The following is a 115,343-nucleotide window of genomic DNA, read 5'->3' as shown; positions in this document are numbered from 1 at the left end:
TGTTTACTTTAAATAGTCCGTTTTCTATTTCAACCTTCAAAAACTCGTCGTACTCAGCAAGGGTTTTACCGCCGGTAGTGATAAAGTCCAGCAACTGGTTAAATTCTTTCCGGGTAATATCTGCAAAGGCAAATGTCCCCTTTACTTCCTCAAATAATTCATCGGCCCTGAAGCCGTCGGAAACGGCGAGCGTTACCATGTATTGTATCAGTACATCCATAGTAAGCAGCATAGGGTCGCGGCTTTCGAAAATGCCTTCCTTTATGGCTTGCTTAAGTGCTGCGCCCTCCAGTAATTCAAGTGAGTGGGTCGGCACAAAGTAGGCTTTCGATACTTCGCCGGGAGCATGACCGCTCCTTCCGGCCCGCTGCATAAACCGCGCGACTCCCTTCGGACTGCCAACCTGCACTACCGTATCAACCGGCCGGAAGTCGACCCCCAAATCAAGACTCGAAGTGCAGACTACCACCTTAAGCGCCTCGGCGTGCAGCGCCTGTTCTACCCAGTTGCGCAGCTCGTTATCCAGCGAGCCATGGTGCATCGCCATGATGCCTGCATATTCGGGGTAGTTGTCCAGGATGGCGTGATACCAAATTTCAGATTGCGACCGCGTATTGGTAAAGATCAGTGTGGTTTTACTTTGCGCAACCAATTCCATTACCTGCGGCAGCAGCTTTAAACCAATGTGCCCTGACCAGGAATAATTCTCAACATTTTCCGGGATAATAGATTTGATCAGCAACTTTTTATCCAGGTTGGCCCGCACCATTTTAATGCGTTCCGGTGGAAAGTTGTTGCCCAGCAGCACCTGCGCTGCTTCTTCCAGGTTGCCAATGGTTGCGCTGATGCCCCAGATTTTGAGCTGGCAGTTGACGGTTGGCAGTTGGCAGTCCTTGTCCGGAGGTTTAATCTTGCTGCTTTTTCTTTTTGTCGGCTGCAAACCGTCAACTGCAGAGTTTTCAATACTGCCAACTGCTGCCTGCCCACTGCCAACTATTCCCAGGGCTTTTAACTTGGAAAGACCTAACTCTACCTGCACCCCTCTTTTTGTACCGAGCAATTCATGCCACTCATCAATTACTACAACCTGCAGGCCCTTAAATATTTTAGGATATTCCTTTTGGGCCAGCATCAGGTGAAGGCTTTCGGGGGTGGTGAGCAGCACTTCAGGTAACTTGCGCTTAAGCGACTGCTTTTCTGCTGCCGGAGTATCACCTGTGCGCGTCATGATCCTCCAGGGAAAACCGAGCTCATCACAAACCTCCTGCATAGCTTTTCGGATATCATTGGTAAGTGCACGGAGCGGTGTTATCCAAAGCATCAGCAAACCATTTTCGGCTTTGGTATTGTAAGTATCCGGGTGCTTGTTGATGAAATCAGCCAGAAAAGGTAAAAACAGCGCGAAGGTTTTACCGCTGCCGGTGGGTGCATTCAGCAAACCTGAGAAGCCTGCCAGGTAGGTAGCTTCCATCTCTTTTTGAAACGGAAACTGTTCCCAGTTCTTCTTTTGATACCAGTCTTGTATAACCTGCTGCCCCTTTGTAATCATGCCAATAATATACAACCGAAAATGCAATAAGTTATCATTTCATTTCAATATGTAATTCAGAAGGGGAGCCGGTGAAAGGCCAGGCTTTATTTCCAAATAAATCACATCGTTTCCTCAACTTCATAAGCCTTTATCGCCCGCTCCCTATCCAGCGTGTTATACAAGCGTTCAGGAATTTCGCCCAGGGTGGATGAATGTACTTTATCGCCCAGGGTATAAAATTCCTGGAAACTCATGATCAGCGGCTTCCATTTATCCGGGTCGATGCGGTTGGCATGGCCATCCATTAATATCGATTCTTCTGCATGGATACGTTGAATGCGCAGCTCAAAGGTCACTATTTTGCCGCGCATGTCAGCATCACCTTCAGCCAGGCCGTGTACAGCTTCAACAACGGCTTCCATATGTACCGGGCATTCGGCGGCGCGTGGGGCGTCTACGGTTTCTGCATCCGTTTTGGTTAACCCGGCTATTTTAAATTTGTCTGGTTCATAACGGTAACCCTTCAGCAATTTTCCTTCGGGCACCGGGTTTGAGCCGGTAGTTTTGGCAAGGCGGTTCACTGCCGCCACTTCATTTACCGACGGCAGGTTTAAAACACATTGCCTGTTCCGCATTAAATTTTGGGTGGTCTTTGAGGCGGCTGCCAGCCCGATCACACACCGCCAGCCCAGCCAGAATATGGAGGACATTGGCGCAAGGTTATCTGTTCCGTTTTCGTTTTTTGTGCCGATAAGCACCACCGGGGTGCCGAAATATAAAATTGAAGGTTCGCTTATAATATGCATAGCTTTTTGATTTAATTAATACATCAAAACTACCGGCTTTGCATGGGCAGGGAAACCCGTTTCTTGCTGATGTATTTTTAATATACACCGTTAAATTTAGCATGTCGCAATATTTATAGAAGCCGAACATTTTGGGGGGCTTTGCGTTATCAGGAAAGAATATACCGCCATGAAAAGTATCATCATACCATTTGCTTTTATAATTGCAATGTTCAGCATAAGCAGTTGCGGACAGCATTCCGGTCACGAGAAGAAAGATAAACAGGATTTAACAGCTGTAAAAGCTATCGATGATACCAGCAAAACCGTCGTGCCTGATAAGCTGATAATACCCGGAAAAAGTATAGGTAAAATTACGATTGGCGGCAATGCCGACAGCCTTTCCGCAATATTAGGCAAGCCCGATTTCAGCGATGCGGCAATGGGGAGCGCCCTCATGACATGGTATGCCAACCACGACAGCAGCAGCTATAAAACCAGTGTATTTGCTCATCATAATTTTGGTTCAACAGACGAAAAAATTGCCCGTATCCGTAAAATTTTGACAACGTCTCCCGATTTTAAAACTGCCGACGGATTGAACACCGGTTTAAATCTCGCGGAATATCAAAAGCATTACCAGCTTAGCCCTGTAAGCACCTACAAAGCTAAAGGGAAAAAGGTAAAAGTTTATGAGGCAAAAGGCAAGGGTATAGCCTTTGAAGTTGATTCGTTAACAGGAAAAGGCGTAGGCATTGTTATCCATCAGCCTAAAGATTCATTGGCGACGTATATTAATTTACATTAATCTGTTATCTGTATCCTGAATCAAAAAGTTCTTCCTGTGTCTTTTACCCAATTATCCAAATCAGCCATTTGCTGCGGATGCTCTTTTATCCATTTGCCGCTTTCGGGTGTGCTGCTGCTAACCAGGCGGGCAAACGCCGGCATATTTGGCGATTGTGCCAGCTTATAGAAATACGCCGCGAGATAATTTCTGAAAAAATCATTGCCGGTCTGTTTTTCTGCCAGTTTGCCGATGTTGGTGAAAATGGCAGTCATTTCTGCTGTAAGCAGGTCGCCTGCTGAGGAATATCTTCTTTTACTAAAATCCGCAACCGCCTGAGTAATGGCCTGGTTAAGTGCGTTTACATCGGATTCCATAGCATGCGACTGTATTTCGCCAGGCCCGGGCTTCAGGTTCCCGCCCTGTATAATGTGTAGCATGTTGCCATAAGCTTCGGCGCTGCGGGCGTTATTAGGCTCCAGCAATATAAAGCTGCAGAATCCTAAAAAGGCCTGCGCCCGTTTATTTTGATGAAAACTTACCAGTGCATACATGCGTTGTGTGCCGGCATGTTTCGGATCGATTTTGATAGCTGCGATAGCGGCCGCTTCAGCTTCGCTATATTGTTTGTTTTTAAAATAGATCAAACCCAATAAATCATAGGCTGCGCCCTTGAGTTTGTTATCAGTTTGCGTAATTTTTTTAAGATAGGGGATGCCTTCCGCCCCTTTATCACTTAAAAATAATGAATTGGCCAACTGGTAACCGGCAAACAGATTGCCGGTATCTGATTTTAAGGCCAGGCGATATTTTTCAATGGCTTGAGCATACTTTTTTTCGTTATTCAATTGCAGGCCTTCCTTAATCAATGCACGCGCATCATCGTTGTTTTGGGCAGATAGCCTGCAACACATTGCCAGTACAAAAAGTGCGGTAAACAGCTGTTTGATACAATTCATGTTTAAAATTATAAAGAGTGTTAACTAAAAGAAAAATATTTAAAACATTTACTTTACAAGTCCTGTATAATTTCTGACTTTTGCTACGTTTACGTTCTTGAGAAATTAGTTTATGAGATTAGTGTACAAGCCCTTAATAATAATTACATCTTTCCTGATAGTTTTAGCCTCCTGCTCTTCAAAACAAAGCGAAAAAAAAGAAAAACCCCTGCCCGGCCCTTCTGCGCCATTCGACACAAAAGCGTTGCTGGCCTATAATCCTAAAGACGCCGATAAAAAAATAGACGCCGTAATGCAGATGCTGCACAAAACGCGTGGCTTTAACGGCAACGTGCTGGTGGCCAAGCATGGTAAGATTATCTATGAAAATGCCATCGGCTGGGCTGATTACCTGCATCGCGACAGTCTTAAGTTGAATTCGCAGTTCGAGCTGGCATCGGTTACCAAAACCATTACCTCAACGGCTATAATGATGCTTTGGGAACAGGGTAAATTAAAACTGGACGACGATGTAAAGAAATATTTCCCCGATTTTCCGTACGATGGTGTTACTATCCGCTTACTGCTCACCCATCGCTCAGGGATGATGAACTATGTATATTTTACCGACGACCTATACCGTGCTGAACACCGTAACCAGCGTAAAGGCCTTACCAATGCCGAGGAGATGGCGCTTATCGCCCAATATAAACCGCGTCCATTCAATAAGCCCAATGCAAGATTTTTATATAACAATTCCAACTTCATGGTGCTGGGGTCGATCATTGAAAAAATTACCGGTCAATCATATGCAGACTTTGTAAAGACACACATCTTTAAGCCCTGCGGCATGGAGCATACGGCCTGTTATTCAAAAGCTGTTTATGATAAAATTCCTGTGGATGTTGTTGGTCACGATCGCGGTCAATGGCGTTATTCAGTTGTGCAAAACTTCCTCGACGGGCCGGTGGGCGATAAAGGCGTTTACAGCACCGTAGGCGATCTTTGGCTTTATGACAGGGCCTTGCGTGCGGGCAGGTTGCTAAAGCAATCAACCATGGATTCGGCATACCAGATACGCAACCCGATGGTGCATGGCCATTTTAGCTATGGCTACGGCTGGCGAATTTTCGAGGCGCCTGATCAGCAGGTAGTGTATCATACAGGCTGGTGGCACGGTTTCAGGCATATTTACCTGCGCGATTTAAAGAATGACATTACAATGGTACTGCTCACAAACCTTTCTAATGGCAGCCTGTTACACCTGGACGAGTTATTTAAAGCCGTAGGTATGCCAATTGTACGCAAAAGCGCCTACAACGGCAGCGGCGAAACAAGTGATGACTGATAATTAGTTGTAGAGGTTGTGATGGTTGGAATAAGTTGAGGTAGTTGCGGATGCTGCAGCGGTTATAATGTTGCTTATATCAATTCAACTTTGATACCTTTGCTTACCCAATACAATATTTACAACAATACAATATTTACAATCAAACATTATGTTCGATAAACTAATGCAGGCCCAGCAGAAAGCGGGCGAGATAAAGCAAAGGCTGGATGCTATAACCGTTACCGGCAGTGCTGAAGGTGGCAAAATTACCGTAAAGGCTAATGCCAGCAAGGTGGTGCAATCAGTAACTATCGATGAAGAATTTTTGAAAGCAGCCGATAAGGAAGAGCTGGAAGAACTGTTGGTTATCGCCATAAATAAAGCGATGGAACAGGCTGATAACGTAAGCCAAAGCGAAATGGCTGCGATGACCAAAGATATGTTTGGCGGGCTGTTCTGATTTCGTTATTTAAATTATTCGGCATTTTTAATCTACCCAAAAACAAAATATTCACCATGAAAACTACCTATTACGGACAGTCGACCTTTATGCTGGAGGCCGGCGGAAAGAAACTTTTATTCGACCCATTTATTACGCCAAACCCTGCTGCCGGGCACATCGATATTCATAGCCTGAAACCGGATTATATACTTGTTTCGCACGGGCACGGCGATCATGTTGCCGATTTACTTGCCATACAAAAAAGCAGCGGCGCAAAAGTTATTTGTATTGCCGAAATTGCCGGATGGCTGGGCAAACACGGTGTTGATGATGCTCATGGCATGAACATTGGCGGTGGTTTCAATTTTGATTTTGGCCGCGTAAAAATGGTAAATGCAGTGCACTCAAGTACCATGCCCGACGGCTCTGCAGGCGGCAACCCTGCCGGCTTTGTGATATGGGCAGATGGCAAGGTGATTTACTTTGCCGGTGATACCGCCCTTACCTATGATATGAAATTACTGGCCGGCGAAAATCTCGACTGGGCCTACCTGCCTATAGGCGATAACTATACCATGGGAGTTGATGATGCGATAAAGGCATGTGGTTTTATCAATTGTAAAAATGTTATCGGCATGCATTATGATACATTCCCTGTTATTAAAATCGATAAGCAGGATGCTGAAGAAAAGTTTATAAAGGCCGGCATAAATATCAAATTGCCCGGACTTGGAGAAAGTATAGAATTATAACCAAACCAAAACATGAAGCCCCGTTCGGCGACCGAACGGGGCTTCATGTTTTGTACAGAACTCCTTTCCCGGCTTCTTTTAAATCACAGTTCCGTTAGGAATAACTGCGCGTTTCTTAATGATTACGATGCCATCCTGCACTGTGTAAGACTGAAAGTCGCCATTCGGCAGCGGGTCTCCCACGTTTATTTTTACATCGTCGCCAATGCATGCGTTTTTATCGATAATAGCATTACGGATATGGCAGCGGTCGCCAATGCCCATAATCGGCGTTTGGTTTGCGTGCGCCTCGTTTATTTGCTCCAGGGTTTGATAATTATCATTACCCATTACATAACAGTTTTCAATAACTGTTTCAAAACCTATACGCGTACGGATACCGATCAGCGCCCGCGTTAACTGTTTCGCATTGATGATGCATCCGTCTGCTATGATAACCTTGTCTACATGCGTTCCCGACATTTTGGACGGCGGAAGCATGCGTGCCCGGGTAAATATCGGGTGCTTATCAAACAGATTAAATTTAGGTATATCATCTGTCAGGCCGATATTTGCCTCAAAAAATGATGGAATAGTACCGATATCTGTCCAGTAACCCTCATACTGATAGCTTAACACCCTGTGATCAGCGATGGATTGCGGGATGATTTCTTTACCAAAGTCTGTACGGTCATTACCTTCCAGCAGTTCATAAAGCAGCTTTTTATTAAAAATATAAATACCCATGGAAGCCAGGTAAACCCGGCCTTCAGCTTCCATCTCCGGACTAACATCCGAGGCCCAGCTCTCAAAATTCGATTTTGGCTTTTCTATAAAAGCAGTGATCATGCTGTTGTGATCGGTTTTCAGGATTCCAAACCCGGGAACGTCGTTGGCATGAACCGGGATAGTGGCAATGGATATTTCAGCGTTGGCAGCGATGTGCTTCTCAACCATGTCGTTAAAATCCATCTGGTAGAGCTGGTCGCCTGATAGTATCAGCACATATTCAAAATCGTGCACTGCCAGGTGGTGCAAACATTGCCTTACCGCATCGGCTGTGCCCTGGTACCAGCCTACGTTGGTTGGGGTTTGTTCAGCGGCCAGAATATCCACAAAGGCTTCGCTGAAGTTGCTGAAGTGGTAAGTGTTTTTAATGTGCTTGTTAAGCGATGCTGAGTTAAACTGCGTCAGCACGTACATCCTGTGGATGCCCGAATGCAAACAGTTTGATATAGGTATATCCACAAGGCGGTATTTACCGGCAATTGGTACAGCGGGTTTTGAGCGTGTTGTGGTTAAGGGAGCCAAACGGCTGCCCTGTCCTCCGCCAAGAACGATGCAAATTACTTTCGAGGTCATATGGTTGGATTTAAGCTTTCATAAAGGGTTATATATCGATTGGCCGATCGGTCCCACGAAAAATCGAGGCCCATCATCAGCTTACGCAAGGTATTCAGATGTTTGGTGTTGTTATATAACGCAATGGCGCGGGTTACCGAAGTGCAGATATCCTCCACTGACGCATGATTGAAACGAATACCATAACCGCCTTCGTCACCAAAATCGATCACAGAATCGTGCAAGCCACCGGTATTTCTTACTATCGGAACGGTACCATAACGTAATGAGTACAGTTGATTAAGCCCGCAGGGCTCCACACGCGAGGGCATCAGAAGAAAATCGGCGCCCGCATAGATAAGATGCGCCAGCGGTTCGTCATAGCCGATAAACACAGCGCACTGTTCCGGATAAAAATCACGCAATTCAATTAGCTCGGTTTCGTTTTCTTTTTCCCCTGCACCCAAAGCTAAAAAGTTAAACTGACCGGGATGCTCGTTAAAGCTTTCTTCCATGGCGGTAGCTATCAGGTCGGCGCCTTTTTCCCCCACCAAACGGCCTATAAATACTATAAGTGGCGCCTCAGGGGATAGGTTAAATCGTTCGCATAACAACTGTTTATTTGCCTGCTTTCCTTTTACAAATGTTTTTACATCAAATTTTGCAGGTAGCATAGGGTCTGTTTTGGGGTTCCAAACAGCCGTATCAATGCCGTTAAGGATGCCAACGCCTTTGCTGCTTTCCATGTGAAACAAAAATTCGAGCCCGTTAGAGCTGATTGAAAGTTCGTGCAGGTAGGTAGGCGATACAGTTGTATAGCGCCAGCAGCATTTTACGGCCGTAGCCAGCGGATTTATGGCTCCAGCCCAGTCCAGCAGGCCCGTTTTCGACAGGTCAATTTCCGGAAGATAAGATAACTTGTCCCATCCGAACGCACCATGATACTGTCCGTTGTGTATCGTAAAAACGGTTGGGGTGTTAGCCAGCCTGGTGTAAAGCCTTGAGCACTGCAATAAAAACGGAACCAGTCCCGTGTGATGATCATGACAGTGGATAACATCCGGCGACTGTTGTGAGTAGCTTATCCAGTCTAAGAAAGCAATTTGAAAAGCTACAAACTGCTCGGTTTCATCGGGGTATTGGTAAACTTCAGTACGGTCAATTAGTCCGGGTATTCTTATCAGGAAAAGCTCAAACCCAAGCTTATCCGTTTTCTCCTTTAATATTTCGAAAAATAAACGGCGTGTGCCAAGCAGGGTCGATGCTGCAAAAACGATATCGAATTCGTTTTCCTGTACAAATTTACGTTCATAATAAGGCATCACCACTGCAGCCTGCCAGCCCAGCTGATTCTGGTATTTGGGCAAAGCGCCCACAACATCGGCCAGGCCGCCTACTTTGGCAACCGGATAACACTCGGCACTCAGGTGAAAAACTCTCATAGGAGGTATTTTATTGGCTCAATTTAAGCAAAGAATTGGTTAAATATAGAACCCCCGGGCATACAATGTGTTTAAAAAAATAATTTTTATTATTTGTTTAGTTGATAAGGGCATTCATTCGTAATATGAGCCGCTTACTGTGCTTTTATTATAATAATGATATTTTTCGACGCCTATCTACGGTCAATTTTAAGAAAATAACAAAAGAAGCGCACTTGCTTGGTTTGATGAACCCGATTGAATTATTTACGCTGCAACCCAAATAGCATCAGTAAACCAATGTTTGCTGTCGAAGAAATGAACAGCAGGTTTAAAGGATGCGGTAAGCGCCATATTATCAATTTCAGCCACCGTAAACTTTTGGGATATCTCCATAAATATATATTCATCCTTCGCAAAAAAGATGCTTTTGCCTTGTATACTTACAGTTTGATCGCGCAGGCTGATGAGGTAGCTTTTGCAGGCCCCGGTTTCAGGATCATACGTTGGATAGTGCTCAAACTGGCTGACATCAAAATCCCCGCCCAGCTCGCGGTTAATACGTTCAAGCATGTTAAGGTTAAAACGTTTGGTAATCCCCTCCTTATCGTTATAGGCCGCCAGAACAGTAGCCGGGTTTTTCTTTAGGTCTACGCCGATCAGCATCATATCGCCCGCCGATAAGTGGCTGCGCACATCGGCGCAAAACTGGGTTGCAACGTCCAACGGCATATTGCCGATGTTCGAGCCTAAAAACATTACTACTTTACGTTTATTTGAAATAACCGAAGCTTTTTTCAGCATGTCGAAATATTCGCCGTTCAGGCCGGTCATTTGCAGGTTCGGCAAGGTAACAGGCAAGGTAATGTTGAGGTAGGATATAGTATTCGACGAAATATCGATAGGCAGATAACTGAAATCGGCCCCCTTCTCCAAAAGATATTTTAGCAGGTAGGTTGATTTGGAAGCATCCCCCGCACCGAGCTCAATCAGATCGAACGCATCCCCATCGCCCATAATGGCTTCGCATATTTCTGCTGTTTTTTCAGAAAATATTTCCAGTTCGCAATTGGTTGGGTAATATTCATCACAAGCCATCAGGTCCTGGAAAAGTTTGTCGCCCACGGCATCATAAAAATACATCGAACTTAAGAATTTTGGGGATGAACTCAATCCGCAAATCACGTCCTCGTAAAATTTTCCCGTTCTGCAGTTTGATTGTCCCTGCATTTCTTCTTTCGCTATAGTGGTGTCGGTATTCTTCATTAGGTTTCGGTTACATATTACTTAGCCAGCCTTATGCCGGTAAATTGCCATCGTAAATTGGTTTGAAAAAAGTTCCGGTAGGTATTACGGCTATGTCCGGGCGGCGTTACTTCCGATGCGCCGCGCAGCACTTTCTGGTTCACCATAAATTTGCCGTTATATTCTCCTATTGCGCCCGGCGCTTTGGTAAAGCCAGGGTAAGGCAGGTATGAGCTTTCGGTCCATTCCCATCTTTGGCCCCATGCAAATTTTGCGGATGCTGCTTCCCATTCAAATTCAGTGGGCAGCCTTAAGCCTTTCCAGGCTGCAAATGCATAAGCTTCAAAGTAACTAATATGGCAAAGCGGCTCCTCTTTATTTACCGGTTCCAGCCCCCGGTAAGTATAATAATGCCACTGCCCGTCTATATTATGCCAGTAAAGCGGCGCTTCAATCTTGTTGTTCCTTACCCAATCCCAGCCCTCGGCGTGCCAGTGGCGAAAATCACGGTAACCACCTACATTCATAAATTCCAAATATTCGCCGTTGGTTACCAGGTTAGGGCTTATTTCAAATTCGTTTAAATAAACCTTGTGCCGGTTAAGCTCATTATCAAAACAAAAGCCTTCGCCGTTAAAGCCTATTTCGTAAATGCCTTCCTGGAGTTTAATAAATTGACCATTTGCAACAGGTTTTGTTTTCGCCGGTGCGTAATCTTTATCATAGGCGGGAAACAAAGGGTTATGCCCCAGGATGTATTTAATGTCAGTATATAACAGTTCCTGGTGTTGCTCTTCGTGGTTAAAACCCAGAACCAATAATTCTTTAATATCAGCGGATGGTTCAGTACTTAAAAACCGGGCCATGGCTTCATCCACATATTTTCGGTAAGCATAAATCTCGGCTACGGTAGGTCTGCTTAAATTGCCACGGTCAGTGCGGATAACACGGTTGCCTACCGTTTCATAATAGCTGTTAAATACGTAGTTATAATCCGGGTTGTATGCTGTATAGCCTTTGGCGTAAGGTTCAAGTATAAATGTCTCAAAAAACCAGGTAACGTGGCCGATGTGCCACTTAGGCGGACTAACATCAACCACGGGCTGCACTACATAGTCCTCCGTTTGAAGCGGACTACATATCAATTCCGTTCGGTTACGTACTTGTAAGTAGCAATCAGCTAAATTCATCGTTTATTGGTCTCTAAATATCGTTTGAGATTCGAAATTGTTTTAATTTTTAATGTTTTCGCCTGTTTCTTGCGCATCATCAGGGCATAGGCATTATTAAAGCCAATGGGCTTTAACCATTTTATTTGATACTTTTTTTCAAATTGTTCCTGCACATACCCGTAAGTTTTATCCTTGCTATGTGTCAGCGAATCGATGATTTTGGTTGATGGCTGCAAAATAGCCAGCAAACCGGTACCGGTGTACTCCGGGTAAAAATCAATTTGATTATTCGTCAACGCATCAAAACATATCTTTGTACCGCCCAGCCCGGTTTTTGTGGATACATCATAATCAGTATATCCTTTTATCAGCATGCTGTACATGCTTGCCAGGATATACTGTTCTCCAAAAATCTTCGAACCGATGCGCACAACTCCCGCATTTCCGCCACCAGCCGGCTTATATAATTTGTTGGCGACCAAAAAATCTTTAGCTACCCTTTCGGGGCTTTGGTGAAGATAGTCTGTCCTGTAGTTAAGCGCGGTCATTACGCTGTCATTAATTTTACCGGACAGTAAATTAAGCGTCGTTTCCAGCTCCGGAAATTTTTTCAGCGCGTCGTTCCGCACAATCGGAGCTGCATAGTAGGGAGGGAAAATAAATTTATCGTCATCCAAAACTACCAGGTCGTAAGCCTTTAATCGTCCGTCTGTAGAATACCCGCTGATGACATCCAATTGCTTTTCGTAACAGGCTTTGTACATCACTGCGTCGTTGATCACCAATGTTTGTATCTTAAGACCATAGGTGCTTATCAGGCCCAGGTTTCCGTCCCGGCGTCCCATAAACTCTGGGGTGAAGCCGGCTTTTAGCTTACTGCCATAGGCCGATGGGAGCAGGTAAAAGGAAGATAGCAAAACCAGCAGCAAGGGGAGAGTGGCAGTAGCAGTTTTGAGCTTTTTAATGTTGAGCTTTTGCAATCGCGCCAGCAAAAAATCAAACATAATGGCGAGCAGCGCGGCCGGTATCGCTCCGGCCAGAATCATGTTGGTATTATTTAAGGAGATTCCCCCGAAAATAAACTCACCTAAACCACCGGCTGCAATGTATGATGCCAAAGTAGCTACGCCCACAGTTATTACCGTAGCAGTGCGGATGCCGGCAAATATAACCGGCATGGCCAGCGGCAGCTCCACCTTAAATAATACCTGCCTTTTGCTCATGCCCATCGCAACGGCAGCTTCCTTAACGGCTGCATCTACACCGGTAATACCGGTGAATGTGTTACGCAAAATAGGCAGCAGCGCATACAGCAGCAGGGCAACAATAGCAGGTTTGGCGCCAATGCCCAGCAGGGGTATCATAAAGCCCAGCAGGGCAATGCTTGGCACCGTCTGTAAAATGCCGGCCACACCAAGTACCGGCCCGGAGAATCGTTTTTTGCGTGCAATAAAAATACCCAGCGGCAAGCCAATCAATACGGCAATCAGCAGTGAAATAAATGTAAGCCCAATATGCTGTAGTGTTTGCGTAAGCAGCTTATCGCTCTGCTGCTGCATAAATTCCCACAAATTTTGCTGATGCTCATTCATGGGGTGTTTGTTTTTTAAATTGATAAAATGCCGACATCAGTTCCTCAAAACTTGCCAATTTCACATCGCCGGTTTCTTTATTTTTTATCGTGATAGCGTCGGCATGGTCGAAGTTAAAATGTTCCAACGCTGTCCAAAAGTCAGTAGCAGCTGAGAGTGGCTTTGCGGTGGTATGCTTTTGCTTCGATGGCAGCCACTCCCAAATGTCATCCAGCGAGATTGTCTTGAACTCAAGATGCAGTTTTTGCTCCTTTAAAAAATTTCGTACAAAATCATTCTTCGGTTTAAATAGCAAATCGGCAGGCGTACCATCCTGTACAATTTTCCCTTTATCCATCAGGCAGATGCGGTCGCCCAGTTCAAAGGCTTCCTGCACATCGTGGGTAACCATAATGATGGTTTTGCGCTTCAGCTCATCCAATGCCTTGAATTCGGCATGTATTTTTGACCGGGTAACGTTATCCAGTGCGCCGAAAGGTTCATCCATCAGCAAAACTTCCGGATCGGCGACTAACGCCCGTGCAAGTCCAACGCGCTGCTGCTGCCCGCCGCTTAGTTCGCGGGGATAGGCTTTTAAGTAATCTTTAGTGAGGTGAAGTTTTTCCAGCAGTTCGGAAATGCGTTTGTCGGCCCGCTTTTTATCCCAGCCCAATAACTGCGGAACCACGGCAATATTTTCGGCAACGGTATAGTGCGGAAACAGCCCGTTGTTTTGCAAAACATAGCCTATCCCCCGCCGTAACAGTTCGGGCGGCTGGTCCATTATGTTTTTACCATTGATGAATATACTGCCGGACGTCGGCTCGATCAGCCGGTTGATCATCTTCAGCGTGGTGGTTTTTCCGCAGCCGCTGGTACCCAGCAGGATAAGATTTTCGTGTTTTTCCACTTCAAACGAAATACTGTCGACAGCTTTTACTTTGCCGAAATCTTTGCTGAGGTGTTCTGCCTTTATCATCGGGCTTTAATCCTCCATCCCCAGGAAAAGGTTGTTTAAGGATTCTGCATACAACGGATGCGCGAAAACACAGTAGCGAATCCTATCGTAAGTAATGCCGCCCTCCATGGCAATCTGCAGAACAGTCATAATTTCTCCTCCTTCCGGACCGAGCACCGTTGCGCCAAGTATCTTTTTAGTATCAGGGTCAACAATGGCCTTCATAAAGCCGCGGGTATCGCCGGTTTCGATGGCGCGCGCTACGTGGGCCATAGGCAATTTGGCTACTTTATATTTTATCCCCTGTTTTTTTGCTTCGGTTTCGCTGATGCCGACATGGCCAAGCTGCGGGTCGGTGAACATACAGTAGGGTACAGGCCTGTCTTTTATTGAAAGGTTTTGTTTTTCAATTAGATTACGGTATACGATGGTATAATCGTTATAGCTAATGTGCGTAAATGCCGGTCCCGGCTTTACATCACCCAAAGCGTAAATGCCTTTTACATTGGTTTCCAGTTGGTCGTTAACCGTTATGTAACCTCTGTCATCAGCCTTCACGCCTGTGACATCCAGTTGAAGCGCCTTCGACTGCGGTACGCGGCCCGAGGCTATCAGCACATGCGAGCATTTGATTTTTTCTTCCGCACCATTTGTGTTTACGGTTGCAATGATTTTGCCGCCTTGTTTCCTTTTAAATTTAGTAACCGTAGAATTTACACGGATATCAATGTCCTCAGCCTGAAGGATTTTTGTCAGTTCTTCCGAAATGTCTTCATCCTCGCGCGATACAATCCTGCCGGATTTTTCAATAACTGTTACCTTGCTGCCGAACCTCCGGAACATCTGTCCAAACTCCAGCCCGATATAGTTGCCGCCTATAACCAGCAAATGGCCCGGTACGGAGGTAAGGTCCATAATCGAAGTAGAATCAAGATAACCTGTTTCTTCGATCCCTTCAATTTCAGGGATCAGTGGCTTGGCGCCCGTATTAATGAAAATCAGGTCGGCTTTCAGCTCTTTGGTTCGGCCGCTGTTTAGTTTTACTTCAACAGTTTTTTCGCCGGTAAAGCGGGCTTCGCCAAAAAGCAGGTCAAGGTTCTGCGTTTTTTCTATCCCTTTCTGGTTGCCGCTGCGCGATTTGTGCACTATATCGTCCTTGCGTTTTTTAATCTTTGCCAGGTCTACCGAGTAGTTTTTAATTTTAATGCCGAGCGGCGAACTATTGGCGGCTAAGTAAGCCATCTTTGCTGAAGCTATCATGGTTTTGGTAGGCGTGCAGCCATCGTTTACGCACGTGCCGCCCACCCAGCGTTTTTCAATTATCGCAGTCTTTTTGCCCGCTTCAGCCAGTTTTTTTGCCAGCGGACCGCCGGCCTGCCCCGCACCAATTATTATTGCATCGTATTGCTTCATGGTTTATTCGGTTACCTTAACACCCTTCCAGAACGCTACGTAGTTGGTAATGTTTGCGGCGGCGGGCTTGGGGTCGGGGTAATACCAGGCCGCGTCGCGGTTTTCCTGGCCGTCTACCTTAAGGGTATAATAAGATGCTACTCCCTTCCATGGGCAGGTAGTATGTGCCGGCGACGGCTCCAGGTACTCGGCCTTAACGCTTTCTTTAGGGAAATAATGATTGTTTTCAACTACAATGGTGTCATTGCTCTCGGCAATCACCTGGTTGTTCCATACTGCTTTCATATAGGTTGGTTAGATATGTAGTATAAAGATAAAGGTTTTAGTCGGAAAGTCAGTAAAGTCCGGAAAGACAGTAAAGGCTGAAAGGTGTAATGGTTAGGGTGTAAAATGCTGATGCATAGGCCGTTCATCTGGCCGTAAAATTCTTCGATTATTGTCAGGCCGTTCCGATGTTTACTGATCTTTAAACTTTCCCTACTTTTTTTTAAAAATATTTTTAATTATCCATTTTACGCTTATCTTTGCAATCCCAAAACAAAGGGTCATAACGATTCAAAGCAGCGGGAAAAGCCAAAAATGGCCCGTTCGTCTAGGGGTTAGGACGCAAGATTTTCATTCTTGAAACAGGGGTTCGATTCCCCTACGGGCTACTTGAGGGGAAAGGTTGTAAAAAGACAACTTTTCCCCTCTTTTTTTGCCTTGTAAATTGCTGTTTATCAGCAAGATAAGAGAAAGTGGTTCACTCAAATAAGCGGTTCGATGTTGGGTTCCGTCAAAACATAGATTTTTGGGGTACATCGAACCAATAATTTTCCTCTTTTCCTCAACTGGCTGATTTTTATAGTGTTGCAGGATATTTGAATATCGGGCTATTACTACGTCTAAAAGCATCTCAATAGACTTTAACTCATTTGATTTAGCCGGAAGGTCCGCCAGTTTACTTTCTAATAGCCTTAATTCTTCATTACATTCGGCTTTTATCGCTTTAAAATCATCGGCATCAATCTCTTCTTTTAATAGCCTTTTCCTGGCCTTAGATAAGATTAATTCCTGCTCTTCAATCCTATTTGAGATAACTTTCTTTTCATCTAAATCATCCCTGCTGGTTGATCTGCATTCGTCCATAACCACCATTTTAAACAGTTCGCCAACACCCGGTGCTAAATTGAACTTGATCAGTTCATCCTCAAAGTATTGATTGACTGTTTCTGCCTTGAACCTGCATTTACAGGTAGTGCCGGTGCAATGGTAATAATAATAGCGTTCGTGCCTTCCTTTTGATGCGCTGCCTGTTAGCATCCGGTTACAATCCGGGCACTCTAAAAAGCCACGTAGCGGTAGCATATCCTTTGATACAACTTTGGTAGCTATAGGGCGCTTATTGCCATTTAAAATGTTTTGAACTTCATAAAAAAGTGTTTGCGATATCAGGGCCTCATGCTGAGATTTTACAAACTGCATTTCCTCGTTTTCAAATGGGGGAACTACGATGATACCCGCATACATCGGATTGCGGATGAGTTTCCAGAAATTATTGCGTTCACATTTGAGGCCTCTCTGACAAGCAATTTTGCGGACCTGTTCGGCAACAAGAATACCTTTAGACAATTCCTCAAATACCCATTTCATTAAAGCTGCTTCAGGATGTTTTGGGGCGATATACTTCCTTCCATCGGGATACACCAGGTTTTGGTAGCCTTTAGGTGCCGCGCCCATCCAGCGGCCTTCTTTCCTGGCCCTGCGCATACCACCGGAGGTGTTTAACGCTCGTCTTCCATTTTCAGCTTCAGGGATAGATAAATAAACCGCAAGCATTACCGTGCTCTCAGGAATGCTAAAATCAATCGGCTGGTCGATGGCCATCGCCTGCACATTGATCGCCCTTAAAATACCGATCATCTGGTAGGCAAATTCAATGTTCCTGCTAAACCTGTCCCATTTAATGAAAAGGATATTTTCCCGGTCTTTCTTTTTACGGTTTTTAACGACGGTCAACAATTTGTTCCATTCCGGCCTTTTGAAGTTTTTGGCAGAGTAGTCTTCCCGGAAAATACCTTTTACCTCGATGTTGTTAAATTCACAGTGGCGTAGTAAACGGTCTTCCTGTTCAGGCAGGGAGTAGCCTTTTCTTTTTTGCTCATCCGTACTTACACGGACGTATAAATAAGCAGAAGTCATAATAGTAAGAATTTGATAAAGAGAGCATTACAATACGACCGCGTTATGTGTCGTTAAAGTATTGATTAACAGTCAATTTAGCCAAAATATATAAGAAATCCAAAATAATCTTCGCTTCTTTTTCGTCAGCAACTATTCCATTTTTGGCAAGCACTTTTACTGCCTGTTCGGGAGTGATATTTCTTTTATGAGGTAGGATCGGTTTCATTATCAAGCCTGTAAGGCTGCAATAATGCCGTGTTTTTTTAGATCAAATTGACAAGTGTTTCGGTACTACAGAACAATAATAATCTTTCTCAACCCTGCGGGAAATTAAGATAAGAGTATTGTTTATCAGCGGTTTCAAACCAGTAAAATCAATTCAACGAGAAAGATAATTAACCCTCGGGGTTCGCCTATTAATCAGCGGTTGAACAACCCGAGAATATTCCCGAAAACACGCCGGAAAAACAATCTGATTTTATCCCAGAATGATAATGACTGCGGCACTGTTGAGCCCAAGGAAATAATGTAAGCTTGTATTTGTGTAATTGGAAGCCAATTAACTTTTAAGCCAGGCTGCCTTCTATTAATATAAATTTCAAAATCTTTTTTCAACTCTTCATAATTGCTTATCATTATATCAGCATGTCCCTTTCGCTGCATGTTTCCATTGTAAATACGGAATGAACTGCCCGAACCCTTTAAAAGCAGTGTAAGAATGTGCAATGCATAATATTGAATGTAAGCACTATGGATATAACTTGTATGAACAAAGTTATTCGACCAGCTGTTCAATGTTTTCATAAAGATCACGGGAAATGGCAATACGATCCGGGATGATGATTTTTTTTTGCATTCTTCTGCAATAAATTCCCAGGCTACCTGGGTGAATTTCTTTACCGGTATATCTTTTTTATCCACTATATCGGTATAACCAATGATCTGTCTTCCGAATATTTCTACCATCTGCCTGATTTGGAACATCACCATCGGTTTCAGGTCTCTCAGGTAAAGATCTTCGATTGTATCACGGTCTTCAATATAAAATAATTCCTTAGCTGCTGAAAATATATCGTTCGGACTCAGCACCGGTTTACGCCAGCTCGTCGGCGCAACTCGGTCAACGGATTTGCGGATCTGCACTTCATAGTGAACAAGAAGCTGTTCAAGGTCCACATCAAGGCTGCGGAGGGTATGATCATATCTTCGAACTGTTGCAGGCTTTATGTTTTCGATCAGGTGATTGCAATAATCTTTAGCGGCAAAAAGATGACAATTTAAAAATTCCCTAATTTGTTCTTTACGAATGGCTCCCACGATAAAAAGCTGAGGCACAAGCTGCTCATCTTTATATATCTTACCTTTTAAGATCCCGTCAATGTATGCAACGTACCAACTCAGATGTGCCTTTGCAGCGTCGGAATAAGCCGCGTCATAAAAGCTTGTCTTGAACTTTACAGCTTCCTCATAAGCTTTACTGTACGCTTCTTTAGAGTAAATTATCGGATAGTTCGTATTTGTTTCAGCTTCAAATTCAAAATCTACTTTAATCATTATTATATCGCAATATGGGATAAAGTTAAAGGCCCGTTCCCGAGCCTTTAACGCAATTACCTGAACTTACCTACAGATCAACAAGGCACTGACCGTATTCACGGGCAAATACCTGCCTGATACTTCGTTTACACCACCAGCCGTTAACTGATCTGATGATGATCGTTTCACCGGCTATAAAGTGTTCTGCTAAAGAGCCGTAAAAGGCAGTGACCATAAAGGGGTTGCCTGTAACTAAAATTTGCTTTGCCATCTTTTTGAATGGTTTTTAAGTGACCGATTTTGCGATGGATAGCGTATAAACGCTGAACGATTGGATAACAACAAATTTAATCATATCCTGCTTAGTAACCAAATACGTCGGTATTACCTGGCGGCCGGAGCCTGATCAGGTTCTGGACAATCCAAATCCTGCTGCAATTTCATCATAGTTCTTCCAATTAACATATAGTGTAAACTGATTTGGTAAACAAAGGATCTCAAACTGCCCGTCGATAAAACTTGGTGATACCATCCAGGATGATAAAATCCTGCCTTCGATCATTTCGGGATGCCCATCAATCATCAACCTGCGCTGCCCTTTGCTGTTAATGGTACCTGCCATAAATTTGCCGGCCACGTCGAAAGATATTGAGTAGGACGATAATATATCACTTTCAAAAAAAGGAAAGTGATGCAAACCGGTATAGGCGCTTAACATATCCGCTTTAAGTTGAACTTCCTGGTAATACCGGGCATGGTTTACGCCTTTCTGTATGAAAAGTTCATCGTAATGCTGCGCAAGCGAATTTTCGCCTTCCTTTTTCACCATATAACTTAACCAATGATTCATTGCAGAGATAGTTATTTTATTGGCGTTGGAACGGTAATGCCTTAATCCATCCGGCGTGATCAGATCTTCCGGCTTTAAATCAAATTCACTGGTCCAGTCAGTAGTATCAAAGTAGCTCGCTTTTATCACCTGCCTTATAGCATCGTCCGAGCTTTCATAATTTTCCAGCAAGATATTTTCAAAAGTCATCGATAGCGACCTTACCAGTACTGCAAGTTCTCTTGTGTGTATTACGGCACTATGGGCGTACGAACTTAAGCCGGCTTCAATCTTCCTGAGATCATCAGGATAATAGCTCATTGAGGAGAGCAGGCGTTGCCGGAATTTTTGAAGCCTTCTTTTATTAAAATACTCTAATGCGTCCAGTTCTGCATAGGCATCATCAGTAACCAGCGGCCCGTCTTCCGGCGTTTTTAGAAATTCCTGCGCATATTCAGATGCCTCTCCATTGGATTCCTTATGGCTTAACTTTTTCTGAAACCTGTTTTCTCTATTCTTTTTTTTCACAATGTTTACGTAAAAAAGACTTGATTTATTAGAAATTAAAGCCGCTTTAAACGGTAGTATTTTTGCATTGCCGATGCCCCGAATCGTTACTTAATCAATCAGAAAAATCACTAAAATGTGATATAATAACAAAATCCCCAGAGCGCTCGCCGCCTGGGGATTTTAACCTAAACCTTATCACAATTGTGAGCGGGTTGCCCACGATTTTAGTAGCGCGCAACATACTAAAAAACGATTATATCAATAACATTTACCAGCGATTTGCATTACGATTTTTAGACCGCATATAGTCCTGGAACATTCGCTCGTGGAAACGTTTATCCGCTTCTCTTTTTGACCGCTGGTTATAACCCCATATGAAGAGCGCCCATATGCCGAAGCCTACGCCATAAAGCGGGAAAGGGTTTCTTGCTACCAATGCGCCCCAAAAAGCGAAAGTGGAGATGAAGCAGGAAGCGATAAAATAGAATATTGTCTTCATGATGTTTGATACCTAAATATACTAATTAGATTAGTAAAATCAAAGTTTTTATTCAATTAATTTCATAAATCCTGTTGTGTTTTCGTGCTTCCTGAACATAGTCCCGAATCGTGTCGATAACGTCAGATTCCGGTATGCCAACCATCCAGATCACCGGATTTTCGGCATCAGTACTTTTTAAGGTCAGGTTCATCAAGCCCAAGAGCTGAAGGATAAAAGATTGCGTTATAACATAATCTTTAACGCGGTATATTTCCAGCATATCCGTCCGTTTAAAGAATATCCCCCGGCTGATCCTGACGACTTCCGGGGTAACGAGGTAAATGCTTTTTCGGATATATAGCAAGCGATACCATCCCGCAGCCAATGTCCCGATACTGAAAAACACAAAAAAAGGCGACAGGTACCAGGCGAGCAGTAAAAAAAGGAGGGTCAAAAAGATGAGCGGCAGGATTTTCAGAACGGCAAAGCTTATTGCCGGTTTCAATAATATTTCATTGTTTTCCATTGTGTTTCAATTGATCTAAAAAGGTGTCGAACCGGATTGGTTTATGGGTGCGGATACCGGAGCGGATGCCAAATGCTTTCTCAAAAACATTCAGTGAGAGGTTATCCATCGCAAATTCATGATGGCTGTTTTCGGTTTCTATACGAATATTGGGGCTGTTCCAGTACAGCCGGACCCGGCGATCAGCCAGTCCGGCAGCTACTTTAATATCGGCTAACCTTCCTAACAGGCCATTGCCAAATACGAGTGTATATTTTTTTTTCAGCCAGGCGGAGCGCATCCATTGTAACTGACCGTCATGGGGCAGGTTGCCGACGGCAACAAACGCCAGGGTATCCATCCGGGAATAGCGGTGTTTGTTAAGGGTTAAATACGCGATGGCCTCCATCGCGCTGTAAGTAATGACCACCTCCCTGGTGAGGTCATTACCGGCCATCCATACATTTGAGGTGGCAGGAATCCGGTGGAAGTCTTTATCGAAGTATTCGCTATCCGGCCCATAGCTGAATACGAGGTCGGTTACCTGAAAAAAAGCCTGGAGTTCTCCGGGAACTCCAAGCTCAGTTAAAATCGCATTCATTACCGTGAAAAACGGCTTTTACTGTCAAAACGGATGTGCTCATTCGTCGCCACGGGCCGCTGATCTTCTACATCAGCCATAGTGGTATAATAACCGGGGCTTAAAGTACCGGCTTCCTTTTCGTCCCGTTTCTCACCAAAGAGCGCATTCAGCCCTTTGTAAACCATATAAGAAAGCCCGCCGTCAATGACAATAGAAGCGATCAGGGCCAGCTTGTTAGACCGGATACCATTCAGGTCCGTACCGGAATAATTAAACTTGGTCCTGTCGGCCAGTTCTACTTCTTTGCCTTTGCGGTATTTTTCTTTCTGGGCCGGGGTAAGAAATTCATTGTTGACCATATCGGGTGCCATGATCTTTTCGGTGTCAGAAACAATAAACTCACGGGTTTCCGAATCGTATTCTACCAGGATCTCCTTTTTATTGCCCTTATTATCGGTGGTCGTTTTCAGGAAGTTCTCTACTTCGCCTTTTTCCAGTTGCCGGGCTTCGTTGTCATCCAAAAAATCCGGCGTGTCAGGTTTCCTGTAAATAGGATGGATCAACAGATCCGTTTTACCCTGTTCGTTTTGCCGGAGTGATACTTTGGCATCCATGGCTTTGATCTGAATGCCTTCTGCTTCCAGGTTTTCCAGGTGCATCAGGCCAGTCCTGCGACCTGAAAGAAGTGCTTTCAGGTCATTGACGTTCAATAAAAGCTGGCCGCCTGCCGCCAGACCGATGGTCTCCAATTCCCGGAACGGGAGATCCTTTTCTTTAAAGCTGATCAGGTTCATCTTATCTTCCTATGCTATGTGAAACTTCCTCTTCCTGTACAATGAGCTGCTGCTCTGCAGGATTATTTTTAGCGTTAACTAAGGATTTAAAAAGGCCGTCATTGGGGCTGACCTTTGTTTTGCCGCCTTCCATATCTTCTACGGTGAAGGTTTTGCCTTTTTTATCCAGCACTTTATAAACGTTATTGTTGTAGGCGATCTCATCGCCCTTTTTCAGGGTCTGATCCTTTGACTTTTCTTCCTTTAACTCCACTTTCTGCCCGATATCCACCACATAATCAAATATTTTCTGGGCATCTGCAGAAGCGCGGAACAACTCAAAAGGCTCATCTTTGAGAATCTTTATCCAGTTATTTACATAAGCCGCGTGCTGCCCGAAATTATGGCCGATCTTCAGTTCGCTTCCCAGCATCAGGGAGGCAATTTCCGCACGCAGTTCCTCACGGGCATAAGCTTCAGAACCAAAACGGCCTTCCATCGGGCGGTCCAGGCGGGTTTGGTGGCCTGTCCAGTGGCCGATCTCGTGCAGGGCAACAGCGTAATATTTGGTTTCATTCTCGAACTGCTCTTTTAACGGCAAGCGGATCTGGTCACTGGCTTTATTGTAGTACGCTTCGTTTCCCCCGTGGATAATGACCGCTTTACTGTCGCTGATCAATTGTTCAGCCCTTTCAATAGGGCTCCAGGTTTGCTCACCCTGCTTTTCTTTGAGGTATTCTGCCAGCGGCGGGATTCCCTTGATCTGTTCTGCATTAAACACCCAGGCATTGGTGATAACAGGCTTTTCATATTCGGTAGTGCGGGTTTGCGTTTTGCCATGCTCATCCAGGATCTTGTTACCATCCACATCCCTCATCGCCTCAATATTTGTTCTTTTGACAAAATTGATCAGGGTGGCCTTAGCACCTTTTTCCACCTCGTAACCTGCATAACCGGCTTGTTTGAGGGTCATCCACCGGGGATCAGTATGGCCCTGCATGGAAAGCCATAAGGAGTTCATGCCACGATAATTTTTGTTGGTAGTTGGATTGACAGGAATTGTAAAGGCCGGGGCGTCACTATCCGTCCAGGGTTTCTGGAATGGTGATGTTTCTGCCTGTAATTCCGCGATCAGTTTGTTTGCAATCTGTTCGTGGAGTGGTTTGAAGTTTTTACTCATGATTTCTGTTAATTAAATTTTGATAGAAAAAGTCCATCGGATCGATGTACTGTTGTTTAATGCGAATGCTGAAATGCAGGTGTTCACCCGTGACCTTACCTGTTCCGCCGGTAATGGCGATAGGCTGGCCGGCTTGTATGGATTCACCCTGCGTTACGAATAACTGACTTAGGTGACCATAGACAGAAGTCACATCACCATGGTCTAAAGCGACACTCACCCCAAGTGAACTATCATAGCCGGTATTGCTGACCACGCCATCCATGATTGCGTAAACGGTGTCTGATCTTGCCCGGAAGTCGATTCCGTTATGAAAGGCGTAGTTGCCTGTGAGTGGGTGCCTGCGATAGCCGAATGACGAGGTGATGTATAAATTTTTAAGGGGAAGGCAGATAAGGCAGAAGCAGGCCAGCATTTTCATCTGGAATAAGATTTTTGAAGTTCGATGGCTATACCTGGCTTTGCCGGTTCCAGTGCCGCATTTTTTATGCGTGGATTCTGCTGTACGATTTCCAGTGCCTGCCATTCGGCTTTAGCCGTTCCCCTGTCCTGAAGCATCGTGATCTTACACAGATCCTTATAATCGTTACCACGTATCTCCGAACCATTATCCATCAGTTCAGCAAGTATCTCTTCTTTACCTTTCAGGCGAAGCAGGGCATCAGGATGGTAGATAGCTTCCCGGCCGCCTTCAAAGGCCACATAAATTTCATTATCGTGCAGGCTTTCGTAGTTAACCAGCGCGATTTTTCCCTGTCCTCTTGCCGGATCGTTTTCCAGATCCGGACTGACCATGACGAGGGTGCCATTTAAACTTTCATTTTTCATCTTATTTGGTTTTTGCTTTTGGTGAATTGGAAGGCAGCGAACGGAACTGAAGTACCAGGTCCTGTACTTCCTGGCTGATCTTGTTAAAGTTCTGTGTTAGTTTTTCGTTCCGCTGCCCGTTAAAATCGTAGAAGGCGGGTAGCGGGCGGTAGTTCTTTTCTTCTCCCGAGATGGCTGCCATATCCAGATTGATCCGGCAGTTGATTGCAGACGTTTCAAACTGCCCGGTAAATTTCTCCTGTGCATCTGCGGCGATAACACCCACCATTTCGCCCGCGTTGAGGGAGGCTATCTTCCCGGCCGGTATCAGCACTTCCAATTTTTCGTTGAGGGAGGTTGAGGTTTTATTGCGGTCAATGGAAAGCCCTTCTCCAATCTGCTTGGACTTACCCAGTATGCGTTCCAGCCATTCGAGTGTTTCTTTATTTCGCACAGAGCCAGACAGCACGTTCCCGATAACAGAAGTGATGGTTGCGGCGGTATCTTTTCCGTACTGCTGATTGAATTGCGGCAGTTCCTGTAAGCCCATCAATACCGCCACTTTATTGCTCCTGGCTGTAGCGATCAGGTTTTCCACCTTATGTACAAACAAAGTTGGTACCTCATCAATGATGAGTGCCGAAGGCAGGTTGCCTTTGGTGTTGATCAGCTTCGTCAGCCGGTTAATCACAATGGAATAGCAGGCCGAATTGATGTTCTGCGTATTGGGGTCGTTTGCCAGCACGAGTATGCCGGGGGTATTTTTATCTGATATTTTCAGGTTAAAATCATCGCCGGAAAACACCCAAAACGTTTCTTTGGTAGACAGGCGGCTGATAAAGATCTTCAGTGTTCCTACCTGTCCTTCGAGCTGGTCAAAGGCTTTCGCATGGTAGGCGCTCATGAACGGTGAGAGCAGCGAACGCAGTTCCGGTTCGGACACCAGTACGTTGAATATTTCCTCGTAGGTACAGTTAAGCAAGGCCAGAACATGCGGCAGGCTGGAATATTTACCGTTGGCGTATTTACTGAGAAAGTAAATGCAGGATGCCAGGAAGTTGATGGCCGACTGCGTGAAGAACTGATCGCTTCCGCCCGAGCGGTCTCCTTTCTTGAGGGCTTCCACCAGCCCTTCCGCGGTTTCCGCCGCGTCTGCCAGTGAACGGATATAATCTGCCCGCCAGGGATTGATGCGGCGGCTGTTTTCGGGGTCGTTCAGATTGAGCACATGAAAAGCATAGCCTTTCATTTTACCTTCCTGCTTTGCTTTCAGATAGTGGTAGTAAGCGATCTGCCCCAGGTCGGGAAACTTGAAATCATACAGGCAAACTGCGAACTCTTTGGCGATCAGCTGCCGGATAAATGGGTTAACCACGGAAAAGCTTTTACCCGAACCTGGGGTTCCGATGACAATGGTACCCCGGAATACGTTACAGATATTGATCCATCCCTGACGTACTTTGCGTTGGTGGTAAAAGAGCATGGGGATGTTTACCGAATAGGGCGTTTCCACTTTTTTAACCGGCTGCATAAAGCTTTCCGCTTCGGTGTTCCACTTGTCCTTACCCAGCCCGGACTTAATCATTTTAGAGATATTGTCCATAGAAAGGCTGACCAGTATGGCCCCGATGAAAGAGCAGATCATGTAGATCAGGTCATACCATTTCGTGTATGCGCACGCAATGGGTGATGCCCTGCCCTGGCAAGCGATACTCCCGAAAAACAACAGCAAGCCAAGCACTAAGGGATAAACGATATGTTTTTGCGGGTCGAGATCCGTTTCCTTTTTTGACAGGGTTCCCACACTCACCAAGCATATTAAAGTAAATGTGGCCAGCTTGCTGTAGATCAGCCTGCTGTAAATAACGATATGGGCGAGCTTGTCCAGCGGGCTAAAAAAAACGCCCCAGAACGGGGCATTGTGATAGACGAAGATCGCAGCTTCTAAAAGTATAGAAATATAAATACCACATTGCAGGAAGCCATGCAGCTTCTGCTGTTCGCGTGTTTCTTCCATAAGTTGATCGGTTTTTGTAATGCAATGGAAGGAGCGCTTCGCGGTTCTTCCATAAGATTTGTTGGTGAAAGATTTAAGGACGAACCACTCAAGGTCAGCGCCCGGGTCCGTTAGCAGGGTAATCCCGATGCTCAAAAGTTTGTAAGCGCAGCGCTCTCAGGTTTTCCGAATGATCAAGCGTCTCCTCCGACTCCGTTTCCTGCTGCTTTTCAGCAATCTTCCGGCTGATCTCCTGTTCCAGATTTGCCAGTTCGACCTTTAAAGCGGCCAGCTTTGCTTCCTGCTCAAAAGGTTTTTGCGTCAGTTCACGGATAACCGGTATTTCCTTTTCCAATGCTGTCAACTTATCACGGTATTTGATCACCAGGGAACTCACATTATCGATGGCGTTCAAAAAGTACCTGGCAGCAGATTTTGGATTATCAGTATTCGGAATGCCGTTATTACGCATATACCTGATCCCGGTGGTATCACTTTCTGCATAGAGGCTGCTGACGTACTCGTATTTGCTACCCTGTTCAGTTTGGACCCAGGCCAATTGCCGGTTTACATACAGGCTGAACCCATATAATTCACCGAATTTATAAGTCGGATCTTCGGCGTTCCCAGGCTTCCATTTTTGTAGAGGTCAATGATCTTTTTGCCGATAGCTACTGGGTCGGCATCTGTTTTATCCGGCATTTTTATGGGGTTCAGCTTATTGCCTTTTGCATCCTGCTTCAGTACTTTAAGATAGGCCGCTTCATCGGTTACGAGCTTTTCCAATGTGGAAGCTGTTTGCGCTTTCTTTTGCTCTGTGTCTTCCAGTAAGTAGCGGCTCCGCGACACATCTTTAAAATGGGAGGATTTATTCCCTTCTAATTCAGCTACCTTCTTTTCCACTTTGGTTTTTTCCAGCAGGGAAGTGTCACCGGAAAGGATAGCGATGTATTCAGAAAAATTCATGCCGCTTTGTTCATCCATGGCACCTTCATCCAGTGTGCGGACACTTAGCTCGCTTTTCTTCATCTGGCTGATAAACGTCTGTTTGTTCTTCAGGAGGTTGAATTTATAGTTGTCCAGCGACTGCTCTACGGCATAGATGTAATTCCGGACTTTGTTGCCAAAAAACATTTTTGCCAGCCAGTTCCCCTGCCTCGCGCCGCGGCCATCCCGCTGCTCCAGTTCGGATGGTTTCCACGGGATATCCAGGTGGTGCATCGCGACAACGCGCTGTTGTACGTTAAGACCGGTACCGGCTTTTTCGGTACTGCCGATCAGTACTCGGATCAAGCCTGCGTTCATTTTTCGGAACAGTTCCGGCTTTTGCCTGTCCGTCCAGTCATGAATAAAGGTGATCTCAGCGGCGGGGATGTCAAAGTCCTTCACCAGCTTATCCTTCAGCGCGTCATAGATATTAAAGCTATCCGGCTTTGGTGTCCCGATATCGCTGAATATGATCTGCGTACCCTTGTGTTCGTTGCTTTGGCGGTATTCCATCGCCACATTGCGGGCACAGATACTGACCTTGTTTCCCGGATGGTCGCCATAGCGGCTATCGCTGACCAACCGCATATCCACCGCCATTTTTTTAGCGTAGTTGGTGGCGATCAGCATACGCCCCAGGTCTTCCGTAGCGGTAAGCGGTTGCCTGCCGATGATGGTGGCATCCCCGGTTTTGGCAAACTTCATCAGTCTCCGGGTAAAGTCCTGCTGTTCCGGTGTTGGCGGGATATTCACCAGCACTTCATCGATGACCGGTTTATCCAGGCTGATATGGACAGCCGTTTTATAATCGGTTATTTCGTTATAAAAGCGGGCCAGTTCCGGCACTTTGATAAAATAGCGGAAGCGTTCCTTTGCCCGGATCTCGTTGGTGACGCTGAACTCAAAATCGACCGTTTTACGGGCATAAACCGCAGCCCAGGCATCAAAGTTGCTGATCTGCTGCCGTTCCATTTCATGAGGCCGGAGATACTTAAAGATCAGGTACATTTCGGTGAGGCTGTTGGAGATCGGCGTACCGGAAAGAAAGGTAACACAAAGGTCTGCATTGAACTTCTCCTGCAATGTCCGGATGGCAAAAAGCATATTGAGGGCTTTCTGGCTACCGGCCATATTGCCCAGCCCGGCCACCCGGTTATGCCTCGTGGTAAAAGTGAGGTTCTTGAATTTGTGGGACTCATCGATAAACAGGTGATCCACTTCCATTTCCTGAAAATTTATACCGGTATCCTTGCGGTTATCAATCGCGTAAAGCACCGCATTGAGTTGCACGTTGAGGTTATTCTTGCGGATCTCCAGGCCTTTGAGCATGGACTTGTTGATCGCCACACCTAATGTACCCAGCGTAAGCAGGTCACGGGTCACATTGTCCAGTTCCGTTTGAAATATCTCACGTTGTATTTCGGGCGATTGCGGGATCATGCCAAACTGGTCATGCGTGAGGATAACGCAGTCCCAGTTATTATTTTTGATCTCATGGAACAGCCGCTGTCGGCGGGCGGGCAGGTAATCATTTTCACCCGGTGCCAATATTCGCGCGTTCGGATAAGCTAAACGGAACGTATCCCTGATGGCGCTGACGTTTGCTTTTAAAGCGAGGATCATCGGTTTGTGAATGATACCCAGCCGCTTCATTTCCATGGCGGCCACGATCATGGTCAATGTTTTACCCAGGCCTACTTCATGGTCAACCAGCGCGCCCCGGTTCTGGATGATGCGCCAGGCGGCATCCTTTTGTGAACTGTAGAGATTCGGTATATCCAGCCCTTTGAGGTCGAGGCCCGGAAACTTCAGGTGGCTCCCGTCGTATTCGCGCAGTACGTAGCAGTTAAAAGTGTCATTATATAATTGCTCTATCCGCTGCTTATCTTCCGGAGGGAGTTCCCGCAACCATTCCGTATAACGGTCACGGATACTTTCGATCTTCCGGTGTGCCGACTGTATGGCCTCCGTATCGGGGTAACGTTTGACCTTGCCGTCGATCTCGACCGGGTAAGTAATATGCGGTGAGGTGTTTTCCAGCGCGTGTTCCAGTAAAGTTCGGCCGGTCAGCTTGTCGCTTTGTTTCGGAACCACCGCGAATTCCTCATCGGTGGTGGTATTGCCTTTGCCGTAGGTTACTTTAAAAGTATCTATGGAGGGGAAATAGTTGATCTCCGTATCCAGCTTAAACAGGTCGGTTGCGAAACGCTCATAATAACTGACCGGGAGCCAGCGCTCACCGAGATTAAAATCCAGCAATTCAAACGGGATCTTGTCCGGCTGTACCCTGCGGATAGCCGTCAAGCTGCGCAGGAGCTGAAAATTCTCCGGCTCATCTTTTACGGCCTGCTCCGCGACCTGCAGTTTGGCAACCACATTCCCGGACAAATAATGATCGGTGGTTTCCCATACGTTACGCTCAGGGTTAAACAGGATCTGTTTCTCCAGCTGATAAATAGCATCCTCTTCGGATAAACCTGTTATTTCGGTGATCAGATCCAGGTCGACCCTTCCCAGATCATTTAAGCAACGGGCCAGGGCATCCGTCGGGTCGCTTGTTTTAAAAGCAGCCTCTTGTGGAAATACCGGGCCATGAAAGATATCCGAACGTATGAATTTGTCATTCTCCTTCAATTCCAGCGAGGCGGCCACCTTAAAGCCAAAAGCGGCATCTGCCAGGATACGGGAACGGTTAAAGGCCCTGTTCAGCTCACCATTCTTTTCGATAAAGGTGTCGTAATGCTGGTTGAGCGCTTTACGCAATTCCGGGTACTGAACCCGATGCTCTGCTTCCAGTACAGAAAGTTGCAGGTAAGTATCCCTTAATAAAATATAGGCGCGGTAAAAAGCCAGGTTATCCTGTACATCCAACGGTTTAAATTCCGCTTCGCCATTATAGGGTTCCGCGATCAGGCCTGCCCTGCCTTCAAAAAGCACTAAAGTCCCCTTTTCATAAAAGGGCTTCAGGTCGGTAAAGGCCTTGGGGCGATCCGGGGTGAGTTTAAAAGAAGCTTCCAGGCTGGTATCGCCTTCATATCGGAAATCGTAAGCGAAATATTTAAGCTTTCCGGATAGTACGTCAAGCTCATTACCCAGAGACTGCCCGGTCAGCCATTTGACAGATACCGAGATCTCCGCTACGTTACTGTATAATTTATACAGGTAACGATTGCTGGCTTTAGCCCTCGCGGTGAGCATGATGATGCTGTCGTGCGCCGGTTTAGCCGTTGTGCTTATCGTGCTGATCAGGCGGGCAGTGCTGCCGTCCACCGTGAACCGGTCATTATCATCCAGATAAGATTGCGCCTTGTTATTATTGGCCACCGGGGGAGCATCAAATAAACCTAACTGGCCGGCCGCGTTACTTTCCGTTACTTCAGGTACCGGTAAAAAGGTGAATTTACGCCCGGCTGATTGCTGCCGGCTGAAACTGATGGCCTGCCATTTGGCATGGTCGAAGTTTTCCTGGAAGCCCTGGTGAACCTGTAATTTCAGTTCCCTGGCAATATGAGCCATATCACCGTTGTGCCAGATGGTCAGATTAGCCTGCCCATAGGCATTGGTATCTTCAATGACCTCATCGCCCAATACCAGTTCGGGGTGCTTTAATAAATAAGCATTGATGTTATACTTGCCTTTGCTGCCGGTTTGCTCAACCGTATCGATCAGCTGGCTTTCCGCTTCGGTTAATGTTTGCTTAGCATCGTTTTTCTGCACAATGATCAGGTGCGTACCGACCTCCACATTAGCATTTTCCTTCATCAGGTTAGCGGGCAATACCGATACGCTGATCAGATCCGCCGAAGTAAGCAGGTATTTACGGGCTGTATCATTGGAGGGGCTGTTTAAAAAACCATCGGTAACGAGGTAAGCCAAGATTCCGCCATCTGCCAGCTTGTCCAGCCCTTTGGCAAAAAAATAATTATGGATGCGGGAGGAGATCCCGCTCGTGTTAAACGCGGGGTCATGTGCGGAAAAATTACCGAAGGGGATATTACTGATCACCAGGTCGGATTGTCCTTTTTCATTCGGGGCTGTTTCTTCCAGCCCTTTTACCTGCACCGCTATCTTGTTGCTGATGGCCTGGCTTAATACGGTTAATATCTTACCGGTGAGGATGTCCTTTTCTACCGCGTTTACCGCTTCCAGGTTTGGAAACGTCCTGACAGCTTCCGTAACAAAAACACCTGCCCCTGCACTGGTTTCATAAATCCTGCGCGGGAAAACATTATTTTCTGTCAATGCCTTATAAACAGTATCGGGGATAAATTCCGGCGTGTAAAAAGCGGTATTGACACTATTGATCAGCGACTCAAAGGCCCGTTTATAGTCCTTTTCCGAAAGCTTTTCCCGGAGCAGCTCATGGAGCTGCATCACCTGCGGCCAGAGTTTGAGGTCGGCCTGTGATATATCAAATTTCTGCCAGTCGTCTTCGCGGCCAGCCGGAAAGAGCACCGCTTTAATGCCGCCAAACCCCGCGTAATTTTTTAACACTTTTATTTCGTCCCCGGACAATTGCTGCCCGATATAATTCAGGGCGATGCTGATGGCGGAGATATTATCGGCCAGTTTTTTACTGCTGTTAAATGCCATTTCATACCTCCTCTAAATAATTCGCTATCGTTCCTATTACCTCATATTTGAGGAACCTGTCGTCCTCATCCAGCCCTTTCAGCAGGGGGGCACATACCTCTATGATATTGGTCAGCTCGTAGTGCAGTATGCCGTGATTGATAAAGCGCAGATAGGCCGCGAGGAATTCTTCCTTCAGGATCAGCCTCACGTAGTCATAGGCTATCAGGTATGTCATAAGAAATCAGTTAGGTAGGGTATCCGCATCCAGGATGTCCTGGTAAGAGATCTTCAGGGTCAGTATGCGCCCCGATAGTTGTTTTTCGCTCATTTCAGCCAGCAGTACTTTATTGCCGGGGAAACTCATCTTTTTGAATACGAAGATGTTCCGGTAGGTTTTGGTAAAAGCAGGGATATCAAACAGGATATACTCGGGGTTGAGTTCGACCGTTTGGGCGTTGGCCGCTTTGGTGACTTTTTTATCATCAATTTTAAACCGCATATCTGAAATATCATATCTCAGATTGGTCCTGTTACGATAACTGATATCGAGAAAGATATAGTTGCCCATCGTATAGATATGGTTTAACTTTCCTTCTATCCCGAACGCCTTTACCTTTTCCATGTGTTTGTCCGGCTTTCGGGCGATCAGGTTCAAAGCCATTGCCTTCAGCTGATTGTTTGAAAATCCGATGCCGGCAATATCCAGCGGGCGGGTTTCGGCGGGTGTAATGGCTATTTCTGTAGGGGTATTCCCGTTACCGGGTACCAGGCGGTATTGCGCAATAAATTTTTCACCGGCGATGGTCAGAACGGCATCGTCAAATTTTGATGATGAATCTTTTAAACGAATGCGGAATACGTTTTTCAGGGGCAGGTCGCCGATCAGTTGCTTACTGGAAATATCCACATACTGAATGGGCTCCGGTGACACAAAATGAATGGTCAGGTTTGCAGGGAGTGCCACAACAGGCAGATCTTTTTGCGCATAAACTGCGGGGGAGATCAGCATCCCCAGGTATATTAAAAGCTTTTTCATGATGATTATTGGTTTTAAGAAAATGAGTGAACGACTGCCTTAATAGGATTTCTGCGTGTTCAGCAATGCGTCGCCGTCAATCAGGTAGATGAAAGAATTGTATTTCATTTTTGCCTTGTTTTTGCGGATGAGCCCGGCAATGGCGGAAGAAGTAGATTGGAATATTTTATCAACCGAACTCATGATAAACTGGTTGCCGGTGGAGTTACCATCGATGGTCACGCCCTGAACCGCATTACTGCCGAGATCTCTGGTAAAATCCCGGAACGCTGATGCAGGGACATACAATCCGGGCATACCGTCCAGGTCGTAGATCTCCAGTTTGACAGGAAGTATTTTCCCCTCGGATAAAATGGAATTGATGGAGAGCGTTACGCGCTGTTCTGAAAATCCGCTGATCTGGGCAAAAATATAGGTGCCTTTTTTGATCAGGTTGTTACCTGCCCTGATATCTTCCAGCAGCTTTAGCCGCAACCGGGAACCGGCGTATCCTGTCACATTCTCATCTATTACGGCAGTAATGAATTTATCCTCACCAGGTGGCTTAACGGTGTTGAAGTCACCAGAAGGTTCATCTGCTTTAACAACCCTGAGCTTGAACTCGCTGGCTTTCTGCAAGGCAGCTTTATCATTGGCCAGTTTTTTAAGCTGTTCGGCTTTATAGGCGGGATCATTTTGTTTATTGATACTGTCCATGTAGGCCATTTGCTGTTTGAAAACATCCATCGGATCTTTTTCTTTCGGCTCTACCGGCGCAGGTGCAGCTCTTTGTTTCTGCTGGTGTACCAGGGCAGGCAGGGCAGCGGCTATTGCCCGGTCGTGGTTCCCGGTTGGTGGCAGGTTGTATTTTGCCTTCATCGCCCTGTCGATAGAGTCAAGGGTTTGTTTTTCTTTACTGCTGTAACGATCTTGAAACGATGCGTTGCTGGATGCCTCTTTGGGAATGACGTTAACGGCAGAATAACCGTTGGCCTCTTTGTAGGTGTTACGGTACGCATCCAGTTTACCGGCCAGGTTTTTCTTCCGCACATCTGTAGATACGTTACCAACATTTCCGTTTAAGCCGGCTTCCTGCTTTATTTCGGGCTTAGGTTTGGAGAAGCCACTATGCCAGGCATAAAAGAAAAGGCATAAAAATGGCAAAGCCAGTGCCGGCAGCACATATTTGGGCTGTTTAAAATTGATTTTCATGATGATTTATTTAAGGGTGTGACGGATCTGCTGCAGGCGGTCGAGCGCGCTGTCCAGCAGGAGTGTATCCGCATTTGATAATTGCTTTTTGGCAGTTAAACTATCGACAAGGTGCTTTAACTTGATGGTTTCCCGCATTTTTACGGTTGCCTGCATGATCTGATCAAAGCCGTCTGCTGCCGGATTTGCACGCAGTTTTGGAACAGAGGTGACCACCTTATCGGGTTGACGGAAAACCGTAAAGGAAAGCGCAAGGGAAATGAGTAGCGCGACGATCATGCCAGCAAAAAACAAACGCGGGTAGGTAGCAGCGGCTGACCGGAAGCGGGCGGCTCCTTTTACAACATAAGGCTGAAACTCTTTTTTGAGTTCACTGAACAGCGTATCCCTGGGATCGCGGTTAGAATGTATTTTTCTCCACATCTTCGAGGTCTTTGTTTTCCAGTGTTTTCCATGCGGTGATCAGGACGCCATGCGGATTATTATCGCTTCTCGGGATATCTTTAAGATAGCCTTCGGTGATCAGCGAGCGCACGACCGTCGAACTCCGGCGGTCGATCTTCAACTTACCGTAATACCTGAAGTACTTCTTTGGGATATCGAGGGCTATGGAATCTGTTTCGAGCGTGAGCACGGAACTTGAAGACAGGATAGAATTGAAAAACCCCTTTTCCTTCAGGTCATTATATTGTTGCATCCCCGTTTCATCGATCAGGTACATGGCCTTTTTCATCTGGTATTCCATATAATTATCATCCGGTGTAAGGGAAAAGAAAAGAGAATGGAAAAGGTCGACATGGGCACGGTATTCTGCGGGCCGGTTGAGTTGCATATCCGTTTGCCGGGCCAGGATGGGTACATTGTTATCCAGCAGGTAAATACTCTTCTGCGCGTTGGATACCATTCGGTAGGCATACAGGCAATTGATACCAACAATAACCAGCGATGTCAGGAGGCTGCCAACAGATACGATGGTGGCGAGCCTGATCTTGGCTTCTATATTTTTTATGATCATGTTAATGGAAATAAAAAAGCCCCTATGGTAAATAGCGGCTTAATGGAGATGAATGAATAAACAGTGCATTAAAAGAAACTGCCGGAGGCTTTTCTGGCAACACTCATTACGGTGCCGGCACTTCTTCCGAAGGTAGAAGCAGCAGAGCTGATCCCCGATGTGGAGATGATCCAGGTAGAGATACTTGGAACGGTAAACATACAGATGGCTCCGATAATAAATACGATGATGACCGTACCGAAAGAAAGAATACCGTTACCGGCGAACACCGCCATTTTGCCAAGATCCGCACTTAAACCGTCCCGTCCGACTAATTCCTGGTACTTGCTGATCTCAGAGGTGAGTGCATATTCCTGCATCAGGCCCGTGAGGTACATAATTAAGTAGGCGATCCCTGAATACAGGTTCACCGACACAAAGCGTGCGATCCAGGTGCTGAAACTATCCCGGAAAGCGGGAAGGATACTTACCGCTACGGCAAAGGGGCCGAGAATGATCAGGATACTCGAATAAATGATTTGCAGCATGAATATGATATAAACGGCAAGTCGCAGAATCCATATCCCCATCAACTCCAGCAGCTGGGTAAGCAGCAACTGCAACCCTACCGTCAAACGGTTTTTGAGCTCCAGTAAAGGGGAGACTACGGTACTTATTCCCTGTTTAACCGTGCTGCTGACGGCATCCCAGGCCTGCCCGTACCAGGTGTCACTTTCTTTTTCGGCAACTTCTGTCTGTGCCTGGAACGTGTACAGAGAGTTAGCTACCGCAAGCACCAGTTCAGACCTTTTCAGCCGCAGATCATTAACGATATTTTGTTCGCTGTTAAACATCTCTTCTGTCCGGACCGTAACGAGGTCTGTCGGAAAGGCAATGACCTTTACAAAAATCCCCCACCATAAAATAACCATCGCCAGACCGAAAGGACGAAGCAGGGGCATGATCTCCATCTTTTTATCGCCTACCATCATCTCGTAAGATTTGATCGCGAAAAAGATGATCATAAATATGGCGGACAGCGCTTTGGCATCGGTAATGAAAAGATCGAAATGCGACCAGATAGATAATTTCAAACCTTTTAAGAAAGTCATTACACCTGTTTCATAAACACCGTCGCCCTGCAAAAACTGAAGTGTTTTGCCGTTATCCGGATTAGTGGCAGTTTGCGCAAATACTGCTGTCACGCCCAGCGACAACAGTACTATTAAAGTGATCGTTTTTTTCATTGTACGTGCTGTAAAACTTTGTTTGCGATTTCAATATCGGAATGCGGTGTCCACTCGGTAACGATACCCTGCCCATTTTTCAAAGCCTGTTGCCGGGTAGTCATATCCAGGGTAGTTTGCGCCGAGGAAGTTCGAATGGCCCATATGCCTGCCAGCTTCCGGTACTCCATTAATAAGCGGTGGTAAGCCAGTATCCGCGATCCCCTGTCCATATCAGCCGAACGCGCCCCCTGCACCCGTTCTTTCAGCCGGTCAAGCTCATTTTTATACCAGGCGTACAATCCTTCATTAACCAGTTTTACACTCACCTGTGGTGATAGCCCTGCGAGGATAGAAAGCATAGAGTTATTGAGTACCGGCTTTAGTTCGTTACTATAGTACAAGAGCCATAATGGGTCTGTTCCGGAAATTAACCCGGATTGTGCGGCAATTTGGGAGAGTGCCGTATTTCTGACGGTATCCGACTGGAGTTTATAATTATTGTCGGTCGTGTTCATGGCACCCACCAATGCCAACCGCTGGGTTTGGGGGCCGTTGGCACTCAGGGGCCGGAGGTCGGTTTTATGGTAATTGGGATAAAACCATCCCCATGTCAGCCAGTAATAGGGGTTTAGGCCGAGAAAGCCGGAGGTTGGCTTAAACTTATTTTGATCCCATTGCTGGAAGACCATGCGCTGCTGCTGGTAACGAAGCGCCTCATCGTTGATTACGCTTTGCGCAAAAGAGGTGGTTGCTGTAAGGCAGCAAACCAGTAAGGTCAGATGTTTTATTTTCATTGTCGGAGATATTTAGCGTTTTGAATAATTTGAGAAACAACTATTTTGTCCCGGTTGATAAAACCAGAAAAAGGATTGAGGGAAGCGATGACCCCACGCTCTTTTGCCCAGTACATCGCTTTCCACGCGCCGTAGGCCAACCCGTCAAGGATCTGAAGTTCCTGCATGACTTTGTGCAGCAGTTGGTCGCGGGCATTATAGTCAGCCAGTACATTATTGCCCTCTTTAAGCACAAAACCGGATACATCAGTAACCAGCGCGAGTGCCCTAACCCGCATTTCGGCAGCGATATTGTTCGCAAATAGTAAAAGATATGGTTCGTTTTTGGCCATTGCCAATGCCTGGCTGATATAGCTGGTCATATCGGCCACCACTACGGCCATGTATTTCACTTCCATTCCATCTTTCAATGCGGAGTTTACATTTGATAGCCCCTGGTAGATCATTGTTTGCGCCAGTACTACCGAGCCCGCGTTAATATTCAGGTCGTTGAGATTATTATTGATCTTCGTGAGATACTGTTCATGCGCGGTTTCCGCACCGCTGCGGGCGGCACCGTTTACGATAGCGGAAGCCAGATGCTGTGGGTCAATCACATATTGCTGGGCGGCGGCGAACTTCGCAGCAAACAGCAGCAGGATAATCAGTTTTTTCATTTTAGATATTTAGCGTTTTGAATAACATCCCTGGCAAGGGATTGATCGGCATCTATAAAATTCTGAAAGGGGTTAGCGGCTTTCAATAAAGCAGAAAGGCTGGAGTATTGCATCATGTTCAGCATATTACCCGACTGGTCCTGCAGGTTACTCAGTTCAGTAATCACATAGTCAAAAAGCATTTTCCGGTCAGATGCCTTCATCTGGTTGATATCGCCGATGGTCAGTGTCAACCCGGTAACATAGCTTAACAGGCTTTTCGCTTTTTCCGCAAAATGAAGTTCTGCCTGGTAGCCGATAGCTAATAACGCCGGGTTCTGCTGTACCAGCCGGATGACTTGTGCCTGGTTGCTGATGATACGGGATACCATCGGCGATGCGGTAAAGCCGATGTCCGCCAGGTTAATTGCTGTTCCCAGGGTATTGTACCGCTGCTGTATCTGCCGGTAGGTCACTTTTAGTTTAGCCAACAGCGTCAAATTGGACTGCTCATTGGCGGAGGCGAGTGCCTGCTGGTTCCGGGCTTTCACCTGTAGTTTGTTTTCAGAGATGGATTCATCCACCAGCTGGTGGATGCCGATAATATCAATCGTTTTTTGCTGTGCGGAAACACCGGCCGCAGCAAGGCAACATCCTATTAAAATTAAGCTCTTTTTCATGGTTTAAGGTATTTGGCGTTCGTTAACACATCATTGGCAATACGGACATCCTGGTTCTGCCATTCCGCCCAAGGATTCAGCGAATGAAATATGCCGTTCATTTTCGCCCAGTACATGGCCCTGCCCATGCCGTAAGCAATACCGCGGAGAATGCGCATTTCATCTGCGATATGATTGAGTAATTTCCCTCTTTCCCCACTGTCCATCAGGTTGCCGTTTCCGCCTTTGGTAATGAAGGCACCCACATCGGCAGCGAGTGCTATGGCCCTGGTTTGAAAATCGTGCGCGCCCTGTTCCGCGAAAAGCAGCAGCAATGGATTAGATCTGGCAATGGTTACCGCAGAGCCCACGTCTTTGATAATATCTGAACCGCAATCTGCGATCTCCTTGATCGTTGTCAGGTTATTGATGACCGAAGCAACCTGGCTAAGCCCCTGGTAAATTTTGTTCTGGAGGTTATTGACAATGACCAGCTGCCCGCTGACGGCAAGCTGCCCTTTTTGAATGAGGTCGAGTTTATTATTAGTGGTATTCAGCTGCCCGTTGATTACCCCGGCATTTACAGCAATAGCCGCGGAGGTGCCACCGTCGAAGACGAGTTCCTGTGATAACCCTGCGCTGGCCACGAAGCAGAACAAAAGGATAAATAGTGATTTCATAAGTGTTAATGTTGATTGACTTTACTGATAAATTGAGAAAGTGAAAGTTTGCTGCTGATAAAATCGGCAACAAAAGCATCGAGGCCTTCAGGATAAGAGCCGTATTTCCCGGTATACGATTCTATCGCGGACTTTTCAGGCTTTTCAGTAGTGTAGGCAAGGTATTGCTGTAAGGCTACCTCTACACCATAGACCTCGCCCACAGCACCACGCCGGATATAAACTTCTTTAAAGCGGCCCCTGCCTTCGGTGTTATCCAGTTGGTTAATGGTGAAAATTTTACGCCTTTCTGTTTCGCTGATTGAAAGCAAGGCGGCAATTTCATTGTAGTTATCCTTGAATTTGGTCTGGTCAAGGAGGCAGATGGTATCGGAATTATTGATGATACTGTCTTTTACTACGGCATTACCGATGATGTCGCCGAGCTCCTGGGTAACTACGATGGCCTCGCCCCAAAACTTGCGGACTGTCTTATACAAATAGAGCAGGTATCCTGCCATGAGCGGACTGGCGATGGCCTTCCAGGCTTCTTCTACAACCAGTGTTTTGCGGCGGTCGGAACGGTAGCGCATCTTTTGAATGAAAACATCCATGATGATCAGGGTCACGATGGGAAAGAGGATTTTATGCTCCTTGATCGAATCGATTTCAAACACAATGAAACGTTCGGTAAATAAAGATTTGTCGGCCTCCTTATTCAGGATAGGTGCGAATTCGCCACCTTTATAAAACTTCTTCAGCACATATCGGAACTCATCAAAATCAAACATGATCTTTTCCTCTCTTTTGATCTCGGGTATTTTAACCAGCGCGAATTCATAGAAAGTGTCAAATTTTAATTCGCCTTTATCCGCGAAGAACCTGCTGTAATAAGCAGAGATGACATTGGCTACCACATCCCGTTCGACAGGGCTGAAAGTACCTTCTGCCCCTTTCCAGGCAACGCCGATGAGGGTACACAGAAAGTCCTTTTTTTCGATATTATATTCCTCTTCACTGATCCGGAAAGGATTCATGGTGATGGGGGATTTATCGGTATACGTAATATATTTTCCCTTGTAATAGGCACATAGTCCCGAGTAAGAATGGCCTGTATCGACAATGACCATATCCATGTTATAAAGCATATACTGCTCAATCAGCGCATTCATAAAAAAGCTTTTACCGGAACCGCTTGGCCCGAGTACGAACTTGTTGCGGTTATTGATACGTCCGGTACGCATCGGCAGATCGGCGGGATCCATCCCGATGGGGATGCCCTGGCGGTCGGTAAACCTGATCAGAAAATCGGAAGGCTCATCAACGGGCAGGGATTCTTTAAAAAAGAAACAGGCAGCAGCATCACAAGTGGTCAGGAACCAATCGTAAGGTTTAAGTTCCACCGCATTTCCCGGTAAGGCGCTCCTAAAAAGTTCCAGCTGGTTATAGGCATTCTTACTTGGGATGATCCCCAATTGAAAAAGAGAGCTTTCAATAAAGTTCGCCGCTTTTTCCAAGCTGTTTTCCGGAGCAGCCACCAGGATATTAAAGTGACAATTGACCAGTAATTGATTTTCCCTGGCAACATCGACCAGCAGCTGATCGATATCTTCCACACAGATCTGGTTAGCAGGGTCAGGAATACCGGAATGCCTTTTTTTCTTCTGCTCCAGTTTGCGCAAAGTCATGGCCTGGTTGGGAATTTCAATGACCTGGTTAAAGATGATCACATCGCAGCCGGGAACCCTGAACAGGAAGGAAAGAAAATCCACCGGAAACCCTCGTGTGGTCTCCTTTTCATTCATTTCAATATGTGTCCCTACTTCCGGCGGCAGATCGATGCTGTCTATATTGACCAGGCTGATGCTGCGAACAGATTTATTACCTGTTTTAATTTCGGTGTCAGACGGGGAAAGGTTGTTCAGGCTAATATACCTGCTTTTAAAATCCATGCTGAGCATTTGCAATATCAGGAGGTTGATGCTGCTTTCGTCGAGCACATTAGGACCAGGAAGAATATCAATCACTTTGCTGATGAGCTGCCGGAAATCACGCAATGCTTTGGCATCATACACATAGAAAGCCCCCTTTTTTACCTGCCGGGTAATGGTGAGATAGGTATCTGTTTTCAGGCATTCCCTGCCTTCAAAGTGCGCATTGTATTTTTGCTGCAAATATTCACCGGAGAGTTTCCCTTGCCATTTGGAACGACTGATAATGTCATGCTTCTGCAGGATGTGTCCATCTCCTAATACTTTAACGACGTTGATGAGCGAACTGTGAAATTCATCAAACCCGGCGGGGTAGGCGGCATAGCGTATGACCGGGTTGATCACCCTGATAATGACGGAACATTCGCCGTTCATACCGATGAGGAGGTCATACGCACCGCTCTTATCCACGCCGGCATACGGGATATTAAATAGTGTTTTTGCGGCCATAATGATTAAGGATAAAGATTTGAGAATCGCGGCTTTTGGTATGCAGTCCGCCTTTTTGTTTGGCTGCGGTAAAGAGCAGGCCGCCGACGATACAGCCAATGAGCACCATCGCGCCCAGCCACATATTGACCAGCGACATGGTTAAAGCGCCGAAAACAAGGCCGGAAAGCAGGAAGCCCAGCCCCCAGTAAATAAACTTTCCTTTAAAGCCTTTGAAAATAAGGGGCTTCTGCAGCCCCTTATAAACAGCGAATTTCCTGGCCATATTACAAGCCGAAGAAGGCTTTGATCACCAGTGCGGATACCACGAGGAATACGCAGGAACCGCCCCAGCCCATCAATTCCTTGTTGATGTCCTGATCTCCGCTGTTCCATTTGGAATAGACTCGGATCGCGCCTACAATACCTACTATGCCACCGATCACCAGGGTGATGTTGGTTACCGGTGCTACATAGGTTTTCAATGTGGAGGTTGCCGTGTTCAGGCCATTGACGCCGCTTTGCGCGAATGCCGGAACAGAAAGGGCCAGCAGGATCGCTGACGCCCATAGTTGTTTTGTTTTGTTAAACATTAATTGGGAAATGAGAATACTGACGGAGATCTTTTAAAGCCGCCGGAGAAGCGGCCGTGTATGCAAAACAGGCGTTCAGATCACGAACAACGCCTTAATAAATACGCTCAGCGGATAACCCGGCCGCATGAAATGCGACAAGAGTTGAGTAAGATTAAAGGGATAATAGTAAGAAAGAGATCTTTTAGAAACTACCGGGAGGCAGTTTGTTAAATTGAAAAGGCGTTCAGATCCCGAACAACGCCCTGAGGAATGCACCTGCAAGTACCATAAATATAGCCGCGTAAAACCATGCCGCGACTTCTGTTGTAAATTCCTTTTTTCCCATCTGCAGGTTATGATAAATTCTTCCGGCACCGATAATTCCAAGAATACCGGCAATAACCAGAGAAAAATCAAACGCGGAAAAAAAGTCGGAAGAAAGCTGCTGCTGTGCCTGCTGCATTTCAGAAATGCCAGGCTGCGCGCTTGCGCCCAATGTCAGCAGGCAGCAGCAAACAGTCAATAGCTTTTTCATCGTTCAGAAACTTACGGGACGGGTAAACTCTATGGCTTCTTCCCGCGCCAGGTTAAATAACTGTTTAAGGCTCACCCCGCCGGAGGAAATTACAGATGATCCGTAAATTTCAGCCGTAGCTTCCGGCGCGGCCCTCACCGGTTCAATATGTTCAGTGAAGGAGAGTTCATGCGATCCTTCGGTGGCGGGAGGCCTGCCGCCCCGAAAGAAATCCCAAAAAATAAGAGCGGCATAATACGTAAAGTAAATGCCGCTCAGCCATAAGGTGAATTTGATCCAGCTCATAATTCTGTGTTTTGTATAAATTGTTTAATGGTTAATTTAAGTTCAGGGCAGGTGTCAAAAAGATGCTGAACGGCAAATGATACCAGTTTGGTAACATCAACATTCGTGGCCATTTTAAACTGGTTCATCGTGCGCACCGTTTTTTCGTCAAAGCGTACATGAACCATGCTTTTATTACCCGTGTTGTCGTAATTAAGAATGGCAGCTAAAATCGCCGATTCGATCTCCTTGTGTTTTGCCTTTTTGCCAGGTCTGTCCTTATCGGATTTTTCTTTTTTACCGGTTGGTTTCACCAGTTGCTCCCGAATCTGATCGGCCAGTGATTTCATGTTTTCCATATAAATGATCAGCATAGATTTGTTCAAAAACGGGGATAATTACAGGGGATAAATTAAGCGGTGTCAGGAAAGTATTCACCCGTTGAAAATCTACCCTGTCGGGCAGTACTGCGGTGATCTTTCCGAACTTAGAAAGCTGTTCATTAACTTCCAGCATAATTTCATAGCGTGCATTTGCTTTTACACGGTTCGGCACAAAAACCATCGGCATTTTCGGGTTGATCTTTCGTAGGACGACGGTAAACAACACCGTGGATTCAAAGCTAAACTCATCATAAGCAAATGGACATATGACGAGGTCCGCCGATGTAAACACAGGTATCAGGCCGTCATCATCCAATTTACCGGGGAGGTCTATCAGGATGATATCTTTCGCGTTTCTGTCCAGCAGGTTGCGGAGTGCCGGGTAACTTTCCAGGTTAGCCGGGATCACTTCATACGGCTCTTCATTCTCCAGTATTTTTGCTTTGTCAAATTTTTGAATGATGGATTGCTGGTAATCCATGTCGATTACGGTAACGGGGCAGCTTTTTGCCTGGGTCAGGTAATTAGCCAGCAACAAAGTGAGCGTGCTTTTCCCGGCACCGCCTTTTTGGTTTCCTATAATTATGATCATAAAATTGAATTGGTTGCTTAACGGGTATTTGTTCGTGCCTTCTTCTGGCGTCTGCGTCTCATGCCATGAATCTGCTGGTCATCCACATCATCTGCTATAGCTATGGACCTGATCTGAACCGATGGGGTATATTCATCGGATGTGTTTTCAACAGCAATTTCCACCGGGTCAGTTTCAAAAGAGCTGATCAGCTCCTTTAACGCCATTACTTCACTGCCTTTGAATACCTGCTTTTCGTAGTGGTCAATGATCGAATAGCCATAGGGCTGCTTGCCCGGAGCCTGATGAAAAATCAGGTCGATACCGTATTTCTCTTTCATGAGATCGCGAAAACCGGGCTGGTTTTTATATTGCCGGAACAATTGCGATAACGCGGCAGTTCGTTTTTTGTCCGGAACATAACGGCTGATCTTTTCCTGTATTTTTGCTTCATCAGGATCGGTACCCGGATAGCCTTTGCTTTCCAGCACCATCATGAACTGCGCCCTGGTACTGAAGCGATATTCCATGGCAAAATCGTAGCCGAGCACTTTATTGATGCTTTTCTGTGCCCTCAGGTACTCGTAAGCGCTATTGATCTTATTACCCATGCGGTCTACCCTTGCAGATACCATGTGTACGTGGTTATTGGCGGTATCCTTGTGAAATACGACCAGATAAGGCTGATCGCCATAGCCCATTTCTTTCAGCCAGGCTTCAGCGATGGCGGTTAAGGTGATCTTATCATATGATTTTCCTTTTGCCGATATGACCGCATGAAACTGCGGCAGTCTGACATTTTTATTGAGCGCGGCGAGTACGCCGAGATAATTGATGTAGTCCTGGGGTTTCAGATGCCCGAATGTTTGCAGCGGCCCGAAATTGGCCACTTTCATCAATTCCCCTTTGTTACGGTCAATCTTGCCGGTGTTATACTTAACCCCGCTGAATGCTTTTTGGGCTTTAAATATTTTGACGAGCATAATATCTGTGTATCACTGTATCCTTATTACGGTGCAGCGCTGTAGCTATGAAGCATGCTAACTGCGTAACGATATACCGCCGGACCGCTATGCCGGTGTAACCCTGTATCCCGATAGCCTTATAACCGGCTAACCATATAGTTGTATAGCGGTATATCCTGATCTCCGTATATCTTTATACCGATGCAATTATGTAACCGTATCACGATATAACTTGATAGCTCTATAATCGGGTATCCGCAGACCTTTGCAGCTTTATATCATTTAGCCATCATTCTAATGATCTTGCGTAGTGACATTTCCAAAACACCCTGCATCCCAACGTAGCTTTCCAGCAGACTATTGAATTTCTCCGCAATAGCAGGCGGCAGGTCACCTTTTAATTTAATCACATTGGCGTGCCGGGCGAGTTGGTTGATATTGTTACCGGCCCGGCCCATCTCTGCACCGATGCTGTCCAGATGTCCGATAAGTTCCTTTGAGTTAACGACGATCATTTCCGCGTTATGCAGCACACGGGTTCTGATAATCTGTGACCGGTTGATGCCAAGCTCCTGTTCCAGCGCAAGGATCTGTTTATATTCATTATCCGTAAAACGGCTTACTATCTTTACGCTGCGTTTACCCGATGCTAAACGGGGCCTTCCGCCTTTATTTTTAAGGTTATCCATCAGAAAAAATGAGTTGCGAATTTTTGACAATCCCCGGAGGGCAAGATCTTTTTGTAAGACAAAAAGACATCTTGCCCTAACAAAATCAAAGCGGTTTTTGCATAGGAAAAACCGCTTTGAGGAAAGTCTTTAATGTTGAAAAACCAGTTAATAGGAAAAACCCTTTGGCTTTCTTTCAAAAGGATCATTTAAGGGTGGCCTGTTCATATGAGCTACCAGTTTATCATTATAATCATTGTACCCTTTGTAAATAGCCGACCTATCCGTGGCATAGGGCAGTGCTGTAAGGAAGTCTTTGGTTGCATGGTGACCGGCGGGGTCATGGTCGAAATAAATATCGATGGAGGAGAATTGTTTAGCCCTGGCGATACCTTCATGGATCAAGGTAAGCGTGTTGAGCACAATTAAACTTTCGCCTGTATTTTCGTTCTCCTTCAGCCAACTCAGGCAATCCAGGAAGCCTTCAAAAACAGCGGCCCTTTTCAAATCACCCGGTATAAAGGTGATCGCTTTATTACCAAGGCAACCCTTGAAATATTTATTCCGCACCTCCCAGCTGCCGGTTTCATTTCTCCAACCGGCTGCAAAGAATAGTTTGCGGAGGCCCTTATCATCTTCAACAACATAATAGATCTCGCTCAGGTGCGTTTTGGCGACATCGAATACGCCCCGGTTCTTCAGATAATTGGTAATAGCGGGATGTGTACCGAGGTCTTTAATTTCTTCTATGGCGTAATTCCTGACCTTAACAGGCCGTCGGGGCCGCAGCGTCCTTTGTAACAGATGGGGTTCAGCGGCACTTTGTATTTTTCCGACTACTTCATTAAAAGTCGAACCCGGCCAATAGGCCAAACCAAAGTCGATGATATTGCCGCCTTTGCCGCTGCCATGATCGAACCAGACGCCTAACTGGTCATTGACACTCATGGAGGGTTGGGTATCTGAATCCCGGAGCATACTCAGGTAAAAGTGTTCTTTACCGGACTTTTTAACCGGCTGGTACCCGAGACGGGCAAGCAGGTCTACGATGGAAGCCTGCTCTTTCAGTTCCCTGGCGTTTAAAAGTGTAGACATAACGGTGATGATTAATTTTAATAAAATACTGTTGGATTTTGCCTGGCTGAGTAAAATGCAGACCTCGGACAAATGAACCGGCAGCGGGTAACGAACCCGTATAATCCACTTCTGCCGGTTATATTATTTCGGGACTACTCACGTCGGCATCTACATGCCGGGCTCTCGCCTGCCTATGCGTTTTCGCTATATTGATATGATCTCAGCTTCGCAATATTTTCCGTTGTTGCGGAATAATGCTTTGTCCCCGTATGTCAAAGAGCAATGGACGGCCCGAAGGCAATCCTTTTTCAGGCGACAGAAACCTGAAGTTTCACGTACCCGGTTTTTAGTTTGTTTAATGAAACTTTCCCAAGGCTGGCGGAGAATATTGTTACCGCATTTGCGAGGGTGTTTGATAAGCTGATTACTTATTGTTAAGCTGATTGTGAAGGCGTTATAAACGTCCTGAACAATGCTTTTTTAAAAGCATCAAAGCTTATTGCAGCTTCACTGAGGTCAAAGGTGAAGCTATCGGGGAAGGAGAATTGACAAGCTTTTCGGTACTACCGAAAAATAAATTCGCAGAAACATTTTAAAAATGATGGTGCTTAGAAAATAAATCGAACACAATACAGCCGTGTACGGCTACTTTAAATAGCCGTTAAATTTGATCGGGAAGGAAGAAGCCTTTGCTAGTTTACTCGGATAAGATCCGGTAGAGTTCGAGGTTCAGGTAATAATGTCCGCCTTCAATTGTCCGGCGTTCCAGGATACCCATATCGCTTAATTTGTTCAAATAATTCCTTGCCGTTTTTTCAGCGTAAAGCCCGGCATCTTCAAGGTGCTTAACTTTAGTAAAAGGCTGGGTAAAAATCAGCTGGATCAATTGCTCGGGCCTTCGGATGTCTTTATGCTTAACCACCTCGTCCAGTATAGCTTCTTTTACGGCTAATATTTGATTGATTTTTGAATAGGTAATATTTGAAGTGCTCTCAACAGCTTTCAGCATATATAAGATCCAGCTTTGCCAGTCGCCCCGTTGTGATACTCCGGAGAGCAGGCTGTAGTAGTCATCTTTGTGATCGATGATATAACGGCTTAAAAACAGGATCGGAAAATCCAAAAGCCCTGATTTTGTTAGATAATGGATGTTAAATATCCTTCCTGTCCTGCCGTTCCCATCCCGGAAAGGGTGGATGGCTTCAAACTGGAAATGGCCAATAGCCATTTTAATCAGCGGGTCGATTTGATAATCTACTTCGTTATTGATAAAGTCGATCAGGTTCTGTAATTTCTTTTCCAGTACCTGGTTTCCTCTTGGCGGAGTGTAAACAACCTGCCCCGCATTCACGCTGCTGCCGCCTTTTAGTATGACGGTTTGTAAAAAAGCAGGCCTCATGCCATCGCTCGCCTGATTAATTTCCTGGTACATATCGATGAAGTACTTCTGGTCAAATCCCGGCGCTGATTGTAAATAATCAAATCCGGCCCATAAGGCCTCCCTGTATCTTAACACTTCTTTTGATGGACCTTGCGCTAACTGATATTTCTGGTCACTGAAGGCTTTATAAAGTTCATCATCCGTGGTAAAGATATTTTCAATAGCACTGGAGGCTTTTGCTTCCTGTAAACTGATGGTGTTGATGAGCAGGCCCTGGTTAGGTATGGCTATACTTCTTCCCTGCAACCTTGCCAATGCAGCCCGCGCAGTAACAAGTTGTTCCAGCACCGCCGTGTTTTTATAAAGTTCTTCAGCTATGGGTAATTCAGGAATATCATTCCATGGCTTTGTCCTGTCCGGGTTTATTTTATAAGTTGGCGGCATATTCAAAGATAGCTCTTAAACGGTAAAAAAGCGAATAATTACCGTTTGCTTAAATTTGGACGGTAAAATGAGACAATCACGAACCCATAAACGGTAAGTTTTCCAATAAATACCGTTTACGGGGTTTAATACGGTAAATCGCGAATAAAATAAATCCATTAGCATCAGGAATTGCCCCTATCGATTTTCTGGCGAATAGTGTCCCGCATCTGATCAATGTATTTGGTAGGGCTAAGCCTTTTCCGTCTTTCAATTTCGATGAACCTTCGCTGCACAACGCCAATATTTACGTGTAGGTTAACCTCCAGCCATTTAACGATCTGGTTAAGGCTGGCATTACCGTTATTGAGCTGCCCCGTCAGCCAAACCCCGTAGGCCAATTCAACAATATTAATAGAATCGCCTGTCCATCTCATGTTTTCTTTTGCCTCTTTCGGTTCTGAGCCGCTACTGGAATTGCCTGTAGATGAAATTTGTTGCAGGCTGAACTGCTGAACGGATTCGTAGCCTTTAAATTTTGCAAATAACAGGCTCATCGGGGTGCTGAACTTCGGATCTACGTCGTTGATATCATCTGTCGGCAATGCGAGCGGCCCGGCGTTTCTTACGAAATAGACCGCATCCATGTGGGTAAGATTGTTTTTAAAGTACTGATAATGAAAGGAATTCATCCGGAAGAAACTCTGAATGCTTTTAATTTCCGCTTCATAGTATTTTATAACCGTTTCGCGTGTACCGACAGGTTCATTGAGTTTCAGGTTATACCGGTATATCAGCTCTATTTTCAAAGACAACAATTCCGGCTTGTATGATTTGAAAAAGGCTATTTCATCGGGTTCATCTTCAAAGCCGTTTTTAACAACGTCAATCCTGATCGAAGAAAGTGCATCTTCGATTAGCGTGGCAGCTTGCTTGATTGTTTCAGCCGAACTGGCCACATCAGGGTCAGAAAGCAGCGTTTCTTCCAGTTCCGTTTTGATTTTCTTAAATTCAGTTTTCATAGGTAGTAGTTAGATGTTATTAGAATTAAAAATTTGACAATAAGAATCCATCCCGGCTATTTAAGCCAGGTGATCAGTGACTTTTACTGCTTAAAGATTTAAGGCTCTTGCTGCCTGAACACCTTCATAGACAACGGGAAAAGCACTGTTGACCCGCTGAAGGAAAATGGTGATCAGATAGCTTAATACCGTAACAGCGATAAGAAAGGCAGCAGATTCAACGCCCATCGCCATTTCAAAACCGAGCATTAGAATAACAGTAATCGCCCCGGAAGCTTCGTTTCTAAAAAGAGAGGCGCTGAATGTTGTGGCCATGTTTCCGGCCTTTTGAATATAATGCTGATAAAAGGCTTTGAAATTGTCTTCAACGTTGGATGTTTCGTGTGTACCGGGTAAGAAACTCCTTTTCATAAGGATCTTTTCTGACTGATGATAAAGGTCATTCAGGTACATCGATGAAAAAAAATGATCCGGCATCTTGATGACAACGTATGATAGGGTTACAGCGATATAGCAAAGATTGATTAGGGCAGCATATAAATCAAGAGCTAAAAGTGAACCAAGCAGTGTAAGTAAAACCAGGCCATCTGAAAAAATGACCGAGATCAGGGCATTTACGGATAATTGGAATTTCGCGATATCGATAAGTTTTTTTCTTAAAGCAGGTTCATGCTGTAATTTATCAGGTACAGCGGTCGCGATGTTGTCCGCAAATCTGGTTGCCAGCCATACACTCACCATCTTATTGATGCTGATCATCAGCCGCTGCTTCAGATAGGTAAAAAGACTTTTGCATATCATAATGATCAAAAGCAATATTAAAACAGCGATTCGTAACTTCAGGCTCCTGATGTTTGCCTGGCTGGTTAACAGTTGCTGCAAGAATGCAGAAAGCATGATTCCGAAAAGGAAACTCATCAAGTTAATGAACGGAACGCTGTACCAGAGCGGTTTCGGAATTAAGCGCCATTCAAGCGCATTCTTCCAGTGCAGCAGGTCGCTTCCCCGTTTTTTTAAAGTCACGTTTTCAATATATAATCCTGATGAGGAAACCCAGGCATGGCGCAAATCAGTTTCATTCATTATTTTAATTCCGTAGGACGGGTCGCCTACTACATAGAAAAACTCTTCTGCCATTTTTTTTACGACAAATAATGTCAGAAAGTGAAATCTTCCGTCTTCATTGACGGTATGCATAATGAACGGACGTTTTAGGTCTCTCAGCGTATCCAAATCCATTTCGACACACCGGGCACTCCAACCGAAACCTTTAACAGTGTTTTTCAGGTCCAGCAGCGACAGCTCGGATTCATAGCTGTCCATCCGTTGGGCCAGTTCATCTGCCTGTTTATCTCGTCCGGAATATCGCAGTAACATACAGATACAGGCCAAACCGCAATTATTCGCATTTGTCTGCCGGACAAAAGTGCTTTGATAAAAACCCAGGTTCTTCATTTTTTTGCCTTTAAATGATTATCTATTCAGGAGGTAGCGGGAAAATAAATTATTGTCAAAAACGTAAACAAGGAGACCCAGATCAGCAATGCTGGCAGGTAGGATTTAACGACTACTTTCAGGCTTTCATCATAGTTCAGGCCGGCAATCCGGCGAATTCCGGCTGCGAGCAGAAACCAGTACAGCACTTCAAACAGGTTCAGGGTTTGTAAACTATAGTGCCAATCCGCCGGTGCAGAACCCACCAGCTGCATTGTCGACAACGGGTAATAAAGGTGCCAGTCTTGCAGCGTAAAGGCTGACCCGGCCAGGTAGAAATGAGAAAATTTGATAACGGCAGGTATCAGGAAAATATATTCTGCGAGAATAACTGTACCAAACACATTTTTAAACGAAACCGAAACCTCGGAAAGGTAAAGTGCCGTATAAAGGATAAGTGTAACAATCAAGATTCTGGATAACAGGTAAGTAACTGCTGAGAGGTAGATCCATTTCTGAATCATGTCATACACTCTTGATTCCTGTTCCGGTATCCCTGACAAATACTGACCGTTACGGGTAAAAAAATCACTTGTTAAAATATACTTGTCGGTTAGGAAAACAAGAACGCAGGACAACAGGCCGAGGACAGCAAGATTAAGCAGGTAGTTTTTCCAAATTTTCATGTCGATAGATTTTTTGGTAAATTTCTGTCGGCTCGGGGCTACTACCTATTAGAATGGATTGTAAATTATTAGTTAAAGTAATTGCAAAATATATTGCTATGACAGCTTCCAACAGATTTAATCCGCAGGAGACACCTGTTTGCCTGTCACTATTGGGGATAATTATTATCGGTAGTTTGCTTGCACTTAAAAAGCAACGGCTGTTTTTATCGGGGATCATGCACCCTGTCTCTATCAAAAAAGAGAAAGAATATTACAGGCTTTTCACTTCAGATGCCATTCATAATGATCTGATGCACCTTTTGATTAATGCTTTTGCCTTGTTTGCAGTGGGGTCACAACTGGAAGAATATCTCAGGACTGTGAAAAGTTTTGGAAGTGTCTGGTTCCTGGTCATTTACCTAACCAGCTGCCTTTTTGGGAATGTGTTGACCTTCTTGAAGTACCGGAATGATTTTGCTTTCTCAAGTGCAGGTGCTTCGGGCAGTATTTTAGGATGTATGATGGCTTTTATGATCCTGCAGCCCTACCACATTGCTTTTTACGTGCCTGTCGCTGGCGGAATTGTTAATTTGTACACGGCACTGATCTACATCCTGTTTTTGATAGGCTACCAACTAAGGTCAAAAAATCCGCTGGTGAATAATGAAGTACATTTTTATGGTGCGCTTGGTGGGATTATCTCTGCATTGCTTATAAAATAGAAAGATGCCGGGAGGGCCCGGCACCTTCATTACCACCAGCCGAGGCAGGACGGGCCGGTTGCTGCAGCTACCGCTCCAACAGCGGCACCGACTCCGCCAAACAATCCGCCAACGGATGCGGATACAGCGATGTTATAAGCACATTGGCTGGCCCCGGCTTTAAGATCTGAGGCAACTTCATCTGATAAATCTTTCATGTCAAAATCATTAAATATTTCTTCACAGTATTATGAATTACACGAAAGTGTATATTAAGGGAATGTTAAGCTAAAGTCTTAACTTGTATTTTATTACCTTAGCTTATAGGAAAGTTCATCGAATCTGCATATGAATTCAATCGGAGAGAAAATTAGGATACAGCGGTTAATAAAGAATTATAGTCAGCAATATATGGCCTTTATGCTGGATATATCACAGGCAGCATACTCCAACCTGGAACGAGATGAAACGGAACTGACTGTCAGGAGAATTTACGAGATCGCGGAAATCCTTGAAATATCACCGTTTATTTTATTGCCGAAACCCAGGTTTGGCACCTATATCAATTATCATCATTTCATGATCACCATCAGAAAGATCAGGCAGTTATGGATGTCGGGTATCAGAAACAAAAAGGCGAACCTTCCTGAACATATTAATGTCCATAACAGTGACATTGAAAAGCTGCAAAACGAATAATTTATAAGTTCAGCTTATAGCTTCCGTATCATAAAAAGGTCAATTTCATTCTGTTAAACCCAAGAATGAGATAATGGATTTTCGCACTTATGAGCAGCGGCTACAATATATTTTAGAGCAGATCGAAAAAAAAAGGTTCAGGTCGCTTGAGGTTACGGCCGACCGTTTCGGTTGCAGCGTACGCACAGTAAAACGCATGATCGCACATCTTCGCGAACAGGGTCATCCGATCTCGTACGACCGTCTTCAAAAAAAATATTTCATAAAAGAATCACAGTGACATTTTCTGTCATTATGCCCAATATACCTTTATTCCATGCTTCAGAATAAAGAAATCGCTTTAAGAAAAACCATAGAGATTATTGTAATCATGATCTCTATCCTTTGGTTATATGCCGCAGTGAGTAAGCTGGTTGATTTTTCTCATTTCAAAGATGCTATGAAGAAGCAGCCTTTCGGGGAAGGGCTTCAAAACCTATTGATATATGGTTTGCCACCGATGGAAATTCTGACCGGGGTGTTGCTGCTTACAGAAAAAGGAAAATTAACGGGGCTTTATATATCCGCAATTCTTTTTACCGCATTCACCATTTATATACTATTGATCATCTTAAAGTTTTTCGGGCACGTTCCCTGCTCTTGCGGGGGATTGATCGGGCAGATGGGTTGGACTTTCCATTTTTGGTTCATTCTTTTTTTCTTAACCCTTACCGGCGTATCAATCATAACCATTATTAAAAGAAAGGAGTATCGTAACACATAAAAAACAATTGCACACTGCGCTTTTATAAGGGAGATTATAGAGGCCAACAGGGGGGAGCCAAAAACCTGGAAATAGAGTAGGCAATAATTGCTACAATATAAACTCAAAGTTTTTCGATTGCTTTTTGATCTAATAAAGCAGTACACAAGATGAAAAAAATAATCATTCCTGTTATCGCCATTGCTATGGCGTTCGGTACAAGCGCTTTTACAGCAAAGAAAGCTACCAGTACATTTTTCCGCTACCAGGGAGCGACCCGCTCACAAACTGATATCCAGAATATCAGTAACTATGTTGCGCAGGCAAGTAACCCATGTAATGATGTAGTGAACGTTTGCGGTGTAACCTTAAGTACGGCCAAGAACATCGGTTCGAACCCGGCAACTTCGGAATTCAACGCTGAAAAGTCAAACCTTTGGCTTTCACAGCAAAATCACGCACCTGCTGACGGTGCAATTAGTATGGAGCCATAAAATGACGAAATAAAGCAGGGGGCGACTGCCCCCTGCTTTATTTTATGGATTTTGCTGCAAACCGCTGATGTTGACAGCATCCTGATCTATCTGGAAAACATACCTAAGCCCGTTAGGTTCCAGCTTATAGGTTGCACCATCCAAATTTCTTATTAATGTCTTCGCCTGATCCGGTTCCAGGTTCAATCTTCTCAGGTCAGTCCACCGAAGCGACCGAAAAAGCAGATCTTTTCTTCTTTCTAATAATACAGCGCCGAGCAATTGTTTCTGATCGCTGATGGCATAGGGCACAAAAGTTCCGGTTTTCCATCTCGTTACCAGTAAAGTATTTAGTGCTGTCAGTGCCGTCCGGCTGTCTCCGTTTCGAACAGCAGCTTCAGCTTTGATCAGATATAACTCGTTGGTAGCAATCCCCGTGAACAAGCTTGAACCTGCTACACCGGTATAATTACCTTTAAATGCGATGCTGCCATTCGTATTAACCTTGAACAGAACGCTTTTGCGCAGGTCATTGGTGCCGAAGGATTTATATAACAAAGTATCCACACGGGCCTTTGACTGTGTAAGTGCCTGCGGCCCTGCGGCTTTTGCATCATAAATCACCTCATCATTAAATTGCTGAAACGGTATGGCCGATGCAGAATTCACCGTATTATAATCCATCAGCTTATTGTACGCGGCGAGTGCTGAGTCTGCGTATAGGCCTGCTTTTTTAAAGTCACTCATGGACAGGTACACTCTTGCCAGCATACCGTATGCGGCAGGTTTGCTGGCCCTGTATTTCATATCGGGTGTTAAAGGCAATAGCGAAATTGCCTGTTTAAGGTCATTCAGGATAGAAGTATAAGTTGCTGAAATAGTTGAACGGACAGGCTTAACCGCAACATCAGCTGTCAGTCTCAGCGCTATCCCCAGATCCGACTCAGCCGTAGCTTTATTGTAAACTTTGGCATAAAGCTGGGATAAAGCGTAGTGGTAGGAAGCCCGAACGAATAGGGCGTTACCCTCAACTGTATTCCTTTTTGGCAAATCTCCGCCGGAAACTTTTGGCAACTCATCCAGGATGATATTGCAATATTCGATAGCCAGATAAGGGGATTTATAATCGCCCACGAAATTCGGTGATTTCTGCCAGCTGTAGTAAAAGCGCTGCGGATCGATAAGGCTGTTAAAGTCTGCCGTCGTTAAATAAAAATCGTCAGCTGCCACTTCAGATGCGGATGGGTAGCGGCCGTTGATCGTGCTGTAAGCATTTAAAATTCCTTCCAGATCTTCGATAGTCGATGGGGTGGCAATTGACTGGTCAGGTTTTGCGTCGAGGTATTTTTTACAGGAACTGAAATAGACCAGTGATATCAGGCACAACAGTATCATTCGATACCGCTGTGCTTTAAAAATTTTATAAAAAAAATGTATTTTCATTTTTTGACGTTTTAAAGGGTTGCTTTTATTCCGGCTGAATAAGAAACAGGCGGCTTGAAATTGTAAAGGATATCCGGGTCAATACCGGCCTTATTTGCTTTCCAAACGATCAGATTCAGCTGGTTGGCAAACAAGTAGAATTGAAGCGATCTGATTCCGAATAAGCGATTGTTTGGCGTTAAATCGTAACTCAGATAAATTTCCTGGAGTTTGATGTTATCCGCTTTCTCCACGTTTACGGATGCAAAGTGGTAAAACTGATCCCGCAACTCATCACCGGGGTAAATAAAGGACGGCACATTCGTGCGGCTCTCATCGCCCGGTTTTTGCCAGCGCTGGTCGTAGTCAGAAAACCCTGAACCATAACCGATCAAACTCGAATAATTGGTAGTCGGCTTTCTGAAATAGTAATTGAAGCGATAGGACAGATTAAAAGCCAGTGAGATCTTCTTCCATTCCAATGTATTTCTCAGCGTTCCGAAAACCGTTGGCAGTGCTGATCCGCTTTTAACCTGCTGGTCAAATGGGTTCTGTGAAATGGCAGCATAATCTTTACTGACTAAACCATTAACGTAGCCTTGCGGGTCCCCGGTTTGAGGGTCAAGCCCGGCCCATTTATAACTTACGATGAGGTAGGGATTTTCATTTAATACCGGAAAGATGGTATTCCCGTCACTTACTAAACCTGCGGTAGTCGGCGGGTTCAGGTTTTTAGTGGTTTTAAAGTTAATATAACTAAAAAGTAAGGAAGAGCGCCATTTAAAAGGCCCGTCGAGGTTCAATGAATTTAGCACTACATCGGCACCTCGCGAAAAGATACTGGCGGAGTTTTGATTCGCGCTGGCAAATCCGACAGTAGCATCAAGCAGCACACTGTTGATGAGGTCAGTTGAGTTTTTTGTGTAATACTCGACCGAGCCATTGATACGGTTGTTAAACAAACTGAAGTCCAGGCCTGTATTAAAGGTTTTAACCTGCTCCCATCTCAGGTGAGGATTGGGAGGAGCGGAAACATTAACAAAAGGAAGCCTGATCGGTGAACTGCCGGCTGTCAGGTACTGAATCCGGGTTAAAGCAGATTCATTCGGTGACAGGTTTCCGCTCACGCCGTAGGTGATCCGTAGGCTTAATTGCGGCAGCCACGATACGTTGTAAAACTTTTCCCGGTCAACTTTCCATAATGCACCTACAGACCAGAGCGGGACGCCTTTTTGATTGGTCTGTACTCCGAAAAGATTCGATTCATCTCTTCGCGCCGATCCTGACAGGGAGTATTTATTTTTGAATGTATACGTGGCATTTGCAAATACAGAAACGAACCGGTTTAAGTAAGCGGTATATTTTGTACCGTTATTGATGTAACTGTCACCAAAAATTTCATCGTAGGTAGGATATTGATTGGCGTAATCAACACCCGTAGTGGTCAGGGTGTTCGGATCATAACCATAAACGATCTGTGTTGACGAGTTGCTTTTACTCTCCCTTACTTCAGCTCCTGCGATGGCGGACAGTTGATGGTCGCCTCCCCAAATATGATCGTAGCTTAACTGCCCCCGTAGTGCCTGCTGCTTGCTGATCAGATCAAATGTATTGAGTATGCCGTTTTTGGGCACCGCATAGGTCGTGCTGTTATCGGTAAGTTGGGTAAATGTGTTGATATAGTCCCTGGTTGAATAGCTGTTTATATTTTGAAAATTATTGTTTGCTGACCAGGATTGCTGGTATTGGTATTTAATATCCGCTTTGAGGCTGCTGAAAATCTTATAGGTTGAGCCTACATTCAGCAAAATGTCGGTCATTGCAGATCTGTTGTCATTATTGGTTAGTTCCTGCAAAGGCCTGTATTTCCAGTCGAGCAGCCTGCCATTGCCTGCCGTATCCGTAAACGCCTTGCTATAATACAAGTCTACAGCAGCAGGTGAACCGTCGCTGTTGACCAGCCTGGCATATGGGGAAATTGTGCTGTTATTATACCGGTAAGAACCATAAGCGCCGGGGCTGTTATTGGTTGAATTTGTCCGTGTAATGATAACGTCCGTATTAAGCAGCCATTTTTTCGTGAGGTCAATCTGGTTATTAGAACGAAGCGTAAGGCGGTTATTGTCGTTGCCGCGAAGGTTACTATTGTCTTTATCATAACCGGCTGAAACCAGGTAACGGATATTTGATCCGGAACCGCTCAGGTTCAGATAATATTGCTGGTTGACGGAATTACGATAAAGATATTTTTGAAAATCATTCCTGACATCCTGTGACCGAAGCCGGTTGATCTGCTGCTCCGCCTGCGCTTCAGAAATTTCACCGCTTTTTACCTGATTAAGCAATGTGGCCACCGGGGAAACCGCGGGGAATGAGGAGTCGGAGAATTGATTGTCGTAATACCCCTGCGCAAAAAGGTTTTTCTCCAGGTCAATGTAGCTGCTTACCGGTATCTGGTTTGCTGAAAAGAGGTTCGGCTTCTTTTTAAATGTAAGATTGCTGTTAAAGGAAACCTGAAGCGGTTGATTTGCCTTGGCCTTTTTGGTATTGATCACAATTACGCCATTCCCGGCCCTGGCCCCCCAGATGGATGATGCTGCGGCATCCTTTAAAACCGTAATGCTTTCAATGTCATTGGGATTGATGTTATTGATATCTCCGGCATACGGAAAGTTATCGAGAACGATCAGGGGCGAAGCAGCTTCAATGTTGAGCGTACTTAAACCGCGTATCTGAATGGTTTGCTGATTCGGATCGCGTCGGTCTATCTGCAAACTGCTTGTCAACCCGTCGAGGCGGCTGAGGATGTCGGCACCCACTCTTTGATTGAGCAGATGGTTATCTAATTTATAAAACGAACCGGTTGCCCGTTCTTTCGGAATATCCTGGTAGCCTGTGCTCACCACAACTTCTTTCAATTCATTGACCAACGGCTCCATCGTGATATGCAGCAGGGAGGCTAATTTGGCATCGATGATCTTAATTACCGGTTTAAAGCCGACGTGAGTAAACGTAACCGTATCCACACCGAAAATCGTTACCTGAAACCTTCCGTTGGTATCGGTGAGGGCATGGTAGCTTACATGCTTAGGTGTTATAACAACACCGGTGATCGGCTCATTTGTATTAGATTTTACGTCCCCGTAAATCTTCACCACGTCCTGGCCGAAGGCATTTATAAAAAATGTAAAAGACAGGGCAATACATAAAAAAGTAAACTTGCGTATCATAAGTTCCCCTTTCCCGGACTTAAAATCCTGTCTACGCTCCGTTTAAGTGTTATTTTTTTACCTGTCAGAACCTGCCCGATATTTTCTTTTGTCAACTCACTTTTATCAGGTATTGCTGCAATTGTTCCGTCAGGCCCGATCCAAACCATGAAGGGCACACCATGAAAGCTAAAGTTTTCAGAAATGGCTTTATCATGGAATACTATCGGTAATTTAAAAGGCAGGTCGGACCAGGTATTCATGCGGTCAATCACTATTTTCATACTGCGCTCTGTTTCATGGTCGCTTTCTGGGTTTACCAGCAGCACCTGAATTTTACCTTTAAACTGTCGTTGAAGAGAATCTAGTTTAGGAAAGCCGGCGATACATCCGGCACAGAAAGAATTCCAAAAGTCAAGGATGATCAGTTTTCCTTTGAAATCAGATATTTTTGCAGTTTTAAACTTGCTGTTCATGATATTAGTGATCTGAACATCAGGCATTTTATCGCCGATTTCAAGATGTTTTGTTGTTGGTTTTGTTTGGGCGTTCACCTGAAAAAAAAGGCAAAGCAATCCCATTAAGCATATTTTGAGCTTCATTTTAGTTGTTGTTAAATAATCAGAAAACAATTAATTCGCTTGGATCGACCGGGCTGTAAAGCCTTATTCACCCGGAGAGATGAGCAGGGCCCAGGATTGGACAGGATAGCTATTCATGACCTTCTCCTTCCTGCTTGTTTTCTAAAGCCCCGTTCGCCTGGTGTAATATGTAAGCCGCGGCCACCAGGTCCATTAACTGATCGAAGAACAGGGCGACTTCTTCATCGGAGAGATCCGCTTTAATATTACAGTCTCTGGTTACCCAGCATTGAAAGAACTTCCAGAAAAGTACTTGGGTATCTTCAGTAGAATGCGCTTTAAAAAAGGCAGCAAATGCTTCTTCTAAAGTTAGAGCAGATGTGAAATTTTTGTTGATAGTTGCCGCTTCCATTTATTGAATGATTAGGTCAGCCAGCCAGCCTAAAAAACCATAGGCGTGGACTCAACTTACCGACTTAGGGCACGTGAGAAGCCCACCAACGATAAGCGAGCCCACACCTATGGCATGGGCAAATCACTTACCGTCTCGTTGGTTTGAAATTTCTCACGTTTCTAAGCCGAGACAAAAGCGAATGCTTCTATATTTTGTATTGAAGTATCGCAAAACAAATATAATAAATCTTTTGATTTGTGGTATTATACTGCCACAAATTAATTGAAAAAATATATAACCTTCAAATAGTACTAATCTGGTAACAATTTGAAAAACGATTCATTCGATTTAAAAGAAAAATTTGGATTACACATTAAAAGGCTAAGGGAAGATCGCGGCTTAGCATTAAGAGATATGGCTACTAAATGTGAGTTAGATTATAGCCAAATATCTAAAATCGAAAACGCAAAATGGGATGTGCAACTATCTACAATTTTTGAACTTGCAAAAGGACTAGATGTAGAGGCAAAAGAGTTACTTGATTTTAAGATTTAATAATTTTGAAATGAATTGCTAAAGCAATTAACGCCCATAGGAACAATAATGCTATCCCATAATAAATCTGTTTCCTATTCATCTTACTGTTAAAGAAGACCAAATGTAGGGATATATACCCACACTTTTAAGCGCTAAAAAGCCAATTTTCGCTGTCAGGACAACTCCGAATGGCAAGCGAAGAGCAAAAAAGATTTTTATTAAGATTTGGTACCCACCTGCTTGAGCTACGCAAAAAGAAGAATCTATCCTACCGAAAACTCGCTCAGAACTGCGATATTGATCATGCAGACATTAGGAAATATGAAAAGGGCGAAATCAATATGACTATTCTAACGATGGTTGAATTCGCAAAAGGCCTGGAAATTTCGTTGAAGGAATTGATGGATTTTTAAATATTAAATTGAGTTAGTCACGTTAGCGACTCCAAGCTATTCAATTGAAAAAGAGTCAAGTTCAATCTTATAATTTTGTAGCATTGGGTACCCTTCCCTTTTTACGCGCTCTTCTGGCGAATCCATCTTTAATTTTAAATGCAATTCGCGGATGGGGTCATCAAATGAAGTTTTAATTCGAGAAAGACTAAACGGTATTTGATTCATCGTTGCCCATGCAGCTCTACCGTCGGGTTCAACGCCAGTGAAATGAACATGATTTCTGGCGATAACAAAAATGAAAACCTGACCTATTTCATTTACGCTATTTTTGTCCAACGTTAGTTTTTTAATCACATCTTTCTGAGTGAAATTATTAATCCAATTTTCCATCTTATCGATCCACTCTGTAGCTTTGGGGAATAAATTTGATATCCTACTGTACCTTTCGGTGGTTGATGTATAAAACATATCCTGCCATTTCAACTGAAATAAACCTAAACTCTTTGTTTTTTTATCATATACGACAGCATCAATATCGGTATGCAGACCGTCATATTTGAGTATAATTTCTTTATCTACTCTTATAAACCGCTCACCTGGGAAGAAAACGTATAGATTATCCCTGAATCTCTTTTCTCTTTTATTTACAGCAAGAAAGTAATCTTTTTCGTACCTTCTTTTCAGTTCTCTTTTTAAAAAATCTATTGCACCATGTAGAGATCCGTAAATACTCCTTGCATACTGATTCTTTCCCGTTTGAATAAATGGAGGAGGGAGCGAACCACGCAAATTTTGGTAAAAGGGCAAATTTTCTTCTGTGAGAATAAAACATGACAGAATCTGACTGGCTGTTTCTAACGGCAATCCAAAGTGAGAAGCGTATCCTTCAATTTTTTTATCTAAATACCAATTGTACGTGAATATGTCGTAAGGATTTACCGATGGATTTTTGTTCAACAATTCATGACAACAATCAATATGTAACAAAGTCCCTGAAGAAGTATCCTGTACACAATCTAAATAATGTTTGTAAGAAATTCCTCCGAAGATATCTTCTTCTCCAAATTCTTCATAGCCCTGTTCTTTTAAAACATGAAAATAACCCGCCTCTGCGTAATAGTTATCAATTTCTTCCGTGGCTTTATACCCGATAAATTTCCCGAGAGGATTTTGTATTATATCAGGAAGTAACTTTCTTATATCCTCAAAATTTGCCAGATGAGCTTCATGTCGTTCTTTGAGAATCGTCAGCGCTAATCCTTTTACGAATTCAAAACTTTCCCTGTCGTAATGTTCTTTTTCTTTAATTATGTGCTTGAATTTTGTAATGAAAGTATTTTGAGCGGTTTGTTCGATATCAATCAGTCCTGCTTTGGCAATATCTAATTGCCTGGCGGCAGTTGCAATCTTTCCTGAAACTCCAAGAACGCTGTCAGCCCAGGATTGTGCTTGTATGTTGGATGGAAATACAGGAGGAGAATCAAGGGAACTTACTTTGGGCAAATAATAAGCTAAGGAATCGGACCATCCATATCGGTAAAACTCCAATATTTTGTTTGCCTGTTTTTTGTCAGGTTGACCGCCCGACTGAACGGAAATGTAAAACAGGTCAAATTGCCTGATAATGCTGATCAAGTCCTTGTAGGGCGATTTGCTCTGATTGAGAGCGGCCAGTACTTTTTTGCGCTCTTTATCAATAAGATCATTTAAGCGCTCACACGAACTATCAAAATTCTTAGTTAAAGGCATACATTATTAAGATTACGATGCCAATAAATGATGCTCAGTCTTATTAATTTTTTAATGTCACAATTCTAATTTAAACCATTTAAAGTAATCTGCGACAATTAGTAAACCTCAATATCTGTGCAGTCGACAAAGTCCATTTAATCTATCGCTAATTATTTTGTTGTTATAGCAAAACAAGGATGATACTTTTAAATATTATCTGATAAATAATTCAAGTCGAGGGCTTAACCTAAAGACCTTCTAAGCCATTCGGACTCATCCAAACCTACTCTTGACAACGTTGCAGCGTAATCAGCTACTATACGCTGTGAGTGAAGATCTTTCAAATCCAGTACCCATTCAAATTTTTCGTCAGTTTTATTGGCGTAAATCTGTTTAAAAATGAATTTACCGTTAAGTAAGACCGCTTTTACAACACCGTCTTTAGCCCCGGCAAATTTCAAAGTTCTAATTCCATAGGATTTCTTACCTAATTTCAACTTAACATTATCATGAGTTATAAAGTTAAAATTTCCAGTAGTTACCGCTTCTAAAGGCAAAAAAAGAAATTTCCTTTGCTCCCCAGATAAAATTCTGACACTATCACATTTTTGCTGAATACAGATAAGGTAATTCCCCGTTAATTTACTTTTTAACACGGTACCTAATGTTAATATCGGTTTGGACCCTACCGGAAGGAAAACATTTTTGTGGTGAGTTAACTTTGCAAACTCACTGATTAGTTCAGCCTTATTAGGTAGATCAGATGGATTTATAAATAACTCTATGTTATTTAATTTCAAATGCTTTACAAACTCTTCTGCTTTGCCTTTTGACGCTAACGGAGTGAAAATATCTATATATTTTTTTTGCACGTCCTGCTCCTCTGAGTAAAGTAAGCTTAATAATAATTCTTTGTCTCTTGTAAAAGTCGCCTCAGGTGTATATTCCGTGCCGTCCTTCTTTTTGAATGATAATGTCACTTTATCAATTTTATCATTCATCCAACTTTTTACAATACCTTTTGATATTTGGTTTTGGACCTGTTTGTAATGGAGCAAATCTCCTATGGAATCTTTGAAAATTTCAATAATCAGATGCTCAGCGTCCTCAGTACTCGGAATTGCTGATTTATGTTCTAAATAAGCGTGATCTAATTTTTTATTATATAGGCCAAGTATTTTGCTTGTGTTAGCTCTAAGCGTGGATAATGACTTTAACGCGAAATTTGACAGTAAGCCTTCGGTAAGTTTTGTAAACTCAGACAGTAAAAACTCCGGCAACTCCTCATATTTAATGACTTTATCTCTCAGGTGCGGTATATGGGTAAATCTATTATCCTCGCCGTCTTCATTATTGCTTTTAGCCCTTACTAAAATTTTGATTTTTTTATAATCGACCTGACAATTGACTGTGTCGAGTGTACTTGCAGGAATAGTGTTATGTATTTCGGTGGCAATGCCTTCTAAATCCGTTTCACCGGTATAGACTAAAACGACTTTTAATCCGTCATTGTTGATTTTAACAATATTCTCGATGATCTCTTTTGTGTAAGTTCCGCGCACTGTCTGGTCTTCCGCGTCGGCTTCGTCATCTTCTTCAAGATTTTCAACAACCGCATCATTTTCTTCAATTTCGATAAACCAATCCAAAACCACTACATCCGCTTTACTGGCGATAGTTTTAAAATTCTCAATATCACTTTTAGATTGTGGATCATAAACGGCACATATTTTTTTCTTAGCCGCAAATGTTTTTGTCAGTTCAAAAGCGTCCAAATCATGAATTGCATCCTGCTCGTTGCCGTTTCTTTGATATACTCTGTCATCTAGGAAAACAACACTTTGCATAAAATCATCAGCTACTGCTTTTGACTTGTTAAAAAATAGGCTACTCATTTTCTGTGATTTTGGAAATTTTAAACGATACAGAACTTTCCGGCCTTGGTTTAACAAGCTTTATCTCATAATTTTCGGCTTGCAACACCTCCCTGCTTATATTCAAGCCCATACCTCTGCCTAATTCTTTCCTTGAAAATCCCAACTCAAAAATTCTTTCCGAATCTTGGATAGGAATGTCAATACCGTTATTTGAAATATAAACACCTTCATCATCTGCATGAAGTCGGATGATTTTATTTTCCACATCGCTTTTATTAAGCCAATAGATTGCGTTATCGATCAAATTGACAAATACCGGGTAAAAAGTGGACTTGAATCCGAATAATTTATGTTTTTTAAATCCGTTGGTATGTAGCAATTGTATTGAATGTCTTTCAAATCTGGATTTGAATAAATCAATAAGGAACGTTTTAATTTCTAATAGCGAAATATCCTCTCTTTTCCGGTTCATCCGCCTGTTTAAAGGGGTGAATAAGTTGAGGTATCCGTCTAAATGTTCGAAGTTAATTTTAATATTATTGTAAACACCGTCTAATTGCTCATTTACGTCAGACCAAGCTTTTAAGTCTTTAAGACTACCTCTGATTGACTTGATCGTGCTGCTGAATTCGTGATGTAATACGCCAACCGCTAATCCAAGTTGACTAAGCTCAATATCAGCCTGCACACGGTCTCTAAGTTCTTCCAACTCTTCGGATAATGCGTTAGAAATATCGTCGTCGGTAATGATATTGCCGTCGTCATCTTTGCTGATGTAGAAGGAAGTGAACTGACGGATTATCTTATCCATGATTGTCTTGTTTCTATTAGAAATAAGATCAATCTCATCCTCCATCCTTTTCCTTTCTTCTACAAGATTGTACTCTGACGTTTCTCGTAAACTGAGGTTTTTAAAGCTATCTTTTACCTGAAGGATCTGATTATCCAAATCAATCATTAAGTCAGATGTCAAATCTTTAATCTGTGACGAAACATCACGTACGACTTCCTGAGTTTCCTTTCTTTTATCTGAGTTTTCTTTCCTAGCTAATTGTGAAATAGACTCAACTGCCAATTCTAAGCGCCTCCTTTTATCTACCTCTATGTTTAATTTGGTTGTAACCTCACTAATATTTGAATCTATCCTTTGAAGCGCGTTATCGATAACAAGGCGTTCCAAAATTGCAAACTCTTTGAGGTATAGTTCATAGTCCTTTCTCTGATCTTTTGTAGGAGCGAAACCCCTTGGTGATGATACCCTGATCCCTTTCTTGTAATTTGTTATTTTTTGGCGGTAAGCATTTTCATATTCGACCAGTAATTGGCCCGCTTTGTCCAAATTATCCTCATAAATTAACGCATTAAAACTTGACGAAGCCTCCAATAGTATCATATTAACATCCGATAAAAAAACACCATTTGTTAACTTGGAGAAAAAGACACTTAGGTCGTTTGAGAATCTGTTTTTCTTTCCTCTTGAAAGCTGGTCTCTCTTCTCTAAAGCTTTATGATTTCGTTGAAGTTCTTCTTTTCTGTTGTACCAAAATTCAGATTTTATGGTCTTACCTTTATCATCAAAAAAATCGGCTGCAAGTTGAGTGAAGAAGTTTTTCAGGATATCCTGGAGCTGCCTATAAGCTTTGTTTTCTATAAATCCCTCTCTGCCAGCTTTTTCTGATAAATTATAATTCGTTGCGTTTTCCAGCTCTATGGCACCAAACATTCTCCGATATGAAAAGAAATAAGTTGACGCTCTTTTACTTCTGTTTTTTTCTATATCCAAAAAGTCGTAATCAGAATCACCATAAGGCAAAATTCGAATGTTATCTCTGTATATGTAAATACCACCGAATTTGTCACCTTTATGATAAAGCCTTGTCCAATTTTCTTTATCTACTATTGAAGTTTTCGCTTCTCCCTGTAAATAAGCGAAGTGAATTTTGAAACTTCCGCATTGTGTGGGCCTGAAACTGTTACCATTCCAGGTTACTATATGTTCGTAATTTTTTTCTCGGAAAACGCTTACGTTTCCTTTGAATTGACCGTAATCGTCAAATGTCCCTTCAAACTGATGGTCTGCCAGCTCAAAGTCTTCCGGTGTGAAAAACTCCTCCTCTTCAATTAATGCGGAATAAGTTCCGTCTTCACCTTTATAGTCACGGAAATTTATATTGATAACAGGATCGGGATGGCCGGGGGTAATCGTATTATGGAATCCAATCAATAATTTTTCAATTTTTGAAGCTTCATTGCTTTTTCCGTCCTCGATGTTATCAATTAAAAGATCGTTAACAGGTGTTACAAAGAAATGCGTCCCGCCGTGCGTACTGTCTAATTTAAAATTGCCGATCAGTGAATCTGTAACAAATTGGGGATCAAAAGATAGCTTTTCAGTCGTTTCGCATATATTTATAAACTCATCTTCGGATATTTTTTTTGCCTTCCTCAGTGTTTTGACAGACTCTATTAATTTTTTTTTTAAAGTATCTATATCTTTTTCCGAGGGATAATGACTGAACTCCTTAATGGGTATCGCAATATCTTCTAAATTTATATTAGGCAATTCAAATATTCCCCAGTTGATTAAAACCGCGACTATCGGATATTCTTTTTCTCTGCCTTTCGCCTTTGTGAGAATTAACACCTGCTTACCGATTGAAGCAATAGCTAAGCGACCGATTCCCTTTTCGCCCATGATTTGGCGTCGAGGCTTACTTTTATCTACCGGAGGTAATAATTTAATATCTTTAGTAAACTTACTCTCTGTACCTATAGTGAGCCACCTGTTTTCAAATTCATCTCTGGTCATGCCTAAGCCGTCGTCACGCAGAAGGAGAAGGCTGTTCTTTCGGAAAAAATCGATATCAAAATTGTCCGCGTAAGCATCGTGGGCATTTTTAATCAACTCATTTATTGCGGTCGGTATCCCCGCAATCTGTTGTCTACCCAGCAGGTCTAATGCTCTGGCCCTGGTTTTAAACTGCGCCATTCCGATGGTTTTGAACTATAGCGTTTCCTATTGATTCCGCATATTTTGGTGGTACAGCATTCCCTATCATCCTTGCCGTATTGGCAATACTGGTTGTTTTGAAAATATAATTCTTTGGGAATGACTGAAGAACAGCGCCTTCACGTAGCGAAATAGCTCTGTCTTCTTCGGGATGGGCAAATCTGCCATTTGAAATACTGAAAAACTTTGTTGTAATCGTGGGAGAAGGTCGATCCCACCACATTCTTCCATACGTATCTTTAAAATTAATAGAGTCGTTTTTGTGACATTTAGGTGCAAGCTCTTCGATATCAGCATAGGCAATTCTGGTGCCTCCGTTCTTATCAGTAAGTAACAGACGTTTTTTATTAATATCTTCCAGTCCTGCAACAGTGTGCATAAAATCGCTTTGATCTTTATTTCCAGGATTGACGTTGGGAAAGCCGTTTGCAAGACCTATAACATCCCTTACTGTAAGCCTTTTCTCGCTTTTGATGGGAGCTATTTTTTTCTTTGTTATCCGGTTAGCTATTAAAGTAAATCTCTTACGATGTTGGGGCACGCCGTACTCACTTACTTCATGTACATCGTAATGTACTTTATATTTATTTTTTTTCAGCCAATTAATTAAACCTGAAAGACCACTTTCTCTTTTCTTGGTGAGTACTCCTGGTACGTTTTCAACCACCACATAGCCTGGAGTAAAGTATTCAACAAACCTCCTAAATTCTTTCAGCAGGTTTTTAGTATCTTTTGATTTTTTCTTATCCGTATTAATAATACTCCAAAATTGACATGGACTACAGCCGATCAGTACCAAATTGTCATCGTTCTTCTTCAAGGACAATTTGGTTTCCAAGTCAGACTCTTTAAGGTCAAATACATCAGCTAAAATAAATTCAGCAGTTTTTATATTTGCTTTATAGGTTTGCTCACAATTTTTGTCAAAATCAATTCCGGCGATAATTTCGATACCGGAATTTTGCAACCCGTAGCTCATGCCTCCTCCTGAACAAAAAAAATCAACCGCTTTGAGCCCGGTAATAGAATGATAATTATTTTTTAATATAGTATTTTCTGGCACAGTTCAGGTAATATAAAATTTTATACCAAAGTAGAAAAATGTAATCAAAAATCTACTAACATACAAAAAATAATATCAAAACATTGCGCAAATAATACAGATCAGGACTTCAAATTTTTCAGAATCTGAACAGATAATTGGGCCAAACGAGGTTCAATTGTTGTCTTTTTAAGTTCACAACCCCAAATGTAGATGACTTTCCATCCTGCTTCAATCAGGTTTTGATGCGCTAAATTATCGTTGAATTTATTTTTGTTGATCTTATTAAGCCACCACTCGGTACGGGTTTTCGGGACACTAAAATATTTACAACTATCATGCCCATGCCAGAAGCACCCGTTAATAAATACGACGGTTTTATATTTGGGAAGAATAATATCAGGAGTGCCGGGCAGGCCTTTGTTGTGCAGCCTGTATCTGAATCCTTTTGAGAAAAGGAATTTCCTGACCAGCAATTCAGGTTTGGTGTTTTTGCCCGGGATACGGGACATATTGTAGCTTCGGGTTTCCGGTGAATGTCTATCAGCCATTCATATAACTTTCAATTAATATATAGGGTTCACATATCGGTTTCCCGTTCAGAAGGAAGCGGTATAAACTGATCCAGTCCCGTATCTTTTAAAAAGATCTCCTGCATCATATCATAAATATCAATACCTGCTTTCTCACATAAATTGAAACTTGTCTCCATCAGCAAATCCCGGTGTGCGGCTTGTTCGGCTGTAAATACCGGCTCGCCGGTCTCCATACTCACGTAATTTTCAAACAATTCATCGGGATGGGCATTTACCCCCTCCTCAATCAGATCATGAAAAAATGTCGTGACGTCTTCCAGATTGTGAATTTCCTGTATCATATTACTGTTAAATTTTTAATAACTCTGTTCTCTTCTGCCTGACGCAGCATAATTTCAGTGCCCTCTTCAATGGTCATCACCTGCCCGAATTCCCTGATTGATGATTCATCGCTGTAAATACCGTTCCTGTCATTCCACATGAGCCATTCGATAATATCAATTCTGCTTAACTGTGCGATCAGTTCCTGGAGTTCGCTTTCGGAAATTTCGACAACCCTGATATAAGGGTAATCATTGGCTTTCCAGTAGCTTTTATGCGTATGGATGATTTCCATCACCCCTTATTTATTGTTCCATGAGTGCACATAAGAAGTGAGGTCATCACCCACAACTACCAGTTCTTCCTTCCGTACGGGAATTCTTTCAGCGTTCGCCGGATTTTTGATATTCCGCTGGAGGTCTTTAAGGTTTACGACCAGTATATCATCGTCGTTCTCAAACTTAGACGGGTCTTCCGTTAGGATATAAACCTCTTCAGGTTCCATGTCCGCAATGCCGGAAACGATTTTGCAGATCTGACCGGGTTTGGTTGGCATCAATGTCGAATTCATAAACAAATTTATTAAAATAGATTGTTAAATACTTTTAATTCGGTGGTTGAAAGGCATTGCTGTTGGGTATTTTACGTACGCCTCTACAAACTCACCCCACTTTCAACGGTTGAGTCCTGAACTCTTTAAGGTTAAGGAAAAAGCCCCTGTTGAACAGCATCCCTTCACGAAACAACGACCATAAAAGGGATGCGCCGAGGTTGGCTAAGGTAGAATTGATAAATAAATCCTGTTTGGTCAGTGCTTCCGCTAAAGAACAGCTGGGCGTATCATCGTCTATTTCGGAGGCTTCCAATAACCCTCTAAATTCATCGGTTACCATCGGCAGTTTGGCAACGGTTTTGTATTGTTCAGATTCCGGTTGTTTAACCGCTTCAATTGTAGAAAGAATCACCTGCCCTGTATCTTTACTGTTCCCACAATCCATCCAGTAAAGTGGTTTATTACGCTCGTAACGGGAGTTCGCGGAAAACCCCTTCAATATCTCCGCTATATCCATACGGGCAGCTACTTTGTCCACGCAAGAGATATACAGGTTTGCTTTACCATTATGAGGAAAAGTACTCATTCCTGTTTGATTGAATAATTCCGTTACCGCTTTCCAGTTCGTTCCAAAAAAGCGGTTAATGCGGTCGATGAGCGCAGCGGATTTAAACATACCCAGTTCGCTATCCGCAAATAACTGCCTGCCCCGGTTGGCTTCGCTCACCCGGTCATTATCATAAAGATAAACCTGCAGGCCGGGATGCCCTAATGCGGTCAGGGCGTGGTTCATCTTAGCTAAAGCCATCACCATATTGCTCCCTGTACCCCCGGCACCGATAAGGTTGACGGTAATGGGGTTGGTCGGGTTGATGAGGTAATTGTCGGTAATGTGAATGGCAGTTAATGTGTTCATCGGATGAGGCTTTTAATTGTTTTCTTAGTGGTTATTAAGGCTTTAACAGGGAATTGCTTTTTAGTGCCGACAAGGCTTTGCCACAGCTGCACCATATTCCCTTTTACCGGATTATGGCCTTGCATCATGTGGCTGAAATAGCTGTTAAAAAAGGCTTGTTCCCATTGCGCTATAAAATCCTCCAAACCACAATTTTTGCTGATGGATATGGCGACATTGCCCATGCATACCTTTCCATCATTGTAGGTGTTAAAGAAAGGGGCGTGATAAAGTTCGGTATCTAAATCAATAGCTTTATCATGGGTGAGCGCATAAATGGCAAGCCCGTCTTTGGTCGCTTTCCATATCAGGGCTGGTATGTTGGCGTAACCACTATCAATACCCAATCCCGCTTTAAAAAGCAGCTTCCTGTTCTGTTTGGGCGTATGCCAAATTGCATAGCCGTTTCTTTCGGTGTGCAGATACAGCAGGTTCTTCGGCAACAAACCCGCAGGTTTTAGAAAGGCGGTGTTCTTGCACTCTTTGTTATGCAAAGCTTTAGCTAAAGCACTTCCTTCAGTAACTGAAAGCGGGTGCGCATTGATTGGGCGACCCTGCGGGTCAATATCATAACTTTCTATATACACCTGTTTATCGCTGTTTTCCTGTTGATAGATCAGCAAGGCTTTTTGCGGATGGTAAAGCGAGCCAAAGGCATTGGTGAGGTTCTTCATGGCAAATCATTTAAAAGCATACATAAGTTATCAATGAGCGCAAAAAGACGGCGTTCAAAATCAAGGGTGTCATTATTTCCATCCAGTTGTTGGTCATAAATCTTTACCAATACGGGTTCTTGCGTATGGCACTTTTCATTGAATTCACTATTGACCATTTCGGCCAGGCTATCGTATAGGCTCCCGTCATTCTCCGCAATAAAGTGGACTATTTCGGATAAGCGTATGGTGCTGTCGCTTTCTTCGTCATCGTACTCATCATCGTATTCTTCGTTGCTTTCTTCCTTTTCAGGAAAGCTATTGCCGATGTGTTTGAATAGGTGAGCATCGGGAAAAGAAGCCCAAATATCTAAAGCGCTTTTCGCCAGTTTAAGGCATTCTTCTGAAAAATCGTTATGCGTACGAAATTGCTGTACCCTTTCCTGAAAATGGTCAAGATGGTATTTATTGAATAGCTTGCGTTGCATGATGTCGCCATAGTATTTCGCCGAATGCAGGGCTGACCGGTGTAGATTAATATCCTGCTCATCCATTTGGTCAAAGTCGTTCTCTATCCAGTCTTCCAACATTTCATAGTGGTAGAATAAGTAACTATCCTCATCCCTGTAATAAGGGACACCCGTCATATGATAGAGGTAAGCGCAAACCGATAACAATAGTTCAGCACTCCGCTTATCTTTACCGCTTTTCAATAAGCGGTAAAGGGGCAGCACAGGGATATAGTAAAGCGTGTGGCCGGTGGATACGTATTCTTTGGTCGCCAGTTTCACCTGATCGGTATCATCGCTGATGATAAACAGTTCGGTGTAGCTTTTTTCTTTACAAACCTGTCGCTCCGCATTCCAGTAAGCAAGTAGGATATTATAAGGATAAGGCTTATCGCGGACATCCATTACTTTGATATCATATTGCTTTTCAAGTATGGAAAGGGAGTTAAACACTCCCGTTTCCAAATCTTTTATTTCGGGCAGTTCTGTAGCGGGTTCATACAGCGGTAAAAAGCGATGGCTTAGAAAACCATCGGCAGTAAATCCGCAGGGGCTGACCGGGGGTTGTTCCGGCTGACCTCCCGCGCATCGGGTAACCTGTCCAATTCCTTGCTGAATGACTGTAGCTGCTGATAGAGTTTGCATTGTTTGGTAGTTTTAGGCAGGGTTACCCTGCCGTTCGTATTGCTAATCAAATCCTTCATAAATTATCCTTTCGTACCAATGGTAGAAACGAAGCTGTATTGTATCTCATCCCTTTTGATTTCAGGACCGTTAATTTTGGCAGTAGTCAGGATGGGATACGTTCCCGAGTAGAAGTTCAGCACGGCTTCCGGGCTAAAGTTGTTGTTGGGGTCGGTCAAACGGACTTCCTGTCCGTTCTCTTTGTGTAAAAACACCCTTGGTAATATGCTGGTCAATAACATAGCGGTATGGTTTTATTCGGCGTTAAAATTGATAAGGGCTTTTTCGTAAAGCGATATTTGCGTTTTCAGGTAGTCGGTCTTTTTTTTCAGTTCGCCTTCCTTGTGCGGGTAATCGGCTATGGACGGCAGGATGTGCAGGGCATCGCTGAACTTTAATTTTTTAATCAGTTCTGAGACCTCCTGCATGGTATCATCATAAGCTTTTTTCTTTTCCTCCTTGCTGATTTTGGAATCGGGCACGACAATGTCGCCGTTATCCTTATTAGCAGCAGCTTGTTTTCTTGCCTTTTCCCGGTTGTCCTGTTCCTGTTTAGATGCCAGTTTAGCAGCTTCCAATCCTTTGAGGTAGCTTTCCATATTGGTGTATAAACCTGCGGTTTGCTGTACGGGGACGGTTATAGTTTCAAAAAAGCCATTATCAAGTTCTGATGCTGTACCATTCAGCAACATTGGCGGTATAGCTTTAGCGGCGTTATCCCCGCATTGCAATGCCGTGAACAAGGCTGATACGGTAAATGCTGTATTATCTTCAGTTTGAATGGTTATTTTCCAGTTGCCGGGAATGTTCAGCCCTGCTATGATTTCAAAAAAGTTAGTCGTCATGTTATTGATTTTAATGGATTATAAATTATGTTCAGGTGCCTGTTTTCAGGACTTTATCATCTAGAGGTAGTCGTTGTAGCGTTGCGTTATGTCCTCGCCCCGCTCAAACTTGCCCTTGCCGAAGTCGTACCCTTCTTCAAAGAACGAAACCCTTTTTTTCAGCAGGTTGATCTCATACCTGTAGGTGGCATTTATCCGCTGTTCGCCCATTGTGCAATGTTCCGTTAACAGTTTTAATTCGGCAGTTCCGTCTTCCAATGCCAACAGGGGGAGTATTAAATCTTCCACGATGTAGCCCTGTTCCGGTGCGCTGCTGCTTTCGGCAACACATTTGAGTTTTCTGCCGTTGCTTAGGGTGATGTGTATGTTAGAACGTGTCATATTATTTTATTTGATGTGATTTTAGCTTTACCCGTTGTTTGCATCCTGCAATGCTTTAATCGCTTTCTTCCTTTCCAAAAGGATTTCTAATATTTCATCATTGCTTTCGTAAGTATTGCCTTCAAAGCAATAGGTATCGCTCTTCTCGTCATACCCGCATAGGCCGTAGTCATCGGATGTTAAAAAAACATCCGTAAATACGCCATCCTTATAGGTTCCTTCGCCATAGACCATGTTTCCGGGTTCGGCGTAGCGGTGAATAAACCCGATGCTAAAATGTTCGGCGATGCGCTTCATCACCTCAAAATTCGGCGACCATTTCGTTTCGTAATACAGTATGCCGCCTTCCCATCGGGTATCGAAAAGGTATCCGCTATCCCGTTCGTTTACAAAGAGGGGTAATTGCCCTTTGCCTTCTTTCTTTTCTTTTGCAGCTATCGCTGTAAAAAGGACCTCCAAATACTCAAATTGGCTGTGTTCGCCAATAAATTCTACCGTGTTACTGCACCAGTTTGCCATGTCTTTTTTGTTGAGTGAATAAATCTGTTCCGCATCTCTCTTCGCCTTGCCTGTCCTGATTATTATTTTTAAAAGAAAAAGGGAAAAAAGAAAGCCGCACATGTTGACCGCAGCAAGACAAAAGGAAACGGAATAAGTGCCGGAGGCTGAATAAGGGAGGAACGAGCTTATTCATTATGCCGTAAGCTTTTGGCCTCTTCCAAAAAAGAAAACGGTCAACAATTTAGCTGCGCTTTTTACCCGTTCGCGTAAAAATTAAATCAAAAAATAGCTGGTATAAACTCCCTGGTTTATAAAGCGAACTCCTACACAATTGGCGATGTGTCAGACTTATTGCCCAGTGGAAAGCAAGTGCCTGCCTGCCGGATGAGCGGGATGAATAAGCCAGGTTAAGCGGAGCGTACGGTCTTATTCGGCAAAGCGGATGGGGCATACGGCAGGCAGGCTCTTGCAGCGCGGCCCGGAATCTGGCGAAGGAATGCAGCAAAGCAAATGGATGAGCCTGATGGGAGGGCAAGGGGAATGCAGCAGGGATGGCAGCGGCATCCTTCGGGAGAAGATACAGCGGATTCAGCCCGGCCCCTTTCCAATCCAAATGAGCAAGAGGGGGGCTGCCCGGATGATCCCAATTGATGAAAGAGAAACGCAGGTAGCGCCTATCGCTTATCTTACATAAAAAAATGGCTGTTAAACGGGTAATTGCTAATGATGATTTATTCACTAACTTTGTAAAAATGAAGTACCTGGCGATCGTCTTCAGTATTTATATGACTCTACTTTCCCTGATGCCCTGTCAGGATAAGGAAGATATTGCCTCCAATTTTATTTTCAGCACTTCCTTTCATAGCAGTCATTCGGCAAAAGAGCATAGCGGCCAGGAAGTGTGCCCGCCTTTTTGTACCTGTTCGTGCTGTTCTACGGCAAGGACGCTTACATCAAAGCCCCTGACCATCGTATTTTTCAAAATCGTTAAAAGTCAATATCCTGACAGCAAAATCTCCGCTTTACAGGACCAGCCTCTCTCCGTCTGGCAGCCCCCACAATCCGTATAATCTTCCCCTATTTATTTAACTGTGCATTCTTCCTTTAAACGGAGTGAATGTGTCTTATCTATTTCATTTCAGCAATTATTTTATGTTAGATGCCATTATACGGTTCAGCATCCGTAATAAACTGGTGATCGGCTTTTTTACCCTGGCGTTAATTGCCTGGGGTATATGGAGCACTTCTCAGATCCCGGTAGATGCTTTACCCGATATTACCAATAACCAGGTGCAGGTGATCACCAAAGCACCCACGCTGGCCGCGCAGGAAGTGGAGCAGTTTATTACCTACCCGGTAGAACGTTCGCTGTCCAATCTGCCCAATATTACCGAAATGCGCTCTATGTCCCGTTTCGGGCTGAGTGTCATAACCATCGTTTTCAAAGAATCCGTGGATGTTTATTTCGCCCGTCAGCTGATCGCCGAGAAGCTGAACGAGGTACAGGAGCAGATCCCCAAAGGTACCGGCAGGCCGGAGATGGCACCCGTTACCACGGGCCTGGGAGAGATCTACCAATATATATTACACCCCAAAAAAGGAAGCGAAAAGAAATATTCGGCGATGGACCTGCGCACGATGCAGGACTGGATCGTAGTGCGCCAGCTGTACGGTATTGCGGGCGTTGCGGAAGTTACTGCCTTTGGCGGGGTGGCCAAACAATTCGAGGTCGCCCTCGACCCGGATAAGCTCAAGGCAATGGATGTAACCATCCCGGAGGTATTTACCGCTTTGGAGAAAAACAACCAGAATACGGGTGGGGCTTACATAGACAAAAAACCAAATGCCTATTTTATCAGGGGTGTGGGTTTGATGTCGGGCATCCCTGATATTGAAAACACGATCATTAAACGCCAACCTAATGGTGTACCGATACTGGTAAAGAATGTCGCCAAAATACAACTGGGTTCACCGCCACGCTACGGGGCGATGACCTATAACGGCGAAAAGGAAGTGGTCGGCGGCATCGTACTGATGACTAAAGGGGCTAACAGCGCCGAAGTGGTCGGCTTAGTAAAAGAGCGCATGAAACTGGTACAAAAGTCCTTGCCGAATGATGTGATCATCGAGCCGTTCCTTGACCGTACTAATCTCATTAACCGCGCGATCAGTACGGTGGAGCGAAATCTGACCGAGGGCGCACTGATCGTGATCTTCGTATTGGTGCTGTTTTTAGGTAACTGGCGGGCCGGCTTAATTGTTGCCTCCGCTATCCCGTTATCGCTACTGTTCGCGCTTTCATTGATGAACCTTTTTGGTGTCTCGGCCAACCTGATGTCCTTAGGCGCGATTGATTTCGGGCTCATTGTAGATGGCGCTGTTATTATTGTAGAAGCGACCATGCACCACCTGGCATTGCGTAAAACTTCGGGCCGCTTCACCCAGCAGGAAATGGATGAGGAAGTATTCCTGTCCGCATCCCGTATCCGAAACAGCGCTGCATTTGGTGAGATCATTATTTTGGTGGTATATATCCCCATCCTGACCCTTACCGGGATCGAGGGCAAGATGTTCCGGCCAATGGCGCAAACCGTAGGTTTCGCCATATTAGGTGCGCTGCTCTTATCACTAACCTACATCCCGATGATGTCGGCCTTGTTCCTTTCCAAAGACGCTGAACCTAAAAGGACGTTTTCTGACCGGATGATCGGCTTTTTCCAGCGCAGGTACGAACCGATCCTAAAAGCCGCTATCCGTTTCAAATACCAGGTGGTGGCAGTCGCGGTGGTCCTGATGATTATTAGTATTTTTATCTTTTCACGGATGGGCGGCGAATTTATCCCCCAGCTGGAGGAAGGCGATTACGCTATTGAATTTGTGCTGCCGCAGGGAACCTCCTTATCTCAAACCACCGAAACCATTATGCAGGCCGAACGGATGCTGCGCAAATACCCGGAGGTAAAAATGGTGGTGGGTAAAACCGGTAGTGCCGATGTTGCTACTGATCCGATGCCCCCCGAAGCATCTGACCTGATGGTGATCCTGAAAGACAAATCGGAATGGCCGGATGGAAAAAGCTTTTATGAACTGGCGGACGATATGCGCAATACCCTTGCAGATATCCCCGGCGTGATCGTAGAACCCAGCCAGCCGATCCAGATGCGCTTTAACGAATTGATGACAGGTGTTAAACAGGATGTCGCGGTAAAGATATTCGGAGAGAACCTGGATACCCTGAATTTATTGGCCGCTAAAGTAGCGCAGGCTATAAAACCGGTACAAGGCGTAACCCAGCCACAGGTGGAAAGGGTAAGCGGCCTGCCGCAGATCACGGTCAAATATGACCGCGCGCGGATGGCCAATTACGGGTTAAATATTGAAGATGTGAACCAGGTGATCAGTACTGCTTTTGCGGGGAACACCACGGGTTCTATTTATGAGAACGAACGCCGGTTTGACCTCGTGGTGCGATTGGATTCCGCCCACCGCAACGCCATCGAGAATGTAAGCGAATTATTTATTCCTACACCGGATGGAAACCAGGTTCCTTTATCGCAAGTGGCAACCGTTGCCTATGAAACCGGCCCTGCGCAGATCAGCCGTGAGAATGCCCGCAGGCGGATCGTAGTGAGCTTTAATGTGACCGGCAGGGATGTAGAAAGCGTAGTGAAAGAAGTGCAGGCCAAACTGAATACTAAAGTGCCTTTACCCACCGGATATTACTACACCTACGGGGGGACATTCGAGAATTTGCGCCAGGCAAGTGCCAGGCTGATGATCGCCGTCCCGGCAGCGTTGCTGCTGATATTCATTTTGCTGTATTTTACCTTCAAATCCTTAAAGCAAGCGACACTGATTTTTACCGCGATACCCATGTCAGCTATCGGCGGTGTGTTCGCACTGTTGTTAAGGGGAATGCCGTTCAGTATTTCGGCAGGTGTGGGTTTTATAGCCTTGTTCGGCGTTGCCGTATTGAATGGCATTGTACTGATCGGTACGTTTAACCAGTTAGCCAAAGATGGCGTGGAAGATATCATGGAAAGGATCTATCAGGGTACGAAAGACAGGTTGCGCCCGGTATTGATGACCGCTACGGTAGCTTCTTTAGGCTTTCTGCCGATGGCGGTTTCCACCAGCGCGGGTGCAGAGGTTCAAAAACCCTTGGCAACCGTGGTGATCGGCGGTTTACTGACGGCTACTTTGTTAACTCTCGTGGTGCTCCCCTTACTTTACCTGATCTTTACGAAAGCCGGCAACCATTCCTCCGGGAAAGTAAAAAAGACTGTGCTGGCCTTATTGGTTTTGGGGGTTACGCTACCCGCTTTTTCGCAGACAACACAGCCGGCAACACGGATCACACTGAACGGGGCTTATGAAATGGCTATACAGAACAATCTACAACTGCGGTCGTCGGCCTTGAAGATCGATCAACGAAAGGAACTGGGTAAAACGTCATTTACGCTCCCTAAAACAGGCGTATTTGTAGAGAATGAAGACATCAACCCGCAGGATCAGAAAGGCATCCTGAAGATCGGGCTGTCGCAAAGCCTCGACTGGCCCGGACTGTATAAGGCCCGAAAAAACCTTTTAGCGGAGCAAACCCGCTCGGCAGAATATTCCCGCGACGCGCAGGTGATGGAAGTGAAAAAGAATATTGCGGGGACCTATTATAATTTATGGTACTATCAAAGCAAGCAAAGCTTGTGGCAAAGGCTGGACAGTATTTACGGAACATTAGCAAAAGCTGCGGTGTTAAGGGTGAAAACCGGCGAGAACGCGGGCTTGGACAGTATAGCCGCGCAGGCCAAAGCAAAAGAAACCAAAGTGCAATTGCGCCTGATCCAAAAGGATATCAAAAATCAGCAGGAAGCTTTAAAACGATTGCTCAATACCACCTCAGCCTTGCTGCCGGACAGCCTGCCGTTGAATAAGGTAATATTAGCGGGTACACAGGCCGATACCGTAGCGCATCCCCTGTTGAAAATCCAGCAACAACAGGTAAATATTGCCGGGGCAGAGCTAAAAGTAGCCGGGCAGAGCCAGATGCCATCTTTTGAGGGCCGGTTCTTTTCGCAGCGTTTGTACGGTGTCAGCCCGCCTTATTCCGGGTTTTCGGTAACTGTGGGTATCCCTATTTTCGGACGGGGGCAGTACCGCCACGGTATCAAGGCTGCGCAACTGGAAAAAAGTTACCAGCAAACCGTATTGACAGATCAGCAACTGGCATTCAGTACTTCTTATCACCAGGAAATCGAACAGCTGCAAAAGAACAGCGATCTGCTGGATTATTATACCTCCACGGGCTTGAAGCAGGCGGATGCGATTATTAAAGCGGCCAACCTGTCTTACCGATCCGGCGAGATCGGCTTTGCGGAACTTTCGCAATACCTAACCCAAGCTATCGATATCCAGCGCAACTATCTCGAAGTGCTCAATGAATATAACCAGAGCGCTATTCAACTGAATTATTATACCAACAGCAAATAAGATATATCCTATGAAACTCATATTTAAACCCCGTATATACCTGCTGCTGATGCTTATGGCAGGAATGGTTGCGTCCTGTACGCAGCAGGAAAAGCCTAAAGAAGCTGATACTGAAAAAGAAGCTGCTCCAGCACAGGCAAATACAGTGAGCCTTACTACTGCCCAAATTAAAACGGCCGGCATTGAACTGGGTAAGATAGAAATGAAGAACCTGGCTACGGCCATTAAGGCTAACGGGCTATTGTCCGTACCTAATCAGAATAAGGCTTTGGTAACTTCAGTTACCAACGGCACTATCAAAACCTTGACGGTACAGCCCGGAAACTATGTAAATAAAGGGCAGGTTATCGCCACCATATTAAATCCTGATATCGCTCAGTTACAACAAGCTTCGCAAACCACCCAGGCTCAATTAACACTGGCGCAGCAGGAATATGAGCGCCAGAAAGAACTGGTGGCGGGCAATGCCGCACCGCTAAAGAACTTACAGAAAGCCGAAGCCGAACTGGCGGCATTAAAATCTACCAAGCGGTCACAGCAATTGCAGCTGTCGGCTATGGGGATCTCGCAATCTGCTACGAACAGCGGCCGTTTGGTGACCAGTATCCCGGTGGTCGCCCCCATCAGCGGTACGGTAAGCGAAGTGTCGGCACAGATCGGTTCAAACGTGGATGCGTCCACACCCATTGCGCAGATCGTAAACAATTCGCAGCTGCACCTCGATCTTTTTGTATTTGAAAAAGATCTGCCGAAGGTAAAGGCCGGGCAGCGCATCCACTTTACGCTCACCAACAGCGCGGGTAAGGAGTACGACGCAAAGATCTATTCTATCGGGACGGCTTTTGCCAGCCAGTCTAAAACGATCCCTGTTCATGCGGTGGTAATGGGCGATAAAACAGGTTTGATCGAAGGGATGAATGTAACGGCCATTATCAGTATCGGTAATGCTGTTTTACCGGCGGTGCCCTCAGAAGCTATCGTAAGCAACGGCGGGCAGGATTATATTTTTATGGTAAAGAAACAGGACGCCAAAGAAACGCTTTTTGAGCGTGTACCGGTAGCTAAGGGAGTTTCCGATATCGGGTTTACCGAGATAACGCCGGTAAAGAACCTGAAACCGGGTTCTACTATCGTGATCAAAAAAACATTCTTTGTCCTGGCTAAAATGGTGAATACCGGGGAGGAGGAATAGGTAATGAAAGAACTGGAAAGTCAGCTTATTGAAAAACAGATCAAACCGACGGCTATGCGGCTTGTTGTGCTGGATTTTTTGGTGAAACAGGAAAACGCGGTCAGTCTTACGGATATTGAACTAAACCTGGATAAAACAGACCGGGTAACCTTGTACAGGAGTATTAAAACTTTTGAAGAACATGGTTTGGTACACCGGATAGATGACGGAACGGGTACTACCAAGTTTGCCTTATGCCAGCCATCCTGTACGGTAGAAGGGCACCATGACCTGCACGTACATTTCTATTGCACGGTTTGCGAAGAAACACATTGTTTACCCAAAACACAGATTCCGGAGGTAAGGCTTCCGGCAGGATACGAAAGAGAGGAAACCAGCCTGCTGGTGAAAGGGGTTTGCGCGGAATGCAAAAGGACATATGCCTGATAGAACAGGTTAAATTACTGATGAATTAAATTGTTAACATGCACATTCTGCTCATTACAGGACAATTCTTATTAAGCCTGTCGCTATTGGTCGTGGTCCATGAACTGGGGCATTTCCTGGCTGCTAAAGCTTTCGGGATACGGGTAGAGAAATTCTACCTGTTTTTCGATGCCTGGGGATTCAGCCTGTTTAAATTTTCTTATAAAGGCACCCTGTATGGAATAGGCTGGCTTCCCTTGGGAGGGTATATCAAAATGGCTGGTGTATTTGAAGATACAGAAGGAGCAAATACGAAGGGTGATGACCATGATGGTTTTTATACCAAACCGGTCTGGCAGCGCCTGGTTGTGATGTCCGGAGGGGTTATCATGAACATGGCCGTTGCTATACTGATCTTTTCATCACTTTCCGTTAAATATGGAAGTGGTTACATGCAGAAGATCAAAGCTGATTTTGGGATCATTCCTGCTGACGTTGGCAAAAAAGCCGGGTTATTGCCCGGTGACAGGATTATAGAGGTAAATGAAGATACGCTTTATTACCAGGATGAATTAACGAGTACCCGGATTTTGAAGGGAAATACCCTGCTCACGGTGGTGCGCTCGAAAGGAAAAGAGCGTATTCATTTGCATCTCAATGTTTCACCTGCTACGATCAGGTTGCTCGCTGATAAAGCGCCTACTGAGTTTTTTAAGATAGGAACACCATTTAAGATCGACTCCGTTTATTCCAACAGCGACCTTAAAGCCGCCGGATTCAGTAAAAGCGATAAGATAACCGCGGTTAACGGAAAGCCGGTAAACTACTATGAAGAGTTCATGGTAAAGCTTCGGGAAAATAAAGACAAACCTTTATTGCTGACGGTTGTCCATGACGGCAAGACCAGCCAGGTAGAAGCGCATCGAGATAAGGACGGACATATCGGGTTTTCGTTGGACGCGGTACATCCGCCCGAAACAAAGCCAGTTCAGGCCACTTTACCGCAATCTGTATCCTTCGGCGCAGGCCGCACCTGGTCGGTGTTTTCTGAAAATGCGCGTGGCGTTAAAGACATTATTCAAGGCAGGGTGAAAGCGGCTGATGCGCTTACCGGGCCGGTAGGTATCGCTCTTCTTTTTGGCGAAGCCACGGACTGGAAAAGATTTTGGGGGTTGATCGCGGTTTTATCAACAGCGCTTGCTTTTATTAACCTGATGCCGGTACCCGTTTTAGACGGCGGGCAAGTCCTGCTTTTAGCAATTGAAGCCTTTCGCGGCAAACCACTGAAAGCGGTTGTAATCGAATATAGCCAGATGGCTGGATTTATCCTGTTAGGCCTGTTATCCCTATTTGTGGTCTACAACGATATTGCGAGACTGATTATGAAATGATCACTGAAAAATAACTGCCGGTAAAAAGATTGCAATACAGTTGCAGCCCTAACCGGCTTAAATTTGTTTGAAAATATACATCCCACTAGCCCATCATACAATGAAAAAGGAAGCACCAAAAAAGAATACTAAAGGACAACCCCGCGTTGATATCTCTACGAGTAAAGAAAAAGAAGAAAAGGCACATCAGCATGATGAAAAAGAGGCGGGCCACGACCATGACCACGGGGGCATGTTCGGCAAAAACACCGAACTGATCTTTGCCGCGTTGTCCGGGTTATTTCTTGCCCTGGGTTTTGGATTGTCTTTTGTGCACACCCTTCCCCCGATTACCAGTACCATACTTTATGGTATTGGCTATTTCTTTGGTGGATTTTACACGACGAAAGAAGCTTACGAGGCTATCAGCACGGGCAAATTCGAGATTGACTTTTTAATGCTGGTCGCGGCTGTCGGCGCGGCCTGCCTGGGCCAGTGGGCAGAGGGCGCGCTGCTTTTATTCCTGTTCAGCTTCGGGCACTCCCTCGAACATTATGCGATGGGTAAAGCGACCAAGTCCATTGCAGCGCTCGCCGACCTGGCTCCCAAAACAGCTATCGTACGCCGGGATGGCAAAGAAACAGAGGTACCTATTGAAGAACTGGTGCTGGGCGATATCATCATCGTTAAGCCCAACAGCAAAATTTCTGCTGACGGCGCGGTCATCAAAGGTGAAAGTAGTGTGAACCAGGCGCCCATCACCGGTGAAAGTGTGCCGGTGGATAAATCCCCGGTAGTTGACCCGGATAAGGATCATGATGATAAAACGCTGAAAGCCGAGAACAAAGTCTTTGCCGGAACGATCAACGGCAGCCAGGTACTGGAGATAAAAGTAACCAAGCTGGCAGCTGATTCCACTTTATCGCGACTTGTTAAGCTGGTCAATGACACGGAAGCGCAGAAGTCACCTACACAATTATTTACCGATAAGCTGCAGAAGTATTATGTACCTGCGGTGTTGGCATTGGTTGGGCTGTTACTACTTGCATTCCTGGTTATTGATGAACCTTTCAGCAAAAGTTTCTACCGGGCTATGGCGGTTCTGGTCGCTGCAAGTCCTTGTGCATTGGCCATATCCACCCCGAGTGCTGTTTTAAGCGCGATTGCCAGGGCCGCAAGAAGCGGCGTATTGATCAAAGGTGGCGGTCCATTGGAAGAACTGGGTGGCATTACTGCCATCGCGTTCGATAAAACCGGAACACTTACAGAAGGCAAGCCCCAGTTAACAGGTGTAGTGGCATTAGCTAAATTATCGGAAGATGAGGTGTTAGAGATCGCCATTGCCGTTGAGAAATTAAGTGACCACCCCTTAGCGGCAGCCATTGTTAAAGGAGGCCTGGAAAGATTAAAGCAAAAGGATATTCCATCGGCCAAGAACCTGCAGGCCGTTACCGGCCATGGTGTGAAAGCCACAGTAGGCAACAAAAAGATCGTTATCGGCAACCGCAGCCTGTTCAAAAAATTGGCTGATGAGGTGCATACACAAGTGGAAAAACTGGAAAAGGAAGGCAACACAACGATGTTGGTGGAACAGGAAGGGGAAATCATCGGTTTGATCGCCTTAATGGATGTACCCCGCAAGGAGGCTAAAAAGACGTTAAAGGAATTAAAAGATCTGGGCATAAAGCGCATGATCATGCTGACGGGCGACAACCAGCAGGTAGCCGAAGCCGTGGCCAAACAGATCGGTATTACCGATGCGATGGGTGGTTTACTGCCGGAACAAAAGGTAAAGGCCATTCAGGACCTGATCAAAAGGGAGAAGAAAGTAGCTATGATCGGTGACGGTGTAAATGACGCACCCGCCATGGCTAAAAGCACCGTCGGTATCGCTATGGGTGCGGCAGGTTCAGATGTGGCTTTAGAAACCGCTGACATCGCGTTAATGGCTGACCGGTTAGATAACCTGCCGTTTGCTATCGGTTTAAGCCGTCAATCCCGCAGGATCATCAAGCAAAACCTGGTTGTAAGCCTGGGGATGGTTGCTGTATTAATACCGGTAACTATTTTAGGCATAACCGGTATCGGCCCGGCGGTAATAGGCCACGAGGGCTCTACGTTGTTGGTGGTTTTCAATGGCCTCCGCTTACTGGTTTATCAAAATGGTCGTAAATGATCCGTAGCACATCTGATCATCATTTAACATCACAGCGGGAATAAGTATATTTGGTTTTTATCGCCATTACCATGAACGTCATTAAATCTTTACTGCTATTTATTTTGGCCGGCATATTCGAGATCGGCGGCGGTTACCTTATCTGGCAATGGCTTAAGGAAGACAAACCCTATTGGTACGGCTTGGCAGGTGCTGTGATTTTAGCCTTTTACGGCATTGTAGCTACCTGGCAAACAGCCAATTTTGGCCGTGTTTATGCAACATATGGCGGGGTATTTATTGTACTTGCACTCCTGTGGGCCTGGAAAGTGGATGGGTTTAAACCTGATCGCTGGGATATGATCGGCGCGGGCATCGCACTGATCGGCGCATGTATAATCATTTATATGCCACGTCAGCCCGTAGTTTAATTAAGCTGGTTAAATAATATTTTAATGGTTAATAGTATCTTAAATAGCACTTTGATTACCTGCCCGCAGTGTGGGTTTGAAAAGCAGGAACAAATGCCGTTAAATGCCTGTACATATTTTTATGAGTGCGATAATTGTAAAACCAGGCTCAAGCCTTTAGCGGGCGATTGTTGTGTTTTTTGCAGTTATGGTTCTGTTAAATGTCCGCCTGTTCAGGACGGACGCAGTTGCTGCAGATAGATCACCGGATCATCTCATAGAACTTAATGAGGTAGCGATAGAGTCAGGTGCCGGAAAATTTCGGTGGTCTGCATACAGTATAAAGCCTCCATATCAGATAAAGCCTCCATATCAGAAACTTCGATCCGTCACCAGGCTGTCCTCGCAAGAAACCATTCCATACGGGTATGGCCGGCAAGAATATCCACCATGACCTGAACTGCCACGATCTATCGCAGGATGCCCAAAGATGGATTTTAACCTCTCCGCGAACTATATTAGCAAAGCTATTGTCCTGATGGCATGCCCTGAAGCACATTTTATTTTCGTAGAACGTAACGCACTTGGCTATGTCTATTAGCTTAAATGCCAGGATACTTTTTAAGCTCCGTCCTGTCTTAAAAATAAACGTTACTTGCTATCTGAGGATAGCAAGTAACGTTATTTGAATTGTAATGTATCTTTGCCTAAATGACCAAGCCGATTTTAATCAATGATTTCCTGCATCTCCATGACATCGTTCCTTTGATCGATGTTCGTACACCGGCGGAGTATGAACAGGGCCATGTGCCGGGCGCATTCAACGTGCCGTTGTTCAGTAATGAAGAACGGGTCAGGGTAGGCACGACTTACAAACAGGTCGGCCGTGAAGAAGCAATACTGTTGGGCTTTGACTTAACCGGTTCTAAATGGTCTTCCTTTATTAAGGAAGCTTTGATTATTGCACCTGACAAAAGAATAGGTGTTCACTGCTGGCGTGGTGGTATGCGCAGCGGGGCTATGGCATGGGCACTCGATTTGTACGGCTTTGAAGTATTTTTGATACAGGGTGGCTACAAAAAATATAGGGGCTGGGTGCATCAGCAATTTGAACAGCCCTACAAGATTCAGATACTTGGAGGCATGACCGGATCAGGTAAAACAAAATTATTGCAACAACTTAGCGTTACAGGGGAGCAGGTAATTGACCTGGAAGACCTTGCACAACACCAGGGTTCATCTTATGGCAGTATGAATAAGCTGATACAGCCTACTCAGGAGCAGTTTGAAAACAACCTGGCCGGGAAATTAAAAGACATTGATAAAAAGGAAAAGGTATGGGTGGAAGATGAAAGCCTTACTATTGGTAAACGGTCTATACCCAACCCGTTCTGGCATCAGATGCGGGATGCAGCGATAATTGATATTAAAGTGGATGTACAGCGACGTGTTAATTCCCTGGCTGCTGAATACGGGTCTTTAGATAAGGATTTTCTGATGGAATCCACGGAACGTATCCGAAAACGGCTTGGCCCGGAGCAAACCAAATACGCTATAGAGGCTATCATGGAGGGGCGTATAAAAGATTTCGTAAAAATCGTGTTGGTCTATTATGATAAAACCTACCGGACCGGTTTGAGCAAAAGGGATATTTCCAAAGTATCATCACTTGAGCTTGATGATACAGATATAGCCACACAGGCTAATAATGTATTAAATTTCACAATCAACGCGCCAGCTAAATAATGGATACGACATCAATAAAACTTACTCAATATTCCCACGGCGCGGGTTGTGGCTGTAAGATCAGCCCTGCCATTTTAGATAAAATACTGCATAGTAATATCGCCTCCGTTGCCGATCCAAATTTGCTGGTTGGTAATGATAAAAGGGACGATGCTGCAGTGTTAGACCTTGGGAACGGCACCGCTTTGATCTCTACTACCGACTTTTTTATGCCGATTGTTGATGATGCGTATGATTTCGGGCGTATCGCTTCTGCTAATGCGATCAGCGATGTTTATGCGATGGGCGGTAAACCGGTTTTAGCGATTGCTATTTTAGGATGGCCGATTGATAAACTTCCACCTGAAGTAGCTCAAAAAGTTTTAGAAGGTTCCCGGGCCGTCTGCGCCGAAGCCGGTATTACCTTAGCAGGTGGCCATAGCATTGATTGCCCTGAGCCGGTATTCGGCCTGTCAGTAAACGGTGTAGTTAATATTCCGCAATTGAAACAAAACTCCACGGCAACCCCCGGTTGTAAATTATATCTTACCAAAGCTTTAGGGGTTGGCATTTTGTCAACGGCTCAAAAAAGAGGCGTATTATTACCGGAAGATGCAGCTATTGCACTAAAGAGTATGACCACATTAAACAAGCTGGGCGAAGTATTCGGGAAGATGGATGATGTAAGGGCCATGACGGATGTAACCGGTTTTGGTTTGCTGGGGCACCTTTCTGAAATGTGTGAAGGCAGCGGCTTGTCGGCAGTGATCGAATTTGATAAAGTGCCGGTGATCCCTTCTTTAGCAGGTTACCTCGAACAAAAATGCTTTCCAGGTGGTACCGGCCGTAATTGGAGCAGTTATGGGCGTAAGATAGGGCCGCTGACCGTAGAACAGCAATATATACTGGCCGACCCGCAAACAAGTGGCGGCCTGCTGGTAGCCGTTGCCGAAGAAGGTGCGGCGGCTTTTGAAGCAAAACTACAAAGCCTTGGACACAGTTTAGCACCTATCGGCTGGCTAAAGGTGCCGGACAACGATGCGCTGATAACGGTGATTTGATGTTTAATTGATACTTTGCTTTTTAAAACTACAGAACAGGAAGTTTTGCCTGGTTTGAAAGGGGGTGATATGGTCTTCACTGATACACCGGATCTTTTCAAAATCTTTTTTTAACTGGCTTTGCAATTGGACTTCCGTATATTGTTTGATCGGCAGGCCGCTGCATTTATCCGGGCCGTTTTCAGAAAAAGTGCCAACCACCATATAATTATTGATCGCCCTGCCCGCGATTTGCAGGTAAGCTGCGATCTGGCTTTTACTGGTCAGGAAATGAAAAGTCGCCCGATCATGCCATAAGTCAAAATGCTCATTCGTTTTAAATTCGGTAATGTCAGATACCACCCATTTAACCAGTTCGCTTTTAGCACCTAACCTGGCTTTGGCTTTTTGTATGGCGGCGGCGGATATGTCCAGCACGGTGATATTAACAAAGCCCTCCTGTAAAAGAAAATCCACCAGGTTACTGTCCCCACCACCAATGTCAATGATACTGGCATTTTTAGATAACTGAAACCCGTGAATGAAATCCAGGGATGTTCGCGGGACAGCTTGCGTCCAGCTAACCTGATCGGGAGTTTTGTTGGTATAAACATCATCCCAGTGCGCTTTTTGACTATCTTTCATGGATTAACCACATATTTACAGTTTAAAGGTCTATATTATTATCATCAAATGAAAAATAAAATACTGATTACAATTTGCAGCCTGCTCATTGCCGGGTTTTGGCCTTCCGAAACTACAGCGCAAACATCCCCCGTAGCAGTGCCATCTATCCTAAATAATTATCCCTGGAAGGACAGTGAGTTAATAGCGCCTGCCGTTTTAGCCGCTAACTTAAAGGAGCCCCCGGCTAAATGGCCAATGATATTAAATATCGGCGCGGTCGAAGATATCAAAGGAGCCAAACACATCGGCGCGGTTAGCAAAGATGAAAATATGAAGTTGCTTAGAAAGACCGTTGCCGCGCTGCCTAAAAACACGGTCATCGTGGTTTATTGCGGTTGCTGCCCGTTTAGCAAATGTCCGAACATCAGGCCCGCTTTCCTGGAAATGAAAAAAATGGGGTTTACACATGTTGAATTATTAAACCTGCCTGTCAACCTGCAAACCAATTGGGTTGCTAAAGGTTACCCATTGGCAGGAAGCTGATCGGAATTTACTTAGGCTGATCAGATGCATATCTTATTAGAATAATGAATAAAAAGGCAGCGTCAGAATCATTCTTCAACGCATTAAAAGATTCCTTTCAGGTCTTAAAGAACCGTCTTTTCTCTTTATTATATTTCGCGGAAGCTATCAGCTTGCTGGGGGACGCTTTTACCTGGGTTGGCCTGGCCTTGTTATCCTACCAGTTTGGCCGGGAGCGTTCGGCCATTATTTTAGCAACGGCTTTGACCCTTCGGGTTACCGCATTCATTCTCTTTTCTCCTTTTGCCGGTGTGCTGGCTGATCGTGTGAGCCGTAAAACCATTTTATATACTACCCATTTTATCCGAATGGCGATTGTCGCCTGTTTGCCTTTTGTTACCCAGGAATGGCAGATCTATGCGCTTGTCTTTTTGCTCAATATATTTAATGCCTTTTTTACGCCCACTTACCGCGCTGTAATACCACAGGTGGTAGACCATGCGCACTACAGGCAGGCGGTAGGCTTGTCTACGGCAACTTTTCAAATATTAGGTGTCTTAGGGCCGGGTTTAGCCGGGATACTGGCTGTGTGGTTCGGCGCAAGGCAGATCTTTTTTATCGATGCGGCGTCCTTTGTGGTGGCCGCTGTTTTGATATTGCTGCTTCCCACTAATAAATTACAACATGCTGTAAAGAAAAATGAAAAAACTTTTACGGCCTGGCATGACGCGGTCAAAGGGGTTAAACTATTATTTAAAAGTCCGTTGATTCGGTTCGCACTCTTTATCGAATTTGTCTCCGCCATAGCGGGTGCGCAGATATTGGTTAATTCCGTCGGTCACATTAAAAGTGGCTTGCATTTAGGCGACAAGCAGTATGGCTGGGTGATGGCTGCATTTGGTATCGGTGCCAGTATCGCGGCATTTGTCGCGGGTAGCCTGGATAAAACGAAGTCCCGGCGTTTATCTCTGATAGCCGGTGCTTTGGTATTGTCGGTCACTATTTCCATTACGAATTTCGTAGCATATCCCGTGATGTTGATATTGTGGCTTTTTGCGGGTTTGGGGCAAAGCCTGGCGGAAATGCCTTCGGAAACGTTGATCGGTGAAAACATTGCCGAAAGCGAACAGGGCAAAGTTTATGGTTCGCATTTTGCTTTTTCTCATTTATGGTGGGCCATCGCTTATCCGATAGCCGGATTTTTGGGCAGCCGTTATGCCGGTAAAGATTTTTTATACGGCGGGCTGATCTCTATGCTGCTTTTAGGAATAGCGCTATTCTTAATGAAAAAGCAAACTAAAATTAAGTCTTAAGCGTTTACTGTTTATTAAGTAACATGATCATCGCTTTATCGGGTCTCACTTTCCGGGTCTCATCCCGTTTAGCTGAACCTATCCAATCAATAACCTTGCTTTTAGGATTTAGACAAGCTTGCAAAACGCATTCGCCTCTAATTCCTGAGCTAACAAAACCTGCAACCCTGCAGGCGTTCCTTCTTTATGTTCTTTTTTAAGCATTATCGTTATTCTTTAGTGTTAAAAACACGGAAACATTTCTGTCCCCGGCACTTAACCTTGATCTACATCGTTAAGGTCTGATATAGTAACTTTCCAAAATTTATATATTAGTAAAATGAGAAGAATAGGTTTTTTTGTACTATCACTTACAATGTTACTATCGTTAAGTTCACTGTCAGACGACCGGAATTTGATCGGTGAGGGACAGCAACCACAAGTAAGTATAGATACCAAAGGGATAATTAGGGTAATATTCGGATCTGCCGATCAGATATTTTGTGTTGCCTCAACAGATCATGGCGTATCGTTCAGCAACCCGGCACTCGTTGCCAAATTACCCGAAATGCACTTAGGTATGGCCAGGGGCCCACAACTGGCAAGTTCAAAAAACTTTTCTGTGATCACCGCTATGGATAAATCCGGCAATATCCACTGGTATCGCCTTGCTCATGCTACTGGTATTTGGAAGAGCATGGGCATCCTCAACGATCAGCGTGGGTCAGCTCCCGAGGGATTAATGAGTATTGCCGCTGACGATCAGGATCATTTTTATGCGGCATGGCTTGACATCCGCACCGGCAATCATAACCAGATCTATTTTTCATCCTTATCAGGCAGTAATACCAAATGGATTAAAAATACTATGGCCTACCAATCACCCGACCAGCACGTTTGTGAGTGCTGTAAACCCAGCATAGCAGTGCAGGGTTCTTCGGTTGCTATCATGTTCCGCAACTGGCTGAACGGTTCGCGCGACCTGTATGTAAGCCGTTCGTCCGACATGGGGCGAACCTTCTGGGCAGCGGAAAAGATGGGCATGGATACCTGGAAACTGAACGGCTGCCCGATGGATGGCGGGGGACTGCGGATCAGTCCGGCCAGCGCGGTACAGACAGTATGGCAACGGAAAGGCAATATTTATTATGCAACTCCCGGCAAGCCGGAAACCTATCTGGCCAGGGGAAGGACCTGTAGTATTGCCGGCAACGGACAAAATCCACTGATTACTTATCAAACAGGTGATACGCTGAATGTGATCGCTTTCCCTCAAAAAACACCAAGGATGGTCGGGACCGGCGGCTATGTGAAAGCGGTGCAGTTGAGCGCGACCGGCAATCTTTTCGTATGGGAACAGAAGAACCTGATCAGGTTCCGAAAAATGTAAAAACTAAACCTTGCGAAAATAAGCATGGTTATATTGGTTACCCCAAAGACAAACAATCTTTTCCGGTTTATCCGCAAAAAATTCATCATACGCCATTTTAACACCGGGGTTAATATCGAGGCCTTCAACTCCGGTGGAAGCATCAAAATAATCCATCATGATACAAACCGAATTTTTCGGCATACGGGGATATATGCTTTCAAAACAATGCAGCATCACAGCCTTGTGCTCGATTTTATCACCGCCGAAACCGCAGTCGATGTGTACAAACGCTATTTCAGCGGGCAATTCATCCGGCAGGGTTGTTTTAAAATCCCCCTTATGCACAATCGGCTGTTTTAGCTTCGCCTTGTTAAAATTGGCCTTTAGTTCTTCTTCAACACTTCCCTTGACCTTGAAGGAGGCGAAAAAGCTATCGTAAAGGTGCAATTGCTTATCAGAGGCATTCAACTCGATCACCTTTTGAAAAATGAGCGCACATTGTCCGGTGAAACACCCCAATTCTACCACGTCACCGGGAACCCCGTTAAAAATGACCGAATCCAGCAAGTGGTAATAGTTGATCCGCTGCTCGGGCGTATTCATATCTATATTGGTATCGAGCTGCTTTACCTGGTAGCCTGTTTGCATGAACCGCAGTCCTTTATTAACAAACTCAATTAACGCGGAGCGTTTTTTCTCATTTACGGCGTAAGGTTTTTTAACAAGGAAATAATTGTCCATAACGTAAAGGTTGAAATCGTGTGTTTAGACATTAAGTGATACTATCAACTAATATTCAATAATAGGAAATTATTTCAAGATTTGTTGGAATGAATTATACGGTATTCTGTAAATTTTAGGCAGAATCCTGTAAAATTCAAAACCTGAACCCCGTATAAATTTGTGCTGTTAAACAAAAGACATGGCAGCAATACAATTACAAACTCTTACGTTCCCAGTTACCGGTATGACCTGCGCCGCCTGCGCATCCAGTGTAGAATCGATGATCGGCACCCAAAATGGCGTTGAAAAGGCCGAGGTGAACTATGCTACGCAATCCGTTAAAGTTGCCTTTCATCCCGAAATTATTCAGGCTTCCGGTTTACAACAATCCGTTCAATCAATCGGCTATGACCTCATCATCGATACAGTTAACGGCAAAGAAAAACAAGCGGAAGCGCAGCAAACTCATTACCGGCAGTTGAAGCGAAATATGACCTGGGCCATTATTTTAACTATTCCAGTGGTACTGATCGGGATGTTCTTTATGGACATGCCTTATGCCAATTACATCATGATGGCTTTAACCGGCCCGGTACTTTTTATAGCGGGCAAAAATTTTTTTATCAACGCCTGGAAACAGGCCAGGCATGGCCGTGCGAATATGGATACACTGGTCGCCATGAGTACCGGCATCGCCTTTGTATTCAGCGTATTCAATACTTTGTTCCCTGAGTTCTGGCATCGCCGGGGCTTGCACCCGCATGTTTATTACGAGGCGGCTTCGGTCGTGATCGTTTTTATTATGCTGGGGAAATTATTAGAAGAAAAGGCTAAATCCAATACCTCATCCGCCATTAGAAAACTGATCGGCCTGCAACCAAAAACAGTGTTGCTCATCACTGCAGAAGGTGAAAAAGAAACAGCTATTGCAGATGTGCAGATCGGCGACCGCCTGTTGGTTCGGCCAGGTGAAAAGATCCCGGTTGACGGCATAGTTGATGAAGGTAACTCTTTTGTGGATGAAAGCATGATCACAGGGGAGCCTGTCGCTGTAGAGAAAAAAGCAGGCGATTCTGTTTTTACCGGTACCTTAAACCAAAAGGGAAGTTTCCGGTTTACGGCAGAAAAAGTTGGCGGCGAAACCTTGCTGGCCCAGATCATTCAATTGGTGCAGGATGCGCAAGGCTCTAAGGCACCCGTCCAAAAATTGGTGGATAAGATCGCAGGCATTTTTGTTCCTATCGTCATGCTGATCGCTGTATTAAGCTTGGGTGCCTGGCTGGTATTTGGCGGGCAACATGCCTTAACACAAGGCTTACTGGCGATGGTTACGGTACTGGTGATTGCCTGTCCCTGTTCTTTGGGTTTGGCTACTCCAACCGCCATTATGGTGGGTATTGGCAAAGGAGCCGAAAACGGCATTTTAATTAAAGATGCAGAAGGATTGGAATTAGGACATAGCGTTAACGCAGTCGTATTGGATAAAACCGGCACGATAACCCAGGGGAAGCCCGTAGTTACTGATCTGCTTTGGGCAAAGTCCCTTCCAAATGATCAAGGTCAATTACAGGGATTATTTTTAGCGATGGAACAGCAATCCGAACATCCTTTGGCTGAGGCAATCGTAGCCCACCTTAAACCCTGCAATAACGTTTCAGTAAAAGTAAATTCTTTTAATAGTTTAACCGGGCGGGGCGTCGAAGCGAATTTTGAGGACCGGCATTACTTTGCTGGAAGCCATAAACTGATCGGGGAAAGAAACGTATCCGTACCGGAAGAGTTAAAGGCGCCTGTCAGCACCTATTTAAACCAGGCAAAAACGGTGATTTACTTTGCCGATCAAACGCAAGTATTAGCCATTACAGCCATAGCCGACCCAATCAAAACAGGCTCAGCAGTAGCCGTAAGCCAGTTAAAAAGACAGGGGATTGCCGTTTATATGTTGACCGGCGATAATGCGCAAACCGCAGCGGCAATTGCCAAAGAAGCGGGGATTGACCATTTTCAGGCCGACACTATGCCATCAGATAAAGCGGACTTTATTAAAAAACTACAGAGTGAAGGTAAAATTGTAGCTATGATCGGTGACGGCATCAATGACAGCCAGGCCTTAGCACAAGCTGACGTAAGTATAGCGATGGGCAAAGGTTCCGATATAGCAATGGACGTAGCCAAGATCACCCTGGTTTCGTCAGACCTTCAACAGGTACCCAAGGCATTAAGGCTTTCCAAACTAACCGTGCGCACGATAAAGCAAAACCTATTTTGGGCATTTATATATAACCTGATCGGCATACCTATTGCCGCCGGTATATTATATCCCGTCAATGGTTTCTTGCTGAACCCCATGATCGCCGGTGCGGCAATGGCTTTAAGCTCTGTATCGGTGGTCAGTAATAGCCTGCGGCTGAAATTTACAAAACTTAATCTTTAATTATTAAAATCAATAAATATGGAAACTTTAAAATTCAAAACAAATATCAAATGCGGTGGCTGTATTGCAACCGTAACCCCGGCTTTAGATAATCTGGAAGGTATAGCCAAATGGGAAGTAGACACCACCAACCCGGATAAGATACTTACAGTCAAATCGGATAATGGATTAACCGCCAATGACGTTATCAGCGCACTAAAAATCAACGGTTATAACGCTGAGGAAATTTAACCGTATTTTTGTTAAATAAATATATGATCCTGCATATTAAAAATATGGTTTGTGACCGCTGCATCATGGTGGTCAGGCAACAGTTGGAGAACATGGGATTGAACGTTGGTGTGGTCAATTTGGGCAGCGCTGATGTTCAGCCCGAGCCCGACAATGAACAACTGCGCCTGATCTCCTCGCAGTTTAAATTATTGGGCTTTGAGTTGCTTGACAATGAAAAAGACCAGATGGTTGAACGGATAAAGACCCTGATCATTGAAAAGATACATTATACCGACCTTTCAGATACCCACCTGAATTTTTCGCAATACCTGTCTGAGGGATTGAATAAGGATTATGCCTACCTCAGCCGTATGTTCTCCGATGCGGAAGATACCACCATTGAAAAATTTATTATTCAGCAAAAGATCGAAAAAGTAAAAGAATTGCTGGAATACGGCGAACTGAATTTAAACGAGATCACCTGGAAAATGGGTTACAGCAGCAGTTCACATTTATCCGCGCAATTCAAGGCGATCTCCGGTATAACGCCGAGCCAGTTCAAAGCTTTAAAGCAGGGTGAACGGAAGCCCATAGACAAAATTTAAGCAAAATCAAACAAAAAGTATTTCCCTTTAGTTAAAAACTAAAACGTTAACCATGGAAAAGGAAACTACAAGACATTTGTTTTGACGCTGTTATGTTCGTTTATCATCATGTATTGCGTGATGTTTTTGAATGTTGACCAGGCAGATCATATCTATCTAAGTATGACCCGGCTTTATATGACGTTAATGATGGTTGCTGCCATGGCCTTATTGATGTTGGCGATGATGCGGATGATGTATAAAAATCGTAAGCTAAATGTGATCATCATTTTATCAAGTACGGCGGTGTTTGTTTTTTCACTCATTGGCGTACGAACTCAGAGCTTTGTTGGTGATGTGCAATATATGAAAGGGATGATACCGCATCATTCCATTGCTATTATGACCAGTAAAAACGCAAATATTAGAGATCCGGAAGTAAGAAAACTTGCCGACGGGATAATTGCAGCTCAGGAGAAAGAAATTGCTCAAATGAAAAGAATTTTGGCCCGGATGAATAAATAATGGCTATAAATTTTAAACGGAATTATGTAAAACCTTTTTAGGCAAATTCCCTAAGTTTGTAATTGAAGATGAAGATCAAAGCACTATTACTTTTATTCACATTCCTGCTAAATTCCGCGGTAGGATTGCGTTGTGCGCTTCAGAAAGAAGATGACTGCTGTGAGGAAGTTGCAGAACATCAAGCCAAACTAATTCAACAAGACCAGCCGTCACTTACTGTTGTCGTTCAGGTAGATCCTTGCTGCCAGGATGCGGTTAATAATTTTGCTTCCTTGGCCAAATTGGTGCCTCAACCGGTAAAAGTTTCGGTTTCGGTAGATGCTGTTCTTGTTCAGTCCCCCTATTTTTATACATCCATTTCAATCCCCGTTGTGCAAACAGTTCATCGATCCTTAATTGATGAGCGACAGCGGCCTCCTACGCCCGATATCCGGATCATTATCCAAAGTTTCCAGGTTTGATTTAAATTATTCAATGAATGAGTATGGCTTTGCCATGGCTAAAATTATTGTTTAACATATTATCAGATCATTATGAAAAAGATATTTTTATTAGTTGCCGTAATGGCAACTGTTTCTACTCAATTGCTTTTTGCGCAAGACACTAAATCAACTGCGCTAACTCCCTTACTTACTTCTTATTACGACGTCAAAGACGCTTTGGTCAAATCAAACAGTGCTGATGCTGCTACCCATGCAGGTGAATTTTTAAAAGCCGTTAAAGGCGTAGATATGAAATCGCTTCCAGCTTCCGACATGACTGTGTTTATGGATTTGCAGGAAAAGCTGGCTTTTGATGCGAGACATATTTCAGAGAGCAGAGATATTGCTCATCAAAGGGAGCATTTTGCTAATTTTTCGGTCAACTTCTTCAAACTGGCCAAAGCTGTAAAATTGACCGGGCAGCCGGTTTATTACGCATATTGCCCGATGAAAAAGAGTTACTGGTTGTCGGCTGAAGCCGGTATCAAAAACCCATATTACGGCAGCCAGATGCTGACCTGCGGGAAGGTTACCGAAACCCTGAATAAATAAATTAACAATTTAAATATTAACGATTTATTACACTAAGGCAGTGTAATAAATCGTGGTTTATTTTATATGAGAAAAATAGTATTCGTAGCGATGATGATCTGTCTAAAGCAAATCACGTTTGCCCAAACCGATATGCAAAATATGGCGGCTATGCAAAAGCAACAGCCGGTCACCTATACTTGCCCCATGCACCCGGAAATTCATGATCCCAAGCCTGGTAACTGCCCCAAGTGCGGGATGAAATTGATTAAAGAAAAACCTAAAGTAGCCCCAAAAAAGGCAGCCGGTATGAAAATTCCGATGAAAGACACCGTTACAAGCAAGAACGATATGGATGGAATGAAAATGGAGGGAATGAAAATGAGTAATGTTAAGGAGTCGACCAATGCTATCAAAAGTGCAAAAGCAAAGTTAGGCCCGATTACAACACTTATCAATAATGTTCCGCCACGCACTGTTCGTTATGATCTTTACATTGCAGATACCGTTGTCAATTATGGCGGGAAACCAAAAAGGGCTATCGCGGTTAACGGCAGTATTCCCATGCCGACCCTGACTTTTACCGAAGGCGATACCGCCGAGATCTACGTGCATAATAAATTGAAGGAAGAAACATCCCTGCACTGGCACGGACTTTATTTACCCAACCGTTACGATGGCGTACCTAATTTAACACAGATGCCGATCATGCCGGGTGAAACCCATTTATATAAATTCCCAATCAAACAGCATGGAACCCATTGGTATCATAGCCACACCGGTTTGCAGGAACAAATAGGAATGTACGGAGCTTTTATCATGAATAAGCGGAAGGAATGGAACATCCCAACATTGCCGATAGTATTGAGTGAATGGACAAACATGAACCCCAAAGAGGTTGATCGCAGTTTACACGCGGCATCTGACTGGTTCGCCATACAAAAAGGCACCACACAAAGCTATTTGGAGGCGATCAAATCAGGCCATTTTAAAACCAAAATAGCGAATGAGTGGAAGCGGATGAACGCGATGGATGTCAGCGATGTTTACTACGATAAGTTCCTGATCAATGGTAAAAACCAAAACGAACAGCCCCAGTATAGAGCCGGGGATAAAGTAAGGCTGCGTATCGCCAATGGCGGCGCTACTACCTACTTCTGGCTCAAATATGCCGGTGGTAAAGTCACTGTGGTGGCAACTGATGGTAATGATGTAGAACCTGTTGAAGTTGATAGGCTGATCATCGCGCCATCCGAAACTTACGATGTGGTAGTAACTATTCCGGATAATAAAAGCTATGAGTTTTTAGTCACCCCGGAAGATCGAACCAAATCTGCCTCGCTTTGGTTGGGGAAAGGTCAGAAAGTATCCGCCGAAAAAATGCCAAAGCTGAAATATTTCGCGGGCATGAAGATGATGAATGAGATGATGGACATGAACGGTAACATGGTAACGATGGAAGGCATGGCGATGCAGAACCAAACAATGGACATGAATACCGTGATGTACCCGGAAATAACCGGTGCGGACAAGTCACAAGCAGATGATAAAAAATCCGCTATGCCGAATATGCAGATGCCGAATGACAAAAGCATGGCAGGCATGAATATGGCACCTGACAATTCGGATATAGTAACGCTCAATTACGGGATGCTCCGTGACCCTCACAATACTACGCTACCCAAAGGCCCGATGAGGGAATTAAAATTCGATCTAACCGGAAACATGAACCGTTATGTTTGGACAATGGACAACAAAACGGTATCAGAATCGGATAGGATACTAATCAAAAAAGGAGAAAATCTACGGATCATCCTCTACAATAACAGCATGATGCGCCATCCGATGCACCTGCATGGGCACGATTTCAGGGTAATTAATGGGCAGGGTGAAAACGCGCCAATGAAGAACGTTGTCGACATTATGCCGATGGAGCGAGACACCATTGAGTTCAATGCTTCCGAAGTTGGTGGCGACTGGTTTTTCCATTGCCATATTTTATACCACATGATGAGCGGAATGGGTAGGGTATTCAGTTATGAAAACTCGCCTCCAAATCCAGAAATACCCGATCCTAAACTGGCGCGGCGCATGTTGAATCGCGACGATCAAATGCCGCATCTGATGGGCAAGATCGGACTGGAAAGCAATGGAAGTGACGGGCAGATCATGTTGGCCAATACCCGCTGGAAAGCCAGCACGATGTGGCATTTAGGTACCGATGCGATGATGGGCTATGAAAGTGAAACCATGATCGGGCGTTATATAGGCCGGATGCAATGGCTGTTTCCTTATGTGGGCTTTGATTACCATTACAAGAAATTTAATCCTGATGAAAAAAATATCTTTGGCAGTGATGCTAAAAATCTTTTCGGCCAAGTAAGCAATAAGGAAAACCGCCACACGGTCGTAGCCGGTTTGGCTTATACACTGCCGATGCTGTTTGTCGCTGATGCCCGTATAGACGGTAATGGCAAACTGCGCTTCCAGTTAGGAAGGGATGATATACCGGTTTCAAGTCGTTTACGCTTTAATATCATGGTCAATACCGATAAGGAATACGCGGCAGGTTTAAGATACATCGTTACTAAATACTTTTCCTTGTCAACGCATTACGATAGCGATATGGGTTTAGGCGGTGGATTAACATTAACTTATTAAAACTTTACAGCTATGAAAAATCAACACGAACATCATACTATGGGAGGGCATAAAATGCCTGCCGGTAAACATGTGGCTCATAACGATGATGTTATGGATCACAGCCAAATAAAACATGGTAGCAATGCGCACATGGAGATGTCGGAGCATGACCACCACGCCATGATGATCGCTGATTTTAAAAAGCGGTTTTATGTGGTGCTGGTACTGACCATTCCGGTCATGTTGTTGTCTATGCAAATTCAGCAATGGCTACACCTGGACATTAACTTCAGTGGTTCATCCTACCTGCTTTTTGCTTTGGCTTCTGTGGTTTTTGTTTATGGCGGCTGGCCATTTCTAAGCGGCTGGATGAGCGAGATGAAGGCTAAAAATCCAGGTATGATGACCCTGGTCGGATTTGCCATCACGGTAGCCTATGCCTACAGCGCGGCCACAGTATTTGGACTAAAGGGCATGGATTTCTTTTGGGAACTGGCTACGCTGATCCTGATCATGCTTTTAGGGCACTGGATAGAAATGCGTTCGGTGATGGGCGCGTCAAATGAACTGGAGCTATTGGTTCAATTGATGCCCGCCGATGCGCACATGGTCATGGGCGATCAAATTCATGATGTAAAAACCGATACCTTAAAGGAGAACGATGTTATTTTGATAAAGCCGGGAGAAAAAGTTGCGGCCGACGGAATTATACTGGAGGGTGAAAGTTATTTGAATGAATCCATGCTGACCGGGGAATCCAAGCCGGTGCAAAAAGTAAAGGGTGATAAAGTTATTGCCGGTTCTATCAACGGCAATGGCTCCTTTAAAGTTACGGTGTCCCATGCGGCCAAAGATTCCTATCTATCGCAGGTGGTTAAACTGGTAGATGATGCGCAAAAGTCAAAATCACAAACGCAGCTATTAGCCGATACTGCAGCCAAATGGCTAACCGTAATCGCCTTGGTAACCGGCATCGGTACTTTTCTGTATTGGTATTTAACCGGCCAAACTTTAGCTTTCGCGATGGAGCGAATGGTGACTGTTATTGTAATTTGCTGTCCCCATGCGTTAGGGCTGGCGGTGCCCTTAGTGGTTGCCAAATCAACTGCGTTGTCGGCAAAACATGGCTTACTGATCAAGAACAGGACGGCATTTGAAAACTCCCGCAAGATCACCACCATTGTGTTCGATAAGACCGGTACGCTTACTGTTGGTAAATTTGAAGTATCAAAGATTGTCCTGTTGGATAAAGGAGTGGACGAAAAAGAGCTTATCCGTTTAGCATCGGCACTCGAACAAAACTCAGAACACCCTATCGCTACCGGTATCTTGCAAAAAGTAAAGGATTTAAAGATCACTATTCCGAAGGCAGAAAACTTTAAAGCCATCACCGGTCAGGGCGTTGAGGCTACGGTAGCAGGTAAAAAAATCAGGGTGGTTAGTCCGGGCTATTTAAAAGAACACAAGTTCACTATGCCGGATGGATTTACGGCCAATGATTCGGAAACGGTCGTATTTGTACTGATCGACAAGAAACTGGCCGGATATATCGCTTTATCAGATAAGATCCGTCCCGAATCAGCGGAAGCCATCAAAACCTTAAAAGATGAAAATATCAAATCTATCCTGCTTACGGGGGACAATAATAAAGTAGCCGCCATTGTGAGTAAAACTTTGGGCATGGATAGTTTTATCGCCGAAGTACTACCGCATCAGAAGCTGGAGAAGATAAAAGAATTGCAGGGAAAAGGTGAATTTGTAGCGATGACCGGCGATGGTGTGAATGATGCGCCTGCACTTGCCCAAGCGGATATTGGAATCGCGGTAGGATCGGGAAGCGATATCGCCGCAGAAACCGCAGGAATTGTTTTGGTGAACAGTAGTCCTAAGGATATTGTCAGTTTGATCTTGTTTGGCAAAGCGACTTACCGGAAGATGATCCAGAACCTGGCCTGGGCCACTGGCTACAATGTGGTGGCTTTACCATTGGCTGCCGGAGTGTTATATAACCAGGGAATCTTGTTAAGCCCTGCAGCGGGTGCTGTTTTAATGACAGGAAGTACCGTCGTTGTGGCGATCAATGCAAGTCTGTTAAAAGTAAAATCTGAATATAAGAAACAGCAATAAAACAACAGTATTAAACATCCTTCGGGTGGAAGTGCAGCTTTACGCCAGTGAAAATGGGCTTTTACAAAGAGATCCACATGTAAATGTTTCTCTTCCTGACCTTAATCGGTATTACTGTTGCCGGCCTGTTTCCTAGGGTATTTTTTTTTTTCGGTTGTGTTGCTGGTTCATGCCAACATACAGTGGAGGACTTTGCACGCTTGAAGCCCATTGCCTGAAAAGTGATGCAAAGTTATAGAACACTTCAAGATTGGCCTTGCGATTTGAATTAAATAAACCAAATTACTTACATTTGTTTATGAGGGTGCCTGATCATAAAAAAATGAGTGTGCTGTTGCTGACTGCGGCATACCTTTTTATCGTGCTTACCCATATTCTCTTGCTACCAAACCATCACTTGGTTTCAAATAAGTCGCAGTCACGTTATAATTCTATCTTCAAAAGAAGACTGGATAATTCAAGCGCTCAGGCACTCAGTATGATGCACCGTACCGATAAGTCTGTTTTGAATAAAGATCAAAATATACAGAGCCTATTTGTTCAACTGGCCGGGGTGTTTTTGAACTTGTTTTTAATTCCGCGGATAGTAAGGCAACTAAGGCCACCTACCTCGATACTACATCACCTTTCGGCCACTTTCCCTTTCCGACTCGCCCTTCGTATTTGATTCTTTTAGTAATAAGCATTTAACAAACTGTCCATTCCGGGCAGGTTTCAATCTGTTTGTCTAAAAGAATTTATTATGCAAATTTTATTATCGAAAAGCCTGCGTCGTTTAAGCAGGCTATACAGCCGTGCCATCGTTAACGTCCTGCCTGATCTTCGCCTGGAACATTACGCAGAGATCCTATTACTGGCGTCCACTAAGCATACCCCAACCCATAAGGAGCTTGCGGAATTATTCCAGGTAGATAAGTCCCGTATTGCGGTGCTCATTGAAGGTATGACCAAAAACGGCTTTGTTTATACGGAACAAAATGTAGCGGACCGGAGGGCTCATTTTATCTATCTGACCAACAGGGGTAAAGAAAGTGTACCCAAGATACAGGAAGCTATAGAGCAAGTAAATCATATGATCAACAAGCAAGTCGACAAAACGCATTTGGATCATTTTTATGAAACACTTTTTAAGATGCAGTCAAACTTAGTTGACATCGCACTTTAGCTGTAAGCGACAGGAGCGTTAGAAGTAATCACTTCTGTCGAAGTCCCTGAGCACGTATACAGTAGGCAGCTTTACTGACGCATTATGCCGGGTGATTATTATCGGATGCTGTGGTTTATTTTCATAAATGATCGCTCGTATACTATAAAAAATTAATTTATGATTGCTAAAGATCTCAGAAGATTAAGCAAGCTATATGTAAAAGTGCTTGCTTTACACCTTCCGCCACCGCACACAGAATATATGGCTGAGGCAATGTTATTTATTTCCGGCAGCGCGGGGTGCATGAAACAAAGGCAACTTGTAGATTTTATGGAAGTTGACCGGAGAAGTCTGATGCCAATGCTAAAAGAGCTGCTGGACATAGGTTACCTGCTTGCTACGGAACATCCCGAATGCAGGAACGAGTATCTTTTTTCGCTGGCCGAAAATGGTAAAAAAGTCATGCCTCAGATTCATGAGGCGGTTAGCGCCGCTGAAAAGATCATAGAAGAAAAACTTGGGGAATCCAGATTAAGTTTGTTTAAAAAGGAGATGGTTCAGATAGAGGTAAGCCTCAAAAGCAAACTGCTTGGTTATGAATTTAAAAAGCCATAAAAAGCTTCTAACCTGCGTTGAGTTAGATTTCGGTAATCCGTAAGATATATACATGGTAGCCCATCAAATTAATTGTTGCAATTCGAGGTTATTGAACAAAGTGCTTGTATCGCACCAGTCTCCTGACGGAACAAATTTTAATAATGAAGGTTGTATAACTTTAAGTGTGGATATGACTACTCAAAATAACATTGATAAGCCAGTTGCCAACCCCGGTGACCATCTGGCTAATGAACGGACTTTTTTAGCCTGGATCAGGACAAGCATTGCTTTAATGGGTTTCGGCTTTGTGGTGGTTAAATTCAGCCTGTTCATCCGGCAGCTCGCTTTGATTTTACCCGGTAAAGTGGTTTTACCAACCAAAGGGTATTCCTCTGAGATCGGTATCTTGTTGGTCGCCATTGGTGCCGCTATGGCATTACTGTCATTTTTCCGCTACCGTTCAACTGAAAAGCAATTGCTGGATCACGCTTATAAACCATCTTTTTTATTATCCGTTTTCCTGACAGCCTCCATTTTGGTTATTAGTGCTTTATTGATTTATTATCTTTTACCAAGTATTTAATATCGTCAATCATAACTTTTGGTTATTGAACATCACGTTTTGCGATATCACAAGCAGCTATTTTGACTGTACCTTTGATATATCAATCAAAGAGGACAGCAACAATGGAAGACCCGGATTTAGAAAAAGAGCTCGTTAAAACGATAATTAAAATGTCACGTTATACAATCTACATCAGTTGTATCGCGGTCGCCTGTATGGTTATTGTCATCGTTTCCCTGTCAAACATGGGGTCAAACAGCCCGGCGGTAATAGAAGCAACAGCGCCCGTTAGTACTACTATCCCGTCCACTGAATCCTCCGCCGGTACTACGCCGCGGTCTATTTCGGCTGATGCCTGGAAAGCTCCTGACGAAAGTACCATTCCGGCAGGCAAAGCAGGTGATGCCATTCGGTACGGCCGGGAGCTGATCGCGCATACCGCCCAATACTTCGGGCCTAAAGGAAGTGTAGCCATGATCACCAACGGGATGAATTGCCAGAATTGCCACCTGGCAGGCGGTACGAAACTTTTCGGTAACGATTATGCCGGGTTCATCAGCAGCTACCCCAAGATGAGCGGCCGAAGCGGCAAGGTTGAACCAGCTTCGGAACGCATTGCAGAATGCTTTGAACGCAGTTTAGCGGGCAAGGTGCCCGATACCGCAGGTAAAGAAGTACAATCCATATTGGCCTATATGAAATGGATCGGCAAGAGTGTAAAGAAAGGCCAGAAGCTATTTGGCAGTGCAACTGAAAAAATTGCTTTCATGGATCATGCGGCCGACCCTGCAAAAGGTAAAGAGGTATTTGTAATGAAATGCCAGAGCTGCCACGGCTCCAATGGTGAAGGCCTTTTGAACGCAGATAAAAAGACCTATGCCAACCCGCCACTATGGGGGAAGCATAGTTATAATGATGGTGCCGGGATGTACCGCTTAACCAACCTTGCCGGATTTGTCAAAAACAACATGCCTTTCGGAGCAACCTATCAAAGCCCGCAACTAACAGATGAAGAAGCCTGGAACGTATCTGCCTTTATCAATACACAACCCCGGCCGCATAAAGACCAGCACAGGGATTGGACCGACCTGAAGAAAAAACCTCTCGATTTTCCGTTTGGCCCTTATGCCGATGGCTTCAGCGAAAAGCAGCACAAACTCGGTCCTTTTAAACCCATCAAAGACGCACAAAAAGAATTAACCAGTAAAAAATCATAAACAAATAGAAAACATGAAAAAGTACGCTTTCCTACTCGCAGCATTCGCGCTGATCGCTTTTGTAAAACCTGCCACAGCGCAACAAACAGATCCGGCCACCTTTACCGGTGCCGAAGCTAAACTTAAACATTATAATGCTTTATACATCCTTAACTCTAATGATGAGAAAAGGATCAAAGGGACGCTGCGTAATATCGACAACGCGATTGAAGATCCACGGCTGAAAGGTAAACTGCATGTCGAACTGGTCGCTTTTGGTGATGGCGTAGCCGTATTTATGAAAAACGGTGCTTACGAACAGGCTTTGAAAGATCTGCAGGCCAAAGGGGTAATCTTAGCACAGTGCAACAACACGATCAGGGAACGTAAAATAGACAAGGCCGATCTTTTCCCTTTTATTTCCTATGTGCCCAGCGGCAATGGCGAGATCATTATCCGTCAATACGAAGGATGGGCGACCGTACACCCGTAATCCATATCACCAATTCAGTTTAAATAACAGCTCATGAAATATCTTCAGATAATATCCACAATAGCCATAATAATCGCCCTGGGTGGCCAGGTAAAAGCACAGGATCACCGCTTTGATCCGCCGTGGAATACCCCGCCGGAAAGTAAGGTCATGTTTACCGTGCCCGGCGTAGATAACGTACCCGATCTGTTCGGCGACATTATCGATCCGCAGTTAGTCGTATTCTTTGCCGGGAACCAGTTCATGTGCATAGACGACCTGATGGCAGCTTTTAAAAAGGAACACCCGCAATACCAGCGCATTTTTGCGGAAACTTTACCGCCGGGAATTTTAGCCAAGCAGATCATCGGTGGCTCCATCACCATCGCCAACATGCGCATCACTTTAAAACCGGATGTTTATACCGCTGGTAAAAGCCGCACCGACCAGATGCCGGAATATTTCAGCAGAACAGAACCTTATGCTTATAACCGTTTGGCCATTATGGTTCAGAAGGGCAATCCAAAAAATGTAAAAGGACTGAAAGACTTGGGCCGTGCGGATGTACGGGTCAGTATGCCGAACCCGGAATGGGAAGGTATTGGAAAGCGCATTGAAGAAGCCTATGTATTAGCCGGAACAGAAACTTTGCGTAAAACGATCATGGAAGACAAAGTCAAGGATAGCACTACCTACCTTACGCAGATCCACCACCGCCAAACACCCATGCGCATTTTATACAACCAATCGGATGCGGCACCCGTATGGTATAGTGAGGCTTATTATCAAATGATGATCAAACACCCTACAGACCTGGTAGAGATACCTGCTAAAGAAAACATCAACGCCACTTACGTTGCCGGGCAAATGAAAAATGCACCGCATTCACAGGCAGCGAAAGATTTTATGGATTTTTTGATCAGCCCGACGGCCAAAGCGATTTACCGCAAATACGGATTTACAACTAAATAAGATGAGAAAATATATGTTATTGCTGATCGCCACCATAGGTTGCCTGTCAGTTTTCGCCCAAACCGATACCCTGCATGTTTATGGCCCTGGTGGCCCGCTATCCGCCATGCAGGATTGTGCTAAAGTGTTTACTACAAAAACTGGCATCCCGGTAATTGTGGCGGGAGGTCCAGAGCCTAAATGGTTGGCGCAGGCCGGGCAAAATGCCGATGTAATTTATGGTGGTGCCGAGTATATGCTTACGCAGTTTATTCAGGCCCATCCGGGCATGGTTGATGCCAGTACAAGAGTAGAGTTGTACAAAAGAAAAGCTGCCATTTTGGTCAGACCGGGAAACCCTAAACATATTGCAACGCTGAAAGACCTGACGAGGCCAGGGGTTCATATTTTAGATGTGAACGGCGCAGGGCAGTTTGGATTGTGGGAAGATGTCGCCGGAAAAGAGGATTTAATCGGAAGTATCCAACAAAATATCGCAGGATCATTCGCCAATACTGCTTTAGGTATAGAGGCCTGGAAAAAAGATAATACCTATGACGCCTGGATCACTTATGCATCTTGGCATGAAAATTTGAAAACGATCACTCAAACAGTAGAATTACCGATATCATTGCGTTTATACCGGGGTACGCCGGTAGCAATAACTACTAACAGCAAGCATGTTGCGCAGGCTAAACAATTTGTTCAGTTCCTAAAAAGTACGGAAGGTCACACGATATTTAAAAAATGGGGTTGGGAATAAATCAATAACTTTACATTATCAATCATCTATAATGGTGATGAAAACAGTGCGATTTCATGATTGATTTTTGAACAACAAATCAAACAGATCATGAAAACTTTACAAAATTTAACACATTACCAATTTTCAGAACAAACCTTTGCTTTAGGAGAAAAGATCATTAATGTAAGCATATACATAGCAGCTTTTGCATTTATGATATTTCCTTTTGCTATACTATTTTTAAGATTATGTTAGACTTCCGCCTCCAGGTATTTTATACTGTTGCCAAACGGCTCAATTTCACCAAAGCTTCAGCTGAATTGTATATCAGCCAGCCCGCGGTTACCAAGCACATTAAGGAACTGGAAGCGGAATATAAAACCAGCCTTTTTGAACGGAGTGGCAATAAAAAAATAATATTGACCCCGGCGGGTGATATGTTACTGCAATATGCAGACAAACTCTTAGCTATTTACAAAGAATTGGAGTTTGACATGAACTTGTTGGCGAAACAACATATGGGTACGTTACGTATTGGTGGCAGCAATACCGTTTCCCAGTATGTTATACCACCGGTTTTAGCCCAGTTTCATCAAAGATTCAAAGATGTGCAAGTCAACTTGGTTACCGGCAACACTGAGCAAATAGAGCAGGCACTGTTAAACAAGGAAATTGACCTCGGTATTGTAGAAGGAATACACCGAAACCCACAGATTAAATACCAGGAGTTTATCGCAGATGAACTGGTGTTGGTGTGTAGTATCAAAAATAACACGATCAAAAAAGATGCTATTAAACCGGAAGAGTTAAAAAGTTTGCCGCTGTTATTACGCGAGCCGGGATCAGGTACGCTGGATGTTATTGCCCACGCCTTAAAACCCTTTGATATCAAAATTGCCGATCTTCAAACAGAAATGCAATTGGGTGGAACCGAAAGCATCAAATCTTATTTAATGCACAGCAATTGCTTTGCTTTCCTTTCGGTACAATCCATTTTAAACGAGTTAAAAACCAATTCCCTCAAAATAATAGATATTAAAGACCTAACCATTGAACGCCCGTTTTATTTTATCCAGCCGCACGGCCAACCAGCGTCACTGGCAGAATTATTCATGCGTTTTACGAAAAGCTATAAAGCGATTTGATCATCATATCTTTATCACGATGAAATTATTTGGAACTATTTTAGAAGAGGATTTACGTGCCAACAGCCAGCTGAAAACCCTGCCGGCCGAAACGGTGATGATGCAATCGAATAGTTATATCCGATCCATTCCGGTGGTGCTATCCGGCAGCATGCGTGTTATGCGCGAAGATGAAGATGGCCGCGAAATATTGCTTTACTATATCAAACCAGGCGAAAGCTGCATTATGTCTTTTTTAGCCGGGATACATGAAGATACCAGCAAAGTCAAATTGGTGGTGGAAGAAGATTCCGAAGTATTGATGCTACCTATAGCCAAAGCCAGTGAATGGATCAAGGTATATCCGGAATGGGCCGACTTTATCTTTAAACTTTATCATAAGCGTTTTGAAGAATTGCTCGAGGTGATCAATGCGGTTGCCTTTCAAAAGTTAGACGACCGGATCGTTTCCTTGCTGAAAAGAAAAGCGAATGTTTACGGATCGAATGAGTTTAGTATAACCCATCAACAACTGGCCGAAGAGTTAGGTACCACGCGCGAGGTAGTTTCCCGACTGTTGAAACAAATGGAAAAACAGGAATTAATTACGCTTTCCAGAAATAAGATCTCTTTAAATATCCCTCTGTAACATAGGTCACCAACCGTTAGCTGCGCAAGCGCTATTTTTGTTTCCATGGAAATAGCAGGATACGCATTGGCAATTTTGATCGGCTTATCATTAGGTCTCATTGGCGGTGGCGGCTCTATCTTAACCGTGCCCATCCTGGTTTATTGCTTTAAGATAGACCCCGTGATAGCAACCACTTATTCGCTTTTTGTGGTTGGTATAACCAGCTCGGCAGGTGCGCTAAGCCATTACCGCAAAGGTAACATGAATTTTAAAATAGCTTTTGTATTTGGTATTCCATCATTAATAGCTGTATTCATCATGCGTAAATGGGTGATGCCTGCTGTGCCGCATCATTTGCTCAATATTGGTTCGTTTGAACTTACCAAGCCAGTCTTATTAATGCTTGTTTTCGCGATGTTAATGTTGGCCGCTTCCATTTCGATGATCAGGAAGAAAAAAGAAATTTTAGTTTCCGACTCACAGTTGAGCTATACCAAATTGGTGATCCAAAGTATTATAGTTGGCATCATCACCGGTTTTGTAGGCGTGGGCGGTGGCTTTTTAATCATTCCATCGCTGGTTTTGTTTGCCGGTTTGTCCATGAAAAAAGCCGTGGGCACATCCTTAATGGTAATGACCATCAGTTCATTGTTAGGCGTATTGGGTGACGTAAGCCGGCATGCCCCAATCGATTATAAATTCTTATTGCTGTTTTCAGCATTTGCCATAGCCGGAATTATAACGGGCAGCTATTTAACCAAATATATAAGCGAAACAAAACTAAAGCCTGCTTTTGGCGGGTTTGTGTTGCTGATGGGCATATTTATATTGATCACAACTTTAACAAAATAATATGGATATCATTAAACAACCCTGGCCCTGGTATGTGGCAGGTCCCCTGATCGGGTTGATCGTACCAGCTTTATTACTTTTAGGTAATAAAACTTTTGGTATTTCCGGAACGCTTAGACAGGTCTGCGCTGCCTGCATCCCCGCCAATATTTCATTCTTTAAGTATGACTGGAAAAAGGAGAGCTGGAATCTTTTTTTTGCAGCCGGAATTATTATAGGCGGCTTTATTGCTACCTACCTGCTGTCAAACGCCGGGCAGGTAAATATCAATCCACATACGACAGCGCTGCTGCAGCAGGAAGGTGTCAAGGATTTTAGCGGTTTATTGCCGCAGGATATATTCAGCTTTAGTCAGCTGTTCACCCTGCGTGGATTTATTTTTATTGTTGTGGGTGGTTTCCTGGTTGGTTTCGGAACCCGGTATGCGGGAGGCTGCACTTCAGGCCATGCCATCATGGGGATATCTTCTTTACAGTGGCCATCTTTAGTGGCAACCTGTTGCTTTATGATCGGCGGATTTGTGATGACCTGGTTCATTTTACCTTATTTATTACAGTTATGAAAAATGTCAAATTCTTAGTAGTAGGGATGCTCTTCGGTATTATCCTCGTCAAATCCGAAGTGATCTCCTGGTTCCGGATACAGGAAATGTTCCGCTTACAAGCCTTCCATATGTATGGGATCATCGGTAGCGCCATAGTCGTAGGCATCATTTCAATTCAGCTCATCAAACGGTTTCAGTTAACGACCATACACGGAGAAAAAATTGTTATTGCTGACAAAACATTTCATTGGGGTAATGTCTACGGTGGATTGATTTTCGGTTTAGGCTGGGCAATAACCGGAGCTTGTCCGGGACCGCTTTTCGCCGAGATCGGCAGCGGCTTCTTCGTAATTATAGTTACGCTGTTAAGCGCGATTGCGGGAACTTGGACTTATGGTTTATTAAGGGAGAAATTGCCTCATTAATAATAGATAAAATGAAAATCGAACAATTTGAAGATAAAGGGCTATCGCACTATTCCTATGCCATTTTGAGTGAATGTGACCGCCAGATAGTTTTGATAGATCCATCAAGGGATGTAAGTCAATATTTGGCTTACGCTGAGAATAATGGAGCGAGGATTATCGGCGTAATTGAAACGCATCCGCATGCCGATTTTGTAAGCGGGCATTTAGAATTGCATCAAACCACTGGCGCGACTATTTTTTGTTCTGCATTAGTAGGCGCAGTTTACCCGCATCAAACTTTTGATGACGGGAATAGTATCAGTTTTGGCAAGATCACATTAAAAGCGTTAAACACGTCCGGCCACTCTCCCGATAGTATCTCTATCGTATTAACACACGATGGTAAAGACAAAGCGGTATTTACAGGTGACACCTTATTCATCGGTGATTGCGGCAGGCCAGACCTGCGTGAAAGTGCAGGTAATCTAACAGCTAAAAGGGAAGAATTGGCAGCAAAAATGTATCATTCACTCCGGGAAAAATTAATGGTGCTGGACAATGAAGTAATTGTTTACCCTGCGCATGGGGCTGGAACACTCTGTGGTAAGGCATTAAGTGAAGCCAACAGCAGTACCATTGGCGCTGAAAAATTGAGTAACTGGTCGTTACAAAATATGACTGAATCGGAGTTTATATCTATGCTTTTGCAGGATCAGCCCTTTGTACCAAAATATTTCCCGTTTGATGTAGAATTAAATAAACACGGCGCAGGAAACCTGGCGCAGGAAATTGCAAATGTTCCGATTGGCCATCCTGAAGTATTAAACAGCAGTATTTATATCATTGACACACGGGCTGAAAAAGAATTTAAAAAAGGGCATCTTCCGGGGTCGATTAACCTGCAAAATGGCGGCAAGTTTGAAACCTGGCTGGGGAGCATTATTGCACCGGAGGAAGCTTTTTACCTGGTTGCAGAAAATGAGCAAATTCTCGAAAGCCTGATTTTGCGCTGCGCGAAGATTGGCTATGAGCATTTTATAGAGCGGGCATTTGTTTTTCAGGCAGGAACAGCAATAATGGATACTACTGATTTACGTAGGTTTTCAACGAATCAAACAGAATATACCATTGTTGACATTAGGAATACTGGAGAAGTGAAGGAACACCCGGTATTTAAAAATGCCATCCATATACCGCTTCCCGAATTAAGGGAAAGAGTTTCGGAAATACCCTTTAATAAACCCATAATTGTACATTGCGCAGGTGGCTATCGCAGCGCGGCTGGCAGCAGTATCATTAACAATGCTTTTGGCAATAAAGCAAAAGTCTATGACCTGGGCGAAGCCATTAAAGATTTTTTATAGCAATGGATAAAAAAGAACATTGGGAAAAGGTTTACCAAACCAAATCGCTGACCGAAGTGAGTTGGTATGAACCCGTACCCGAAACGTCGTTGAATATTATTGCCAGTCTCAAATTATGTAAAAATGCTGCCATCATTGATATTGGTGGTGGCGACAGTTTGTTAGCTGATCATTTGTTAGCATTGGGTTATACCAATATTACAGTGCTCGACATATCAGCAGCAGCGATTGAAAGGGCAAAATTGCGTTTAGGGCCAAGAGCCGCTTTAGTTAAATGGATCATAAGGGATATGCTCCTGTTTACCGGATCTGAAAAATTTGATCTCTGGCATGACCGCGCTACATTTCATTTCCTGACAGACCTACAAGACCGGCATATATATTTAGATATTGTAAACAGAAATCTAAAAGAGAAAGGCTATTTGATAGTCAGTACATTTGCGTTAGACGGACCTGAGAAGTGCAGCAATTTGCCCGTACATCAGTTTTCTGAATCAACGCTCTTCGATGTGTTCGGCCTTTATTTCACAAAGATAAATTGCTTTGAGAAAGAACACCCGACTCCCGTCCTTACTTTACAGCAATTTCTATATTGTACGTTTCAAAAAACAATAACTTTTGGTTATTGATCATCGCTTTTTATGATAAAAATGACTTGTAAGAATGATGGATCTTTGAGCATCAAAAGACAAGATTATGCATACTCAACAACATCCATTAACTTCTAAAACTGCCGGACTACTGATCAATTTGAATGAAAACAGCCGTAAGATTATTTTTATAATTTGTGTAACCTTATGTCTAACCCCGTTTATCAGTCCGGCTATCGCCTTATTGATGGGTTTAGTGATCGCCCAATTTACAGGGCATCCTTACTTGCATCTCAATCATAAAGCTACGCATCTATTATTGCAGATTTCTGTAGTTGGTTTAGGTTTCGGCATGAATGTGCATAGTGCCATGCAAGCCGGAAAAGAAGGGGTTTTATTCACAATTGCTTCGATCACCGGAACCTTGATTTTCGGTTATTTCATGGGCAAGTGGTTAAATATTGAAAAGAAAACCTCTTATCTGATCTCTGCCGGTACCGCCATCTGTGGTGGTAGTGCCATTGCCGCAATCTCACCGGTGATCAAGGCTGAAGAAAAGCAAATATCAGTCGCCCTTGGCTGTGTGTTCATACTGAACTCGATAGCTTTGTTTATTTTCCCGATGATCGGTCATCATTTTAACCTGTCACAAACGCAATTTGGCTTATGGTGCGCGATTGCCATCCATGATACCAGTTCAGTAGTAGGTGCCGCGAGCAAATACGGACCACATGCTTTGGAAGTAGCCACCACCGTTAAATTGGCCCGCGCTTTATGGATCATCCCGGTGGCGTTTATGTCGACTTTCATTTTCAAAAACAAATCAAAAAAAATCAGCATTCCTTACTTCATCGGTTTGTTTGTTCTGGCCATGATCGCCAGCACTTACATCCCTGCCACTAAATTGATCAGCCCTTATATGATCATGATCGCTAAGGCTGGTTTAACACTTACCATGTTTTTAATTGGTGCAGGTTTATCCAGAAAAGTATTGGTATCAGTTGGGTTCAAACCTCTGTTCCAGGGAGTCGTGCTTTGGATCGCCATTTCCTGTGCCGCTTTGTATGCCGTGATGCACTTGGCCTAACTGATGAGTGGTGGTACAGCCCACAAATTTCATCTGTTTTTATTACGCCAAACTGGGTTCTATGCACTTCCCCTTGGGATTTTTTAAAAATCAAATTATCCTGCTAATCGCTTCAAATCTTTAAGAAAATGGTTCGAGATTATTCCCCTACGGGCTACAAAATCACCCACCTTGGGAACAACGTGGGAATGAATTAAAGAAAATTATCATGAAAGAGGCCGTCTCATAAGTAAAATTATGAGGCGGTTTTTTTGTATAAGCGGGAGAGATTTTGTAAATTAAAGGCAT

At 44.3% G+C, this 115,343-nt stretch carries 120 protein-coding genes and 1 tRNA gene (1 of these 121 running past the window's edge); 49 read left to right on the top strand and 72 right to left on the bottom strand.

All coding sequences use genetic code 11. From position 1 onward, the window contains the following. Together Q3W13_RS16170 and Q3W13_RS16165 are read right to left on the bottom strand one after the other, a co-directional pair. On the bottom strand, positions 1-1,549 hold the 5' portion of the coding sequence (locus Q3W13_RS16170; protein ID WP_302865465.1) for a ligase-associated DNA damage response DEXH box helicase. 1,118 nt of this gene lie to the left of the window's left edge; only the first 1,549 of its 2,667 coding nucleotides appear in the window; the start codon lies at positions 1,547-1,549; its stop codon lies beyond the left edge, outside the window. A 101-nt stretch (positions 1,550-1,650) separates the two neighbouring features. Then, positions 1,651-2,337, bottom strand: coding sequence for a flavin reductase family protein (locus Q3W13_RS16165; RefSeq protein ID WP_302865463.1), 687 nt, complete (start codon positions 2,335-2,337; stop codon positions 1,651-1,653). Positions 2,338-2,506: 169 nt separating this feature from the next. Between Q3W13_RS16165 and Q3W13_RS16160 the strand changes: the two genes are divergently transcribed. Continuing rightward, on the top strand, positions 2,507-3,124 hold the full coding sequence (locus tag Q3W13_RS16160; RefSeq protein WP_302865461.1) for a hypothetical protein: 618 nt from the start codon (positions 2,507-2,509) through the stop codon (positions 3,122-3,124). A 20-nt stretch (positions 3,125-3,144) separates the two neighbouring features. On the opposite strand, the gene Q3W13_RS16155 is transcribed toward Q3W13_RS16160, so the two are convergent. Next, positions 3,145-4,062: a tetratricopeptide repeat protein gene (locus tag Q3W13_RS16155; RefSeq protein ID WP_302865460.1), complete on the bottom strand. Its 918-nt coding sequence runs from the start codon at positions 4,060-4,062 to the stop codon at positions 3,145-3,147. Positions 4,063-4,174: 112 nt separating this feature from the next. Here Q3W13_RS16155 and Q3W13_RS16150 point away from each other — a divergent pair, with 112 nt between their 5' ends. From Q3W13_RS16150 to Q3W13_RS16140, 3 genes are all read left to right on the top strand, one after another. Then, the gene (locus tag Q3W13_RS16150; protein ID WP_302865458.1) at positions 4,175-5,389 is read left to right on the top strand and encodes a serine hydrolase; all 1,215 of its coding nucleotides are present in this window, start codon (positions 4,175-4,177) and stop codon (positions 5,387-5,389) included. 151 nt (positions 5,390-5,540) lie between these two features. Then, positions 5,541-5,831 (top strand): YbaB/EbfC family nucleoid-associated protein, encoded by a 291-nt coding sequence (locus Q3W13_RS16145; protein WP_302865456.1) that lies wholly within the window; start codon positions 5,541-5,543, stop codon positions 5,829-5,831. Between the two features lie 56 nt (positions 5,832-5,887). Continuing rightward, the gene (locus Q3W13_RS16140; protein ID WP_302865453.1) at positions 5,888-6,565 is read left to right on the top strand and encodes a metal-dependent hydrolase; all 678 of its coding nucleotides are present in this window, start codon (positions 5,888-5,890) and stop codon (positions 6,563-6,565) included. Between the two features lie 78 nt (positions 6,566-6,643). Here Q3W13_RS16140 and Q3W13_RS16135 read toward each other — a convergent pair whose 3' ends face one another. The 8 genes from Q3W13_RS16135 to Q3W13_RS16100 form a co-directional block, all read right to left on the bottom strand. Continuing rightward, complete coding sequence (locus Q3W13_RS16135) at positions 6,644-7,906, bottom strand: glucose-1-phosphate adenylyltransferase (RefSeq protein ID WP_302865452.1); 1,263 nt, start codon at positions 7,904-7,906, stop codon at positions 6,644-6,646. Beyond that, positions 7,903-9,327 (bottom strand): glycogen synthase, encoded by a 1,425-nt coding sequence (locus Q3W13_RS16130; protein ID WP_302865449.1) that lies wholly within the window; start codon positions 9,325-9,327, stop codon positions 7,903-7,905. The genes Q3W13_RS16135 and Q3W13_RS16130 overlap by 4 nt, the downstream gene beginning before the upstream one ends. A gap of 246 nt (positions 9,328-9,573) precedes the next feature. Continuing rightward, entirely contained in the window at positions 9,574-10,572 is a 999-nt protein-coding gene (locus Q3W13_RS16125; protein ID WP_302865447.1) for an L-histidine N(alpha)-methyltransferase, read from the bottom strand. A gap of 17 nt (positions 10,573-10,589) precedes the next feature. After that, on the bottom strand, positions 10,590-11,741 hold the full coding sequence (gene egtB / locus Q3W13_RS16120) for an ergothioneine biosynthesis protein EgtB (RefSeq protein ID WP_302865446.1): 1,152 nt from the start codon (positions 11,739-11,741) through the stop codon (positions 10,590-10,592). Continuing rightward, complete coding sequence (locus Q3W13_RS16115; RefSeq protein ID WP_302865444.1) at positions 11,738-13,315, bottom strand: ABC transporter permease/substrate-binding protein; 1,578 nt, start codon at positions 13,313-13,315, stop codon at positions 11,738-11,740. The genes egtB and Q3W13_RS16115 overlap by 4 nt, the downstream gene beginning before the upstream one ends. Next, positions 13,308-14,273 (bottom strand): ABC transporter ATP-binding protein, encoded by a 966-nt coding sequence (locus Q3W13_RS16110; protein WP_302865441.1) that lies wholly within the window; start codon positions 14,271-14,273, stop codon positions 13,308-13,310. Before Q3W13_RS16110 ends, Q3W13_RS16115 begins: the two co-directional genes overlap by 8 nt. A gap of 6 nt (positions 14,274-14,279) precedes the next feature. Further along, positions 14,280-15,665 carry a mercuric reductase gene (locus Q3W13_RS16105; protein ID WP_302865439.1) on the bottom strand — a complete coding sequence of 462 codons (1,386 nt, stop codon included), beginning with the start codon at positions 15,663-15,665 and terminating at the stop codon, positions 14,280-14,282. A 3-nt stretch (positions 15,666-15,668) separates the two neighbouring features. Then, positions 15,669-15,950, bottom strand: a complete 282-nt coding sequence (locus Q3W13_RS16100) for a DUF427 domain-containing protein (protein WP_302865437.1) — start codon at positions 15,948-15,950, stop codon at positions 15,669-15,671. Positions 15,951-16,246: 296 nt separating this feature from the next. On the opposite strand from Q3W13_RS16100, the gene Q3W13_RS16095 reads away from it, so the two are divergent. Continuing rightward, positions 16,247-16,318: transfer RNA gene (locus tag Q3W13_RS16095), tRNA-Glu, on the top strand. On the opposite strand, the gene Q3W13_RS16090 is transcribed toward Q3W13_RS16095, so the two are convergent. From Q3W13_RS16090 to Q3W13_RS15900, 39 genes are all read right to left on the bottom strand, one after another. Next, a complete protein-coding gene (locus Q3W13_RS16090; RefSeq protein ID WP_302865519.1) occupies positions 16,281-17,846 on the bottom strand; it encodes a recombinase family protein in 1,566 nt (521 codons plus the stop codon). The two genes, Q3W13_RS16095 and Q3W13_RS16090, sit on opposite strands and share 38 nt — an antisense overlap. 43 nt (positions 17,847-17,889) lie before the next feature. Further along, positions 17,890-18,054 carry a hypothetical protein gene (locus Q3W13_RS16085; RefSeq protein ID WP_165852074.1) on the bottom strand — a complete coding sequence of 55 codons (165 nt, stop codon included), beginning with the start codon at positions 18,052-18,054 and terminating at the stop codon, positions 17,890-17,892. Between the two features lie 194 nt (positions 18,055-18,248). Then, positions 18,249-19,382: a hypothetical protein gene (locus Q3W13_RS16080; RefSeq protein ID WP_117383596.1), complete on the bottom strand. Its 1,134-nt coding sequence runs from the start codon at positions 19,380-19,382 to the stop codon at positions 18,249-18,251. 70 nt (positions 19,383-19,452) lie between these two features. Further along, complete coding sequence (locus tag Q3W13_RS16075; RefSeq protein ID WP_117383595.1) at positions 19,453-19,635, bottom strand: hypothetical protein; 183 nt, start codon at positions 19,633-19,635, stop codon at positions 19,453-19,455. 135 nt (positions 19,636-19,770) lie between these two features. Next, positions 19,771-20,721: a hypothetical protein gene (locus tag Q3W13_RS16070; protein WP_117383594.1), complete on the bottom strand. Its 951-nt coding sequence runs from the start codon at positions 20,719-20,721 to the stop codon at positions 19,771-19,773. Positions 20,722-20,971: 250 nt separating this feature from the next. Beyond that, on the bottom strand, positions 20,972-21,202 hold the full coding sequence (locus Q3W13_RS16065) for a hypothetical protein (RefSeq protein ID WP_117383593.1): 231 nt from the start codon (positions 21,200-21,202) through the stop codon (positions 20,972-20,974). Positions 21,203-21,254: 52 nt separating this feature from the next. Beyond that, positions 21,255-21,710 (bottom strand): PH domain-containing protein, encoded by a 456-nt coding sequence (locus Q3W13_RS16060; protein ID WP_302865434.1) that lies wholly within the window; start codon positions 21,708-21,710, stop codon positions 21,255-21,257. Further along, positions 21,697-22,290 (bottom strand): hypothetical protein, encoded by a 594-nt coding sequence (locus Q3W13_RS16055; RefSeq protein WP_302865433.1) that lies wholly within the window; start codon positions 22,288-22,290, stop codon positions 21,697-21,699. The genes Q3W13_RS16060 and Q3W13_RS16055 overlap by 14 nt, the downstream gene beginning before the upstream one ends. Beyond that, positions 22,290-23,066: a DUF4099 domain-containing protein gene (locus Q3W13_RS16050; RefSeq protein ID WP_302865432.1), complete on the bottom strand. Its 777-nt coding sequence runs from the start codon at positions 23,064-23,066 to the stop codon at positions 22,290-22,292. The genes Q3W13_RS16055 and Q3W13_RS16050 overlap by 1 nt, the downstream gene beginning before the upstream one ends. Before the next feature lies 1 nt (position 23,067). Beyond that, positions 23,068-24,225 carry an ArdC family protein gene (locus tag Q3W13_RS16045; RefSeq protein WP_134336387.1) on the bottom strand — a complete coding sequence of 386 codons (1,158 nt, stop codon included), beginning with the start codon at positions 24,223-24,225 and terminating at the stop codon, positions 23,068-23,070. After that, on the bottom strand, positions 24,218-24,640 hold the full coding sequence (locus Q3W13_RS16040) for a M23 family metallopeptidase (protein ID WP_302865428.1): 423 nt from the start codon (positions 24,638-24,640) through the stop codon (positions 24,218-24,220). Before Q3W13_RS16040 ends, Q3W13_RS16045 begins: the two co-directional genes overlap by 8 nt. 2 nt (positions 24,641-24,642) lie before the next feature. Continuing rightward, positions 24,643-25,053: a hypothetical protein gene (locus Q3W13_RS16035; protein WP_302865425.1), complete on the bottom strand. Its 411-nt coding sequence runs from the start codon at positions 25,051-25,053 to the stop codon at positions 24,643-24,645. 1 nt (position 25,054) lies between these two features. Further along, positions 25,055-27,049 carry a type IV secretory system conjugative DNA transfer family protein gene (locus Q3W13_RS16030; protein ID WP_302865423.1) on the bottom strand — a complete coding sequence of 665 codons (1,995 nt, stop codon included), beginning with the start codon at positions 27,047-27,049 and terminating at the stop codon, positions 25,055-25,057. Between the two features lie 94 nt (positions 27,050-27,143). Beyond that, positions 27,144-27,587 carry a hypothetical protein gene (locus Q3W13_RS16025; protein ID WP_302865421.1) on the bottom strand — a complete coding sequence of 148 codons (444 nt, stop codon included), beginning with the start codon at positions 27,585-27,587 and terminating at the stop codon, positions 27,144-27,146. 8 nt (positions 27,588-27,595) lie between these two features. Continuing rightward, on the bottom strand, positions 27,596-32,608 hold the full coding sequence (locus Q3W13_RS16020; RefSeq protein WP_302865418.1) for a helicase-related protein: 5,013 nt from the start codon (positions 32,606-32,608) through the stop codon (positions 27,596-27,598). A gap of 1 nt (position 32,609) precedes the next feature. Further along, entirely contained in the window at positions 32,610-32,825 is a 216-nt protein-coding gene (locus tag Q3W13_RS16015; RefSeq protein ID WP_302865416.1) for a hypothetical protein, read from the bottom strand. Between the two features lie 6 nt (positions 32,826-32,831). Next, positions 32,832-33,626, bottom strand: a complete 795-nt coding sequence (locus Q3W13_RS16010; RefSeq protein ID WP_302865415.1) for a DUF4138 domain-containing protein — start codon at positions 33,624-33,626, stop codon at positions 32,832-32,834. A gap of 39 nt (positions 33,627-33,665) precedes the next feature. Further along, the gene (gene traM, locus Q3W13_RS16005) at positions 33,666-34,817 is read right to left on the bottom strand and encodes a conjugative transposon protein TraM (protein WP_302865413.1); all 1,152 of its coding nucleotides are present in this window, start codon (positions 34,815-34,817) and stop codon (positions 33,666-33,668) included. Positions 34,818-34,823: 6 nt separating this feature from the next. Further along, on the bottom strand, positions 34,824-35,240 hold the full coding sequence (locus Q3W13_RS16000) for a hypothetical protein (RefSeq protein ID WP_302865412.1): 417 nt from the start codon (positions 35,238-35,240) through the stop codon (positions 34,824-34,826). Further along, positions 35,218-35,832 carry a conjugative transposon protein TraK gene (gene traK, locus Q3W13_RS15995; RefSeq protein ID WP_134336396.1) on the bottom strand — a complete coding sequence of 205 codons (615 nt, stop codon included), beginning with the start codon at positions 35,830-35,832 and terminating at the stop codon, positions 35,218-35,220. Before traK ends, Q3W13_RS16000 begins: the two co-directional genes overlap by 23 nt. Before the next feature lie 68 nt (positions 35,833-35,900). Next, positions 35,901-37,058 carry a plasmid transfer protein gene (locus Q3W13_RS15990; RefSeq protein ID WP_302865409.1) on the bottom strand — a complete coding sequence of 386 codons (1,158 nt, stop codon included), beginning with the start codon at positions 37,056-37,058 and terminating at the stop codon, positions 35,901-35,903. Next, entirely contained in the window at positions 37,055-37,834 is a 780-nt protein-coding gene (locus Q3W13_RS15985) for a hypothetical protein (RefSeq protein WP_302865408.1), read from the bottom strand. Before Q3W13_RS15985 ends, Q3W13_RS15990 begins: the two co-directional genes overlap by 4 nt. Further along, on the bottom strand, positions 37,831-38,490 hold the full coding sequence (locus Q3W13_RS15980) for a hypothetical protein (RefSeq protein WP_302865407.1): 660 nt from the start codon (positions 38,488-38,490) through the stop codon (positions 37,831-37,833). Before Q3W13_RS15980 ends, Q3W13_RS15985 begins: the two co-directional genes overlap by 4 nt. Further along, positions 38,487-39,149 (bottom strand): hypothetical protein, encoded by a 663-nt coding sequence (locus tag Q3W13_RS15975; protein ID WP_302865406.1) that lies wholly within the window; start codon positions 39,147-39,149, stop codon positions 38,487-38,489. The genes Q3W13_RS15980 and Q3W13_RS15975 overlap by 4 nt, the downstream gene beginning before the upstream one ends. Further along, positions 39,146-39,808, bottom strand: a complete 663-nt coding sequence (locus Q3W13_RS15970; protein WP_302865404.1) for a hypothetical protein — start codon at positions 39,806-39,808, stop codon at positions 39,146-39,148. The genes Q3W13_RS15975 and Q3W13_RS15970 overlap by 4 nt, the downstream gene beginning before the upstream one ends. Positions 39,809-39,813: 5 nt before the next feature. Beyond that, positions 39,814-42,228 carry a TraG family conjugative transposon ATPase gene (locus tag Q3W13_RS15965; protein ID WP_302865403.1) on the bottom strand — a complete coding sequence of 805 codons (2,415 nt, stop codon included), beginning with the start codon at positions 42,226-42,228 and terminating at the stop codon, positions 39,814-39,816. Next, a complete protein-coding gene (locus Q3W13_RS15960; protein ID WP_134336403.1) occupies positions 42,206-42,493 on the bottom strand; it encodes a plasmid transfer protein in 288 nt (95 codons plus the stop codon). The genes Q3W13_RS15965 and Q3W13_RS15960 overlap by 23 nt, the downstream gene beginning before the upstream one ends. A 1-nt stretch (position 42,494) precedes the next feature. Continuing rightward, positions 42,495-42,800 carry a DUF4134 domain-containing protein gene (locus Q3W13_RS15955; RefSeq protein WP_134336404.1) on the bottom strand — a complete coding sequence of 102 codons (306 nt, stop codon included), beginning with the start codon at positions 42,798-42,800 and terminating at the stop codon, positions 42,495-42,497. A gap of 226 nt (positions 42,801-43,026) precedes the next feature. After that, entirely contained in the window at positions 43,027-43,317 is a 291-nt protein-coding gene (locus tag Q3W13_RS15950; protein ID WP_134336405.1) for a DUF4134 family protein, read from the bottom strand. A 3-nt stretch (positions 43,318-43,320) separates the two neighbouring features. After that, positions 43,321-43,602: a hypothetical protein gene (locus Q3W13_RS15945; protein WP_302865398.1), complete on the bottom strand. Its 282-nt coding sequence runs from the start codon at positions 43,600-43,602 to the stop codon at positions 43,321-43,323. Continuing rightward, positions 43,599-43,931, bottom strand: a complete 333-nt coding sequence (locus Q3W13_RS15940) for a hypothetical protein (RefSeq protein ID WP_134336407.1) — start codon at positions 43,929-43,931, stop codon at positions 43,599-43,601. Before Q3W13_RS15940 ends, Q3W13_RS15945 begins: the two co-directional genes overlap by 4 nt. After that, complete coding sequence (locus tag Q3W13_RS15935) at positions 43,879-44,556, bottom strand: ParA family protein (protein ID WP_302865396.1); 678 nt, start codon at positions 44,554-44,556, stop codon at positions 43,879-43,881. The genes Q3W13_RS15940 and Q3W13_RS15935 overlap by 53 nt, the downstream gene beginning before the upstream one ends. A 17-nt stretch (positions 44,557-44,573) precedes the next feature. Continuing rightward, the gene (locus Q3W13_RS15930; RefSeq protein ID WP_302865395.1) at positions 44,574-45,518 is read right to left on the bottom strand and encodes a relaxase/mobilization nuclease domain-containing protein; all 945 of its coding nucleotides are present in this window, start codon (positions 45,516-45,518) and stop codon (positions 44,574-44,576) included. 260 nt (positions 45,519-45,778) lie between these two features. Continuing rightward, a complete protein-coding gene (gene mobC, locus Q3W13_RS15925) occupies positions 45,779-46,189 on the bottom strand; it encodes a plasmid mobilization relaxosome protein MobC (RefSeq protein ID WP_302865394.1) in 411 nt (136 codons plus the stop codon). A gap of 147 nt (positions 46,190-46,336) precedes the next feature. Beyond that, positions 46,337-47,263: a toprim domain-containing protein gene (locus tag Q3W13_RS15920; protein WP_302865393.1), complete on the bottom strand. Its 927-nt coding sequence runs from the start codon at positions 47,261-47,263 to the stop codon at positions 46,337-46,339. A gap of 679 nt (positions 47,264-47,942) precedes the next feature. After that, the gene (locus Q3W13_RS15915; RefSeq protein ID WP_302865392.1) at positions 47,943-49,070 is read right to left on the bottom strand and encodes a Fic family protein; all 1,128 of its coding nucleotides are present in this window, start codon (positions 49,068-49,070) and stop codon (positions 47,943-47,945) included. Between the two features lie 164 nt (positions 49,071-49,234). Continuing rightward, complete coding sequence (locus tag Q3W13_RS15910) at positions 49,235-50,071, bottom strand: RteC domain-containing protein (protein WP_302865391.1); 837 nt, start codon at positions 50,069-50,071, stop codon at positions 49,235-49,237. A gap of 90 nt (positions 50,072-50,161) precedes the next feature. Next, positions 50,162-51,526 carry a cysteine peptidase family C39 domain-containing protein gene (locus Q3W13_RS15905; protein ID WP_302865390.1) on the bottom strand — a complete coding sequence of 455 codons (1,365 nt, stop codon included), beginning with the start codon at positions 51,524-51,526 and terminating at the stop codon, positions 50,162-50,164. Between the two features lie 26 nt (positions 51,527-51,552). Then, complete coding sequence (locus Q3W13_RS15900) at positions 51,553-52,191, bottom strand: hypothetical protein (protein WP_302865389.1); 639 nt, start codon at positions 52,189-52,191, stop codon at positions 51,553-51,555. A gap of 98 nt (positions 52,192-52,289) precedes the next feature. Here Q3W13_RS15900 and Q3W13_RS15895 point away from each other — a divergent pair, with 98 nt between their 5' ends. After that, the gene (locus Q3W13_RS15895; RefSeq protein WP_302865387.1) at positions 52,290-52,895 is read left to right on the top strand and encodes a rhomboid family intramembrane serine protease; all 606 of its coding nucleotides are present in this window, start codon (positions 52,290-52,292) and stop codon (positions 52,893-52,895) included. Positions 52,896-52,924: 29 nt separating this feature from the next. Here the strand turns inward: Q3W13_RS15895 and Q3W13_RS15890 are convergent, their stop codons facing one another. Next, the gene (locus tag Q3W13_RS15890) at positions 52,925-53,092 is read right to left on the bottom strand and encodes a hypothetical protein (protein ID WP_158285249.1); all 168 of its coding nucleotides are present in this window, start codon (positions 53,090-53,092) and stop codon (positions 52,925-52,927) included. Between the two features lie 130 nt (positions 53,093-53,222). Here Q3W13_RS15890 and Q3W13_RS15885 point away from each other — a divergent pair, with 130 nt between their 5' ends. The 4 genes from Q3W13_RS15885 (at position 53,223) to Q3W13_RS15870 (ending at position 54,809) form a co-directional block, all read left to right on the top strand. Further along, on the top strand, positions 53,223-53,573 hold the full coding sequence (locus Q3W13_RS15885; protein WP_302865386.1) for a helix-turn-helix domain-containing protein: 351 nt from the start codon (positions 53,223-53,225) through the stop codon (positions 53,571-53,573). A gap of 73 nt (positions 53,574-53,646) precedes the next feature. Then, complete coding sequence (locus Q3W13_RS15880; RefSeq protein WP_302865385.1) at positions 53,647-53,853, top strand: HTH domain-containing protein; 207 nt, start codon at positions 53,647-53,649, stop codon at positions 53,851-53,853. Positions 53,854-53,889: 36 nt separating this feature from the next. Further along, entirely contained in the window at positions 53,890-54,336 is a 447-nt protein-coding gene (locus Q3W13_RS15875) for a MauE/DoxX family redox-associated membrane protein (protein WP_302865383.1), read from the top strand. Positions 54,337-54,485: 149 nt separating this feature from the next. After that, positions 54,486-54,809 carry a DUF6520 family protein gene (locus tag Q3W13_RS15870; protein ID WP_302865381.1) on the top strand — a complete coding sequence of 108 codons (324 nt, stop codon included), beginning with the start codon at positions 54,486-54,488 and terminating at the stop codon, positions 54,807-54,809. Between the two features lie 42 nt (positions 54,810-54,851). On the opposite strand, the gene Q3W13_RS15865 is transcribed toward Q3W13_RS15870, so the two are convergent. From Q3W13_RS15865 to Q3W13_RS15850, 4 genes are all read right to left on the bottom strand, one after another. Next, positions 54,852-56,231: a RagB/SusD family nutrient uptake outer membrane protein gene (locus Q3W13_RS15865; protein ID WP_302865380.1), complete on the bottom strand. Its 1,380-nt coding sequence runs from the start codon at positions 56,229-56,231 to the stop codon at positions 54,852-54,854. Positions 56,232-56,242: 11 nt separating this feature from the next. Next, positions 56,243-59,440: a SusC/RagA family TonB-linked outer membrane protein gene (locus tag Q3W13_RS15860; protein ID WP_302865377.1), complete on the bottom strand. Its 3,198-nt coding sequence runs from the start codon at positions 59,438-59,440 to the stop codon at positions 56,243-56,245. After that, positions 59,437-60,021 (bottom strand): thioredoxin family protein, encoded by a 585-nt coding sequence (locus Q3W13_RS15855; protein ID WP_302865375.1) that lies wholly within the window; start codon positions 60,019-60,021, stop codon positions 59,437-59,439. The genes Q3W13_RS15860 and Q3W13_RS15855 overlap by 4 nt, the downstream gene beginning before the upstream one ends. 109 nt (positions 60,022-60,130) lie before the next feature. Beyond that, positions 60,131-60,412, bottom strand: a complete 282-nt coding sequence (locus Q3W13_RS15850; protein ID WP_302865373.1) for a hypothetical protein — start codon at positions 60,410-60,412, stop codon at positions 60,131-60,133. A gap of 309 nt (positions 60,413-60,721) precedes the next feature. Between Q3W13_RS15850 and Q3W13_RS15845 the strand changes: the two genes are divergently transcribed. Together Q3W13_RS15845 and Q3W13_RS15840 are read left to right on the top strand one after the other, a co-directional pair. Further along, positions 60,722-60,949 (top strand): helix-turn-helix domain-containing protein, encoded by a 228-nt coding sequence (locus Q3W13_RS15845; protein ID WP_302865371.1) that lies wholly within the window; start codon positions 60,722-60,724, stop codon positions 60,947-60,949. A 170-nt stretch (positions 60,950-61,119) separates the two neighbouring features. Then, complete coding sequence (locus Q3W13_RS15840; RefSeq protein ID WP_302865370.1) at positions 61,120-61,344, top strand: helix-turn-helix domain-containing protein; 225 nt, start codon at positions 61,120-61,122, stop codon at positions 61,342-61,344. Positions 61,345-61,380: 36 nt separating this feature from the next. Here the strand turns inward: Q3W13_RS15840 and Q3W13_RS15835 are convergent, their stop codons facing one another. The 15 genes from Q3W13_RS15835 to Q3W13_RS15765 form a co-directional block, all read right to left on the bottom strand. Next, the gene (locus tag Q3W13_RS15835) at positions 61,381-63,075 is read right to left on the bottom strand and encodes a hypothetical protein (protein WP_302865369.1); all 1,695 of its coding nucleotides are present in this window, start codon (positions 63,073-63,075) and stop codon (positions 61,381-61,383) included. A gap of 224 nt (positions 63,076-63,299) precedes the next feature. Then, on the bottom strand, positions 63,300-64,952 hold the full coding sequence (locus tag Q3W13_RS15830) for a response regulator receiver domain (protein WP_302865368.1): 1,653 nt from the start codon (positions 64,950-64,952) through the stop codon (positions 63,300-63,302). Next, a complete protein-coding gene (locus Q3W13_RS15825) occupies positions 64,945-67,923 on the bottom strand; it encodes an ATP-binding protein (RefSeq protein ID WP_302865366.1) in 2,979 nt (992 codons plus the stop codon). The genes Q3W13_RS15830 and Q3W13_RS15825 overlap by 8 nt, the downstream gene beginning before the upstream one ends. Beyond that, positions 67,910-69,007: a DNA cytosine methyltransferase gene (locus Q3W13_RS15820; RefSeq protein ID WP_302865365.1), complete on the bottom strand. Its 1,098-nt coding sequence runs from the start codon at positions 69,005-69,007 to the stop codon at positions 67,910-67,912. The genes Q3W13_RS15825 and Q3W13_RS15820 overlap by 14 nt, the downstream gene beginning before the upstream one ends. Positions 69,008-69,108: 101 nt before the next feature. Further along, complete coding sequence (locus Q3W13_RS15815; RefSeq protein ID WP_302865364.1) at positions 69,109-69,537, bottom strand: very short patch repair endonuclease; 429 nt, start codon at positions 69,535-69,537, stop codon at positions 69,109-69,111. 29 nt (positions 69,538-69,566) lie between these two features. Then, positions 69,567-69,863 carry a hypothetical protein gene (locus tag Q3W13_RS15810; protein ID WP_302865363.1) on the bottom strand — a complete coding sequence of 99 codons (297 nt, stop codon included), beginning with the start codon at positions 69,861-69,863 and terminating at the stop codon, positions 69,567-69,569. Continuing rightward, positions 69,860-70,138: a hypothetical protein gene (locus Q3W13_RS15805; protein WP_302865361.1), complete on the bottom strand. Its 279-nt coding sequence runs from the start codon at positions 70,136-70,138 to the stop codon at positions 69,860-69,862. The genes Q3W13_RS15810 and Q3W13_RS15805 overlap by 4 nt, the downstream gene beginning before the upstream one ends. Positions 70,139-70,144: 6 nt before the next feature. Continuing rightward, complete coding sequence (locus tag Q3W13_RS15800) at positions 70,145-70,414, bottom strand: hypothetical protein (protein WP_302865359.1); 270 nt, start codon at positions 70,412-70,414, stop codon at positions 70,145-70,147. A gap of 91 nt (positions 70,415-70,505) precedes the next feature. Next, complete coding sequence (locus Q3W13_RS15795) at positions 70,506-71,312, bottom strand: PRTRC system ThiF family protein (protein WP_302865358.1); 807 nt, start codon at positions 71,310-71,312, stop codon at positions 70,506-70,508. Continuing rightward, positions 71,309-72,025 carry a PRTRC system protein B gene (locus Q3W13_RS15790; protein WP_302865356.1) on the bottom strand — a complete coding sequence of 239 codons (717 nt, stop codon included), beginning with the start codon at positions 72,023-72,025 and terminating at the stop codon, positions 71,309-71,311. The genes Q3W13_RS15795 and Q3W13_RS15790 overlap by 4 nt, the downstream gene beginning before the upstream one ends. Then, on the bottom strand, positions 72,022-73,158 hold the full coding sequence (locus tag Q3W13_RS15785) for a hypothetical protein (protein WP_302865354.1): 1,137 nt from the start codon (positions 73,156-73,158) through the stop codon (positions 72,022-72,024). Before Q3W13_RS15785 ends, Q3W13_RS15790 begins: the two co-directional genes overlap by 4 nt. Positions 73,159-73,220: 62 nt before the next feature. Further along, positions 73,221-73,439: a PRTRC system protein C gene (locus Q3W13_RS15780; protein WP_134336437.1), complete on the bottom strand. Its 219-nt coding sequence runs from the start codon at positions 73,437-73,439 to the stop codon at positions 73,221-73,223. A gap of 12 nt (positions 73,440-73,451) precedes the next feature. Beyond that, positions 73,452-74,042, bottom strand: coding sequence for a hypothetical protein (locus Q3W13_RS15775; protein ID WP_302865349.1), 591 nt, complete (start codon positions 74,040-74,042; stop codon positions 73,452-73,454). Positions 74,043-74,102: 60 nt separating this feature from the next. Continuing rightward, on the bottom strand, positions 74,103-74,423 hold the full coding sequence (locus Q3W13_RS15770; protein WP_302865347.1) for a penicillin-binding protein: 321 nt from the start codon (positions 74,421-74,423) through the stop codon (positions 74,103-74,105). A 27-nt stretch (positions 74,424-74,450) separates the two neighbouring features. Then, the gene (locus Q3W13_RS15765) at positions 74,451-74,942 is read right to left on the bottom strand and encodes a hypothetical protein (RefSeq protein WP_302865346.1); all 492 of its coding nucleotides are present in this window, start codon (positions 74,940-74,942) and stop codon (positions 74,451-74,453) included. Between the two features lie 424 nt (positions 74,943-75,366). Here Q3W13_RS15765 and Q3W13_RS15760 point away from each other — a divergent pair, with 424 nt between their 5' ends. The 11 genes from Q3W13_RS15760 to selD all read left to right on the top strand — a co-directional run bounded on the left by Q3W13_RS15760 (position 75,367) and on the right by selD (position 88,729). After that, positions 75,367-75,618 (top strand): hypothetical protein, encoded by a 252-nt coding sequence (locus Q3W13_RS15760; protein ID WP_302865345.1) that lies wholly within the window; start codon positions 75,367-75,369, stop codon positions 75,616-75,618. 4 nt (positions 75,619-75,622) lie between these two features. Continuing rightward, complete coding sequence (locus Q3W13_RS15755) at positions 75,623-75,994, top strand: DUF6660 family protein (protein ID WP_133300230.1); 372 nt, start codon at positions 75,623-75,625, stop codon at positions 75,992-75,994. Positions 75,995-76,043: 49 nt separating this feature from the next. Continuing rightward, positions 76,044-80,411: a CusA/CzcA family heavy metal efflux RND transporter gene (locus Q3W13_RS15750; RefSeq protein WP_317567159.1), complete on the top strand. Its 4,368-nt coding sequence runs from the start codon at positions 76,044-76,046 to the stop codon at positions 80,409-80,411. Positions 80,412-80,421: 10 nt separating this feature from the next. Then, the gene (locus tag Q3W13_RS15745) at positions 80,422-81,603 is read left to right on the top strand and encodes an efflux RND transporter periplasmic adaptor subunit (protein ID WP_302865341.1); all 1,182 of its coding nucleotides are present in this window, start codon (positions 80,422-80,424) and stop codon (positions 81,601-81,603) included. A 3-nt stretch (positions 81,604-81,606) separates the two neighbouring features. Further along, positions 81,607-82,029, top strand: coding sequence for a Fur family transcriptional regulator (locus tag Q3W13_RS15740; RefSeq protein WP_134336445.1), 423 nt, complete (start codon positions 81,607-81,609; stop codon positions 82,027-82,029). Positions 82,030-82,067: 38 nt separating this feature from the next. Then, positions 82,068-83,399: an RIP metalloprotease RseP gene (gene rseP, locus Q3W13_RS15735; RefSeq protein ID WP_302865338.1), complete on the top strand. Its 1,332-nt coding sequence runs from the start codon at positions 82,068-82,070 to the stop codon at positions 83,397-83,399. Between the two features lie 100 nt (positions 83,400-83,499). Next, on the top strand, positions 83,500-85,554 hold the full coding sequence (locus tag Q3W13_RS15730) for a heavy metal translocating P-type ATPase (RefSeq protein WP_302865336.1): 2,055 nt from the start codon (positions 83,500-83,502) through the stop codon (positions 85,552-85,554). 71 nt (positions 85,555-85,625) lie between these two features. Then, positions 85,626-85,964, top strand: coding sequence for a YnfA family protein (locus tag Q3W13_RS15725; protein WP_302865335.1), 339 nt, complete (start codon positions 85,626-85,628; stop codon positions 85,962-85,964). A 24-nt stretch (positions 85,965-85,988) separates the two neighbouring features. Beyond that, positions 85,989-86,204 (top strand): GDCCVxC domain-containing (seleno)protein, encoded by a 216-nt coding sequence (locus Q3W13_RS15720; protein WP_117383581.1) that lies wholly within the window; start codon positions 85,989-85,991, stop codon positions 86,202-86,204. Between the two features lie 450 nt (positions 86,205-86,654). Continuing rightward, positions 86,655-87,689: a tRNA 2-selenouridine(34) synthase MnmH gene (gene mnmH / locus Q3W13_RS15715; RefSeq protein WP_302865331.1), complete on the top strand. Its 1,035-nt coding sequence runs from the start codon at positions 86,655-86,657 to the stop codon at positions 87,687-87,689. Further along, the gene (gene selD / locus Q3W13_RS15710; protein ID WP_302865329.1) at positions 87,689-88,729 is read left to right on the top strand and encodes a selenide, water dikinase SelD; all 1,041 of its coding nucleotides are present in this window, start codon (positions 87,689-87,691) and stop codon (positions 88,727-88,729) included. Before mnmH ends, selD begins: the two co-directional genes overlap by 1 nt. A gap of 3 nt (positions 88,730-88,732) precedes the next feature. On the opposite strand, the gene Q3W13_RS15705 is transcribed toward selD, so the two are convergent. Next, positions 88,733-89,353, bottom strand: coding sequence for a trans-aconitate 2-methyltransferase (locus tag Q3W13_RS15705; RefSeq protein ID WP_117383578.1), 621 nt, complete (start codon positions 89,351-89,353; stop codon positions 88,733-88,735). Positions 89,354-89,401: 48 nt separating this feature from the next. Here Q3W13_RS15705 and Q3W13_RS15700 point away from each other — a divergent pair, with 48 nt between their 5' ends. From Q3W13_RS15700 to Q3W13_RS15690, 3 genes are all read left to right on the top strand, one after another. Next, the gene (locus tag Q3W13_RS15700; protein ID WP_302865327.1) at positions 89,402-89,878 is read left to right on the top strand and encodes a rhodanese-like domain-containing protein; all 477 of its coding nucleotides are present in this window, start codon (positions 89,402-89,404) and stop codon (positions 89,876-89,878) included. Positions 89,879-89,922: 44 nt separating this feature from the next. Then, on the top strand, positions 89,923-91,170 hold the full coding sequence (locus Q3W13_RS15695; protein WP_302865325.1) for an MFS transporter: 1,248 nt from the start codon (positions 89,923-89,925) through the stop codon (positions 91,168-91,170). A gap of 319 nt (positions 91,171-91,489) precedes the next feature. Beyond that, the gene (locus tag Q3W13_RS15690) at positions 91,490-92,539 is read left to right on the top strand and encodes a hypothetical protein (protein WP_302865323.1); all 1,050 of its coding nucleotides are present in this window, start codon (positions 91,490-91,492) and stop codon (positions 92,537-92,539) included. Positions 92,540-92,542: 3 nt separating this feature from the next. On the opposite strand, the gene Q3W13_RS15685 is transcribed toward Q3W13_RS15690, so the two are convergent. Continuing rightward, complete coding sequence (locus Q3W13_RS15685) at positions 92,543-93,262, bottom strand: TylF/MycF/NovP-related O-methyltransferase (protein WP_117383574.1); 720 nt, start codon at positions 93,260-93,262, stop codon at positions 92,543-92,545. A 181-nt stretch (positions 93,263-93,443) separates the two neighbouring features. On the opposite strand from Q3W13_RS15685, the gene Q3W13_RS15680 reads away from it, so the two are divergent. The 23 genes from Q3W13_RS15680 to Q3W13_RS15570 all read left to right on the top strand — a co-directional run bounded on the left by Q3W13_RS15680 (position 93,444) and on the right by Q3W13_RS15570 (position 115,055). Further along, a complete protein-coding gene (locus tag Q3W13_RS15680) occupies positions 93,444-95,678 on the top strand; it encodes a cation-translocating P-type ATPase (RefSeq protein ID WP_302865321.1) in 2,235 nt (744 codons plus the stop codon). 18 nt (positions 95,679-95,696) lie between these two features. Beyond that, complete coding sequence (locus tag Q3W13_RS15675; RefSeq protein ID WP_117383572.1) at positions 95,697-95,909, top strand: heavy-metal-associated domain-containing protein; 213 nt, start codon at positions 95,697-95,699, stop codon at positions 95,907-95,909. A gap of 23 nt (positions 95,910-95,932) precedes the next feature. Then, positions 95,933-96,496 (top strand): AraC family transcriptional regulator, encoded by a 564-nt coding sequence (locus tag Q3W13_RS15670; protein ID WP_302865315.1) that lies wholly within the window; start codon positions 95,933-95,935, stop codon positions 96,494-96,496. A 186-nt stretch (positions 96,497-96,682) separates the two neighbouring features. Next, on the top strand, positions 96,683-97,000 hold the full coding sequence (locus Q3W13_RS15665) for a DUF305 domain-containing protein (protein WP_302865314.1): 318 nt from the start codon (positions 96,683-96,685) through the stop codon (positions 96,998-97,000). 68 nt (positions 97,001-97,068) lie between these two features. Then, complete coding sequence (locus Q3W13_RS15660) at positions 97,069-97,461, top strand: hypothetical protein (RefSeq protein WP_302865313.1); 393 nt, start codon at positions 97,069-97,071, stop codon at positions 97,459-97,461. Between the two features lie 72 nt (positions 97,462-97,533). Next, positions 97,534-98,034, top strand: a complete 501-nt coding sequence (locus Q3W13_RS15655) for a DUF3347 domain-containing protein (protein WP_302865312.1) — start codon at positions 97,534-97,536, stop codon at positions 98,032-98,034. Positions 98,035-98,100: 66 nt separating this feature from the next. Continuing rightward, entirely contained in the window at positions 98,101-100,674 is a 2,574-nt protein-coding gene (locus tag Q3W13_RS15650) for a multicopper oxidase domain-containing protein (protein ID WP_302865310.1), read from the top strand. Positions 100,675-100,686: 12 nt separating this feature from the next. Continuing rightward, entirely contained in the window at positions 100,687-102,783 is a 2,097-nt protein-coding gene (locus tag Q3W13_RS15645; RefSeq protein WP_302865308.1) for a copper-translocating P-type ATPase, read from the top strand. A gap of 742 nt (positions 102,784-103,525) precedes the next feature. Then, entirely contained in the window at positions 103,526-103,948 is a 423-nt protein-coding gene (locus tag Q3W13_RS15640; protein WP_302865306.1) for a MarR family winged helix-turn-helix transcriptional regulator, read from the top strand. Between the two features lie 159 nt (positions 103,949-104,107). Continuing rightward, complete coding sequence (locus Q3W13_RS15635) at positions 104,108-104,545, top strand: hypothetical protein (protein WP_302865304.1); 438 nt, start codon at positions 104,108-104,110, stop codon at positions 104,543-104,545. 172 nt (positions 104,546-104,717) lie between these two features. Further along, the gene (locus Q3W13_RS15630; protein ID WP_117383533.1) at positions 104,718-105,110 is read left to right on the top strand and encodes a YidH family protein; all 393 of its coding nucleotides are present in this window, start codon (positions 104,718-104,720) and stop codon (positions 105,108-105,110) included. Positions 105,111-105,262: 152 nt separating this feature from the next. Beyond that, a complete protein-coding gene (locus Q3W13_RS15625) occupies positions 105,263-106,309 on the top strand; it encodes a c-type cytochrome (protein ID WP_229704640.1) in 1,047 nt (348 codons plus the stop codon). 13 nt (positions 106,310-106,322) lie between these two features. Further along, positions 106,323-106,781: a DsrE family protein gene (locus Q3W13_RS15620; protein ID WP_117383531.1), complete on the top strand. Its 459-nt coding sequence runs from the start codon at positions 106,323-106,325 to the stop codon at positions 106,779-106,781. Between the two features lie 33 nt (positions 106,782-106,814). Continuing rightward, complete coding sequence (locus Q3W13_RS15615; protein ID WP_117383530.1) at positions 106,815-107,732, top strand: substrate-binding domain-containing protein; 918 nt, start codon at positions 106,815-106,817, stop codon at positions 107,730-107,732. Position 107,733: 1 nt separating this feature from the next. Next, entirely contained in the window at positions 107,734-108,474 is a 741-nt protein-coding gene (locus Q3W13_RS15610) for a substrate-binding domain-containing protein (protein WP_117383529.1), read from the top strand. Between the two features lie 230 nt (positions 108,475-108,704). Continuing rightward, entirely contained in the window at positions 108,705-109,601 is an 897-nt protein-coding gene (locus Q3W13_RS15605; RefSeq protein WP_302865290.1) for a LysR substrate-binding domain-containing protein, read from the top strand. Positions 109,602-109,620: 19 nt separating this feature from the next. Then, positions 109,621-110,229: a Crp/Fnr family transcriptional regulator gene (locus tag Q3W13_RS15600; RefSeq protein WP_117383527.1), complete on the top strand. Its 609-nt coding sequence runs from the start codon at positions 109,621-109,623 to the stop codon at positions 110,227-110,229. A 45-nt stretch (positions 110,230-110,274) separates the two neighbouring features. After that, positions 110,275-111,063: a sulfite exporter TauE/SafE family protein gene (locus tag Q3W13_RS15595; protein WP_117383526.1), complete on the top strand. Its 789-nt coding sequence runs from the start codon at positions 110,275-110,277 to the stop codon at positions 111,061-111,063. Position 111,064: 1 nt separating this feature from the next. After that, positions 111,065-111,625: a YeeE/YedE family protein gene (locus Q3W13_RS15590; protein WP_302865284.1), complete on the top strand. Its 561-nt coding sequence runs from the start codon at positions 111,065-111,067 to the stop codon at positions 111,623-111,625. Continuing rightward, entirely contained in the window at positions 111,622-112,032 is a 411-nt protein-coding gene (locus Q3W13_RS15585; protein ID WP_117383524.1) for a DUF6691 family protein, read from the top strand. The genes Q3W13_RS15590 and Q3W13_RS15585 overlap by 4 nt, the downstream gene beginning before the upstream one ends. A gap of 11 nt (positions 112,033-112,043) precedes the next feature. After that, entirely contained in the window at positions 112,044-113,378 is a 1,335-nt protein-coding gene (locus Q3W13_RS15580) for a rhodanese-like domain-containing protein (RefSeq protein ID WP_134336503.1), read from the top strand. Positions 113,379-113,380: 2 nt separating this feature from the next. Continuing rightward, positions 113,381-114,007: a trans-aconitate 2-methyltransferase gene (locus Q3W13_RS15575; protein ID WP_302865273.1), complete on the top strand. Its 627-nt coding sequence runs from the start codon at positions 113,381-113,383 to the stop codon at positions 114,005-114,007. A gap of 67 nt (positions 114,008-114,074) precedes the next feature. Next, positions 114,075-115,055 (top strand): YeiH family protein, encoded by a 981-nt coding sequence (locus Q3W13_RS15570; RefSeq protein ID WP_302865270.1) that lies wholly within the window; start codon positions 114,075-114,077, stop codon positions 115,053-115,055. Positions 115,056-115,343 lie beyond the last annotated feature (288 nt).

It is taken from the genome of Mucilaginibacter sp. L3T2-6 (genome assembly GCF_030519355.1).
In the GTDB taxonomy this organism is placed as follows: domain Bacteria; phylum Bacteroidota; class Bacteroidia; order Sphingobacteriales; family Sphingobacteriaceae; genus Mucilaginibacter.
The sequence above is the reverse complement of the archived record's forward strand: the minus strand, read 5'-3'. Positions and strand labels throughout refer to the sequence as shown.

Coding starts and splice junctions, on each gene's coding strand:
- Q3W13_RS16165 (WP_302865463.1), bottom strand. CDS start 2,337: ATGCATATTATAAGCGAACCTTCAATTTTATATTTCGGCACCCCGGTG.
- Q3W13_RS16160 (WP_302865461.1), top strand. CDS start 2,507: ATGAAAAGTATCATCATACCATTTGCTTTTATAATTGCAATGTTCAGC.
- Q3W13_RS16155 (WP_302865460.1), bottom strand. CDS start 4,062: ATGAATTGTATCAAACAGCTGTTTACCGCACTTTTTGTACTGGCAATG.
- Q3W13_RS16150 (WP_302865458.1), top strand. CDS start 4,175: ATGAGATTAGTGTACAAGCCCTTAATAATAATTACATCTTTCCTGATA.
- Q3W13_RS16145 (WP_302865456.1), top strand. CDS start 5,541: ATGTTCGATAAACTAATGCAGGCCCAGCAGAAAGCGGGCGAGATAAAG.
- Q3W13_RS16140 (WP_302865453.1), top strand. CDS start 5,888: ATGAAAACTACCTATTACGGACAGTCGACCTTTATGCTGGAGGCCGGC.
- Q3W13_RS16135 (WP_302865452.1), bottom strand. CDS start 7,906: ATGACCTCGAAAGTAATTTGCATCGTTCTTGGCGGAGGACAGGGCAGC.
- Q3W13_RS16130 (WP_302865449.1), bottom strand. CDS start 9,327: ATGAGAGTTTTTCACCTGAGTGCCGAGTGTTATCCGGTTGCCAAAGTA.
- Q3W13_RS16125 (WP_302865447.1), bottom strand. CDS start 10,572: ATGAAGAATACCGACACCACTATAGCGAAAGAAGAAATGCAGGGACAA.
- egtB (WP_302865446.1), bottom strand. CDS start 11,741: ATGAATTTAGCTGATTGCTACTTACAAGTACGTAACCGAACGGAATTG.
- Q3W13_RS16115 (WP_302865444.1), bottom strand. CDS start 13,315: ATGAATGAGCATCAGCAAAATTTGTGGGAATTTATGCAGCAGCAGAGC.
- Q3W13_RS16110 (WP_302865441.1), bottom strand. CDS start 14,273: ATGATAAAGGCAGAACACCTCAGCAAAGATTTCGGCAAAGTAAAAGCT.
- Q3W13_RS16105 (WP_302865439.1), bottom strand. CDS start 15,665: ATGAAGCAATACGATGCAATAATAATTGGTGCGGGGCAGGCCGGCGGT.
- Q3W13_RS16100 (WP_302865437.1), bottom strand. CDS start 15,950: ATGAAAGCAGTATGGAACAACCAGGTGATTGCCGAGAGCAATGACACC.
- Q3W13_RS16090 (WP_302865519.1), bottom strand. CDS start 17,846: ATGACTTCTGCTTATTTATACGTCCGTGTAAGTACGGATGAGCAAAAA.
- Q3W13_RS16085 (WP_165852074.1), bottom strand. CDS start 18,054: ATGAAACCGATCCTACCTCATAAAAGAAATATCACTCCCGAACAGGCA.
- Q3W13_RS16080 (WP_117383596.1), bottom strand. CDS start 19,382: ATGATTAAAGTAGATTTTGAATTTGAAGCTGAAACAAATACGAACTAT.
- Q3W13_RS16075 (WP_117383595.1), bottom strand. CDS start 19,635: ATGGCAAAGCAAATTTTAGTTACAGGCAACCCCTTTATGGTCACTGCC.
- Q3W13_RS16065 (WP_117383593.1), bottom strand. CDS start 21,202: ATGAAGACAATATTCTATTTTATCGCTTCCTGCTTCATCTCCACTTTC.
- Q3W13_RS16060 (WP_302865434.1), bottom strand. CDS start 21,710: ATGGAAAACAATGAAATATTATTGAAACCGGCAATAAGCTTTGCCGTT.
- Q3W13_RS16055 (WP_302865433.1), bottom strand. CDS start 22,290: ATGAATGCGATTTTAACTGAGCTTGGAGTTCCCGGAGAACTCCAGGCT.
- Q3W13_RS16050 (WP_302865432.1), bottom strand. CDS start 23,066: ATGAACCTGATCAGCTTTAAAGAAAAGGATCTCCCGTTCCGGGAATTG.
- Q3W13_RS16045 (WP_134336387.1), bottom strand. CDS start 24,225: ATGAGTAAAAACTTCAAACCACTCCACGAACAGATTGCAAACAAACTG.
- Q3W13_RS16040 (WP_302865428.1), bottom strand. CDS start 24,640: ATGCTGGCCTGCTTCTGCCTTATCTGCCTTCCCCTTAAAAATTTATAC.
- Q3W13_RS16035 (WP_302865425.1), bottom strand. CDS start 25,053: ATGAAAAATGAAAGTTTAAATGGCACCCTCGTCATGGTCAGTCCGGAT.
- Q3W13_RS16030 (WP_302865423.1), bottom strand. CDS start 27,049: ATGGAAGAAACACGCGAACAGCAGAAGCTGCATGGCTTCCTGCAATGT.
- Q3W13_RS16020 (WP_302865418.1), bottom strand. CDS start 32,608: ATGGCATTTAACAGCAGTAAAAAACTGGCCGATAATATCTCCGCCATC.
- Q3W13_RS16015 (WP_302865416.1), bottom strand. CDS start 32,825: ATGACATACCTGATAGCCTATGACTACGTGAGGCTGATCCTGAAGGAA.
- Q3W13_RS16010 (WP_302865415.1), bottom strand. CDS start 33,626: ATGAAAAAGCTTTTAATATACCTGGGGATGCTGATCTCCCCCGCAGTT.
- traM (WP_302865413.1), bottom strand. CDS start 34,817: ATGAAAATCAATTTTAAACAGCCCAAATATGTGCTGCCGGCACTGGCT.
- Q3W13_RS16000 (WP_302865412.1), bottom strand. CDS start 35,240: ATGTGGAGAAAAATACATTCTAACCGCGATCCCAGGGATACGCTGTTC.
- traK (WP_134336396.1), bottom strand. CDS start 35,832: ATGATCATAAAAAATATAGAAGCCAAGATCAGGCTCGCCACCATCGTA.
- Q3W13_RS15990 (WP_302865409.1), bottom strand. CDS start 37,058: ATGAAAAAAACGATCACTTTAATAGTACTGTTGTCGCTGGGCGTGACA.
- Q3W13_RS15985 (WP_302865408.1), bottom strand. CDS start 37,834: ATGAAAATAAAACATCTGACCTTACTGGTTTGCTGCCTTACAGCAACC.
- Q3W13_RS15980 (WP_302865407.1), bottom strand. CDS start 38,490: ATGAAAAAACTGATTATCCTGCTGCTGTTTGCTGCGAAGTTCGCCGCC.
- Q3W13_RS15975 (WP_302865406.1), bottom strand. CDS start 39,149: ATGAAAAAGAGCTTAATTTTAATAGGATGTTGCCTTGCTGCGGCCGGT.
- Q3W13_RS15970 (WP_302865404.1), bottom strand. CDS start 39,808: ATGAAATCACTATTTATCCTTTTGTTCTGCTTCGTGGCCAGCGCAGGG.
- Q3W13_RS15965 (WP_302865403.1), bottom strand. CDS start 42,228: ATGGCCGCAAAAACACTATTTAATATCCCGTATGCCGGCGTGGATAAG.
- Q3W13_RS15960 (WP_134336403.1), bottom strand. CDS start 42,493: ATGGCCAGGAAATTCGCTGTTTATAAGGGGCTGCAGAAGCCCCTTATT.
- Q3W13_RS15955 (WP_134336404.1), bottom strand. CDS start 42,800: ATGTTTAACAAAACAAAACAACTATGGGCGTCAGCGATCCTGCTGGCC.
- Q3W13_RS15950 (WP_134336405.1), bottom strand. CDS start 43,317: ATGAAAAAGCTATTGACTGTTTGCTGCTGCCTGCTGACATTGGGCGCA.
- Q3W13_RS15945 (WP_302865398.1), bottom strand. CDS start 43,602: ATGAGCTGGATCAAATTCACCTTATGGCTGAGCGGCATTTACTTTACG.
- Q3W13_RS15940 (WP_134336407.1), bottom strand. CDS start 43,931: ATGAAATCACTGGCCGATCAGATTCGGGAGCAACTGGTGAAACCAACC.
- Q3W13_RS15935 (WP_302865396.1), bottom strand. CDS start 44,556: ATGATCATAATTATAGGAAACCAAAAAGGCGGTGCCGGGAAAAGCACG.
- Q3W13_RS15930 (WP_302865395.1), bottom strand. CDS start 45,518: ATGCTCGTCAAAATATTTAAAGCCCAAAAAGCATTCAGCGGGGTTAAG.
- mobC (WP_302865394.1), bottom strand. CDS start 46,189: ATGGATAACCTTAAAAATAAAGGCGGAAGGCCCCGTTTAGCATCGGGT.
- Q3W13_RS15920 (WP_302865393.1), bottom strand. CDS start 47,263: ATGTCTACACTTTTAAACGCCAGGGAACTGAAAGAGCAGGCTTCCATC.
- Q3W13_RS15915 (WP_302865392.1), bottom strand. CDS start 49,070: ATGCCGCCAACTTATAAAATAAACCCGGACAGGACAAAGCCATGGAAT.
- Q3W13_RS15910 (WP_302865391.1), bottom strand. CDS start 50,071: ATGAAAACTGAATTTAAGAAAATCAAAACGGAACTGGAAGAAACGCTG.
- Q3W13_RS15905 (WP_302865390.1), bottom strand. CDS start 51,526: ATGAAGAACCTGGGTTTTTATCAAAGCACTTTTGTCCGGCAGACAAAT.
- Q3W13_RS15900 (WP_302865389.1), bottom strand. CDS start 52,191: ATGAAAATTTGGAAAAACTACCTGCTTAATCTTGCTGTCCTCGGCCTG.
- Q3W13_RS15895 (WP_302865387.1), top strand. CDS start 52,290: ATGACAGCTTCCAACAGATTTAATCCGCAGGAGACACCTGTTTGCCTG.
- Q3W13_RS15890 (WP_158285249.1), bottom strand. CDS start 53,092: ATGAAAGATTTATCAGATGAAGTTGCCTCAGATCTTAAAGCCGGGGCC.
- Q3W13_RS15885 (WP_302865386.1), top strand. CDS start 53,223: ATGAATTCAATCGGAGAGAAAATTAGGATACAGCGGTTAATAAAGAAT.
- Q3W13_RS15880 (WP_302865385.1), top strand. CDS start 53,647: ATGGATTTTCGCACTTATGAGCAGCGGCTACAATATATTTTAGAGCAG.
- Q3W13_RS15875 (WP_302865383.1), top strand. CDS start 53,890: ATGCTTCAGAATAAAGAAATCGCTTTAAGAAAAACCATAGAGATTATT.
- Q3W13_RS15870 (WP_302865381.1), top strand. CDS start 54,486: ATGAAAAAAATAATCATTCCTGTTATCGCCATTGCTATGGCGTTCGGT.
- Q3W13_RS15865 (WP_302865380.1), bottom strand. CDS start 56,231: ATGAAAATACATTTTTTTTATAAAATTTTTAAAGCACAGCGGTATCGA.
- Q3W13_RS15860 (WP_302865377.1), bottom strand. CDS start 59,440: ATGATACGCAAGTTTACTTTTTTATGTATTGCCCTGTCTTTTACATTT.
- Q3W13_RS15855 (WP_302865375.1), bottom strand. CDS start 60,021: ATGAAGCTCAAAATATGCTTAATGGGATTGCTTTGCCTTTTTTTTCAG.
- Q3W13_RS15850 (WP_302865373.1), bottom strand. CDS start 60,412: ATGGAAGCGGCAACTATCAACAAAAATTTCACATCTGCTCTAACTTTA.
- Q3W13_RS15840 (WP_302865370.1), top strand. CDS start 61,120: ATGGCAAGCGAAGAGCAAAAAAGATTTTTATTAAGATTTGGTACCCAC.
- Q3W13_RS15835 (WP_302865369.1), bottom strand. CDS start 63,075: ATGCCTTTAACTAAGAATTTTGATAGTTCGTGTGAGCGCTTAAATGAT.
- Q3W13_RS15830 (WP_302865368.1), bottom strand. CDS start 64,952: ATGAGTAGCCTATTTTTTAACAAGTCAAAAGCAGTAGCTGATGATTTT.
- Q3W13_RS15825 (WP_302865366.1), bottom strand. CDS start 67,923: ATGGCGCAGTTTAAAACCAGGGCCAGAGCATTAGACCTGCTGGGTAGA.
- Q3W13_RS15815 (WP_302865364.1), bottom strand. CDS start 69,537: ATGGCTGATAGACATTCACCGGAAACCCGAAGCTACAATATGTCCCGT.
- Q3W13_RS15810 (WP_302865363.1), bottom strand. CDS start 69,863: ATGATACAGGAAATTCACAATCTGGAAGACGTCACGACATTTTTTCAT.
- Q3W13_RS15805 (WP_302865361.1), bottom strand. CDS start 70,138: ATGGAAATCATCCATACGCATAAAAGCTACTGGAAAGCCAATGATTAC.
- Q3W13_RS15800 (WP_302865359.1), bottom strand. CDS start 70,414: ATGAATTCGACATTGATGCCAACCAAACCCGGTCAGATCTGCAAAATC.
- Q3W13_RS15795 (WP_302865358.1), bottom strand. CDS start 71,312: ATGAACACATTAACTGCCATTCACATTACCGACAATTACCTCATCAAC.
- Q3W13_RS15790 (WP_302865356.1), bottom strand. CDS start 72,025: ATGAAGAACCTCACCAATGCCTTTGGCTCGCTTTACCATCCGCAAAAA.
- Q3W13_RS15785 (WP_302865354.1), bottom strand. CDS start 73,158: ATGCAAACTCTATCAGCAGCTACAGTCATTCAGCAAGGAATTGGACAG.
- Q3W13_RS15780 (WP_134336437.1), bottom strand. CDS start 73,439: ATGTTATTGACCAGCATATTACCAAGGGTGTTTTTACACAAAGAGAAC.
- Q3W13_RS15775 (WP_302865349.1), bottom strand. CDS start 74,042: ATGACGACTAACTTTTTTGAAATCATAGCAGGGCTGAACATTCCCGGC.
- Q3W13_RS15770 (WP_302865347.1), bottom strand. CDS start 74,423: ATGACACGTTCTAACATACACATCACCCTAAGCAACGGCAGAAAACTC.
- Q3W13_RS15765 (WP_302865346.1), bottom strand. CDS start 74,942: ATGGCAAACTGGTGCAGTAACACGGTAGAATTTATTGGCGAACACAGC.
- Q3W13_RS15760 (WP_302865345.1), top strand. CDS start 75,367: ATGGGGCATACGGCAGGCAGGCTCTTGCAGCGCGGCCCGGAATCTGGC.
- Q3W13_RS15755 (WP_133300230.1), top strand. CDS start 75,623: ATGGCTGTTAAACGGGTAATTGCTAATGATGATTTATTCACTAACTTT.
- Q3W13_RS15745 (WP_302865341.1), top strand. CDS start 80,422: ATGAAACTCATATTTAAACCCCGTATATACCTGCTGCTGATGCTTATG.
- Q3W13_RS15740 (WP_134336445.1), top strand. CDS start 81,607: ATGAAAGAACTGGAAAGTCAGCTTATTGAAAAACAGATCAAACCGACG.
- rseP (WP_302865338.1), top strand. CDS start 82,068: ATGCACATTCTGCTCATTACAGGACAATTCTTATTAAGCCTGTCGCTA.
- Q3W13_RS15730 (WP_302865336.1), top strand. CDS start 83,500: ATGAAAAAGGAAGCACCAAAAAAGAATACTAAAGGACAACCCCGCGTT.
- Q3W13_RS15725 (WP_302865335.1), top strand. CDS start 85,626: ATGAACGTCATTAAATCTTTACTGCTATTTATTTTGGCCGGCATATTC.
- Q3W13_RS15720 (WP_117383581.1), top strand. CDS start 85,989: ATGGTTAATAGTATCTTAAATAGCACTTTGATTACCTGCCCGCAGTGT.
- mnmH (WP_302865331.1), top strand. CDS start 86,655: ATGACCAAGCCGATTTTAATCAATGATTTCCTGCATCTCCATGACATC.
- selD (WP_302865329.1), top strand. CDS start 87,689: ATGGATACGACATCAATAAAACTTACTCAATATTCCCACGGCGCGGGT.
- Q3W13_RS15705 (WP_117383578.1), bottom strand. CDS start 89,353: ATGAAAGATAGTCAAAAAGCGCACTGGGATGATGTTTATACCAACAAA.
- Q3W13_RS15700 (WP_302865327.1), top strand. CDS start 89,402: ATGAAAAATAAAATACTGATTACAATTTGCAGCCTGCTCATTGCCGGG.
- Q3W13_RS15695 (WP_302865325.1), top strand. CDS start 89,923: ATGAATAAAAAGGCAGCGTCAGAATCATTCTTCAACGCATTAAAAGAT.
- Q3W13_RS15690 (WP_302865323.1), top strand. CDS start 91,490: ATGAGAAGAATAGGTTTTTTTGTACTATCACTTACAATGTTACTATCG.
- Q3W13_RS15685 (WP_117383574.1), bottom strand. CDS start 93,262: ATGGACAATTATTTCCTTGTTAAAAAACCTTACGCCGTAAATGAGAAA.
- Q3W13_RS15680 (WP_302865321.1), top strand. CDS start 93,444: ATGGCAGCAATACAATTACAAACTCTTACGTTCCCAGTTACCGGTATG.
- Q3W13_RS15675 (WP_117383572.1), top strand. CDS start 95,697: ATGGAAACTTTAAAATTCAAAACAAATATCAAATGCGGTGGCTGTATT.
- Q3W13_RS15670 (WP_302865315.1), top strand. CDS start 95,933: ATGATCCTGCATATTAAAAATATGGTTTGTGACCGCTGCATCATGGTG.
- Q3W13_RS15665 (WP_302865314.1), top strand. CDS start 96,683: ATGATGGTTGCTGCCATGGCCTTATTGATGTTGGCGATGATGCGGATG.
- Q3W13_RS15660 (WP_302865313.1), top strand. CDS start 97,069: ATGAAGATCAAAGCACTATTACTTTTATTCACATTCCTGCTAAATTCC.
- Q3W13_RS15655 (WP_302865312.1), top strand. CDS start 97,534: ATGAAAAAGATATTTTTATTAGTTGCCGTAATGGCAACTGTTTCTACT.
- Q3W13_RS15650 (WP_302865310.1), top strand. CDS start 98,101: ATGAGAAAAATAGTATTCGTAGCGATGATGATCTGTCTAAAGCAAATC.
- Q3W13_RS15645 (WP_302865308.1), top strand. CDS start 100,687: ATGAAAAATCAACACGAACATCATACTATGGGAGGGCATAAAATGCCT.
- Q3W13_RS15640 (WP_302865306.1), top strand. CDS start 103,526: ATGCAAATTTTATTATCGAAAAGCCTGCGTCGTTTAAGCAGGCTATAC.
- Q3W13_RS15635 (WP_302865304.1), top strand. CDS start 104,108: ATGATTGCTAAAGATCTCAGAAGATTAAGCAAGCTATATGTAAAAGTG.
- Q3W13_RS15630 (WP_117383533.1), top strand. CDS start 104,718: ATGACTACTCAAAATAACATTGATAAGCCAGTTGCCAACCCCGGTGAC.
- Q3W13_RS15625 (WP_229704640.1), top strand. CDS start 105,263: ATGTCACGTTATACAATCTACATCAGTTGTATCGCGGTCGCCTGTATG.
- Q3W13_RS15620 (WP_117383531.1), top strand. CDS start 106,323: ATGAAAAAGTACGCTTTCCTACTCGCAGCATTCGCGCTGATCGCTTTT.
- Q3W13_RS15615 (WP_117383530.1), top strand. CDS start 106,815: ATGAAATATCTTCAGATAATATCCACAATAGCCATAATAATCGCCCTG.
- Q3W13_RS15610 (WP_117383529.1), top strand. CDS start 107,734: ATGAGAAAATATATGTTATTGCTGATCGCCACCATAGGTTGCCTGTCA.
- Q3W13_RS15605 (WP_302865290.1), top strand. CDS start 108,705: ATGTTAGACTTCCGCCTCCAGGTATTTTATACTGTTGCCAAACGGCTC.
- Q3W13_RS15600 (WP_117383527.1), top strand. CDS start 109,621: ATGAAATTATTTGGAACTATTTTAGAAGAGGATTTACGTGCCAACAGC.
- Q3W13_RS15595 (WP_117383526.1), top strand. CDS start 110,275: ATGGAAATAGCAGGATACGCATTGGCAATTTTGATCGGCTTATCATTA.
- Q3W13_RS15590 (WP_302865284.1), top strand. CDS start 111,065: ATGGATATCATTAAACAACCCTGGCCCTGGTATGTGGCAGGTCCCCTG.
- Q3W13_RS15585 (WP_117383524.1), top strand. CDS start 111,622: ATGAAAAATGTCAAATTCTTAGTAGTAGGGATGCTCTTCGGTATTATC.
- Q3W13_RS15580 (WP_134336503.1), top strand. CDS start 112,044: ATGAAAATCGAACAATTTGAAGATAAAGGGCTATCGCACTATTCCTAT.
- Q3W13_RS15575 (WP_302865273.1), top strand. CDS start 113,381: ATGGATAAAAAAGAACATTGGGAAAAGGTTTACCAAACCAAATCGCTG.
- Q3W13_RS15570 (WP_302865270.1), top strand. CDS start 114,075: ATGCATACTCAACAACATCCATTAACTTCTAAAACTGCCGGACTACTG.